The organism is Pseudomonas putida, assembly GCF_028682455.1.
GTDB classification, from domain to species: Bacteria; Pseudomonadota; Gammaproteobacteria; order Pseudomonadales; family Pseudomonadaceae; genus Aquipseudomonas; species Aquipseudomonas putida_AA.
Window position 1 is genome coordinate 173,015 of sequence record NZ_JANHLD010000004.1, and the last position, 114,353, is coordinate 287,367.

The 114,353-nt window shown below is 61.7% G+C and carries 107 protein-coding genes (2 of these 107 running past the window's edge); 55 read left to right on the plus strand and 52 right to left on the minus strand.

Translation table 11 applies throughout. The features are described from left to right. Positions 1-662, minus strand: partial view of an arginine-ornithine antiporter gene (gene arcD, locus NPS58_RS23850; protein WP_274117728.1) — the beginning only. Its footprint begins 766 nt before the window's first position; 662 of the gene's 1,428 nt are visible here — the first part of the coding sequence; it begins with the start codon at positions 660-662; the stop codon falls past the left edge of the window. Positions 663-1,104: 442 nt separating this feature from the next. Between arcD (NPS58_RS23850) and arcD (NPS58_RS23855) the strand changes: the two genes are divergently transcribed. The 12 genes from arcD (NPS58_RS23855) to NPS58_RS23910 all read left to right on the plus strand — a co-directional run bounded on the left by arcD (NPS58_RS23855) (position 1,105) and on the right by NPS58_RS23910 (position 15,315). Continuing rightward, a complete protein-coding gene (gene arcD, locus NPS58_RS23855) occupies positions 1,105-2,532 on the plus strand; it encodes an arginine-ornithine antiporter (RefSeq protein ID WP_274117729.1) in 1,428 nt (475 codons plus the stop codon). A gap of 32 nt (positions 2,533-2,564) precedes the next feature. Beyond that, the gene (arcA, locus tag NPS58_RS23860; protein WP_274117730.1) at positions 2,565-3,821 is read left to right on the plus strand and encodes an arginine deiminase; all 1,257 of its coding nucleotides are present in this window, start codon (positions 2,565-2,567) and stop codon (positions 3,819-3,821) included. A 69-nt stretch (positions 3,822-3,890) separates the two neighbouring features. Next, a complete protein-coding gene (locus tag NPS58_RS23865; RefSeq protein ID WP_028942868.1) occupies positions 3,891-4,901 on the plus strand; it encodes an ornithine carbamoyltransferase in 1,011 nt (336 codons plus the stop codon). Between the two features lie 150 nt (positions 4,902-5,051). After that, the gene (gene arcC / locus NPS58_RS23870; protein WP_274117731.1) at positions 5,052-5,984 is read left to right on the plus strand and encodes a carbamate kinase; all 933 of its coding nucleotides are present in this window, start codon (positions 5,052-5,054) and stop codon (positions 5,982-5,984) included. Positions 5,985-6,038: 54 nt separating this feature from the next. Further along, positions 6,039-6,401 (plus strand): DUF5064 family protein, encoded by a 363-nt coding sequence (locus NPS58_RS23875; protein ID WP_274117732.1) that lies wholly within the window; start codon positions 6,039-6,041, stop codon positions 6,399-6,401. 117 nt (positions 6,402-6,518) lie between these two features. Continuing rightward, positions 6,519-8,027, plus strand: a complete 1,509-nt coding sequence (locus tag NPS58_RS23880; RefSeq protein ID WP_274117733.1) for a sigma-54-dependent transcriptional regulator — start codon at positions 6,519-6,521, stop codon at positions 8,025-8,027. A gap of 282 nt (positions 8,028-8,309) precedes the next feature. Continuing rightward, positions 8,310-8,693 carry a glycine cleavage system protein GcvH gene (gene gcvH, locus NPS58_RS23885; protein WP_274117734.1) on the plus strand — a complete coding sequence of 128 codons (384 nt, stop codon included), beginning with the start codon at positions 8,310-8,312 and terminating at the stop codon, positions 8,691-8,693. Between the two features lie 9 nt (positions 8,694-8,702). Then, complete coding sequence (gcvP, locus tag NPS58_RS23890) at positions 8,703-11,555, plus strand: aminomethyl-transferring glycine dehydrogenase (RefSeq protein ID WP_274117735.1); 2,853 nt, start codon at positions 8,703-8,705, stop codon at positions 11,553-11,555. Between the two features lie 85 nt (positions 11,556-11,640). Beyond that, positions 11,641-13,017, plus strand: coding sequence for an L-serine ammonia-lyase (locus NPS58_RS23895; protein ID WP_274117736.1), 1,377 nt, complete (start codon positions 11,641-11,643; stop codon positions 13,015-13,017). 28 nt (positions 13,018-13,045) lie between these two features. Then, positions 13,046-14,170 carry a glycine cleavage system aminomethyltransferase GcvT gene (gene gcvT / locus NPS58_RS23900; protein ID WP_274117737.1) on the plus strand — a complete coding sequence of 375 codons (1,125 nt, stop codon included), beginning with the start codon at positions 13,046-13,048 and terminating at the stop codon, positions 14,168-14,170. Positions 14,171-14,518: 348 nt separating this feature from the next. Further along, the gene (locus tag NPS58_RS23905) at positions 14,519-14,731 is read left to right on the plus strand and encodes a cold-shock protein (protein WP_010220199.1); all 213 of its coding nucleotides are present in this window, start codon (positions 14,519-14,521) and stop codon (positions 14,729-14,731) included. 95 nt (positions 14,732-14,826) lie between these two features. After that, positions 14,827-15,315, plus strand: coding sequence for an RDD family protein (locus NPS58_RS23910; RefSeq protein WP_274117738.1), 489 nt, complete (start codon positions 14,827-14,829; stop codon positions 15,313-15,315). A gap of 50 nt (positions 15,316-15,365) precedes the next feature. Here the strand turns inward: NPS58_RS23910 and lptG are convergent, their stop codons facing one another. Then, the gene (lptG, locus tag NPS58_RS23915) at positions 15,366-16,427 is read right to left on the minus strand and encodes an LPS export ABC transporter permease LptG (RefSeq protein WP_028942859.1); all 1,062 of its coding nucleotides are present in this window, start codon (positions 16,425-16,427) and stop codon (positions 15,366-15,368) included. Then, the gene (gene lptF, locus NPS58_RS23920) at positions 16,420-17,535 is read right to left on the minus strand and encodes an LPS export ABC transporter permease LptF (protein ID WP_274117739.1); all 1,116 of its coding nucleotides are present in this window, start codon (positions 17,533-17,535) and stop codon (positions 16,420-16,422) included. The genes lptG and lptF overlap by 8 nt, the downstream gene beginning before the upstream one ends. A gap of 287 nt (positions 17,536-17,822) precedes the next feature. On the opposite strand from lptF, the gene NPS58_RS23925 reads away from it, so the two are divergent. The 5 genes from NPS58_RS23925 (at position 17,823) to rlmF (ending at position 24,206) form a co-directional block, all read left to right on the plus strand. After that, positions 17,823-19,316, plus strand: a complete 1,494-nt coding sequence (locus NPS58_RS23925; protein WP_274117740.1) for a leucyl aminopeptidase — start codon at positions 17,823-17,825, stop codon at positions 19,314-19,316. A gap of 51 nt (positions 19,317-19,367) precedes the next feature. Then, complete coding sequence (locus NPS58_RS23930; RefSeq protein ID WP_274117741.1) at positions 19,368-19,796, plus strand: DNA polymerase III subunit chi; 429 nt, start codon at positions 19,368-19,370, stop codon at positions 19,794-19,796. Positions 19,797-19,800: 4 nt separating this feature from the next. Continuing rightward, complete coding sequence (locus NPS58_RS23935; RefSeq protein ID WP_274117742.1) at positions 19,801-20,160, plus strand: DNA polymerase III subunit chi; 360 nt, start codon at positions 19,801-19,803, stop codon at positions 20,158-20,160. 135 nt (positions 20,161-20,295) lie between these two features. After that, entirely contained in the window at positions 20,296-23,142 is a 2,847-nt protein-coding gene (locus NPS58_RS23940; protein WP_274117743.1) for a valine--tRNA ligase, read from the plus strand. 101 nt (positions 23,143-23,243) lie between these two features. Further along, positions 23,244-24,206 (plus strand): 23S rRNA (adenine(1618)-N(6))-methyltransferase RlmF, encoded by a 963-nt coding sequence (gene rlmF, locus NPS58_RS23945; RefSeq protein WP_274117744.1) that lies wholly within the window; start codon positions 23,244-23,246, stop codon positions 24,204-24,206. 403 nt (positions 24,207-24,609) lie between these two features. Here rlmF and NPS58_RS23950 read toward each other — a convergent pair whose 3' ends face one another. Then, a complete protein-coding gene (locus NPS58_RS23950; protein WP_009398256.1) occupies positions 24,610-24,891 on the minus strand; it encodes an HU family DNA-binding protein in 282 nt (93 codons plus the stop codon). 408 nt (positions 24,892-25,299) lie between these two features. Between NPS58_RS23950 and yejK the strand changes: the two genes are divergently transcribed. After that, positions 25,300-26,307 carry a nucleoid-associated protein YejK gene (yejK, locus tag NPS58_RS23955; RefSeq protein ID WP_274117745.1) on the plus strand — a complete coding sequence of 336 codons (1,008 nt, stop codon included), beginning with the start codon at positions 25,300-25,302 and terminating at the stop codon, positions 26,305-26,307. Here yejK and NPS58_RS23960 read toward each other — a convergent pair. From NPS58_RS23960 to NPS58_RS24025, 14 genes are all read right to left on the minus strand, one after another. Continuing rightward, on the minus strand, positions 26,288-26,599 hold the full coding sequence (locus NPS58_RS23960; RefSeq protein WP_425313141.1) for a GIY-YIG nuclease family protein: 312 nt from the start codon (positions 26,597-26,599) through the stop codon (positions 26,288-26,290). The genes yejK and NPS58_RS23960 overlap by 20 nt on opposite strands. A gap of 26 nt (positions 26,600-26,625) precedes the next feature. Next, positions 26,626-27,096, minus strand: a complete 471-nt coding sequence (locus tag NPS58_RS23965) for a nuclear transport factor 2 family protein (protein WP_274117747.1) — start codon at positions 27,094-27,096, stop codon at positions 26,626-26,628. A gap of 51 nt (positions 27,097-27,147) precedes the next feature. Next, positions 27,148-28,431 (minus strand): CynX/NimT family MFS transporter, encoded by a 1,284-nt coding sequence (locus NPS58_RS23970; RefSeq protein ID WP_274117748.1) that lies wholly within the window; start codon positions 28,429-28,431, stop codon positions 27,148-27,150. Between the two features lie 15 nt (positions 28,432-28,446). Beyond that, positions 28,447-29,097, minus strand: coding sequence for a FadR/GntR family transcriptional regulator (locus tag NPS58_RS23975; RefSeq protein WP_274117749.1), 651 nt, complete (start codon positions 29,095-29,097; stop codon positions 28,447-28,449). Positions 29,098-29,186: 89 nt separating this feature from the next. Further along, positions 29,187-30,233 (minus strand): histidinol-phosphate transaminase, encoded by a 1,047-nt coding sequence (hisC, locus tag NPS58_RS23980; protein ID WP_274117750.1) that lies wholly within the window; start codon positions 30,231-30,233, stop codon positions 29,187-29,189. A gap of 2 nt (positions 30,234-30,235) precedes the next feature. Beyond that, positions 30,236-31,561 carry a histidinol dehydrogenase gene (gene hisD, locus NPS58_RS23985; protein WP_274117751.1) on the minus strand — a complete coding sequence of 442 codons (1,326 nt, stop codon included), beginning with the start codon at positions 31,559-31,561 and terminating at the stop codon, positions 30,236-30,238. Between the two features lie 126 nt (positions 31,562-31,687). Next, complete coding sequence (gene hisG / locus NPS58_RS23990) at positions 31,688-32,323, minus strand: ATP phosphoribosyltransferase (protein WP_274117752.1); 636 nt, start codon at positions 32,321-32,323, stop codon at positions 31,688-31,690. A gap of 105 nt (positions 32,324-32,428) precedes the next feature. Further along, positions 32,429-33,694, minus strand: coding sequence for a UDP-N-acetylglucosamine 1-carboxyvinyltransferase (murA, locus tag NPS58_RS23995; protein WP_274117753.1), 1,266 nt, complete (start codon positions 33,692-33,694; stop codon positions 32,429-32,431). 24 nt (positions 33,695-33,718) lie between these two features. Next, a complete protein-coding gene (locus tag NPS58_RS24000) occupies positions 33,719-33,958 on the minus strand; it encodes a BolA family protein (RefSeq protein ID WP_028942843.1) in 240 nt (79 codons plus the stop codon). 114 nt (positions 33,959-34,072) lie between these two features. Then, complete coding sequence (locus tag NPS58_RS24005) at positions 34,073-34,378, minus strand: STAS domain-containing protein (RefSeq protein WP_274117754.1); 306 nt, start codon at positions 34,376-34,378, stop codon at positions 34,073-34,075. Beyond that, a complete protein-coding gene (locus NPS58_RS24010) occupies positions 34,375-35,022 on the minus strand; it encodes an MlaC/ttg2D family ABC transporter substrate-binding protein (protein ID WP_274117755.1) in 648 nt (215 codons plus the stop codon). Before NPS58_RS24010 ends, NPS58_RS24005 begins: the two co-directional genes overlap by 4 nt. Before the next feature lie 9 nt (positions 35,023-35,031). Continuing rightward, the gene (gene mlaD, locus NPS58_RS24015; protein ID WP_274117756.1) at positions 35,032-35,499 is read right to left on the minus strand and encodes an outer membrane lipid asymmetry maintenance protein MlaD; all 468 of its coding nucleotides are present in this window, start codon (positions 35,497-35,499) and stop codon (positions 35,032-35,034) included. Further along, positions 35,499-36,296, minus strand: coding sequence for a lipid asymmetry maintenance ABC transporter permease subunit MlaE (mlaE, locus tag NPS58_RS24020; protein ID WP_028942839.1), 798 nt, complete (start codon positions 36,294-36,296; stop codon positions 35,499-35,501). Before mlaE ends, mlaD begins: the two co-directional genes overlap by 1 nt. Beyond that, entirely contained in the window at positions 36,296-37,105 is an 810-nt protein-coding gene (locus NPS58_RS24025) for an ATP-binding cassette domain-containing protein (protein ID WP_274117757.1), read from the minus strand. Before NPS58_RS24025 ends, mlaE begins: the two co-directional genes overlap by 1 nt. A gap of 243 nt (positions 37,106-37,348) precedes the next feature. Here NPS58_RS24025 and NPS58_RS24030 point away from each other — a divergent pair, with 243 nt between their 5' ends. From NPS58_RS24030 to NPS58_RS24075, 10 genes are all read left to right on the plus strand, one after another. Beyond that, positions 37,349-38,323 carry a KpsF/GutQ family sugar-phosphate isomerase gene (locus NPS58_RS24030; protein ID WP_274117758.1) on the plus strand — a complete coding sequence of 325 codons (975 nt, stop codon included), beginning with the start codon at positions 37,349-37,351 and terminating at the stop codon, positions 38,321-38,323. Continuing rightward, on the plus strand, positions 38,324-38,848 hold the full coding sequence (locus NPS58_RS24035; RefSeq protein WP_274117759.1) for a KdsC family phosphatase: 525 nt from the start codon (positions 38,324-38,326) through the stop codon (positions 38,846-38,848). Between the two features lie 8 nt (positions 38,849-38,856). After that, complete coding sequence (gene lptC / locus NPS58_RS24040; protein WP_274117760.1) at positions 38,857-39,429, plus strand: LPS export ABC transporter periplasmic protein LptC; 573 nt, start codon at positions 38,857-38,859, stop codon at positions 39,427-39,429. Next, positions 39,416-39,940, plus strand: a complete 525-nt coding sequence (gene lptA / locus NPS58_RS24045; RefSeq protein ID WP_105641220.1) for a lipopolysaccharide transport periplasmic protein LptA — start codon at positions 39,416-39,418, stop codon at positions 39,938-39,940. The genes lptC and lptA overlap by 14 nt, the downstream gene beginning before the upstream one ends. Then, positions 39,941-40,666 (plus strand): LPS export ABC transporter ATP-binding protein, encoded by a 726-nt coding sequence (lptB, locus tag NPS58_RS24050; protein ID WP_274117761.1) that lies wholly within the window; start codon positions 39,941-39,943, stop codon positions 40,664-40,666. It abuts the gene before it with no gap. 179 nt (positions 40,667-40,845) lie between these two features. After that, positions 40,846-42,339 carry an RNA polymerase factor sigma-54 gene (locus tag NPS58_RS24055; RefSeq protein ID WP_274117762.1) on the plus strand — a complete coding sequence of 498 codons (1,494 nt, stop codon included), beginning with the start codon at positions 40,846-40,848 and terminating at the stop codon, positions 42,337-42,339. 81 nt (positions 42,340-42,420) lie between these two features. Then, entirely contained in the window at positions 42,421-42,729 is a 309-nt protein-coding gene (gene hpf / locus NPS58_RS24060) for a ribosome hibernation-promoting factor, HPF/YfiA family (protein WP_028942831.1), read from the plus strand. A gap of 12 nt (positions 42,730-42,741) precedes the next feature. Continuing rightward, a complete protein-coding gene (ptsN, locus tag NPS58_RS24065; RefSeq protein WP_105641221.1) occupies positions 42,742-43,206 on the plus strand; it encodes a PTS IIA-like nitrogen regulatory protein PtsN in 465 nt (154 codons plus the stop codon). 3 nt (positions 43,207-43,209) lie between these two features. Continuing rightward, positions 43,210-44,064: an RNase adapter RapZ gene (rapZ, locus tag NPS58_RS24070; protein WP_274117763.1), complete on the plus strand. Its 855-nt coding sequence runs from the start codon at positions 43,210-43,212 to the stop codon at positions 44,062-44,064. Positions 44,065-44,084: 20 nt separating this feature from the next. After that, entirely contained in the window at positions 44,085-44,357 is a 273-nt protein-coding gene (locus NPS58_RS24075; protein WP_274117765.1) for an HPr family phosphocarrier protein, read from the plus strand. Positions 44,358-44,373: 16 nt separating this feature from the next. Here NPS58_RS24075 and NPS58_RS24080 read toward each other — a convergent pair whose 3' ends face one another. The 6 genes from NPS58_RS24080 to pmbA form a co-directional block, all read right to left on the minus strand. After that, complete coding sequence (locus NPS58_RS24080) at positions 44,374-45,267, minus strand: ZIP family metal transporter (RefSeq protein WP_274117766.1); 894 nt, start codon at positions 45,265-45,267, stop codon at positions 44,374-44,376. Between the two features lie 11 nt (positions 45,268-45,278). Then, entirely contained in the window at positions 45,279-45,890 is a 612-nt protein-coding gene (locus tag NPS58_RS24085; protein ID WP_274117767.1) for a superoxide dismutase, read from the minus strand. 2 nt (positions 45,891-45,892) lie between these two features. Continuing rightward, on the minus strand, positions 45,893-46,354 hold the full coding sequence (locus NPS58_RS24090) for a hypothetical protein (RefSeq protein ID WP_274117768.1): 462 nt from the start codon (positions 46,352-46,354) through the stop codon (positions 45,893-45,895). A gap of 20 nt (positions 46,355-46,374) precedes the next feature. Then, positions 46,375-47,751 (minus strand): class II fumarate hydratase, encoded by a 1,377-nt coding sequence (locus NPS58_RS24095; protein WP_274117769.1) that lies wholly within the window; start codon positions 47,749-47,751, stop codon positions 46,375-46,377. Next, the gene (locus tag NPS58_RS24100) at positions 47,744-48,145 is read right to left on the minus strand and encodes a FagA protein (protein WP_274117770.1); all 402 of its coding nucleotides are present in this window, start codon (positions 48,143-48,145) and stop codon (positions 47,744-47,746) included. The genes NPS58_RS24095 and NPS58_RS24100 overlap by 8 nt, the downstream gene beginning before the upstream one ends. A 188-nt stretch (positions 48,146-48,333) precedes the next feature. Further along, complete coding sequence (gene pmbA / locus NPS58_RS24105; protein ID WP_274117771.1) at positions 48,334-49,680, minus strand: metalloprotease PmbA; 1,347 nt, start codon at positions 49,678-49,680, stop codon at positions 48,334-48,336. Between the two features lie 107 nt (positions 49,681-49,787). Between pmbA and yjgA the strand changes: the two genes are divergently transcribed. Further along, the gene (yjgA, locus tag NPS58_RS24110) at positions 49,788-50,309 is read left to right on the plus strand and encodes a ribosome biogenesis factor YjgA (protein ID WP_274117772.1); all 522 of its coding nucleotides are present in this window, start codon (positions 49,788-49,790) and stop codon (positions 50,307-50,309) included. 42 nt (positions 50,310-50,351) lie between these two features. Here the strand turns inward: yjgA and tldD are convergent, their stop codons facing one another. The 8 genes from tldD to mreB form a co-directional block, all read right to left on the minus strand. Further along, positions 50,352-51,791 (minus strand): metalloprotease TldD, encoded by a 1,440-nt coding sequence (gene tldD, locus NPS58_RS24115; protein WP_274117773.1) that lies wholly within the window; start codon positions 51,789-51,791, stop codon positions 50,352-50,354. Between the two features lie 2 nt (positions 51,792-51,793). Then, positions 51,794-52,645, minus strand: coding sequence for a carbon-nitrogen hydrolase family protein (locus NPS58_RS24120; RefSeq protein WP_274117774.1), 852 nt, complete (start codon positions 52,643-52,645; stop codon positions 51,794-51,796). A gap of 14 nt (positions 52,646-52,659) precedes the next feature. Continuing rightward, positions 52,660-56,469 (minus strand): YhdP family protein, encoded by a 3,810-nt coding sequence (locus NPS58_RS24125; protein ID WP_274117775.1) that lies wholly within the window; start codon positions 56,467-56,469, stop codon positions 52,660-52,662. An 88-nt stretch (positions 56,470-56,557) separates the two neighbouring features. Next, positions 56,558-58,015, minus strand: a complete 1,458-nt coding sequence (gene rng / locus NPS58_RS24130) for a ribonuclease G (protein ID WP_274117776.1) — start codon at positions 58,013-58,015, stop codon at positions 56,558-56,560. An 80-nt stretch (positions 58,016-58,095) separates the two neighbouring features. Continuing rightward, positions 58,096-58,701 (minus strand): Maf family protein, encoded by a 606-nt coding sequence (locus NPS58_RS24135; RefSeq protein WP_274117777.1) that lies wholly within the window; start codon positions 58,699-58,701, stop codon positions 58,096-58,098. A 34-nt stretch (positions 58,702-58,735) separates the two neighbouring features. After that, positions 58,736-59,224, minus strand: a complete 489-nt coding sequence (gene mreD, locus NPS58_RS24140; RefSeq protein WP_274117778.1) for a rod shape-determining protein MreD — start codon at positions 59,222-59,224, stop codon at positions 58,736-58,738. Further along, positions 59,224-60,291, minus strand: coding sequence for a rod shape-determining protein MreC (gene mreC, locus NPS58_RS24145; RefSeq protein ID WP_425313142.1), 1,068 nt, complete (start codon positions 60,289-60,291; stop codon positions 59,224-59,226). Before mreC ends, mreD begins: the two co-directional genes overlap by 1 nt. 166 nt (positions 60,292-60,457) lie before the next feature. Further along, positions 60,458-61,495, minus strand: coding sequence for a rod shape-determining protein MreB (mreB, locus tag NPS58_RS24150; protein WP_008371426.1), 1,038 nt, complete (start codon positions 61,493-61,495; stop codon positions 60,458-60,460). Between the two features lie 202 nt (positions 61,496-61,697). Here mreB and gatC point away from each other — a divergent pair, with 202 nt between their 5' ends. The 6 genes from gatC (at position 61,698) to NPS58_RS24180 (ending at position 66,863) form a co-directional block, all read left to right on the plus strand. Beyond that, positions 61,698-61,985, plus strand: coding sequence for an Asp-tRNA(Asn)/Glu-tRNA(Gln) amidotransferase subunit GatC (gene gatC, locus NPS58_RS24155; RefSeq protein ID WP_274117779.1), 288 nt, complete (start codon positions 61,698-61,700; stop codon positions 61,983-61,985). A 16-nt stretch (positions 61,986-62,001) separates the two neighbouring features. Continuing rightward, a complete protein-coding gene (gene gatA / locus NPS58_RS24160; RefSeq protein WP_274117780.1) occupies positions 62,002-63,453 on the plus strand; it encodes an Asp-tRNA(Asn)/Glu-tRNA(Gln) amidotransferase subunit GatA in 1,452 nt (483 codons plus the stop codon). Positions 63,454-63,464: 11 nt separating this feature from the next. Further along, complete coding sequence (gene gatB, locus NPS58_RS24165; protein ID WP_274117781.1) at positions 63,465-64,910, plus strand: Asp-tRNA(Asn)/Glu-tRNA(Gln) amidotransferase subunit GatB; 1,446 nt, start codon at positions 63,465-63,467, stop codon at positions 64,908-64,910. Positions 64,911-64,997: 87 nt separating this feature from the next. Then, complete coding sequence (locus tag NPS58_RS24170; RefSeq protein ID WP_274117782.1) at positions 64,998-65,369, plus strand: septal ring lytic transglycosylase RlpA family protein; 372 nt, start codon at positions 64,998-65,000, stop codon at positions 65,367-65,369. 62 nt (positions 65,370-65,431) lie between these two features. After that, complete coding sequence (locus tag NPS58_RS24175; RefSeq protein WP_274118252.1) at positions 65,432-66,475, plus strand: calcium/sodium antiporter; 1,044 nt, start codon at positions 65,432-65,434, stop codon at positions 66,473-66,475. Positions 66,476-66,485: 10 nt separating this feature from the next. Beyond that, the gene (locus NPS58_RS24180; RefSeq protein ID WP_274117783.1) at positions 66,486-66,863 is read left to right on the plus strand and encodes a carboxymuconolactone decarboxylase family protein; all 378 of its coding nucleotides are present in this window, start codon (positions 66,486-66,488) and stop codon (positions 66,861-66,863) included. A gap of 23 nt (positions 66,864-66,886) precedes the next feature. Here NPS58_RS24180 and NPS58_RS24185 read toward each other — a convergent pair whose 3' ends face one another. From NPS58_RS24185 to NPS58_RS24200, 4 genes are all read right to left on the minus strand, one after another. Further along, positions 66,887-68,260, minus strand: a complete 1,374-nt coding sequence (locus NPS58_RS24185) for an amino acid permease (protein WP_274117784.1) — start codon at positions 68,258-68,260, stop codon at positions 66,887-66,889. Between the two features lie 50 nt (positions 68,261-68,310). Next, positions 68,311-69,252 carry an AEC family transporter gene (locus tag NPS58_RS24190; protein WP_274117785.1) on the minus strand — a complete coding sequence of 314 codons (942 nt, stop codon included), beginning with the start codon at positions 69,250-69,252 and terminating at the stop codon, positions 68,311-68,313. Positions 69,253-69,431: 179 nt separating this feature from the next. Next, positions 69,432-69,992 carry a response regulator transcription factor gene (locus NPS58_RS24195; RefSeq protein ID WP_028942805.1) on the minus strand — a complete coding sequence of 187 codons (561 nt, stop codon included), beginning with the start codon at positions 69,990-69,992 and terminating at the stop codon, positions 69,432-69,434. After that, positions 69,992-71,248, minus strand: a complete 1,257-nt coding sequence (locus tag NPS58_RS24200; RefSeq protein ID WP_274117787.1) for an ATP-binding protein — start codon at positions 71,246-71,248, stop codon at positions 69,992-69,994. Before NPS58_RS24200 ends, NPS58_RS24195 begins: the two co-directional genes overlap by 1 nt. Before the next feature lie 203 nt (positions 71,249-71,451). Between NPS58_RS24200 and NPS58_RS24205 the strand changes: the two genes are divergently transcribed. The 9 genes from NPS58_RS24205 (at position 71,452) to NPS58_RS24245 (ending at position 83,128) form a co-directional block, all read left to right on the plus strand. After that, a complete protein-coding gene (locus tag NPS58_RS24205; protein ID WP_274117788.1) occupies positions 71,452-72,168 on the plus strand; it encodes an SIMPL domain-containing protein in 717 nt (238 codons plus the stop codon). A 308-nt stretch (positions 72,169-72,476) separates the two neighbouring features. Beyond that, entirely contained in the window at positions 72,477-74,102 is a 1,626-nt protein-coding gene (locus tag NPS58_RS24210; protein ID WP_274117789.1) for an ABC transporter substrate-binding protein, read from the plus strand. 249 nt (positions 74,103-74,351) lie between these two features. Further along, positions 74,352-75,944, plus strand: a complete 1,593-nt coding sequence (locus tag NPS58_RS24215) for an ABC transporter substrate-binding protein (RefSeq protein WP_274117790.1) — start codon at positions 74,352-74,354, stop codon at positions 75,942-75,944. Positions 75,945-76,163: 219 nt separating this feature from the next. Then, positions 76,164-77,489 carry an OprD family porin gene (locus NPS58_RS24220; protein WP_274118253.1) on the plus strand — a complete coding sequence of 442 codons (1,326 nt, stop codon included), beginning with the start codon at positions 76,164-76,166 and terminating at the stop codon, positions 77,487-77,489. A gap of 72 nt (positions 77,490-77,561) precedes the next feature. Continuing rightward, positions 77,562-79,157: an ABC transporter substrate-binding protein gene (locus NPS58_RS24225; protein WP_274117791.1), complete on the plus strand. Its 1,596-nt coding sequence runs from the start codon at positions 77,562-77,564 to the stop codon at positions 79,155-79,157. Positions 79,158-79,230: 73 nt separating this feature from the next. Then, positions 79,231-80,241 carry an ABC transporter permease subunit gene (locus tag NPS58_RS24230; protein ID WP_274117792.1) on the plus strand — a complete coding sequence of 337 codons (1,011 nt, stop codon included), beginning with the start codon at positions 79,231-79,233 and terminating at the stop codon, positions 80,239-80,241. A gap of 10 nt (positions 80,242-80,251) precedes the next feature. Further along, complete coding sequence (locus NPS58_RS24235; protein ID WP_274117793.1) at positions 80,252-81,181, plus strand: ABC transporter permease subunit; 930 nt, start codon at positions 80,252-80,254, stop codon at positions 81,179-81,181. Between the two features lie 10 nt (positions 81,182-81,191). After that, positions 81,192-82,160 (plus strand): ABC transporter ATP-binding protein, encoded by a 969-nt coding sequence (locus NPS58_RS24240; protein WP_274117794.1) that lies wholly within the window; start codon positions 81,192-81,194, stop codon positions 82,158-82,160. Continuing rightward, positions 82,160-83,128 (plus strand): peptide ABC transporter ATP-binding protein, encoded by a 969-nt coding sequence (locus NPS58_RS24245; RefSeq protein WP_274117795.1) that lies wholly within the window; start codon positions 82,160-82,162, stop codon positions 83,126-83,128. Before NPS58_RS24240 ends, NPS58_RS24245 begins: the two co-directional genes overlap by 1 nt. A gap of 103 nt (positions 83,129-83,231) precedes the next feature. Here NPS58_RS24245 and NPS58_RS24250 read toward each other — a convergent pair whose 3' ends face one another. From NPS58_RS24250 to NPS58_RS24265, 4 genes are all read right to left on the minus strand, one after another. Beyond that, complete coding sequence (locus tag NPS58_RS24250; protein ID WP_274118254.1) at positions 83,232-83,447, minus strand: pyocin S6 family toxin immunity protein; 216 nt, start codon at positions 83,445-83,447, stop codon at positions 83,232-83,234. Between the two features lie 74 nt (positions 83,448-83,521). Continuing rightward, positions 83,522-83,794, minus strand: coding sequence for a bacteriocin immunity protein (locus NPS58_RS24255; protein WP_274117796.1), 273 nt, complete (start codon positions 83,792-83,794; stop codon positions 83,522-83,524). Between the two features lie 220 nt (positions 83,795-84,014). Beyond that, complete coding sequence (locus tag NPS58_RS24260) at positions 84,015-84,287, minus strand: bacteriocin immunity protein (RefSeq protein WP_274117797.1); 273 nt, start codon at positions 84,285-84,287, stop codon at positions 84,015-84,017. A 9-nt stretch (positions 84,288-84,296) separates the two neighbouring features. After that, positions 84,297-85,577: an S-type pyocin domain-containing protein gene (locus tag NPS58_RS24265; protein WP_274117798.1), complete on the minus strand. Its 1,281-nt coding sequence runs from the start codon at positions 85,575-85,577 to the stop codon at positions 84,297-84,299. Positions 85,578-85,805: 228 nt separating this feature from the next. Here NPS58_RS24265 and NPS58_RS24270 point away from each other — a divergent pair, with 228 nt between their 5' ends. The 4 genes from NPS58_RS24270 (at position 85,806) to NPS58_RS24285 (ending at position 89,593) form a co-directional block, all read left to right on the plus strand. Then, a complete protein-coding gene (locus tag NPS58_RS24270; protein WP_274117799.1) occupies positions 85,806-86,615 on the plus strand; it encodes an AraC family transcriptional regulator in 810 nt (269 codons plus the stop codon). A 63-nt stretch (positions 86,616-86,678) separates the two neighbouring features. Beyond that, positions 86,679-88,085, plus strand: a complete 1,407-nt coding sequence (locus NPS58_RS24275; RefSeq protein WP_274117800.1) for an NAD(P)/FAD-dependent oxidoreductase — start codon at positions 86,679-86,681, stop codon at positions 88,083-88,085. 32 nt (positions 88,086-88,117) lie between these two features. Next, positions 88,118-88,459 carry a cupin domain-containing protein gene (locus tag NPS58_RS24280; RefSeq protein ID WP_274117801.1) on the plus strand — a complete coding sequence of 114 codons (342 nt, stop codon included), beginning with the start codon at positions 88,118-88,120 and terminating at the stop codon, positions 88,457-88,459. Between the two features lie 54 nt (positions 88,460-88,513). Then, positions 88,514-89,593 (plus strand): polyamine ABC transporter substrate-binding protein, encoded by a 1,080-nt coding sequence (locus tag NPS58_RS24285; RefSeq protein ID WP_274117802.1) that lies wholly within the window; start codon positions 88,514-88,516, stop codon positions 89,591-89,593. Between the two features lie 53 nt (positions 89,594-89,646). Here NPS58_RS24285 and NPS58_RS24290 read toward each other — a convergent pair whose 3' ends face one another. Beyond that, entirely contained in the window at positions 89,647-91,230 is a 1,584-nt protein-coding gene (locus tag NPS58_RS24290) for a peptide chain release factor 3 (protein ID WP_274117803.1), read from the minus strand. A 334-nt stretch (positions 91,231-91,564) separates the two neighbouring features. Between NPS58_RS24290 and NPS58_RS24295 the strand changes: the two genes are divergently transcribed. The 4 genes from NPS58_RS24295 to NPS58_RS24310 are packed head-to-tail and all read left to right on the plus strand — an operon-like array spanning position 91,565 to position 95,002. Continuing rightward, the gene (locus NPS58_RS24295; protein ID WP_105641235.1) at positions 91,565-92,278 is read left to right on the plus strand and encodes an ABC transporter permease; all 714 of its coding nucleotides are present in this window, start codon (positions 91,565-91,567) and stop codon (positions 92,276-92,278) included. 14 nt (positions 92,279-92,292) lie between these two features. Then, positions 92,293-93,201: a glycine betaine ABC transporter substrate-binding protein gene (locus NPS58_RS24300; RefSeq protein ID WP_274117804.1), complete on the plus strand. Its 909-nt coding sequence runs from the start codon at positions 92,293-92,295 to the stop codon at positions 93,199-93,201. Then, positions 93,198-93,851 carry an ABC transporter permease gene (locus NPS58_RS24305; protein WP_028942786.1) on the plus strand — a complete coding sequence of 218 codons (654 nt, stop codon included), beginning with the start codon at positions 93,198-93,200 and terminating at the stop codon, positions 93,849-93,851. Before NPS58_RS24300 ends, NPS58_RS24305 begins: the two co-directional genes overlap by 4 nt. Further along, positions 93,848-95,002: a betaine/proline/choline family ABC transporter ATP-binding protein gene (locus NPS58_RS24310; RefSeq protein WP_274117805.1), complete on the plus strand. Its 1,155-nt coding sequence runs from the start codon at positions 93,848-93,850 to the stop codon at positions 95,000-95,002. The genes NPS58_RS24305 and NPS58_RS24310 overlap by 4 nt, the downstream gene beginning before the upstream one ends. A gap of 66 nt (positions 95,003-95,068) precedes the next feature. On the opposite strand, the gene NPS58_RS24315 is transcribed toward NPS58_RS24310, so the two are convergent. The 3 genes from NPS58_RS24315 to NPS58_RS24325 form a co-directional block, all read right to left on the minus strand. Beyond that, positions 95,069-97,516 carry a TonB-dependent siderophore receptor gene (locus NPS58_RS24315; RefSeq protein WP_274117806.1) on the minus strand — a complete coding sequence of 816 codons (2,448 nt, stop codon included), beginning with the start codon at positions 97,514-97,516 and terminating at the stop codon, positions 95,069-95,071. A 109-nt stretch (positions 97,517-97,625) separates the two neighbouring features. Next, positions 97,626-98,600, minus strand: coding sequence for a FecR family protein (locus NPS58_RS24320; RefSeq protein ID WP_274117807.1), 975 nt, complete (start codon positions 98,598-98,600; stop codon positions 97,626-97,628). Positions 98,601-98,617: 17 nt separating this feature from the next. Then, positions 98,618-99,106 carry an RNA polymerase sigma factor gene (locus NPS58_RS24325; protein ID WP_274117808.1) on the minus strand — a complete coding sequence of 163 codons (489 nt, stop codon included), beginning with the start codon at positions 99,104-99,106 and terminating at the stop codon, positions 98,618-98,620. Between the two features lie 647 nt (positions 99,107-99,753). Between NPS58_RS24325 and NPS58_RS24330 the strand changes: the two genes are divergently transcribed. Next, a complete protein-coding gene (locus NPS58_RS24330; protein WP_027595561.1) occupies positions 99,754-100,917 on the plus strand; it encodes a type III PLP-dependent enzyme in 1,164 nt (387 codons plus the stop codon). Between the two features lie 84 nt (positions 100,918-101,001). Here the strand turns inward: NPS58_RS24330 and NPS58_RS24335 are convergent, their stop codons facing one another. Together NPS58_RS24335 and NPS58_RS24340 are read right to left on the minus strand one after the other, a co-directional pair. Continuing rightward, positions 101,002-101,760, minus strand: coding sequence for a tetratricopeptide repeat protein (locus NPS58_RS24335; protein WP_274117809.1), 759 nt, complete (start codon positions 101,758-101,760; stop codon positions 101,002-101,004). Positions 101,761-101,763: 3 nt separating this feature from the next. Next, positions 101,764-102,444 (minus strand): Fe2+-dependent dioxygenase, encoded by a 681-nt coding sequence (locus tag NPS58_RS24340; RefSeq protein WP_274117810.1) that lies wholly within the window; start codon positions 102,442-102,444, stop codon positions 101,764-101,766. Positions 102,445-102,665: 221 nt separating this feature from the next. Here NPS58_RS24340 and NPS58_RS24345 point away from each other — a divergent pair, with 221 nt between their 5' ends. Together NPS58_RS24345 and NPS58_RS24350 are read left to right on the plus strand one after the other, a co-directional pair. Continuing rightward, on the plus strand, positions 102,666-104,942 hold the full coding sequence (locus NPS58_RS24345; protein ID WP_274117811.1) for a TonB-dependent receptor: 2,277 nt from the start codon (positions 102,666-102,668) through the stop codon (positions 104,940-104,942). Between the two features lie 104 nt (positions 104,943-105,046). Beyond that, positions 105,047-107,599 carry a sulfite reductase flavoprotein subunit alpha gene (locus NPS58_RS24350; protein ID WP_274117812.1) on the plus strand — a complete coding sequence of 851 codons (2,553 nt, stop codon included), beginning with the start codon at positions 105,047-105,049 and terminating at the stop codon, positions 107,597-107,599. Between the two features lie 60 nt (positions 107,600-107,659). Here NPS58_RS24350 and NPS58_RS24355 read toward each other — a convergent pair whose 3' ends face one another. From NPS58_RS24355 to hisS, 6 genes are all read right to left on the minus strand, one after another. Further along, positions 107,660-108,451 (minus strand): amidohydrolase, encoded by a 792-nt coding sequence (locus tag NPS58_RS24355; protein ID WP_274117813.1) that lies wholly within the window; start codon positions 108,449-108,451, stop codon positions 107,660-107,662. Beyond that, positions 108,439-109,587 carry a pyridoxal phosphate-dependent aminotransferase gene (locus tag NPS58_RS24360; protein WP_274117815.1) on the minus strand — a complete coding sequence of 383 codons (1,149 nt, stop codon included), beginning with the start codon at positions 109,585-109,587 and terminating at the stop codon, positions 108,439-108,441. The genes NPS58_RS24355 and NPS58_RS24360 overlap by 13 nt, the downstream gene beginning before the upstream one ends. Before the next feature lie 150 nt (positions 109,588-109,737). After that, on the minus strand, positions 109,738-111,201 hold the full coding sequence (gene der / locus NPS58_RS24365; RefSeq protein ID WP_028942775.1) for a ribosome biogenesis GTPase Der: 1,464 nt from the start codon (positions 111,199-111,201) through the stop codon (positions 109,738-109,740). 116 nt (positions 111,202-111,317) lie between these two features. Then, positions 111,318-112,460, minus strand: coding sequence for an outer membrane protein assembly factor BamB (bamB, locus tag NPS58_RS24370; protein WP_274117816.1), 1,143 nt, complete (start codon positions 112,458-112,460; stop codon positions 111,318-111,320). Beyond that, entirely contained in the window at positions 112,461-113,102 is a 642-nt protein-coding gene (locus NPS58_RS24375; protein ID WP_274117817.1) for a YfgM family protein, read from the minus strand. It lies immediately after the preceding gene. Between the two features lie 39 nt (positions 113,103-113,141). Next, a protein-coding gene (gene hisS, locus NPS58_RS24380) for a histidine--tRNA ligase (protein WP_274117818.1) crosses the window boundary here: on the minus strand, positions 113,142-114,353 show its 3' portion. It continues 78 nt past the right edge of the window; only the last 1,212 of its 1,290 coding nucleotides appear in the window; its start codon lies off the right edge, out of view; it ends in the stop codon at positions 113,142-113,144.

Sequence of the window (114,353 nt, forward strand, 5' to 3'; positions counted from 1 at the left end):
GAATACACGCTGGCGCCCTCGATACCGATGAACACGAACACCGTCACCAGCATCATGTTGCGCACCTGGTCGAGCACGCTGCCGAATTTCGGGTTGCCCAAGCCCCAGATGTCACGGGTGAAGATGTCGGCGCGAAAAGCCACGGCGGCGATGACGATGAACATCACTAGCGGCACGATCTTGGCCACGGTGGTCACCTGGTTGATGAAGGCCGCTTCCTTGATGCCACGCAGCACCAAAAAGTGCACCGCCCACAGCAATAGCGAGGCGCAGGCGATTGCGATCGGCGTGTTGCCCTCGCCGAACACCGGAAAGTAGAAGCCCAGGGTGCTGAACAGCAGCACGAAGTAGCCCACGTTGCCCAGCCAGGCGCTGATCCAGTAGCCCCATGCGGATGAAAACCCCATGTACTCGCCAAAACCGGCCTTGGCGTAGGCATACACCCCGGAGTCGAGTTCCGGCTTACGGTTTGCCAGGGTCTGGAACACGAATGCCAGGGCGAGCATGCCGACCGCCGTGATCCCCCAGCCGATCAACACGGCGCCAACGTCGGCGCGTGCGGCCATGTTCTGCGGCAGGGAAAAAATCCCGCCACCGATCATCGAGCCGACCACCAGCGCGATCAACGCACCCAGGCGCAGTTTTTGTCCAGATTCGGACATGCGGATCCCCTTTCTGTCTCGTCTTTGTAACCTCAGGGCGCCACCCTGAACTAAATGAACATTGCATATGCGCGTTTATATGTAATCGGCACTTAAGACTATAGCGCTCATAACTATGCCGTCTATCACGAACGAACTATTTGGTGAGTTTTGTGCACTATCTCCTTCCCTTCAAGCTAATAAGAAAAATTCTCGCTAAAAATTTGCTAAACCTGTGAAACGGACTAGCTTCAATTCTCGCAGCCTGTCAGAGCGAATGCTCTAAAACGCCATGGAGGTGCCTGTGTACAAGGCTTGCAGTATCGCCGTCGGCATACTCCGGGAAGCTTTTTCAGTCACTGGCCTGCTATGGAATGTTCCGATGAACTGACCTGAATCAGCTTATGTCTCGGTCGCTGGATTTACTCTAGCGTCATCTCTTCTCCTGGTACGGAGTTATTCAATGTCAGACGCTCCCGGAAAACTACGACTCGGTGCGCTGGTTGCACTCGTAGTCGGCTCGATGATCGGCGGCGGTATCTTCTCGTTGCCTCAAAACATGGCTGCCAGCGCGGATGTCGGCGCAGTGCTGATCGGTTGGGGGATCACCGCGATCGGTATGCTGACCCTGGCATTCGTATTCCAGACCCTGGCCAACCGAAAGCCGGACCTCGATGGCGGGGTGTATGCCTACGCCAAGGCCGGATTCGGCGATTACATGGGTTTCTCCTCGGCCTGGGGCTACTGGATCAGTGCCTGGCTGGGCAACGTGGGCTACTTCGTTCTGTTGTTCAGTACCCTGGGGTACTTCTTCCCGATCTTTGGCGAGGGCAACACACCGGCCGCCATCATCGGCGCCTCGGTCCTGCTCTGGGCGGTGCACTTCCTGGTATTGCGCGGCATCAAGGAGGCGGCCTTCATCAACCTGGTCACCACCGTGGCCAAGGTCGTGCCACTGGCCCTGTTCATCCTGATCGCCCTGTTCGCCTTCAAACTGGACATCTTCACCGCTGACATCTGGGGCACCATGAACCCCGACCTGGGCAGCGTGATGAACCAGGTGCGCAACATGATGCTGGTCACCGTCTGGGTATTCATCGGTATCGAAGGCGCGAGCATCTTCTCGGCCCGGGCAGAAAAACGCTCGGACGTGGGCAAGGCCACCGTGATCGGCTTTATCACCGTGCTGCTGTTCCTGGTGCTGGTGAACGTGCTGTCGCTGGGCATCATGACCCAACCTGAACTGGCCAAACTGCAGAACCCATCGATGGCAGCCGTGCTCGAGCACGTGGTCGGCCACTGGGGTGCCGTACTGATCAGCGTCGGCCTGATCATCTCGCTGCTCGGTGCCCTGCTCTCCTGGGTACTGCTGTGCGCCGAGATCATGTTCGCCGCTGCCAAAGACCACACCATGCCGGAGTTCCTGCGCCGCGAGAACGCCAACCACGTACCGGCCAACGCCCTGTGGCTGACCAACGCGATGGTGCAGATCTTCCTGGTCATCACCCTGTTCTCGGCCAGTACCTACCTGTCGCTGATCTACCTCGCCACCTCGATGATCCTGGTGCCCTACCTGTGGTCGGCGGCCTATGCCTTCCTGCTGGCATGGCGTAGCGAGACCTATGAACAAGCCCTGGCTGAGCGCAAGAAAGACCTGATCATCGGCGGTATCGCCCTGGTCTACGCGATCTGGCTGCTGTACGCCGGTGGCGTCAAGTACCTGCTGCTCTCGGCGCTGCTCTATGCCCCTGGCGTGATCCTGTTCGCCAAGGCCAAGCGCGAGGTCGGCCAACCCATTTTTACCAACGTGGAGAAACTGCTTTTCGCCGCCGTGGTAGTAGGCGCCCTGGTCGCTGCCTACGGTCTCTACGACGGCTTCCTGACTCTGTAACCCCCGTATTCGAAACTTGGAGGAAATGAACCATGTCCACGGAAAAAGTTAAGTACGGCGTACATTCCGAAGCCGGCAAACTGCGTAAAGTGATGGTCTGCTCCCCTGGCCTGGCGCACCAGCGCCTGACGCCGAGCAACTGCGACGAGCTGCTGTTCGACGACGTCATCTGGGTCAATCAGGCCAAGCGCGACCACTTCGATTTCGTCACCAAAATGCGTGAGCGCGGCATCGAAGTGCTTGAAATGCACAATCTGCTGACCGACATCGTCGCGCAGCCCGAAGCCCTGAAATGGATCCTGGACCGCAAGATCACCCCCGACACCGTCGGTATCGGCCTGACCAATGAAGTGCGCAGCTGGCTCGAAGGCCTGGAGCCACGTCATCTTGCCGAATTCCTGATCGGCGGCGTGGCCGGTGAAGACCTGCCGGAAAGCGAAGGCTCCGGTGTCATCAAGATGTACCGCGACTACCTGGGTCATTCCAGCTTCCTGCTGGACCCACTGCCCAACACCCAGTTCACTCGCGACACCACCTGCTGGATCTACGGCGGCGTAACCCTCAACCCGATGTACTGGCCAGCGCGACGTCAGGAAACCCTGCTGACCACCGCTATCTACAAGTTCCACCCCGAGTTCACCGGCGCCGACTTCGAAGTCTGGTACGGCGACCCGGATGTAGAACACGGTAAAGCCACCCTCGAAGGCGGCGACGTCATGCCGATCGGTAACGGCGTGGTCCTGATCGGCATGGGCGAACGTACCTCTCGCCAAGCCATCGGCCAACTGGCCCAGTCGCTGTTCGCCAAGGGCGCGGTCGAGAAAGTCGTCGTCGCCGGCCTGCCGAAGTCCCGTGCAGCGATGCACCTGGACACCGTGTTCAGCTTCTGCGACCGCGACCTGGTCACTGTCTTCCCTGAAGTGGTCAAGGAAATCGTTCCGTTCGTGATCCGTCCGGACAACAGCAAGCCTTACGGCATGGACGTGCGTCGCGAAAACAAAACCTTCATCGAGGTGGTGGCCGATTCCCTCAACCTGAAAAAGCTGCGCGTCGTCGAAACCGGCGGCAACAGCTTTGCCGCAGAACGCGAGCAGTGGGATGACGGCAACAACGTGGTGGCCGTCGAGCCTGGCGTGGTCATCGGTTATGACCGCAATACCTACACCAACACCCTGCTGCGCAAGGCCGGTATCGAGGTCATCACCATCAGCGCCGGCGAGCTGGGCCGGGGCCGGGGCGGCGGTCACTGCATGACCTGCCCGATCATCCGCGACCCTATCGACTACTAAACGACCATCAACCCGGCCGCACCTACCCGGTGCCGGCCGGGCCGATCACCGAATTCAAGGAGAATCATCATGGCGTTCAACATCCACAACCGTAACCTGCTGAGCCTGGAACACCACACCCCTCGCGAGTTGCGCTACCTGCTGGACCTCTCCCGCGACCTCAAGCGTGCCAAGTACACCGGCACCGAGCAGCAACACCTCAAAGGCAACAACATTGCGCTGATTTTCGAGAAGACCTCGACCCGCACCCGCTGCGCCTTCGAAGTAGCAGCCTACGATCAGGGCGCCAACGTCACCTACATCGACCCCAACTCCTCGCAAATCGGCCACAAGGAAAGCATGAAGGACACCGCACGGGTCCTGGGGCGCATGTATGACGCCATCGAATACCGTGGTTTCAAGCAGGAAATCGTCGAAGAACTGGCCAAGTTCGCCGGCGTTCCAGTGTTCAACGGCCTGACCGACGAATACCACCCTACCCAGATGATCGCCGACGTGCTGACCATGCGTGAGCACGCCGACAAGCCGATCCACGAGATCAGCTATGTCTACCTGGGCGACGCCCGCAACAACATGGGCAACTCGCTGCTGCTGGTCGGCTCCAAGCTGGGTATGGACGTACGTATCTGCGCCCCTAAAGCCCTGTGGCCCCATGACGACCTGGTGGCACGTTGCAAGAAATACGCAGAGGAAAGCGGCGCGCGCATCACCCTGACCGAAGACCCCAAAGCAGCGGTCAAGGGCGTCGACTTCATTCACACCGACGTCTGGGTATCGATGGGCGAGCCGGTTGAAGCCTGGGCCGAACGTATCCAGCAACTGCTGCCCTACCAGGTCAATGCCGAGCTGATGAAAGCCACCGGCAACCCACGGACCAAGTTCATGCACTGCCTGCCTGCGTTCCACAACTCCGACACCAAGGTCGGCAAGCAGATCGCCGAGCAGTATCCAAATCTGGCCAACGGTATCGAAGTGACCGACGACGTGTTCGAGTCCCCTGCCTGCATCGCCTTCGAGCAAGCGGAAAACCGCATGCACACCATCAAGGCGATCCTGGTTTCGACCCTGGCTGACCTGTAAGGCCTGATCCGCTCCCCAGGGGCTGCACCATCCCTGTGGGAGCGGGCTTGCCCGCGATGCGCCGGCACAGACACACCGCGTTGCCCGCATCGCTGGCAAGCCAGCTCCCACAGGAGCCCCAAACCCTCGTTTTTCTAGAAGGAATCCATCATGCGTATCGTTGTTGCATTGGGCGGAAACGCCCTGCTGCGCCGTGGCGAACCCATGACTGCGGACAATCAACGCGCCAATATCCGCATTGCCGCCGAGCAGATCGCCAAGATCCATCCGGGCAACGAGCTGGTCATTGCCCACGGCAACGGCCCGCAAGTCGGCCTGCTGTCGCTGCAAGCACAATCCTACAAGCCGGACGAAGCCTATCCTCTGGACGTGCTCGGGGCTGAAACCGAAGGCATGATCGGCTATATCATCGAACAGGAGCTGGGCAACCTGCTGGCCTTCGAAGTGCCGTTCGCCACCCTGCTGACCCAGGTCGAAGTCGATGGCAAGGACCCGGCCTTCAAGGACCCGACCAAGTTCATCGGTCCGGTCTACAGCAAGGAAGACGCCGAGCGCCTGGCCAAGGAAAAAGGCTGGGTGGTCAAACCCGACGGTGACAAGTACCGCCGTGTCGTCGCCAGCCCTCGTCCAAAGCGCATTTTTGAAATCCGCCCGATCACCTGGCTGCTGGAAAAGAAAACCGTGGTGATCTGCGCCGGTGGTGGCGGTATCCCGACCATGTACGACGACAGCGGCAAGCTGTTGAGCGGCGTGGAAGCGGTGATCGACAAGGACCTGTGCTCGTCGTTGCTGGCCCAGGAGCTCAAGTCCGATCTGCTGGTGATCGCCACCGACGTGAACGCGGCCTACATCGACTGGGGCAAGCCAACCCAGAAAGCGGTCGCCGAAGCCCATCCCGACGAGCTGGAGCGCCTGGGCTTTGCCGCCGGCTCCATGGGCCCGAAAGTCCAGGCTGCCTGCGAGTTTGCCCGCAACACCGGCAAGGTCGCGGTGATTGGCTCGCTGGCCGATATCGAAGATATCGTCAAAGGAACTGCCGGTACCCGTGTCAGCACGGCCAAGCCTGGAATAAGCTACCGTTGATGCAGTTGGGCGGACCCCGGGTCCGCCCGTTTCAACCTTCCAGAGGAGCCCGCCATGGCCCAGTTCACCCCCGGTCACCTGCACATCGAGCGCCATGCGCTGACCAAGGATGACGTCAGCTACGACCTGAGCATCGACTACGAAGTTGCCACCGACCCCAAGGAAGGCAAGGGCATGCAGTTCAAAATGCATGGCTCGATCCAGGGCAAGGACGTGAACGAATCGTTCTTCCTGCCCAAGGAGCAGGCCTACAACTTCGCCAGCAACGTGACAAAGATCGCCGAGCAGTACGGCATCCCCAAGGCCTATAGCAGCATTGGCTCGGTGCACAAGCACTACGACGCCATGTTCGAGGACATCCGCGTACAGCTGAACATGAAATCCGGCGATCCGATCAAGCCGGAACATTTCGAGTAATTCTGCGAATTCGTCGCGGGGCAAGCCCGCTCCCAGCGTCAGGGAGCGGGCTTGCCCCGCGATTCATCCGCACAGCATACTTCCCGCCTTCGCCAGCCTCGACCCTGCCCCCACCCCATGCGCATCCACGTCAGCTTCATCGACCGCGTCGGCATCACCCAGGAAGTGCTGGCCCTGCTCGGCGCCCGCAACCTCAACCTGGATGCGGTAGAGATGGTGCCGCCCAACGTCTACATCGACGCCCCGACGCTCAGCCCCCATGTGCTTGAAGAGCTGCACGACGCCTTGTTGAATGTGCACGGCGTGCAGTCCGTGCGGGTGGTCGACATACTCCCGGGCCAGCGCCGCCACCTGCAGCTCGATGCCCTGCTCGCAGCCATGAGTGACCCGGTGCTGGCACTGGACAGCGCCGGTCATGTGCTGCTGGCCAACCCGGCACTGGTGGCCCTGTGCGGCCAGGAGCCCTCCGATCGCTCGGTGGTCGACCTGTTCGACGACCCCGGCCTGCTCGAGGCGCTGATCGAACAAGGCTTTCGCCTGCCCATGCGCGAAGTGGTGCTCAATGGCCAGACACTGTTGCTCGACGCCACGCCCATCACCAACGCCGGCGGCCTGCTGACGCTGTATCAGCCCAACCGAATCGGCGAACGGCTCTCGGCCCTGCACCACGATCACGCCGAAGGTTTTGATGCCCTGCTCGGCGACTCACCGCCCATCCGCACCCTCAAGGCCCGGGCCCTGCGAGTCGCAGCCCTGGATGCACCGTTGCTGATTCATGGCGAGACCGGCACCGGCAAGGAGCTGGTGGCGCGCGCCTGCCACGCCATCAGTAGCCGCCACAGTGCGCCGTTCCTGGCCCTGAACTGCGCGGCCCTGCCGGAGAACCTCGCCGAAAGCGAGCTGTTCGGCTACGCCCCCGGCGCCTTCACCGGCGCCCAGCGTGGCGGCAAGCCGGGGCTGATGGAACTGGCCAACCAGGGCACAGTATTTCTCGACGAAATCGGCGAGATGTCGCCCTACCTGCAAGCCAAGCTGCTGCGCTTTCTCAACGATGGCAGCTTTCGCCGGGTGGGAGGTGATCGCGAGGTCAAGGTCAACGTTCGTATCCTCAGCGCCACCCACCGTGACCTGGAGAAAATGGTCGCCGAGGGTACCTTCCGCGAAGACCTGTTCTACCGCTTGAACGTGCTCAACCTGCAAGTGCCGCCCCTGCGCGAACGCGGCCAGGACATCCTCCTGCTGGCCGGCTACTTCATGCAGCAGGCCTGCACCCAGATCCAGCGGCCGCTGTGCCGGCTGGCGCCAGGCACCTACCCGGCCCTGCTCGGCAACCGCTGGCCGGGCAATGTGCGCCAGTTGCAGAACGTGATCTTTCGCGCTGCCGCCATCTGTGAGAGCAACCTGGTGGACATCGGTGACCTGGACATCGCCGGCACCTCGGTAGCCCGTGAACACGATGGCGAAGTCGATAGCCTCGAGCAAGCAATGGAAAACTTCGAACGCAGCCTGCTGGAAAAGCTCTACACCCGCTACCCGTCTACTCGCCAACTGGCCGGCCGCCTGCAAACGTCCCACACCGCCATCGCCCACCGCCTGCGCAAGTACGGCATTCCGGCCAAACGCTGAATTACCGTACAGAAATCGATACAGCGTAACGATATCAATACAGCCAGGTTTTGGCGCTGTACTGCAAGGGTTTGATCCCTTTGATCTTTTATTACGCCCTCAAGCTGTAGCGATTCCGTTACAGCGTGAAAATTCGCACGTCGCGCAAATTTAATAACCTATTGATTTATATAGGTTTTTTATAAATGGCCGCAATATTGCTAATGGATTACTCATTCCAGTGCTCAGTGCCGTCCCTGAGCCATGTCTATTGCCGTCCCCTGCGGCCCTTGAGGAGTTTCCATGAGCGAGTTGCGTTTTACCGAAGACCACGAATGGCTGCGTGCCGAAGCTGACGGCAGCGTCACCGTCGGGATTACCGCCTTCGCCCAGAATGCCCTGGGCGATGTGGTCTACGTGCAACTGCCGGAGCTGCAAAGCTACGACCAGGGCGCCGAAGCCTCCACCGTGGAGTCGGTAAAGGCTGCCAGCGGTGTGTACATGCCCCTGAGCGGTGAAGTGGTGGCCGTCAATGAACAGCTCGAAGCCAACCCTGAGCTGGTCAACGAAGACCCACTGGGTGAAGGCTGGTTCTTCCGCTTCATCCCGGCCGATGCCGGCGCCGTCGAGCAACTGCTCGACCAGGACGCCTACGACCGCCTGATCAAAGCCAACGCTGACGCCTGAGGACTCGCCATGACCATCAACCTCGGCACTGCCAACGAATTCATCGCCCGTCACATCGGCCCGCGCCAGGCAGACGAGCAGCACATGCTCGCCACCCTGGGCTTCGACTCCCTCGAAGCCATGAGCGCCGCCGTCATCCCGGACAGCATCAAGGGCACCAGCGTCCTGGAGCTCGGTGCCGGGCAAAGCGAAGCCGACGCGCTCGCCTCGCTCAAGGCCATCGCCGCCAACAACCAGCTGTTCAAGAGTTTCATCGGCCAGGGTTACTACAACTGCCACACCCCGGCGCCGATCCTGCGCAACCTGCTGGAAAACCCAGCCTGGTACACCGCCTACACCCCATACCAGCCGGAGATCTCCCAAGGCCGCCTGGAAGCGCTGCTGAACTTCCAGACCCTGGTCAGCGACCTCACCGGCCTGCCGATCGCCAACGCCTCCCTGCTCGATGAAGCCACCGCCGCTGCCGAGGCCATGACCTTCTGCAAGCGCCTGAGCAAAAACAAGGGCAGCCACGCCTTCTTCGCCTCCGTGCATTGCCACCCGCAAACCCTCGACGTACTGCGCACCCGTGCCGAGCCACTGGGTATCGAAGTGGTGGTGGGTGACGAGCGCGAGCTGGACGATGTCAGCGCCTTCTTCGGGGCGCTGCTGCAGTACCCGGCCAGCAACGGTGAAGTCTTCGACTACAGCGAACTGGTCGAGCGCTTCCACGGCGCCAATGCCCTGGTGGCGGTCGCCGCCGACCTGCTGGCCCTGACCCTGCTGACGCCTCCGGGCGAGTTCGGTGCAGACGTCGCCATCGGCAGCGCCCAGCGCTTCGGTGTACCGCTGGGCTTCGGTGGCCCGCACGCGGCCTACTTCTCGACCCGCGACGCGTTCAAGCGCGACATGCCGGGCCGCCTGGTCGGCGTGTCCATCGACCGCTTCGGCAAGACCGCCCTGCGCCTGGCCATGCAGACCCGCGAGCAACACATCCGTCGCGAGAAAGCCACCAGCAACATCTGCACCGCCCAGGTACTGCTGGCCAACATCGCCAGCATGTACGCCGTGTACCACGGCCCGCAGGGCCTGAAGCAGATCGCCCAGCGTACCCACGCTCTGACCGCGATCCTCAAGGCCGGCCTCGAGCAACTGGGCGTCGGCGTCGCAGTCCAGGCGTTCTTCGATACCCTCACCCTGGCCACCGGCGATGCCACGGCAGCCCTGCACGACAAGGCTCGCGCCCAGCGCCTGAACCTGCGCCAGATAGACGCCCAGCGCCTGGGCCTGTCGCTGGATGAAACCAGCACCCAGGCCGATGTCGAGGCCCTGTGGCAGCTGTTCGCCGATGGCAAGGCCACCCCGGACTTCGCCGCCCTGGCCAACAGCGTCCAGGCCCAGTTGCCTGCCGCCCTGCTGCGCCAGTCAGCGATCCTCGAACACCCGGTTTTCAATCGCTACCACAGCGAAACCGAGCTGATGCGCTACCTGCGCAAACTGGCCGACAAGGACCTGGCCCTGGACCGCACCATGATCCCGTTGGGTTCGTGCACCATGAAGCTCAACGCTGCCAGCGAAATGATCCCGGTGACCTGGGCCGAATTCGGCAACCTGCACCCGTTCGCACCTGCCGAGCAGAGCCAGGGCTACCAGCAACTGACCAGCGAGCTGGAGGCCATGCTCTGCGCCGCCACTGGCTACGACGCCGTGTCGCTGCAGCCCAACGCCGGTTCCCAGGGTGAATACGCCGGCCTGCTGGCCATCCGCGCCTACCACCAGAGCCGTGGCGATGCCCGCCGCGACATCTGCCTGATCCCGTCATCGGCCCACGGCACCAACCCGGCCACCGCCCATATGGCCGGCATGCGCGTGGTGGTGACCGCCTGCGACGCCCGTGGCAACGTCGACATCGACGATCTGCGCGCCAAAGCCATCGAGCACCGCGAGCACCTCGCCGCGCTGATGATCACCTACCCGTCGACCCACGGCGTGTTCGAAGAAGCCATCGGCGAAATCTGCGCGATCATCCACGACAACGGTGGCCAGGTGTACATCGACGGCGCCAACATGAACGCCATGGTCGGCCTGTGCGCCCCGGGCAAGTTCGGTGGCGACGTCTCGCACCTGAACCTGCACAAAACCTTCTGCATTCCCCACGGTGGTGGCGGCCCGGGCGTCGGCCCGATCGGCGTCAAATCGCACCTGGCGCCGTTCCTGCCAGGCCACGGCCACATGGAGAACAAGCAGGGTGCGGTGTGCGCCGCGCCGTTCGGCAGCGCCAGCATCCTGCCGATCACCTGGATGTACATCCGCATGATGGGCGGTGCCGGCCTCAAGCGTGCCTCGCAGATGGCGATCCTCAACGCCAACTACATCGCCCGCCGCCTGGAAGAGCACTATCCTGTGTTGTACACCGGCAGCAACGGCCTGGTGGCACACGAGTGCATCCTCGACCTGCGCCCGCTCAAGGACAGCAGCGGCATCAGCGTCGACGACGTGGCCAAGCGCCTGATCGACTTCGGCTTCCACGCCCCGACCATGTCGTTCCCGGTGGCCGGTACGCTGATGATCGAACCGACCGAAAGTGAGTCCAAGGAAGAACTGGACCGCTTCTGCGAAGCGATGATCCGCATCCGCGAAGAAATTCGCGCGGTAGAAAACGGCAGCCTGGACAAGGACGACAACCCGCTGAAGAACGCACCGCACACCGCCGCCGAAATCGCCGGCGAGTGGAGCCACCCGTACAGCCGCGAGCAAGCGGTGTACCCGCTGGCCACGCTGGTGGAAGGCAAGTACTGGCCACCGGTCGGTCGTGTCGACAACGTCTTCGGCGACCGCAACCTGGTCTGCGCCTGCCCGTCGATCGAGAGCTATCAGGACTGATGGCCTCATCGCAGTGCACGCCCGCCCTACCTGTAGGAGCGGGCTTGCACCGCGATGGCTTCCCACCCAACACGAGGGTACGACCATGTCACTGAGCGTCTTCGACCTGTTCAAGATCGGCATCGGCCCCTCCAGTTCCCATACCGTCGGCCCCATGCGCGCCGCCGCACGCTTTGCCGAAGGGCTGCGTCGCGACGACCTGCTTGCGGCCACGGCCTGCGTCAAAGCCGAGCTCTACGGCTCGCTGGGCGCCACCGGCAAGGGCCACGGCAGCGACAAGGCCGTGCTGCTCGGGCTTGAGGGCGAGCACCCCGACAGCGTCGATACCGAAAGCATTCCCGCCCGCCTGCAGGCGATCCGCAGCAGTGGAAGACTCAAGCTGCTGGGCGAGCACGAAATCGAATTCATCGAGAAACAGCACCTGGCGATGATTCGCAAACCCTTGGCCTACCACCCCAACGGCATGATCTTCCGTGCCTTCGACGGCGCGGGCTTGCAGATACGCAGCCGCGAGTACTATTCGGTGGGTGGTGGTTTCGTGGTCGATGAAGACGCCGCCGGCGCCGATCGCATCGTCGAAGACAACACCGCATTGCCCTACCCCTTCAAGACCGCCAAGGAGCTGCTCGGCCACTGCACCGCGCAGAACCTGTCGATCAGCCAGGTAATGCTGGCCAATGAAGCGGCCTGGCGGCCAGAGAGCGAAACCCGCAGCGGCTTGCTGCGCATCTGGCAAGTGATGCAGGACTGCGTCGCCGCCGGGTGTCGCAACGAGGGCATCCTGCCGGGCGGGCTCAAGGTCAAGCGGCGGGCGGCGGCTTTGTATCGCCAGCTGTGCAGCAACCCGGAGGCCAGCCTGCGCGATGCGCTCTCGGTACTGGACTGGGTCAACCTGTATGCCCTGGCCGTGAACGAAGAAAACGCCTTTGGCGGGCGAGTGGTCACTGCACCCACTAATGGCGCCGCCGGTATCGTCCCGGCCGTGCTGCACTACTACATGCGGTTCATCACCGGGGCCAATGAAGATGGCGTGGTGCGCTTTCTGCTCACCGCTGCCGCCATTGGCATTCTTTATAAAGAAAACGCCTCGATCTCCGGTGCCGAAGTCGGCTGCCAGGGCGAGGTGGGCGTTGCCTGCTCGATGGCCGCCGGCGCCCTGTGCGAAGTCATGGGCGGCACGGTGCAGCAGGTCGAGAACGCCGCCGAGATCGGCATGGAACACAACCTGGGCCTGACCTGCGATCCGATTGGCGGGTTGGTCCAGGTGCCCTGCATCGAACGCAACGCCATGGGCTCGGTCAAGGCCATCAATGCGGTGCGCATGGCGCTCCGGGGAGACGGTCAACACTTCGTGTCCCTCGACAAGGTCATCCGCACCATGCGCCAGACCGGCGCCGACATGAAAAGCAAATACAAGGAGACCGCCCGCGGCGGTCTGGCCGTCAACATCATCGAATGCTGACACCCTCTCACGCACCAAGGAGTCATCAATGTCCACCGAAACACTGCTCAAGACCCCGCTGCACGCCCTGCACCTCGAACTGGGCGCGCGCATGGTGCCGTTCGCCGGCTACGACATGCCGGTGCAGTACCCGCTCGGGGTCATGAAGGAACACCTGCACACCCGTGAACAGGCCGGGTTGTTCGACGTCTCGCACATGGGCCAGATCCGCCTGGTGGGTGCCGACGCTGCCAAGGCCCTGGAAACCCTGGTGCCAGTGGACATCATCGACCTGCCCGTGGGCATGCAACGCTATGCGATGTTCACCAACGAAAACGGTGGCATCCTCGACGACCTGATGGTCGCCAATCTGGGTAACGACGAACTGTTCCTGGTCGTCAACGCCGCCTGCAAGGACCAGGACCTGGCGCACCTTCGCACGTACATCGGCGATCGCTGCCAGATCCAGCCGCTGTTCGAGGAACGTGCCCTGCTGGCCTTGCAAGGCCCTGCAGCGGTCAAGGTGCTGGAGCGTCTGGCCCCCGCTGTCGCGAAGATGACCTTCATGCAGTTCCAGCCCGTGCAATTGCTGGGCGCCGACTGCTTTGTCAGCCGTTCGGGCTACACCGGTGAAGACGGTTTCGAGATTTCGGTACCGGCCGACCAGGCCGAAGCCCTGGCCCGTCGCCTGCTGGACGAACCGGAAGTGGCCGCCATTGGCCTGGGTGCGCGTGACTCCCTGCGCCTGGAAGCCGGCCTGTGTCTGTACGGCCACGACATGAATGCGCAAACCACACCGATCGAGGCGAGCCTGCTGTGGGCCATCTCCAAGGTCCGTCGTGCCGATGGCGCCCGTGCCGGCGGCTTCCCGGGTGCCGAGCAGATCTTCACCCAGCAACAACAGGGCGTTGCGCGCAAACGCATCGGCCTGCTGCCACAAGAGCGCACTCCAGTGCGCGAAGATGCAGAGATTGTGAATGAGGCCGGTACTGTTATCGGCAAAGTATGCAGCGGTGGTTTTGGCCCGACATTGGCAGGCCCCGTGGCAATGGGTTATGTGGACAGTGCATATACCGCACTGGATACACCGGTATGGGCCATTGTGCGTGGCAAGCGAGTTGCGATGAAAGTCAGCAAGATGCCATTCGTTGCACAGCGCTACTATCGCGGCTGAATCGTTAGTTGAAACTTTGTGTCATCGCGCGTTCGGATTTTCGAATTCGAACGCGTTTTATAACTTTCGAAAAGCATCGCGACACCCGTTGGAATGAGCCGGAAAAAATCGACCGAACGGACGCTAAAAGGTAGAGCGGGAGCGGCTTTGAGGGCTTGTTTTTGCCGACGGAGTTAGCGTAGAGTCACTGCACTGTGTTTGCATGGGTCGCTATGGTTCGTGACCTGGGCAGTAGCGCTGAGATTGCTACAACCCGTTCGACGTCTCTTACTTTCCTGCAACCCAGCCCAGTACTCTTTCATTTGGAAGAAGCTGTTACTAATTCTAAGTTTCAAAGGAAATAAGACAATGTCCCAACGTCAGAGCGGTACCGTCAAGTGGTTTAACGACGAGAAAGGTTTTGGTTTCATCACTCCAGAAAGCGGTCCGGATCTGTTCGTACACTTCCGCGCTATCCAGGGTAACGGCTTCAAGAGCCTGAAAGAAGGCCAGAAAGTCACCTTCATCGCCGTGCAGGGCCAGAAAGGCATGCAGGCTGACGAAGTTATCGCGGAAGCCTGATTCCCGATATAAAAAGCCCCTGCTGGCAACAGCAGGGGCTTTTTTGTGCGCGCAATTCCGTAGAATGGTCGTTTTGCGCAAGGAGGGCCCCGCGTATGCCCAAGCCGTTGTTACAGCCCCAGGGGGACTTCCCCACCGTTGGCCTCGGTCGACGCCTGGCGGCCATGTTCTATGACTTCCTGTTGTGCACTGCACTGTTGATCGTGACCGCGGGCATCTACAAGATGATCCAGATGGCAATCATCGGCGAGACGCGCATGCGCGCCATGACCGACGCCGGCGCCCTGGATGGCGACCCGTTGCTGTCCACGGTGCTGGTGTTCGTGCTGTTCGGTTTCTTCGCCAAGTTCTGGACCCACGGTGGCCAGACGCTGGGCATGCAAGTGTGGGGCATTCGTGTGCAGAACGCCGACGGCAGCGCCATCAGCCTGTGGCAGGCCCTGCTGCGATTTGTGGTCGCCATCGCCTCCTGGCTGTGCCTGGGGCTGGGTTTTATCTGGTCGCTGTTCGACAAGCGCCAGCGCAGCTGGCATGACATCTACTCGGATACCCAATTGGTGCGCGTCCCCAAACGCACCAAGTAAGCCGTACGACACGCACAAAAAAGCCGACCCCTGGGTCGGCTTTTTCATGGCTATCCAGCGCGTCTCAACATCCACCATCCGGCTCCGGCGCAGATCGCCGCCGGGATCACCACGGCCAGCAACGGCGGGAAGCCGAACACCTGGCTCGAAGGGCCAAGCAGGTCCTGGGCGATGCGGAACACGAAGCCCACCAGTACACCGGTGAACACGCGCTGGCCAAGCGTCACCGAACGCAAGGGGCCGAAGATGAACGAGATGGCCATCAGCACCAGCGCCGCGGTGACCATCGGCTGCAGTACCTTGGTCCAGAACGCCAGCCAGTAGCGCGCGTTGTTCAGGCCCTGGTCGGACAGGTAGTGGATGTAGTCCCACAGCCCGGTAATCGACAGGGACTCCGGCGCCAGCACCACGGTGTTGAGCAGTTGCGGGGTGACGGTGACGTCCCAGCGCTCTGCTGGAGCCTTGACCACCTCAGTGTGATCGCCACGAAAGTGAGTGGTGGTCACATCGCTCAGTTGCCAGTGATCGTCCTGGTACTGCGCACGACGGGCGAAGCTGGAGGTCACCAGGTGACGCTCGTTGTCGAAGCGGTAACGGGTGACGCCGTACAACAGGCCATTGGGCTGTACCGAGTTGATGTGCACAAACTCTTCGCCCTGGCGGTGCCACATGCCACGCTTGGAGCTCTGCGCCTCGCCGCTGCCCTGGGCCAGCGAACGGTCGGCCTGGGCCTTGTTCTCTGTGACCGGTGCCACGTACTCGCCAATCAGGATACCGGCCAGCATCAGCACCAGCATCGGCTTCATGACGGCCCAGACGATACGCCCGATGGAGACACCGGCGGCACGCATGATGGTCAGTTCACTGCTGCTGGCCAGGCTGCCCAGGCCGATCAGGCACCCGATCAGGGCGGCCATCGGCAGCATGTCGTAGAGCCGGCGGGGTGCCGTCAGCAGTACGAAATTGCCGGCATCCATGAGGGTGTAGCTGTCGCTGATGTCGCCCATCTCGTCGATGAAGGCGAACAGCGAAGCCAGCCCCAGGATGATCCCGAGCACGGCAAGAATGGCCACCAGGACGCTCTTGCCAATGTAGCGGTCGAGCTTAACCATGGGCCACCTCCGCACGGCGAGCGGCACGCTTGAGGCGCATCGGCTCCCAGTACATCAGGCCCAGACCGATAAGCAGGAACAATCCATGGACCCACCAGATGCCCAGACCGATCGGCAGCTTGCCTTTCTCCAGGGCACCACGTACGGCAATCAGCATTGTCAGGTACGCCATATACAGAAGGATCGCCGGCAGCAGCTTGAGGAAGCGGCCCTGGCGCGGGTTGACCCGTGACAGCGGTACCGCCATCAGGGTCACGATGAATACCAGCAGCGGCAACGACAGGCGCCATTGCAGCTCGGCACGCTCGCGCAGGCCATCGTGGCCGATCAGCTCGGAGGTCGGGATCGCCTCGCGGTCGGTGATTTCTTCGCTGACCTCAGGCTTGGGCAACAGCACGCCATAGGTGTCGTACTTGATGGCGCGGTAGTCGGCCTGGCCGGGGTTGCCGTCGTAGCGGTAGCCGTTTTCCAGGATCAGGTAGCGGTTGCCATCGGCACCGACCTCTTGCCTCCCCTTCTCGGCGACCAGCACCGAGGGCGCACGCTCCTTGGTCTTGTCTTCGGAGAAGCGCTTCTCGGAAATGAACACGCCGGCCAGGTTGCCGCGGTCCTCGGACAATTGCTCGGTGTAGGTCACTCGCGAGCCGTCGCGCAAGGTCTGGAAACGCCCCGGCACCAGGGTGTCGAACTCAGTCAGGGCATCCTGCTGGTTGATGATCTGCGCTACCTGGGTCACGCCCTGGGGCGCCAGGCCCAGGCTCAGCCAGGCCACCAGCAAGGCCACCAGTGCCGCAGGCGCCATGGTCATGCGCAACAGGCGCTGCTGGCTCATGCCGGTCGCCGAGAGCACGGTCATCTCGCTTTCCAGGTAGAGCCGGCCATAAGCCAGGAGAATCCCGAGGAACAGCCCCAGCGGCAGGATCAATTGAAGGAAGCCCGGCAGGCGATAGCCCATGATCAGGAACAGCACACCCGGATCGAGTATGCCCTGGGCCGCCTGGGCCAGGTACTTGATGAAGCGCCCGCTCATGATGATGACCAGCAGCACGGCGCTGACGGCACTCAGGGTCACCAGGACCTCACGGGACAGATAACGGAAGACGATCAAACCAGACACTCCTGGGTTGTCAGGCTCGGACAGCCGAACAAGGAATACATAACTGCCAAGATAGTTGCCGGCTCGCCAGAAGCGAACCTGGATAAAAGTTGGCGCATTATCCTGTGATTGACCGTGCCTGTCACTTGGCGGCTTGCAATGCTTCATGTCGGGGTTGTCAGGGCAGTCCATGCAGGCTCAAACTGGCAGCTTTATCACTGGCACGCGACCACGCGGCCAGCTCGCTTACTGCGCCTGCACAGACAGCGCGCATAGACAGATCATTCGGGGACCCTGACATGGAACTGGTTGTAAAAAGCGTAGCCGCTGCATCCTTGAAAACTGCAACGCTGGTGCTGACTGTCGGCGAAGGCCGCAAGCTCGGCGCCACGGCCAAGGCCGTCGACGAAGCTTGCGCCGGTGCCCTGAGCGCCGTGCTCAAGCGTGGAGACCTGGCCGGCAAGGTGGGTCAGACCCTGCTGCTGCAAAGCCTGCCGAACCTCAAGGCCGAGCGCGTGTTGCTGGTCGGTGTCGGCAAGGATGCCGAGCTCGGCGACCGCAGCTGGCGCAAAGTGGTCGCCAGCGTGCTTGCCGTACTCAAGGGCCTGAACGGCAGCGATGCGGTGCTGGCCCTGGACGACGTCGCTGTCGCCGGCCGCGATGCCTTCTATGGCAAGGCGCGCCTGCTGGCCGAGACCCTGCTCGACGGCGAATATGTCTTCGACCAATTCAAGAGCCAGAAAGCCGAGCCCCGCGCCCTGAAGAAAATCACCCTGCTGGCCGACAAGGCCGGCGCCGGCGAAGTCGAACGCGCCCTCAAGCACGCCCGCGCCATTGCCGCCGGCATGCGCTTCACTCGCGACCTGGGCAACCTGCCGCCCAACATTTGCCACCCAAGTTACCTGGCCGAACAGGCCAAGAGCCTGGGCAAGGCCTACAAGGGCCTGAAGGTCGAAGTCCTCGACGAGAAAAAAATCAAGGAACTGGGCATGGGCGCGTTCTACGCCGTTGGCCAGGGCAGCGACCAGCCGCCACGCCTGATCGTGATGAGCCACCAGGGCGGCAAGAAATCCGAGAAACCATTCGTGCTGGTGGGCAAGGGCATCACCTTCGACACCGGCGGCATCAGCCTCAAGCCCGGTGCCGGCATGGATGAAATGAAGTACGACATGGGCGGTGCCGCCAGCGTCTTCGGCACCCTGCGCGCCGTCCTCGAACTGCAACTGCCGATCAACCTGGTATGCCTGCTGGCCTGTGCCGAGAACATGCCAAGCGGTGGTGCTACCCGTCCGGGCGACATCGTCACCACCATGAGCGGCCAGACCGTCGAAATCCTCAACACCGACGCCGAAGGCCGCCTGGTGCTGTGCGACACCCTGACCTACGCCGAGCGCTTCAAGCCCCAGGCAGTGATCGACATCGCCACCCTGACCGGAGCCTGCATCGTCGCCCTGGGCAGCCACACCTCGGGCCTGATGGGCAACAACGACGAACTGGTCGGCCAACTGCTCGACGCCGGCAAGCGTGCCGACGACCGCGCCTGGCAGCTGCCACTGTTCGACGAATACCAGGAGCAGCTCGACAGCCCGTTCGCCGACATCGCCAACATCGGCGGGCCCAAGGCCGGCACCATTACCGCCGGCTGCTTCCTGTCGCGCTTTGCCAAGGCCTATAACTGGGCTCACCTGGACATCGCCGGCACGGCCTGGATCAGCGGCGGCAAGGACAAGGGCGCCACGGGCCGTCCGGTCCCGCTGCTGACCCAATACCTGCTCGATCGCGCCAACGCCTGAGTGATGGCCGGCCGGCTGCGTCTTCGGGCGTAACCGGCCGGCAGGCCGATCATGAACAAAGTCGATTTCTATATTCTGCCCAGCGACGCGCCCTCGGCGCGCCTGGATTTTGCCTGCAAGCTCTGCGACAAGGCCTGGCGCCTGGGGCACCGGGTATACCTGCACTGCAGCGATGCCGCCCAGCGCGATGAACTGGACGCGCGCCTGTGGGCCTTCAAGGGCGAGGCCTTCGTACCTCACAACCCGGCGGAAGATGACCCGCAAGGCAGCGTTGCCCTGGGCCTTGGCGGTGACGCCGGCAGCCATCAGGACCTGTTGATCAACCTTGACCTGCAGGTACCGCCGTTCGCCGCACGCTTTGCCCGCATTGCCGAGATCGTGGTCGAGGAGCCGACGATTCGTCAGGCTGCCCGAGAGAGTTACCGTTTCTACCGCGAACAGGGCTATGCTCTGCAGAATCACCGCTTACAGCGACTCTGAGACGATGGATAAACCCACTGCCTTGCCCCAATCCGCACACTTGCTGGACGACCTCGAGTCGATTCGCCAGCTGCTGGGCGACGAATCCCTTGAGCCACCGCTGCTGACCGACACGGTCGAGGAGCAAATCCCGCTGCTGCTCGAAGAGGCCATCGTGCCGCCTGCCCCTGCTCCCGCGCCTGCGCCGGTAGTGGCAGACGACCCACAAGCCCGACGCCAGGAAACCCTGCTGCACCTGGACGCCGAGCTGCGCGCGGCCGCGCAGTTGATCATGCAGGATGTGATCAACGACTTTACCCCGCACATCGAAAACGAAATCAAGCGTCGACTCGACGCCCGCCTCGAGCGCCTGCTCAATCAATAAAAAGCGGTTAAAAACTTCAAGCAACAAGCAAAAAGAGCCGTGCGGCGCTCTGAGCTTGCAGCTTGTCGCTTGAAGCTTGCCGCTTCGTTATACTCTCCGGCTTTCCTGAATAAATGCCTAAGGGTCCCGCCGCGCATGGATAAGACCTACCAGCCGCACGCCATTGAAACTTCCTGGTACAACACCTGGGAGTCCGAGAATTATTTCGCCCCGCAAGGCGCGGGCGATTCCTACACCATCATGATCCCGCCGCCGAACGTCACCGGCAGCCTGCACATGGGTCACGGCTTCAACAACGCGATCATGGACGCCCTGATCCGTTTCCGCCGCATGCAGGGTCGCAACACCCTGTGGCAGCCAGGTACCGACCACGCCGGTATCGCCACCCAGATGCTGGTGGAGCGTCAACTCGAAGCCAAGGGCCAGAACCGCCACGACCTGGGCCGCGAAAAATTCCTGGAAAAGGTCTGGGAATGGAAGGATCAGTCCGGTGGCAACATCAGCCGCCAGATCCGCCGCCTGGGCTCGTCGGTCGACTGGAGCCGCGAGCGCTTCACCATGGACGACGGCCTGTCCGAAGCGGTCAAGGAAGCCTTCGTGCGCCTGCATGAAGACGGCCTGATCTACCGTGGCAAGCGCCTGGTCAACTGGGATACCAAGCTGCACACGGCGATCTCCGATCTCGAAGTGGAAAACCACGACGAAAAAGGCCACCTGTGGAACCTGCGCTATCCGCTGGCTGACGGCGCCAAGACCGCCGACGGCAAGGACTACTTGATCGTCGCCACCACCCGCCCGGAAACCATGCTCGGTGACGCCGCCGTGGCCGTGAACCCCGAAGACGAGCGCTACAAGGCGCTGATCGGCAAGTTCGTCGAGCTACCGCTGGTTGGCCGTCGTATCCCGATCATCGGCGACGACTACTGCGACCCCGAGTTCGGCACCGGCTGCGTGAAGATCACCCCGGCCCACGACTTCAACGACTATGAAGTCGGCAAGCGCCACAATCTGCCGCTGCTGAACATCTTCGACAAGAACGCCTTCGTGCTACCTGCCGCCCAGGTGTTCAACCTCGACGGCAGCGTCAACGAGAGCGTCGACGCCACCCTGCCCGCCCAGTACGCCGGCCTGGACCGTTTTGTCGCGCGCAAGCAGATCGTGGCCGACTTCGACGCCGCAGGCCTGCTGGTCAGCGTCGACGACCACGCCCTCAAAGTACCGAAGGGCGACCGCTCCGGCACCGTCATCGAGCCGTGGCTCACCGACCAGTGGTACGTGTCGACCAAGCCGCTGGCCGAGCCTGCCATCGCTGCCGTTGAAGACGGTCGTATCCAGTTCGTGCCCAAGCAGTACGAGAACATGTACTTCTCCTGGATGCGCGATATCCAGGACTGGTGCATCAGCCGCCAGCTGTGGTGGGGCCACCGCATTCCGGCCTGGTACGACGAGTCGGGCAAGGTCTATGTAGGCCGCAGCGAAGAAGAAGTCCGCGCCAAGCACAACATCGGTGCCGACGTGGTCCTGAACCAGGACAACGACGTCCTCGACACCTGGTTCAGCTCGGGCCTGTGGACCTTCTCGACCCTGGGCTGGCCGCAGCAGACCGAATTCCTCAAGACCTTCCATTCCACCGACGTGCTGGTCACCGGTTTCGACATCATTTTCTTCTGGGTCGCCCGGATGATCATGCTGACCATGCACCTGGTGAAGAACGAGGACGGCACCCCGCAAGTCCCGTTCAAGACCGTGTACGTTCACGGCCTGGTCCGCGACGGCCAGGGCCAGAAGATGTCCAAGTCCAAGGGCAACGTCCTTGACCCACTGGACATCGTCGATGGCATCACCCTGGACGAGCTGCTGGAAAAACGCACCAGCGGCCTGATGCAACCCAAGCTGGCCGAGAAGATCGCCAAGCAGACCAAGGCCGAGTTCCCCGAAGGCATCGCCAGCTACGGCACCGATGCCCTGCGCTTTACCTTCTGCTCGCTGGCGTCGACCGGTCGCGACATCAAGTTCGACATGGGTCGCGTCGAGGGCTACCGCAACTTCTGCAACAAGATCTGGAACGCCGCACGCTACGTGCTGGACAAAGGCGAAGACTGCGGCCAGAACGGCGAAGCCTACGAGCTGTCGCTGGCCGATCGCTGGATCATCTCCCAGTTGCAGCGCACCGAAGCCGAAGTGACCCGCCAGCTGGAGCAGTTCCGCTTCGACCTGGCCGCCCAGGCCCTCTACGAGTTCATCTGGAACCAGTACTGCGACTGGTACCTGGAGCTGTCCAAGCCGGTACTGTGGGACGAAAACGCCCCGGTCGAACGCGCCCGCGGCACCCGTCGCACCCTGGTGCGCGTGCTCGAAGTGGCCCTGCGCCTGGCGCATCCGTTCATGCCGTTCATCACCGAGGAAATCTGGCAGCGCCTGGCGCCGCTGGCTGGTGCCGAAGGCAAGACCATCATGCTGCAGCCCTGGCCGGTGGCCAATGAAAGCCGTATCGATGCCGCTGCCGAAGGCGATATCGAATGGCTCAAGGAGCTGATGCTCGGCGTGCGCAACATCCGCGGCGAGATGAACATCGGTCCGGGCAAGCCACTGCAACTGTTCCTCAAGAACGCCAGTGCCGAAGACCAGCGTCGCCTGCAGGAAAACGAAGCGCTGCTCAAGAAGCTGGCGAAGATCGAATCCTTCACCGTGCTGGGCGAGCAGGACGAAGCACCGCTGAGCGCCACCGCACTGGTTGGCGATCTGCAAGTGCTGGTGCCGATGGCCGGCCTGATCGACAAGGACGCAGAACTTGCGCGCCTGAACAAGGAAATCCAGCGCCTGCAAGGCGAAGTCCAGCGTGTGGGCGGCAAGCTGTCCAATGCCGCGTTCGTCGACAAGGCTCCGCCTGCGGTAATCGACAAGGAGCGCGCCAAGCTGGCTGAAGCCGAACAGGCTTTGGCCAACTTCACCGAGCAGCATGCGCGGATCGCTGCGCTGTAACGATTGCTGACTTCAGTGATGTCATCGCGGGTCAAGCCCGCTCCAACAGGTAACCCTGCTGGAGCGGGCTTGACCCGCGATGCTTTCCACCGGACACCAAGATGACCACACCCAACAAACCGACCCTGCATCCGCGCAACCGCCACCAGGGCCGCTACAACTTCCCCGAGCTGATCAAGAGCAGCCCCGAACTGGGCCAGTTCATGATCACCAACCCCCACGGCAAGCCCAGCATCGACTTCGCCAACCCCGAGGCAGTACGGGTGTTCAACCGTGCCTTGCTCAAGGCCCAGTACGGTATCCAGCACTGGGACATTCCGGCCGATTACCTGTGCCCGCCCATTCCCGGTCGCGCCGACTACATCCATGTGCTGGCCGACCTGCTCGCCGACGAGAACCAGGGAGAGATTCCCCGGGGCGCCCAGGTACGCGCACTGGACGTTGGCGTGGGCGCCAATTGCATCTACCCGCTGCTGGGCCATAGTGACTACCGCTGGCGCTTTCTGGGATCGGACATCGACCCCACTGCCCTGGCCGCCGCCAAGGCCATCGTCCAGGCCAACGGCCTGGACAAAGCCATCGGCCTGCGCCAGCAAGGCAACCGCAAGCACATCCTGCTAGGCCTGCTCAAAAACGACGAGCGCTACGACCTGACCTTGTGCAACCCACCCTTCCACGCCTCCCGCGAGGAAGCCACCCGCGGCAGCCAGCGCAAGTGGCGCGCCCTCGGCAAGGCCGACCCCAAGCGCAAGCTGCCGGTACTGAACTTTGGCGGCCAGAACAACGAGCTGTGGTACGAAGGTGGCGAGATCCGCTTTGTCAGCCAGTTGGTGACCGAAAGCGCCACCCTGGGCCAGCAGGTACTGTGGTTCACCTCGCTGGTGTCCAAGGCTTCCAACCTGCCCGGCATCCAGGCCGCGCTGAAAAAGGCCGGTGCGCAGGCGGTACGGGTCGTCGAGATGGGCCAGGGGCAGAAGCAGAGCCGCATGGTCGCCTGGACCTTCCAGGATGAGGCCTCCCGCCAGGCGTGGCGCCAAAGCCGCTGGCTTTCCCGCCAGGCATAAAAATCTAAGGCCACCCCATTTTTTGCAATACTGGTTAACGGATGAAGTGGTTGGCTTGCTTGAATCTATCCGGCGTCCAATTGGGGGCTTGCCCCGCGCCACGATGAGAGTCGCGCCTGGCGATCCTTGAAAACCGCTCGGCTTCGAGAGCCGATTTTTATGTCAGGATCCTCGCCAGGCCGAGAGCTACTTGCGAAACAGCTCTCGGCCGGGCTTATCCTGGCCGTGCAGATGAAAGGTGTGTTTGCCGAGATCGATACCGACCAGTGCCAAATCGCTCATGGTGATGGTCTCCAGAAATAAAACACCCTGCGAAAGCGTAGCCCTCGCAGGGTGTCGGGGTGACCATTTCATTAACCGCGGCCGGGCAAACCGGACGCGGTTTTTTTCAAGCTGTTTACAATTACTTGTTTACAGCGTCGGTCAGCACTTTGGCTGGCACGAACTTGACGACTTTCTTGGCAGCGATTTCGATGGCAGCGCCAGTCGAAGGGTTGCGGCCGGTACGGGCAGGACGCTCGGTGATTTTCAGTTTGCCAATGCCTGGCAGAGTGATTTCGCTGCCATTTTCCAGTTGATCAGCAACGATCTGACCCAGTTGCTCCAGAGCGTTACGCGCGGTGGTTTTCGGCGCGTCGATAGCTTCGGCGATGTCGGCGATCAGTTGGTCTTTGGTCAATGCCATGGTGGTGTTCCTTCCCTATCAAATTCAGTGAGTATGCAGAGTGCTACGTCGGTCATCGAGCCAGACCTGCGGGGGAGCCGGCGGTCCGGTGTTACAGCCACGTCAATCGCGTATGTAGATACGCAAAACGGCGTTTGGTTCGACGTGACGCGAGCGGTCTGCCAGCAATGCGCCACACACGGGGCGCAAGACCGGGCAAAACTACCACAGGAATAGATAAATATCCGCCTTTGGCAGGGCAAATGTGCTGGTTTTTCGGGGGTTTGCGCGAAAAAACGCAAAAAATTGAACAAAAAACGAACAACCGCCATTTCTGCCAACAACTGGCCGCTGAATCACCCTTGGGCTGAGGTACACTTGGCGACTTTGCAACGCGGCCAGCACCGCCCATTTTCAACCGAGAATCCCATGCCGATCCGTCATTGCATCGTCCACCTGATCGACAAGAAGCCCGATGGCAGCCCCGCTGTGCTGCACGCACGCGACTCGGAACTGGCCGAGTCCAGTGCCATCGAAAACCTCCTGGCCGATCTCAACGACAGCTACAACGCCAAGCAAGGCAAAGCCTGGGGCTTCTTCCACGCAGAGTCGGGCGCTCACCCGTTCAGCGGCTGGCTCAAGGAGTACCTGGACGCAGGCAGCACCTTTACCGCCTTCAGCCGGGTCGCCGTCGAGCACCTGCAAAAACTGATGGAAGAATCCAACCTGTCAGTCGGCGGCCATGTCCTGTTCGCCCACTATCAGCAAGGCATGACCGAGTACCTGGCCATCGCCCTGCTGCACCACAGCGAAGGGGTGGCAGTAAACGCCGAGCTGGACGTCACGCCATCCCGTCATCTGGACCTGGGCCAATTGCACCTGGCAGCGCGAATCAACCTGTCCGAATGGCAGAACAACAAGGCCTCCAAGCAGTACATCTCGTTCATCAAGGGCAAGAACGGCAAGAAGGTCTCGGAGTACTTCCGTGACTTCATCGGCTGCCAGGAAGGCGTCGACGGCCCGGGCGAAACCCGCACGCTGCTCAAGGCCTTCAGTGACTTCGTCGAAAGCGAAGACCTGCCCGAAGAAGCCGCCCGCGAGAAAACCCAGACCCTGGTCGATTACGCCACCAGCCAGACCAAGGCCGGTGAGCCGGTGACCCTTGAAGAGCTCTCGGGGCTGATCGATGAAGACCGCCCACGGGCCTTCTACGAGCATATCCGCAACAAGGACTACGGCCTGTCGCCGGAAATCCCGGCCGACAAACGCACCCTCAATCAGTTCCGCCGTTTCACCGGGCGTGCCGAGGGGCTGTCGATCAGCTTCGAAGCGCACCTGTTGGGCTCCAAGATCGAATACGACGAAGAGGCCGGGACGCTGATCATCAAGGGCTTGCCGACGCAGCTGACCGATCAGCTCAAGCGTCGCAAGGACTGATCGCCACATAGGAGGCCACCAGGGCCTCCTTGGCGCCTTTGCGCAACCTCTTCACCAACCGTTCCTGGCGCAAGGCCTCGGCCTTGCTCGGCCATGCCTCGATGTACACCAGCGCCACGGCCGGGCTGGTACTGAAATAGCGCGCACCCTGCCCCTTTTGATGGGCGATGAAACGTCGCTGCGGATCATCGCTGATACCACAGTAAAGCGAGCCATTGGCGGCCCGGACCAGATAGAGGTACCAGGGTTTGGCAGGTGTGTCGGCAGAGGCTGGGGTCACGGTGCTGGCTATTGAACGAAAGCCGACAGCTTACCCGTTCAGCGGCCGGCCTGGAACGCGCGCAAACCTTTCAATGCCTGCTGGCGGACCTTGCCGTGCACCAGCGGCGTCCAGCCCAGCAACAGCCCTTTGAAGCCCAGTGCCTGTCGCGACCAGCGCCACAGGTCAAAGCTGTCATGGTGTTCGCAGATCTTGCCTTGGCGAAACACAAAGCGCGCCTGGATGTCATTGACCACCACGCGATCGGTCTGGCTGAACAGGTAGGTGGCCACCCAATGGGCGCTACCGGTTCGCTCGTCGGCCTGCACCCTGTCGAAAGTCAGGGAGAAGTCCTGGGCACGCTGGGTCAGCATGCGCCACATGTCGCCGGCATCCTTGCCACGCAAGGTGCCGAAGGCCGGATCACTGAAGACGATGTCGTCACTGTAGCAAGCCACCATGGCCTCCGCGTCGAGGCGCTGGAAGGCCTGGTAGAAACGGGTGATCAGGGCGCTGTTGGCGTCGCTCATGAGGCGGGTCCATTACCGAGGGAACAGACCCGAACAATAGCACCTTGCCGGTCAGACGCGCTCGCTGACCACCTGCACGTGCAGGCTGCGCCCGGCCTTCAGGCCGAAAGCAATGGCACCGATCCCAACCACGGCGAAAATCCAGCCGATGGCGTTCCAGCCGCCGGTCAGGTCATGAACCAGGCCGACCGCGAAAGGCCCCATCGAAGCCAGGGTATAACCCACTCCCTGGGCCATGCTCGACAGGTTGGCGGCGACATGGGCGTCCTTGGAGCGCAGCACGATCAAGGTCAAGGCCAGGGCGAAGCTGCCGCCCTGGCCCAGCCCAAGTACGATTGCCCAGCCCCACAGGCCCTCGAGCGGCGCATACAGGCAACCAAACAGACCCGCCAGTACCATCACCATGACGCCGACGATGGCGATGCGCTGATCCTTGCCACGGGTTGCCAGCCAGGGTGCGGCCAGCGAGCTGATCAACTGCACGATGACAGAGCCGGACAACACCAGGCCCGCCTGGGTCGGGGTCAAGCCTCGGCCGATCAGGATCGACGGCAACCAGCCGAAGACGATGTAGGCCAGCGACGACTGCAGCCCCATGTACAGCGTCACTTGCCAGGCCAAAGGGTCGCGCAGCAGGCCACGCACCCGATAGGCCACGTGATGCGCGCCATGACCTTCACGTGCCTGGGGCAACCAGATCAAGGCGGCCAGAAGCGCCGGAATCAACCAGAAGCCCAATCCAAGGGCCCAGCTGTCACCCAGGTGCTGGCTCAGAGGCACCGTCGCGCCAGCGGCAAGGGCAGCCCCCAGGCACAAGGCCATGGTGTAGACCCCGGTCAGGGTGCCGGCATGTTTGGGGAAGTCGCGCTTGACGATGCCTGGCAACAATACGCCGATCACGCCGATGCTGGCCCCTGCCATGATGCTGCCGACGAACACGCCGGTGCTGCCGAAGGCGCTGCGCACGGCAATGCCGGCAGCCAGGACCATGAGAATGCCGAGGATCACCCGTTCGCTGCCAAAGCGACGCGCCAGTATCGGCGCCAAAGGCGCGAACAGCCCCAGGCAAAGCACCGGCAAGGTGGTCAGCAGGCCGGCCGCCGACGCGGTCAGGCCAAGGCTCTCGGACACCTGGTTAAGCAGCGGCGCCATGCTGGACAGCGCCGGGCGCAGGTTCAGCGCCACCAGCACCAGGCCAAGCAGCAACAGCCAGGGCCGCTTGAGCAGCACGGGCTGGCGCTGGACCTGCTCGTCGTCGGCCTCGGCGTCGATCAGCAACTCTTCAAGCTCCGGCCCCTGGGCCGGCGGGGCATTTCGGGTAGTGTCATGGGCCATGGCAGTCTCGCAAGGTCAGGATTCGTTGATCAGGGTCCGGCTCAGGGCCTTTGCCTTGTCCGAATCGCGTTGTTCGATAGCGTCGAGGATCTGCCCATGCAGGTCGAAGACCGACTGGCAGCGCGGCGCATGGGAAAGGTTGTGGTGCAAGGTGGCCGCCACGACGCCGGAGAAGTAGCGGTACAGCTCACTGAGCGCCGGGTTGTGCGCGGCATCGACCATGCGCTGGTGGAACACCAGGTCGCAGCTGATGTAGCGCCCCAGATCGTCGTGATAGTGCGCACTGCTATGGGCGAGGGCTTCACGCAGGCCTTTGAGGTCTTCGTCCGTACGGCGCAAGGCTGCAAGGCCGATGGCCTCGGCTTCGAGGATATGCCGGGCTTCACGGGCCTGCGCCAGGTCACAGCGTGACAATGCTTGCAACGCCTGCAGTGGATCGACCGCTGTTCGCAGGTAGCTTCCGTCACCTTGACGGACCTCGACCAGGCCGCTGAACGCCAGCACCCGCATGGCTTCGCGCACGGTGTTGCGGCTGATGCCCAGCTCTGTGGCCAGCTCAGGTTCAGTGGGCAGGCGTTGGCCTACGACCCAGGCGCCATTGGCGATGCGTTCGCGTAGTTGGTCGACGGCTTGTTCGACCAGGGATCGTTTGGTGAGTAATGTCATGACATCCAATCATCGGATGAATTAATTCGAAAAGCAATCGCGGGGCAAACCCGCTCCTACCGGCAGGAGCGGGCTTGCCCCGCGATCGGTCAGTTCAACGCATCGAGCAACGCCTGATTCTGCTCCGGCGTACCAATGGTGATACGCAGGAACTGGGCAATGCGCGCCTGCTTGAAGTGCCGCACTATCACCCCTTGTTCACGCAACTTCGCCGCCAGCTCACCCGCATCGTGTTGCGGGTGACGCGCGAAGATGAAGTTGGCCGCCGATGGCAATACTTCAAAGCCTCGTGCGGCGAGCTCGCCTACCAACGCCTCACGGCTGTCGATCACCTTGCGGCAGGTGTCTTCAAAGTAGGCGCGATCCTGGAAGGCTGCTGCTGCGCCGACAATTGCCATGCGATCGAGTGGGTAGGAGTTGAAGCTGTTCTTGATCCGCTCCAGCGCCTCGATCAGGTCCGGGTGCCCTACCGCCAGGCCTACCCGCAGCCCTGCCAGCGAGCGCGACTTGGACAAGGTCTGGGTAACCAGCAGGTTGTCGTAGCGATCGACCAGGCTAATGGCAGTCTGACCACCGAAGTCGATATAGGCCTCATCGACCACCACGACCGATTCCGGGCTGGTCTTGAGCAGTTGCTCGATGGCATCCAACGCCAACAGGCAGCCCGTCGGTGCGTTGGGATTGGGGAAAATGATGCCGCCATTGGGTTTGGCATAATCCTCGACGCGAATCTGGAACTGCTCGTCCAGCGCTACCTGCTCGAACGGGATGCCATACAGGCCGCAGTACACCGGATAAAAGCTGTAGCTGATGTCCGGGAACAGCAGCGGCGCACCGTGCTGGAACAGGCCGTGGAAAATGTGCGCCAGCACCTCGTCCGAACCATTACCGAGGAACACCTGGTTACCCTTGACCCCGTAGTAATCCGCCACAGCCTGCTTGAGCAGGTCGCTGTTCGGGTCGGGATACAGGCGCAGGTTGTCGTTCAGCTCGCCGCGCATGGCCTCCAGCGCCTTGGGCGAAGGGCCATAGGGATTCTCGTTGGTGTTGAGCTTGACCAGTTTGGCCAGCTTGGGCTGCTCGCCCGGCACGTAAGGCACCAGCTCCTTGACGAAGGGGCTCCAGAATTTACTCATGCTCAGTTCCCCTTCTTGTCGGCAAGGATGCGGTATTCGGCGCTGCGGGCGTGGGCGGTCAGCGATTCGCCACGGGCCAGGACCGAAGCGGTGCGCCCCAGTTCGGAAGCCCCCTGCTCGGAGCAGAAGATAATCGAGGAGCGCTTCTGGAAGTCATAGACCCCCAGTGGCGAGGAAAAGCGCGCGGTACCGGAAGTTGGCAGCACGTGGTTCGGACCTGCGCAGTAGTCGCCCAGGGCTTCGCTGGTGTGGCGGCCCATGAAGATCGCGCCGGCGTGGCGGATTTGCGGCAGCCAGGCTTGCGGGTCAGCCACTGACAGCTCCAGGTGTTCTGGCGCGATACGGTTGGCCACCTCCATTGCCTGCTGCATGTCACGCACCTGGATCAGCGCACCACGGCCGTTGATCGAGGTCTTGATGATTTCGGCACGCTCCATGGTCGGCAGCAGCTTGTCGATGCTGGCGGCAACCTTGTCGAGGAACGCGGCATCCGGGCTGACCAGGATCGCCTGGGCATCTTCGTCGTGTTCGGCCTGGGAGAACAGGTCCATGGCGATCCAGTCCGGGTCGGTCTGGCCGTCGCACACCACGAGGATTTCCGAAGGGCCGGCAATCATGTCGATACCGACCTGGCCAAACACGTGACGCTTGGCGGTGGCGACGTAGATATTGCCCGGACCGACAACCTTGTCGACCTGCGGCACGCTCTCGGTGCCATAGGCCAGGGCGGCCACGGCCTGGGCGCCGCCGATGGTGAAGACGCGGTCGACCCCGGCAATGCACGCTGCGGCAAGTACCAGTTCGTTGATTTCGCCGCGTGGGGTTGGCACCACCATCACGACTTCACCCACGCCTGCCACCTTGGCCGGAATGGCGTTCATCAGCACCGACGACGGGTAGGAAGCCTTGCCGCCCGGCACGTACAGGCCAGCACGGTCCAGCGGGGTGACTTTCTGGCCCAGCACCGTGCCATCGGCTTCGGTGTAGGACCAGGAGTCCTGCTTCTGGCGTTCGTGGTAGCTGCGCACGCGATCGGCGGCTTTTTCCAGGGCTTCGCGCTGGGCCGGGGTGATGCGGGTCAACGCCAGTTCCAGGCGCTCGCGCCCCAGGATCAGGTCGTCGATGGACTTGGCGTCAACACCGTCGAAACGCTGGGTGAACTCCACCAATGCTGCATCACCGCGCTCGCGCACGGCCTTGATGATATCCAGCACTCGCTGGTTGACCGCGTCGTCAGACACGCTTTCCCAGCTCAGCAGATGATCCAGATGTCGGGCGAAATCCGGGTCGGCGGCATTGAGTCGGGCAATTGCAGTGGACGCGGTCATAGCGAGGGCCTCAATAAATGGCGAATGCTCAGGCACCCTAAGCTACCAGTCGATCCGCGCGGGCACCTGAGAAAATTGGCTATGACGCGGATAGACGGGCGCGACAGCGAAGGTCGCGCGCAGAAGTCAGCCGCGGTGTCGCGTTTCGACAGCCTGGCGCAGGGTGTCGATCAGGCTCTGGATGCGAGCATGCTGCATCTTCATCGAAGCCTTGTTGACCACCAGCCGGGAGCTGATGGTGGCAATCAGTTCCTGGGGTTCCAGGCCGTTGGCACGCAGGGTGTTACCGGTGTCGACAACGTCGATGATCTTGTCGGCCAGGCCAATCAGTGGCGCCAGCTCCATCGAGCCATAGAGCTTGATGATGTCGACCTGACGACCCTGCTCGGCGTAGTAGCGCTTGGCGACGTTGACGAACTTGGTGGCAACGCGCAGGCGCCCCTTGGGTTCGGCGGCGCCGATGGCACCGGCAGTCATCAGCTTGCACTGGGCGATCTGCAGGTCCAGGGGCTCATACAGGCCCTGGCCGCCGTACTCCATCAACACGTCCTTGCCAGCCACACCCAGATCGGCGGCGCCATGCTCGACATAGGTCGGCACATCGGTAGCCCGTACGATCAGCAGGCGCACATCGTCCTGGGTCGTCGGGATGATCAGTTTGCGGCTCTTGTCCGGGTTCTCGGTCGGTACGATACCGGCTTCAGCCAGCAACGGCAGTGTATCGTCGAGAATCCGACCCTTGGATAGCGCGATGGTCAACATGGGAAACGTCGGTCCTTATGCGGCTACAGCCGGCCGGACCTCGGGGCCCGACCGCGTTCAATTCGGTGCAGCAATTGGCTGGCGCGTCCCTGCGCCGGTCACAGACTAGCCCGGTACGCGACGGATCTTGGCGCCCAGCATCTGCAGTTTTTCCTCGATGCACTCGTAACCACGGTCGATGTGGTAGATGCGATCGATCAGGGTATCGCCTTCGGCGACCAGCGCCGACAGTACCAGGCTGGCCGACGCACGCAGGTCGGTAGCCATGACTGGCGCGCCCTTGAGAGTCTTGGTGCCGGTGACGATGGCGGTATTGCCTTCGACCTGGATCTGCGCGCCCATGCGGTGCATTTCGTACACGTGCATGAAACGGTTTTCGAAGATCGTCTCGATTACCGCGCCCGTGCCTTCGGCAATGGCATTGAGCGAGATGAACTGCGCCTGCATGTCGGTCGGGAATGCCGGGTACGGAGCGGTACGCAGGTTGACGGCTTTTGGCCGCTTGCCGTGCATGTCGAGCTCAATCCAGTCTTCACCGGTGGTGACTTCGGCGCCGGCTTCCTTGAGCTTCTCGAGTACGGCTTCGAGGATGGTCGGATCGGTGTCCTTGACCTTGACCCGGCCACCAGTGACCGCGGCCGCGACCAGGTAGGTGCCGGTCTCGATACGGTCAGGCATGACGCGGTAGGTCGCGGAACCCAGGCGCTCGACGCCGTCGATGGTGATGGTGTCGGTACCGGCACCCTGGATCTTGGCGCCCATGGCGATCAGGAAGTTGGCCAGGTCGACCACTTCAGGCTCGCGCGCGGCGTTCTGCAGCACGCTGCGGCCTTTGGCCAGGGCCGCGGCCATCATGATGTTCTCGGTACCAGTCACACTGACGGTATCGAAGAAGAAGTGCGCACCGCGCAGGCCGCCTTCAGGGGCCTTGGCCTTGATGTAGCCGCCTTCGACCTCGATCTTCGCGCCCATGGCTTCCAAGCCACGGATGTGCAGGTCTACCGGACGCGAACCAATGGCGCAACCGCCAGGCAGGGCGACCTCGGCCTCGCCAAAGCGGGCGACCATCGGGCCCAGTACCAGGATCGAGGCACGCATGGTTTTCACCAGTTCGTACGGTGCGACCAGGGTCTTGATGGTGCGTGGATCGATTTCCACCGAGAGTTTCTCGTCGATCACAGGCTCGATGCCCATGCGACCGAACAACTCGATCATGGTGGTGATGTCGTGCAGGTGCGGCAGGTTGCCGACCGTCACCGGGCCATCGCAGAGCAGGGTTGCCGAGAGAATCGGCAGCGCCGCGTTCTTGGCACCGGAAATGCGGATTTCGCCATCAAGACGAACGCCGCCAGTAATAATCAGTTTGTCCATTTCTGTCTCGCCGCCAATTTAGGCTCAGTTGCGCTCAGCCCAGGCTGCGCTGCTGAAAAATTTCATGGTTACCGCATGGATGCTGCCATCAGTGATCCACGGATTAAGATGAGCATAGATCTGCTGCTGACGCTTGACCGGGCTCAAGGCCGCCAATTCGTCGCTGATCACGTTCAACTGGAAGTTGCAGCCTTCGCCTTCAACTTCGACCCGGGTTCCCGGCAACTTTTCTTCAAGGAAGTTCTTAACTTCTACGGCCTGCATGCTCAACCTCAATCGGCGCCCAGTGCGCGCGGGTCGGCCATGATACAAAAAAGCCCCTCGCCTGCGAACCCCGTAATCGAGGACTCTGACAGAGGGGCCATCGTCAGCGGGCAGTCACTGCCCCGCCAGTACTTCATCGAGGTCATAAACCTCGGCGATTTCGCGCATGTCCTGAGGCATGGCACGCACCTCGACGGCCTTGCCGGCCGCCTTGGCATCGCGCATGAACGCCAGCAACAGGGACAGCCCGACACTGCTGGACTTCTCGACCTTCGAACAATCGAGCACCAGCGCCGCACCTTTGCTGGACTCGATCAGCGCCTTGCCCTGCTTGCGCAGCGCGGGGCCGGTACGGTAGTCCAGTACGCCGGCAAGGCCCAGCACACCGTCCTCGCTCAGGGTAATGGTGCTATCAGTCATTGCGCTTGCTTCTCGGTTTCTTGCTCGGCAGTTTCCTTGGCCTTGGCCACTTCTCCGGCCCAGCCGTCGATGGTCTTGTCCAGGTTATTGCCATTGCGCTGCATGGCATCGGCGAACTGATCACGGAACAGCTTGCCAATGTTGATGCCGTTGACGATCACGTTACGCACTTTCCACTCGCCGTCGAGCTTGGTCAGCGTGTAGGAAACCGGGTAAATGGCACCGTTGTTGCCCTTGACGGTCATGTCGACGCTGGCGCGGTCGTTGCCGTCCATTTTTTCCGCCCCAACGGTAATGCCCTGGTTGTTGTACTCCAGCAAGGCATTGCCATAGAACTGCATGAGACTGCGCTTGAAGTTCTCCTGGAAACGCTGCATCTGCTCCGGGGTCGCTTTGCGCGAATACTTGACCGTCATGATGCTGCGAGAGATGCCGTCGGCATCGACCACAGGCCCCAGGTTGGCGTTGAGCGCATCGTAGAACGCGCTTGGATTGGACTTGTATTGCTCCTTGTTGGCTTTCAGGTCAGCCAGCAATTGGGTAGTCGTACCCTGTATCACTTCTTTGGGCGACTGCGCGGCCACCGCCATCAATGGCAGCGCCGCCAGCAAGACCAGCAAGCCGCGTCGCAGGATAGAGATCATGGAAACTCCTTATTTAGCTTCTTTGCCAACGGTATTGAGCAGGAACTTGCCAATCAGATCTTCCAGTACCAGCGCCGACTGGGTGTCATGAATGATTGCACCATCCTTGAGCACCGCGTCATCTCCGCCCACGCTGATACCGATGTACTTCTCGCCGAGCAACCCAGCGGTGAGGATGGAGGCAGTGGAATCGGTAGGCAGGTTGTCTACGCGTTTTTCCAGCTGCAACGTCACCCGACCGGTATAGGTATCACGGTCCAGATCAATGGCCGTGACCTTGCCGATGGTTACACCGGCCATGGTCACTTTAGCTCTGACAGTCAAACCGGCGATATTGTCGAAGTACGCGTAAACTTTATAGGTGTCGCTGCTCGGACTGGCGGACAGGCCACTGACGCGCAATGCCAACAACAGCAGCGCCAGGATCCCGGCCAGGAGGAACAGGCCAACACCGATTTCCAGGGTGCGGTTTTGCATCAGAAATCTCCAAACATCAAGGCGGTCAGAATAAAGTCCAGACCCAGGACTGCCAATGAGGCATAGACCACGGTCTTGGTAGTGGCACGACTGATCCCCTCTGAGGTGGGCTCGCAGTCATAGCCCTGGAATACGGCAATCCAGGTGACGACAAAGGCAAAAACCAGGCTTTTGATCACACCGTTGAGTACATCATCGGTGAACGACACGCTGTTTTGCATGTTGGCCCAGAACGAGCCGTCATAAACACCCAGCCAGTCAACCGCCACCCAGGAACCACCCCAGATACCGACCACGCTGAAAATCAGCGCCAGCAACGGCAGCGAGATGAAACCGGCCCACAGGCGCGGGGCAACGATGTACTTGAGGGGATCGACGCCGATCATTTCCAGGCTGGAAAGCTGTTCGGTCGACTTCATGTTGCCGATTTCGGCGGTCAGTGCCGAACCAGCTCGACCGGCGAACAGCAGCGCGGTGACAACCGGCCCCAGCTCACGCAGCAGCGTCAGGGCGACCATTTGCCCTACCGCCTGCTCCGAGCCGTATTTGGCCAGGATGCTGAAGCCCTGCAGGGCCAGCACCATCCCGATGAACACCCCGGAAACGACAATGATCGCCAGCGATAGCACGCCGACCGAATAGAGTTGCTTGACCAGCAATTGGAAGCCGCCGCCAATTCCGCCGCGCCCCACCAATGCGTGTACCAGGAACAGGCAGGAACGGCCGAGCACGGCCAGCACGTCGATGGCCGAACGGCCAAATCGACGAATACGTTCGAGCAAGGATTTTCTGCGCATCAACGCTTCCCCAGAAGATCGGCGCGGTAGTCAGGCGCAGGAAAGTGAAAGGGCACGGGGCCATCTGGGTCGCCTTTCATGAACTGGCGAATGCGCGGGTTATCGGAGCCCATCAGCTCGTCCGGCGTACCCTGGCCCAGGACCTGGCCGTCGCCGACCACGTAAATGTAGTCGGCAATGCTGGCGGTTTCGGCCAGATCGTGCGACACAACGATGCTGGTGATACCCAGGGCATCGTTGAGCAGGCGAATCAGGCGCACCAGCACCCCCATGGCAATCGGGTCCTGCCCCACGAAGGGCTCGTCGTACATGAGGATCTGCGGGTCCAGGGCAATGGCCCGGGCCAGTGCGACACGGCGCTTCATGCCGCCGGAGAGCTCGTCCGGCATCAGCTCGATGGCACCGCGCAGCCCAACGGCCTGCAGCTTCATCAGCACGATGTCGCGGATCATCTCGTCGGACAACTGCGTGTGCACCCGCAACGGGAAGGCCACGTTCTCGAACACATCGAGGTCAGTGAACAATGCACCGCTCTGGAACAACACGCCCATTTGCTTGCGCGCATCGAACAGGTCGCCACGCGATAGCGTGGGCAGGTTCTGTCCGCCGACCCAGACCTCGCCGCTGGCAGGCCGCAGCTGGGCCCCCATCAGGCGCAGCAATGTGGTCTTGCCGCATCCCGAAGGCCCCATGATCCCAGTGACCTTGCCCCGCGGAATGCGTATATCGACATTATTGAAGATGCTGCGCGAACCGCGCTTGAAGGACACGCCCTTCAACTCGACCGCGTAGGCGTTATCAACGCTCATCTAGACTCCTTGCGATGCAGCCTTCTCACTCAGACGCGCGCCTCCTTCATGGAGGCACGCACGTCCCAAGCGGGCCGAACAGGCGGCGAACTATAGCATCGCTGATAGCAGCGCCCCAAGGCCGCCGCAGCGCTCGTTCAGCTATGGTTAAGCAAGATCCCCGTTCGTATGACAATCACAAGGTGAGGGTTTTGCGCATTGTCGCTATAATCGGCGCCTTTCATCAGGCAATCGTTTTCCGCCATGAGCCAATCCAGCGAGCTGATTCAATCCGCGCAGCGCACCATTCGCCTTGAAGTCAAGGCGGTAGAGGGCCTGCTGGCCCACATCGATGCCGATTTCGTCAAAGCCTGTGAGCTGATCCAGGCCTGCAAAGGGCGGGTCGTCGTGGTCGGGATGGGCAAGTCCGGCCATATCGGCAGAAAAATCGCCGCGACCCTGGCCAGCACCGGCACGCCCTCGTTTTTCGTGCACCCGGCAGAGGCCAGCCATGGTGACATGGGCATGATTACCCGCGACGATGTGATCCTGGCCTTGTCCAACTCCGGTTCCACCGCCGAGATCGTCACCCTGCTGCCGCTGATCAAGCGCCTGGGTATCCAGTTGATCAGCATGACTGGCAACCCCGACTCCGCGCTGGCCAAGGCCGCCGAAGTGAATCTGGACGCCCGTGTCGAGCAGGAAGCCTGCCCGCTGAACCTGGCGCCCACCTCCTCGACCACCGCGGCGCTGGTGCTTGGTGACGCACTGGCAATCGCCCTGCTCGAGGCCCGTGGATTCACCGCCGAAGACTTCGCGTTCTCGCACCCCGGCGGCGCCCTGGGCCGCCGCCTGTTGCTCAAGGTCGAGAACGTGATGCACGCGGGTGATGAACTGCCCAAGGTACAGCGCGGCATCCTGCTCAAGGACGCGCTGCTCGAAATGTCTCGCAAAGGTTTGGGTATGACCGCCGTCGTTGAAGCCGACGGACGGCTGGCTGGAATCTTCACCGACGGCGACCTGCGCCGCAGCCTCGACCGCAACATCGACGTACACAAGACCCTGATCGACGAGGTCATGACCCTCCACGGCAAGACCGCACGCGCAGAAATGCTCGCCGCCGAGGCCCTGAAGATCATGGAAGACCACAAGATCAACGCCCTGGTGGTGATCGACAACGATGAACGCCCGGTTGGCGCACTCAACATGCATGACCTGCTGCGCGCCGGAGTGATGTAAATGACTGACAACCTGATGCACCGCGGCAAGGCCATCAAGCTGGCTGTCTTCGACGTTGACGGCGTACTGACCGATGGCCGCCTGTATTTCCTCGAGGACGGCAGCGAATTCAAGACCTTCAACACCCTCGATGGCCAGGGCATCAAGATGCTCATGGCTTCTGGCGTGACCACGGCGATCATCAGCGGACGCAAGACCCCGGTAGTCGAGCGACGCGCCAAGAACCTCGGCATCCCCCACCTGTTCCAGGGACGCGAAGATAAATTGGTGGTTCTGGACAAGCTTCTCGGCCAGCTCAACCTAAGCTATGAGCAAGTGGCCTATCTGGGTGACGACCTGCCCGACCTGCCGGTGATCCGTCGAGTCGGCCTGGGCATGGCAGTAGCCAACGCCGCAGCGTTCGTTCGCGAACACGCCCACGGCGTCACTATTGCCCGAGGCGGCGAAGGCGCTGCCCGCGAATTCTGCGAGCTGATCCTCCAAGCCCAGGGCAACCTTGATGCCGCCAACGCCCATTACCTGTAGAGCGACAAATGTTCAGTAAAAAAATCCGCACCATTGCGCTGTTCAGTGTGATTGCCGCGTTGCTGGTGGCAGTCGGCTACTGGAACATCGGCCCCGAGAGCTTTCTCGACAAACCGGTCGCCAGTGTCGATGAGAACGCCATCGACTACTACGCCACCAACGCCCACAGCGTACAGTTCCTGCCGGACGGCAAGCTGCAGTATGAAATGACTGCCGACAAGGTCGAACACCTCAAGGCCAGTGAAGTGACCTTGCTGACCAAGCCGGACCTGCAGATGTACCGCGGAACCACGTTCCCCTGGCACGTTCAGAGCGAAAAAGGCGAAGTGAACCCGGACGGCAGCGAAGTAGAACTGATCGACTCGGTGCGGGTGGCCCGCACCGATGAAAAGAATCGCACGACCATTATCACCACCACGCGCATGACTGTGTTCCCGCAGAAGCAATATGCGCAAACCGAGCAAGCCGTTAGAATCGACGGCGCCGGTGGCGTAACTACGGGTAACGGAATGAAAGCGTATTTGAAAGACGGCAGGATGGACCTGCTGTCCAACGTAAGAGGACAGTATGAGGCTCGTTAAAACCCTCCCCTTTTTGCTCAGCCTGAGCGCAGCACTGGGAAGCGCGAGCGCCTGGGCCCTGCCGACCGACCGTGACCAGCCAATTCGCATCCAGGCCGACAACGCGCACCTGGACGACAAGAAAGGCGTCGCCACCTATACCGGAGACGTCATCATCACCCAAGGCTCGATGATGATCAAAGGCAACACCGTGACCATCACCCGCGCCGACTCCGGCGACATCGACGTCGTGACCTCGGTGGGCAACCTCGCCTACTTCGAACAGCAACAGAGCGCCGACAAACCGGACAAGATGAAAGGCTGGGCCGTCACTATCCAGTACCAGTCGCAAAAAGAACTAGTGGTCCTGACCGATCGCGCCAAGGTGGAAAACGAAGGCAACACCACCGAAGGCGAAAAGATCGTCTACAACACCAAGTCCCAGGTAGCGACCGCCGGCCGTGGCAGCAATGTGACCACGCCGCGCCAACGTATCGACATGGTGATCCAGCCGAAGAAGAAGGCCGAGTAAATGGCAACCCTCAAAGCCCAGCACCTGGCCAAGAGCTACAAAAGCCGGCAAGTGGTACGTGACGTCAGTCTGTCCATCGACAGCGGCCAGATCGTCGGCCTGCTCGGCCCCAACGGCGCCGGCAAGACCACCTGCTTCTACATGATCGTCGGCCTGGTCCAGGCCGACCAGGGGCGCGTCCTGATCGACGACCTGGATGTCAGCCATCAACCGATGCACGGGCGCGCCCGTGCCGGCATCGGCTACCTGCCGCAGGAAGCGTCGATCTTTCGCAAGCTGTCGGTTGCCGACAACATCATGGCGATCCTCGAAACCCGCAAGGAGCTCGATGCCGCCGGGCGCCGCAAGGAGCTGGAAAGCCTGCTGCAGGAGTTCCACATCAGCCACATCCGCGACAACCTCGGCATGAGCCTTTCCGGGGGCGAGCGGCGCCGTGTGGAAATCGCCCGGGCGCTGGCCACGGCCCCGAAATTCATCCTGCTCGACGAACCCTTTGCCGGCGTCGACCCGATTTCGGTCGGCGACATCAAGCAGATCATCCATCACCTCAAGGCCAAGGGCATTGGCGTGCTGATCACCGACCACAACGTTCGTGAAACCCTGGATATCTGCGAAACCGCCTATATCGTCAACGATGGCCAACTGATTGCCGAAGGTGATGCAGAGACCATCCTGGCCAACGATCTGGTTAAAGAGGTCTACCTGGGCCACGAGTTCCGCTTGTAAGTTCGAAGCAGCACAGCGTTTGCCACGGGCCGCTGATCCGGTGAAATGCGGCATATTTGTTACCGCACCCTAGGCAAACGCTCCAACTTCAGGCATATAATTTGCTTAAAGTTGGCGCTTCGGTGCCCTTGTAGTGGATGGCGCATGTGCGCCGGCAAATAAGGTGTTAAGCCCCTGCCATGAAACCATCGCTCGTCCTAAGAATGGGCCAGCAACTGACGATGACCCCGCAGTTGCAACAGGCCATCCGTCTGCTCCAGCTTTCTACCCTCGATCTCCAGCAGGAGATCCAGGAAGCGCTGGAATCGAACCCGATGCTCGAACGCCAGGAAGAAGGCGACGATTTCGACAACAGCGACCCGATGGCCGACAACGCCGAGAGCAAGCCTGTCGTCGAAACCCAGGACACCAGCTTCCAGGAAACCACGCAAACCGTGGACAACCTGGAAGAAGGCGAGTGGAGCGAGCGCATTCCCAACGAACTGCCGGTCGACACTGCCTGGGAAGATATCTACCAGACCAGCGCCAGCAGCCTGCCCAGCAATGACGATGACGAGTGGGACTTCACCACCCGCACCTCGGCCGGTGAAAGCCTGCAGAGCCACCTGCTTTGGCAGTTGAACCTGGCGCCGATGTCCGACACCGACCGACTGATCGCCGTCACGTTGATCGACTGCATCAACAACCAGGGCTACCTGGACGAGACACTTGAAGAAGTCTGCGAATCCTTCGACCCCGAGCTGGATATCGAGCTCGATGAAGTCGAGGCCGTACTGCATCGCATCCAGCAATTCGAACCTGCCGGCATCGGCGCACGCAACCTGAGCGAATGCCTGCTGCTGCAATTACGCCAGTTGCCTGCCGCCACGCCGTGGATGAGCGAGGCCCAGCGCCTGGTCAGTGACTACATCGACTTGCTCGGCAGCCGCGACTACAGCCAACTGATGCGCCGCATGAAACTCAAGGAAGATGAGCTGCGCCAGGTGATCGAACTGGTCCAGAGCCTCAACCCGCGCCCTGGCTCGCAGATCGAGTCCAGCGAGCCGGAGTACGTCGTTCCGGACGTGATCGTACGCAAGGACAACGAACGCTGGCTGGTCGAACTCAACCAGGAAGCCGTGCCGCGCCTGCGCGTCAATCCGCAATACGCCGGTTTCGTCCGTCGCGCCGACACCAGTGCCGACAACACCTTCATGCGCAATCAGTTGCAGGAGGCCCGCTGGTTCATCAAGAGCCTGCAGAGCCGCAACGAAACCCTGATGAAAGTTGCCACCCAGATCGTCGAGCATCAGCGTGGCTTCCTCGACCACGGCGACGAAGCGATGAAGCCGCTGGTGCTGCACGACATCGCCGAAGCGGTGGGCATGCACGAGTCGACGATTTCCCGGGTAACCACCCAGAAATACATGCATACGCCACGGGGCATCTACGAGCTGAAGTACTTTTTCTCCAGCCACGTGAGCACCTCCGAAGGCGGTGAATGCTCGTCCACGGCGATCCGCGCGATCATCAAAAAACTGGTTGCCGCTGAAAATCAGAAAAAGCCATTGAGTGACAGCAAGATCGCTGGTTTACTGGAGGCACAAGGCATCCAGGTAGCCCGTCGCACCGTCGCCAAGTACCGCGAGTCCCTCGGCATTGCACCGTCGAGCGAGCGCAAGCGATTGATGTAACGGCCCCTGAGGTGTGCCATCGCAGTTCAGTGGCAGGCGCAACACCTGCCTCTTATGCACCGGCAACAAAGGAGAAGCTGTATGCAAGTCAATATCAGTGGACAGCATGTAGAAGTCACTCAGCCCCTGCGTGAGTATGTAGAACAGAAACTGAAGCGACTGGAGGGGCACTTCGACAAGATTACCAATGTGACGGTAATCATGAAGGTCGAGAAGCTGCAGCAGAAAATTGAAGCAACGCTGTTTATTCCCGGCGGCGAAGTTGTTGCAAATGCCGAACACACAGACATGTATGCAGCGATCGATGCCTTGACCGACAAGCTCGACCGCCAACTGAAAAAACACAAGGAAAAACAGCAAAGCCTGCTGCAAGGTGCAGCGGCCCGCTGATCCCCCTCATCCATGATCCGACTTGAAACCATCCTGACCCCCGGCCGTTCCCTCGTGAACGTGCCGGGCGGCAGTAAAAAGCGCGTACTCCAGGAAATCGCCACCCTGATCGACCGGGAAGTTGCCGACCTGGAGATGCAGGACGTTTTCGAAAGCCTGTTTGCCCGGGAAAAGCTCGGGTCGACCGGATTCGGCAATGGTATTGCCATTCCACACTGCCGCCTAAAAGGCTGCTCATCGCCTATCAGCGCCCTGATACACCTGGAAGCACCCATCGACTACGACGCCATCGATGGCGCCCCCGTCGATCTGCTGTTTGTCCTGCTGGTTCCTGAGGCGGCTACCGATGCGCACCTAGAACTACTGCGCCAGATCGCAAGCATGCTCGACCGCAAGGACGTACGCGACCGGCTGCGCGCTGCCAACAGCAGCGAAGCCCTGTACCAGGTCGTACTGGACGCACAGAACGAGCATTGATATATGCGCTTGATCATCGTCAGCGGCCGGTCTGGCTCCGGCAAGAGTACTGCCCTCGCTGTCCTTGAGGACAACGGCTACTACTGCATCGACAACCTGCCCGCCGGGTTGTTGCCGCAACTGGCCGAGAACGCCCTGATCAACACCGAGCTGATGCAGCCCAAAGTGGCCGTATCGATCGATGCCCGCAACCTGCCCAGCCACCTGACGCGCTTCCCCGAACTGCTTGAAGATGCGCGCAGTCGTCACATCCAGTGCGATGTGCTGTACCTGGATGCCGACGAAGACACGCTGCTCAAGCGCTTCTCGGAAACCCGTCGCCGTCACCCGCTGACGAACGCCAATCGTTCGCTGGCCGAGGCCATCAAGGACGAGACCGAGCTGCTGGGGCCGATCGCCGACCTCGCCGATCTTAAAATCGATACCACCAACCTGAACCTGTATCAGCTGCGTGATTCGATCAAGCTGCGCCTGCTCAATCAGCCGGAACCCGGCACCGCATTCCTCGTCGAATCCTTCGGTTTCAAGCGCGGCATGCCGATTGACGCCGACCTGGTGTTCGATGTGCGCTGCCTGCCCAACCCCTACTGGAAGCCGGAGCTGCGCGAGCACTCGGGTCTTGAACAACCGGTCATCGACTACCTCGCAGCCCAGCCCGATGTCGAGGAAATGTTCCAGGACATCTCCAGCTACCTGCTCAAGTGGCTACCGCGCTTTGCTGCCAGCAACCGCGCCTATGTCACCATCGCCATTGGCTGCACCGGTGGACACCACCGCTCCGTCTACTTGACCGAGCGCCTGGGCCAGTTGTTGCAACAATCCTTGAAGAACGTCCAGGTTCGCCACCGCGACCTCTAGCCCACAGGACCACCGCCGCGATGCCTGCTCGTGAGATCACCATCATCAACAAGCTGGGGCTGCATGCCCGGGCTGCTGCAAAATTCGTTGGCGTGGCTGGACGCTTTCCCTGCACGGTACGTGTAGGTCGCGCGCCTGATAAACTGATCGACGGCAAAAGCATCATGGCGGTTATGATGTTGGCGGCAGGCAAAGGCACCCAGGTGCACTTGCACACCGAAGGCGAGGACGAAGACGCAGCGCTCAATGCACTGGTCGAGCTGATCAACAACTATTTTGACGAGGGCGAGTGATCGCCCTCGTTTTCGTTCAGGACAACACGGTATCCATCACCATCATCAGGCAGAAGCCAATGCATAGCCCCAGGCTTGCGAGGCGATGATGGCCATTGCTGCGTGATTCAGGAATGATTTCCTGAGTGACCACCAGCAACATCGCCCCCGCCGCACACGCCAGTCCTAACGGCAGCAAGAGCTCGGCGACCGTCACCAGCCAGGCGCACAGCAACGCCGCCACCGGCTCGACCAACCCCGACGCAGCACCGATCAGAAAGGCCTTGAAACGCCCCATCCCCGCTCCGGCGAGCACCAATGCAATGACCAGGCCTTCCGGCACATCCTGTAATGCAATGCCCATGGCCAGGCTGTCGGCATCCGGCATACCTCCCCCCGCCGACACGCCGATAGCCATGCCTTCGGGAATGTTGTGGGCAATGATGGCAATCACGAATACCCAGATCCGCGCAGCGATCACCGGTTGCTGCGGGCTGCCGACCAAGGCTTCGGGCGAACCGCCAGACACCTTGAGATCGACCAGGTACAGGCAGAAGGCCCCGAACAGCAGGCCGAAACTGATCAACCCACCCGCCCCCCACTTGTCCAGGCCGATTGCCTGAGCCGCATCCAGGCCGGGGATGACCAGGGAAAACGCCGTGGCCGCCAGCATCACGCCAGCACCGAAACCCAACAAGGTATCGGCCAACGCAACCGGCATGCTGCGGATCACCAGCACCGGCACCGCCCCCAGCGCTGTCCCCAGCGCACACAGGGCTCCGCCCTCGAGCGCGCGCATCATGCGTGGTTCAAGGTCCAGCCAGGCGAAGCCCTGGGCCACCAGCAAGGCACAGCCGACCAGCAACAGCAGTGTACCCAGGGCCAGGCGAAACAGCCGCACGCCACTGATGGACATCACATCCGTAGGCATACCGGTAGGACTCACACCAGGGCAGCTACATAGCGACGGTCTACCTCGGACCAGTCGATCACGTTGTAGAAGGCGTTGATGTATTCAGGGCGACGATTCTGATAGAGCAGGTAGTAGGCATGCTCCCAGACGTCCAACCCCAGGATCGGCGTGTTCCCGTTCATCAGCGGGCTGTCCTGGTTGCCGCTGCTCTCCACCACCAGTGCTTTCTCAGGCGTTACGCTCAGCCAGGCCCAGCCGCTGCCAAAACGCGACAGCGCAGCCTTGGTAAACGCTTCCTTGAAGGCCTCGAAGCCTCCCAGTTGCTCATCGATGGCCGTGGCAACCGCGCCCTGGGGCAGTCCACCGCCCTGGGGCGACATGACCGTCCAGAACAGGGAATGGTTGGCGTGACCGCCCCCTTGGTTGATCACCGCAGCTTGCAATTGGGGCGGTAGTTGCTTGACCGCAGCCACCAGTTGCTCCACTGGCCACTCGGCCCATTCGCTGCCTTCGAGCGCGGTATTTAGGTTGTTGATGTAGGTCTGGTGGTGCTTGCTGTGGTGGATCTGCATGGTCTGGGTGTCGATGTGCGGTTCCAGCGCATCGTAGGCGTAAGGCAAGGCAGGCAAGGTATGAGGCATGTTCAATGGATTCCGTAATGATGTGCCGACGACCCGGCATTTTCCTGACCGGCAATAACCACCGGCTGCGGGCCGTGGCTATGGAGCAGGCGCTCGGTACGCGGGTACTGGCCGTACTCGCTGATGAAATTCAACAACTCGGTGTAGGTCTTGCTGCTGTGGCGCAGCGCCGCTTCACGCAGCGCCGGCGCCAGGCGCTGATCCTGCATGGCCTGCAACAACCGTTGATGGATCGCGCAGAGGTACTCCGCGCTTTCCTGCGGCTGGTTCAGACGCAAGTGCAGATCCGCCAGGTTGTGATGCGCGATGACGCACACGGCCACCGCTTCATCGGCGTCATGCCAGCGCTCGAACAACACCTGGGCCAGGGCCAGGGCCTGCAAATACAACTCGCGGGCATCGACCAGATCCCCCTGGTCAAACAGGCGATTGGCGATCTCGGTGGTGCGTTTCCAGTGCTGCATGACAAACCTCCAGCGCGGTATCAGATACCGCCAGCAGTGAGTTTTTCCGGGTCGAGCAGCACTTCCAGCTGGCTGCGCGGCAGATCGGTGTGCTCCAGGGCCACCTCGATGATCGGCCGACCCTGCTTGTAGGCGGTCTTGGCGATCTCTGCAGCTTTTTGGTAGCCGATGATCGGGTTCAAGGCAGTGACCAGGATCGGGTTACGCGCCAGGGCTTCCTTGAGCTTGGGCTCGTTGACCTTGAAGCTGGCGATCGCCTTGTCTGCCAGCAGTCGGCTGACATTGGCCATCAGTTCGATGCTGCTGAGCAGATTCTGGGCAATGATCGGCAACATCACGTTGAGTTCGAAGTTGCCCGACTGGCCGGCCACGGCGATGGTCGCGTCGTTGCCGATGACCTGGGCAGCAACCATGGCGGTAGCCTCCGGGATCACCGGGTTGACCTTGCCCGGCATGATCGAGGAACCAGGCTGCAGGCCTTCCAGTTCGATCTCGCCCAGGCCTGCCAAGGGGCCCGAGTTCATCCAGCGCAGGTCGTTGGCGATTTTCATCAATGCCACCGCGGTGGTCTTGAGCTGGCCCGACAGGGCCACCGCGGTGTCCTGGGAGCCAATCAGGGCAAACAGGTTCTGACCGGGAGTGAACGGAACCTTGGTCAGGCCGCTGAGCTGCTGGCTGAATCGCGCCGCGAATTCTGGATGTGCGTTGATACCGGTGCCCACCGCCGTGCCGCCCTGGGCCAGCGACTGCAGCGCCGGCAAGGTAGCCTCGATGTGGGCGATGGCGCCTTTGATTTGAGCAGCCCAGCCGCCCAGTACCTGACTCATGCGCACCGGCATGGCGTCCATCAGGTGGGTACGACCGGTCTTGATGAACGGGTGCACGGCCTCGGCTTTATGTTCGATCACCTGGACCAGGTGCTTGAGCGCCGGCAGCAATTGTTCATGCAGGGCCAGCGCGGCGCTGACATGAATGGTCGTGGGGATGATGTCGTTGCTGCTCTGGCCGCAATTGACGTGGTCGTTCGGATTGACCTTGTCGCCCAGGATTCGGCTGGCCAGCGTGGCGATCACCTCGTTGGCGTTCATGTTCGAACTGGTGCCTGACCCGGTCTGGTAGATATCCACCGGGAAGTGCTGGATGAAATCGCCAGCCAGCAGTTGCTCCACTGCCTTGACGATGGCCGTGCCCTGCCCTTCGTCCAGTTGCTTGAGCTCGATGTTGGCCTTGGCCGCGGCGGCCTTGGCCAGTAGCAGGGCGCGGATGAACTGAGTCGGCATGCGCTGCTGGCTGATCGGGAAGTTGTTCACCGCGCGCTGGGTCTGGGCACCGTACAGGGCCTCGGTCGGCACCTGCAGTTCACCCATGCTGTCACGCTCGATACGGGTATTACTCATCATCAAGTCCTTGCATCAGTTCAGCGAAAGAAACAGAAGGCAGCAGCGTGCAGTTCGCCAATTGCAGGGCGTAAGGCTGCCAGCGCTGGCCATGCTCGCCACCGTCGAGCTTGCGCAGCTGCAACAGCGGCTTCCAGGCCTGGTCCAGGCACAGGCAGCGCCAATGCCAAGGCAACATGCGATCGCAGGCGGTATCCAGGAGCAGGCGGAAAGTGGTCAAGGCGACGGTCCAGGCGGAGGTGTCGGTGCAACACACCAGGTAGCGACCTTCAGCCAGGTAATGTTCGATCAAGCGCGGCTCGTCCGGCTCCATCGCGCACCGGATGCGGCGGCTGAGCCAGCGCCAGTTTTCGAGGTAGGGCAATTCGTGAAGGACAGGTTTCATGAACATCATCGCCTAGATAATGATATTCATTATTAAGTGATAATCATAATCAGTTCAAGGATAAATAACAGAAAAACAAAAAGCCCGACACTTGGCCGGGCTTCAACTTGATTGCTTTCTTGTAGGAGCGGGCTTGCCCCGCGATACGATGTAGCTGACAAGATTCGATCGCGGGACAAGCCCGCTCCTACCTTCGATCAGCTACCGGCTACGGTCATGCGCTCGATCAGGACAGATCCCGTGTGAATATTGCTACGGGTTTCAAGATCATTACCGATCGCGACAATTTGCTGGAACATATCCTTCATATTGCCGGCAATCGTCACTTCCTGGACAGCGAACTGGATCTCGCCATTCTCTACCCAGAACCCCGCCGCGCCGCGCGAATAATCGCCGGTCACCATGTTCAAGCCATGCCCCATCAATTCGGTCACCAGCAGGCCACGGCCCATGCGACGAATCAGTGCGGCCTGATCCTCCACCCCGTGGGTCACGTACAGGTTGTGTACGCCACCGGCGTTGGCGGTACTGGGCAAGCCCAATTTGCGGCCTGAATAGGTACCCAGCACGTAGGACACCAGCTCGCCTTTTTCGACGAACGGCTTGGCGTAGGTCGCCAGACCGTCGCCATCGAACGCTGCACTACCCAGCGCACGCTGCAGGTGCGGGCGCTCATCCAGGGTCAACCAGCTGGGGAACAGGCGCTGCCCCATCGCCCCATCGAGGAACGAGGACTTGCGATACAAGTTGCCACCCGAGATTGCCGACAGGAAGCTGCCGAACAGGCCACCGGCAAGTTCGGCCGAAAACAGCACGGGTACCTCGCAGGTAGGGACCGGACGCGCGCCCAGGCGACTGGCTGCCCGTTGTGCGGCGCGCTGGCCGATGCTCCGTGGATCGGCCAGCAATTCACCCTGGCGATTTACGTCGTACCAGTAGTCGCGCTGCATCTGGCCATCTGCCTCGGCAATCATCACGCAGCTCAGGCTGTGGCGAGTCGAAGCATAGCCACCGATGAAACCGTGGCTGTTGCCGTACACACGGCAACCCTGGTGGGTATTGAGCGTAGTGCCATCGGCGTTCTTGATCCGGGCATCGGCGTCAAAAGCTGCTGCCTCACAGGCCAGGGCCTTTTCGATCGCTTGCTCGGGAGTGATCTCCCAGGCGTGATACAGGTCGAAGTCCGGCAGGTCCCGCGCCATCAGCGCCGGATCGGCAAGCCCTGCGCATTCGTCCTCAGAAGTATGCTTGGCGATCGCCAGCGCCGCGGCGACCGTTTCGCGAATAGCGTCGGCACCGCTGGCCGAGGTACTGGCCGAGCCCTTGCGCTGGCCAACATACAAGGTAATTCCAAATCCCTGGTCGCGGTTGAACTCCACGGTTTCCACTTCGCGCTGGCGAACCGAGGTCGACAGCCCCTGCTCCAGCGATACGGCCACTTCACAGGCGCTGGCGCCCTGGCGCCTGGCTTCGGCAATGATCTGTTCGACCTGTTCCTGCAATGCCGGCAGGGCCTGTGGACCTACGCTCTGGTCTGCACTCATGGTTTTCTCCACTCAAATTCTGCGTTCGGCGAAGGTCTTGCACGACCGGGCCGGACAAGCGGCCCCCGACTGGTTATCATGGCGGCGATTCTCAGCGGACTGCCCCCATGGTTGATTCTTACGACAACGCCTTTGATGGCGAAAAAAGCAAAACTCAGATCAAGCGCGAGATGCAGGCGTTGGTCGATATGGGCGAGCGCCTCACTACGCTCAAGCCCGATACCCTGGCCAAACTGCCTTTGACCGACGAACTTCGCATGGCTCTGGAAGAGCACAAGAAGCACACGGCAAACGAGGCCAAGCGTCGTCATCGGTCGTTCATCGGCAAGCTGATGCGTGACCAGGACATCGACGCCATCACGGCGCTTCTTGACCAACTCGATGCATCCTCTCGCCAGTACAACGAGCGTTTCCACAATCTCGAACGCTGGCGCGACCGGCTGATCGACGGTACCGACGAAGTCCTGGAGAAATTTGTCCAGGAATACGCCGAGGCTGATCGCCAGCAGCTGCGCTCGCTGATCCGGCAGGCCCAGCACGAGCTCAAGACCAACAAGACGCCTACCGCCAGCCGCAAGATCTTCAAGTACATCCGCGAACTCGACGAAACCCAGCGCGGCCTGCGTTGATCTTCGCGACCGGGCAGGCGCCCTGCCCGCCCGGTGTCATTTTCATGCGCCCGTGCCACCCACGGTGATCGCATCGATCTTCAGCGTCGGCTGACCCACGCCAACCGGTACCGATTGACCGTCCTTGCCGCACGTACCCACACCGCTGTCCAGGGACAGGTCGTTACCGACCATCGACACCCGGCTCATGGCCTCCGGCCCGTTACCGATCAGGGTTGCGCCCTTGACGGGTGCGGTGATCTTGCCGTCTTCGATCAAGTAGGCCTCGCTGGTGGAAAACACGAACTTGCCGCTGGTGATATCCACCTGGCCACCACCGAGGTTTGCGCAGTAAATGCCCTTTTTCACCGATGCGATGATTTCCGCCGGGTCGCTTTCGCCCGCCCGCATGTAGGTGTTGGTCATGCGTGGCATCGGCAGGTGCGCGTAAGACTCGCGGCGGCCGTTGCCGGTGACGGCCATGCCCATCAAACGGGCATTGAGCTTGTCTTGCATGTAGCCCTTGAGAATGCCGTTCTCGATCAAGGTCGTGCACTCCGTAGGGGTACCCTCGTCGTCCACGCTCAGCGAGCCGCGGCGACCTTCGAGGGTGCCGTCATCGACGATGGTGCACAGGCTGGAAGCCACCTTCTCGCCCATGTGTCCGCTATAGGCCGAGCTGCCCTTGCGGTTGAAGTCGCCTTCAAGACCATGGCCGACCGCCTCGTGAAGGAGTACTCCTGACCAGCCGGAGCCCAGGACCACGGGCAGGGTTCCCGCCGGCGCCGGGATCGCTTCGAGGTTGACCAGCGCCTGGCGCAACGCTTCACGGGCAAAGCCCATGACCCGCTCATCGGTGAAATAGCGGTAGTCGGTACGTCCCCCACCCCCGTGGCCGCCACGCTCACGACGCCCATTCTGCTCGACGATCACGCTGACGTTGAAACGCACCAGGGGACGCACATCGGCAGCCAGACTGCCATCGGCGGCAGCAATCAGAATGCGCTCCCACACCCCGGCCATGCTCACCGTGACCTGCTGGATACGCGGATCCAGCGCGCGAGTGGCAGCGTCGACACGTTTGAGCAGCTCGACCTTTTCGGCACGGCTGATCACCTCGAGCGGGTTGTCGGCGCCATACAGCTGCGCGACGTCCTGGCTCTTGAATGCCTGGACACTGCCATTCTGGCCGGCGCGGGAGATCGAACGCGCCGCACGGGCTGCCGAGGTCAGGGCCTCGAGGTTGATGGCGTTGCTGTAGGCAAAACCGGTTTTCTCGCCCGACTGGGCCCGAACGCCCACGCCCTGATCGAGGTTGAAACTGCCTTCCTTGACGATCCCGTCTTCAAGGGCCCAGGACTCGGAAATCTGCCCCTGGAAATACAGGTCGGCGGCATCGATGCCCGGCCCGGCCAACTCGCCCAGTACCGACTGCAGGCTGTCGAGGGTCAAGCCCCCCGGCGCCAGCAGGTGCTCGCTGACAGTGGATAACATCTCGCTCATAGTCACTCCGAGGTGTGCGCAGGCCGCAATGCGTCCTGCGAGAAAAAGCGCCGGTGCAAGGCCACCGGCATCCGCGCCCGAATGGACGCCTGTTCGCTGCTGTCGCGCTCGCCCAGCAGCACTGCTTCGCCGCTAACCTGTTCGGCGACGATGCGCCCCCAGGGATCGACGATCGCAGCATGACCATAGGTTTCCCGTGGTCCCGGGTGTGTACCGCCCTGGGCGGCAGCCAGGACATAGCATTGGGTTTCGATCGCCCGGGCGCGTATCAACACTTCCCAGTGCGCCGCCCCGGTCACGGCCGTAAATGCCGCAGGTGCGCTGATCAGCTCGGCACCTGCCAGGCGCAAGGCGCTGTACAGCTCCGGAAAGCGCAGGTCATAGCACACGCTCAGCCCCAGGCGCCCCACGGGTGTGTCGGCCACCACCACCTGACCACCATGGGCATAGTCATCAGACTCCCGATAGCGACCGCGGTTGTCGGCCACATCCACATCGAACAAGTGCAGCTTGTCGTAGCGGGCCACAGTGTCGCCATGTTCGTCGATCAACAGCGAACACGCATGGGACTTGGCGTCTGGCTGACCGACAGGCGGCAACGGAACAGTGCCGGCCACCACCCATAACTTGAGGTCGAGCGCGGCCTGTTTCAACCAGGGCAGGATCGGCCCCTCCCCTAACGCTTCGGCGCGCCCGATGGCGGCGCTGTCGCGACGCCCCATGGCGGCAAAGTTCTCCGGCAATACCGCCAGCCGCGCACCGCCTTCGGCGGCCTGCTCAAGCAATCGCCTGGCCTGTACCAGGTTGGCCTGAATATCGCTCTGGCTGACCATCTGGATCACCGCTGACTTCATGCGCGCTCCTGGCATCACTTTTCGAATGGTTTTACAAAGCTGATTTTAGGCTCTTTCCACGGACCTTCGACGCGATAGTGCACGCTGGCGTAGCGCGCCACTCGGTCGCCAAGCAGGCGGTCAACGAGAAACAGGGCGCCACCGACTGCCGGCGCGCCGACAATCAGGGCTGCCAAGGGCAAGTTGTTGGTGACCGGCAGGGTGACCTGCAGGTTGGCATCGACCCGGTCGCGGACCATATCGAGCGTGCCATCGAGCTCAAGATTGCTCGACGGGCCTGTGAGGGTGATCGGCTCGCGGGTTACATAAACCCCTTCGCTGGCTACCAGCAGCCCTTTGACCCGGTCGTAGCTCAAGCCTTTGTCGAGCAGGTCGGAGAAGTCCAGGCGCAAGCGCCGGCCGATGGAGTTGAAGTTGAGCAGGCCGAACACCCGCAGCGCCTGGGCACCGCCCTCGACCTCGACGAACTGACCTTTGCGCAAGGCGGCATCGAGGCTGCCAGAGAACCGACCCAGCCCCACCCAGGCCGGTGACCCCGGCCAACGGCCGTCGACGTCCAGGCGAAAATCGCGACTGGTAACGGTTGGGGCGAAGTTCCAGGCCTTGAGCACGTCGGCCAGGTTCTTACCTTCCAGCCGGCCTTTGTACCAGCTGCTGCTCGCCCCTGGAGCGCCTTCCCAGCCCCCATTGCCGTCGATCATCAGACCCTTGAGATTCAGGTCAAGATCGTTCAGGGCAATGCCCTTGGCCGTGGAACGCACCTTGAGCGCGACACTGCCCAGCAGGTCATCACCGCGAAACAGTTTATCGATGGTCAGGTCGACGGAGGGAATCTTGCGGGGGTCGATATCGGCCATCGGGTCGGGGGCGTTGGGCGAAGTGACCTCGGCAGGGTCCGCGGCAGGCAGGTGGATGGTCTGCAGATTGACCACCATCGGAGCGCCCTTGGCATCGGGAACTCTCGCATTGCCGATGACTTCCTTGCTGTCCAGGCGAAGCGCCCAGTTGTTATTGTTGCGATCCAGGCGCACCACGGCCTGGTTCAGGGTCAGGCCACCACCTTGCAGCTTACCGATGCTCAGGTCTGCACCACGCAACAACTGGCGAGCATTGCCGCTCGGATCATTGCCGGCCAGGCCGTCCATCTGTTGTTGCCAGGGTTTGAGGTCGAGCTCGGCCAGACGCCCGCGCACATTCACCCCCTGGCTGGACGGCAGTTGCGGATTGCCGCCACCGAACAGCAATTCGCCGCGCCCCTGGTCGAGTTTGTCCATGGGTGCGGCGTAAATCAGGCTGGCCACATTGCCATAGCTGACGCCAAAACGCCGTTCGGCCCCTTGCAAGGTCATGGTGAACTGGCTGTCACGGGTTACATCCGCTGTCTTGCCGATTGGCGCAGGGAGATTGATTGCCAGGCCCTTGAGATTGGAGTCAACCTTGAGCTCGTTGTCGCGGCTACCGAGCTTCAACTGCAGTTGGTAGGGCAAGTCACCGGACAACGGCAAGGTCTGCGTGACCTTCAGCCAATCGGTCAACGTCTTGAGTGCGACCTGACCCTTGGCCTCGATACGGCTCTGTATCTCGCCGGGCTTACCTTCGGCGAAAATCTGCGCAGTCATGGGTTTGTCGAACACGCGGGCACTGATGTTCTGACCGCTGAGCCCCTTGTCGTAATCGAAACGGAAGGCCACCTTGAGCTGGTTCAACTCAAGCACCGGGGCAGCAATTTTCAGGCGGGCATCAGTGGTATTGAAATCCACGACCACCTTGGGGTGCTCGCCCTTGGCCAAGGGCACGTCGAGCTTGAGCTTGCCCTTCAGACCTCCCTGCCCCTCCCAGCCGGCAAACATGGCCGCGGTGCCTATCGGCGCCTCCTGGAGGATTTTGAGGCCGTCCCCCAGCCCGCCGTCGAACGCTCCGTCCAGGTACATGTGGCTGTTCTGGCCGCTGGCAACATGGGGAATATTGACCTGTACGTCACTAACCTGGGTATCGAGCAATTGACCGCGTTGCGCGCTGATCCTCACGCCATCGTCGTCGATAAATACGTCACCGTCGACTTTCTGGACCTGCGGCCAACCTGGCTGGAAGTCCAGGGCGGCATCATGCACCTTGAAGAACAGGCTGATACTGCGCGCCTGCTCCGCAGCGCCATGGTTGAGCGAGCCTTGATACTGGAAATAGCCTTCATCGACCGCGCCCTTGAGAATGGCGGTGCGCAGCCATTCATCCAGCGCCGGGCTCAACACTTCCGGCAGGTACTTGGCGGTGTACCGCCCATCGCCCTCGATCAGGCCGACGCGCAGGTCCATGTAGTCTTCCCGGCCTTCTTCGAACAGCAGGCGGATGAGGAAGTCGCCGGCAATCTTGCCTTCTTCACCCAGCACCTTCAGGTAGGGCGCGATCAAGGTGAAGCCTTCCTGGTCCAGGCGCCAGGTGAGGCGCGCATTGGCTTTCTGATACTGCCAGGGTTTGGCGAAGATCGGGTACAGATGCAGCATGAAGGCGTCGGTATCCAGGCGCAGCTCGCCATGCCCCAGGTCACCGCTGATGCTGCCACTGACATTCCCCGCAGCGGGAGCGCCATGGTAGGCGCTGAACCCAACCCGTTCCAGGTTGGCGGCAAAGCTCAAGCGCTGGTCACCGACTCCCTTGGGACGCACATCCACCAGCACATTGCGCAGACTCCCGGTGACTTTCAGCCCCTGGACCACGGCCATGGCCTGTTCCGGCAGTGGGGCCAGCGACTCGATCAACGGCGTAAGCGGGGTCAGGTTCAAGCGATCGGCCTGGATCTTCCAGGTTTCTTCGCCGGCCTCGCTGGCGGCGACCTGATTCAGTTGCAGGTGCGACTCCCAGCGCGTCTTGCCAAGGCTCATTGCCAGGGAGTCGAGCTTCACATCAAAACCGCGTGCCTGGCGCTGGAACCAGCCGTTAAGGGCCAGGTTCTCCACTTTGCTCACTTTCCGGCCCGCGTAGGCGCCCTGAAGCTGCGGTGCATTCAGCCGCACCGTGGCGCTTTGCAACTGACCCTTGCCCCAGTTCAGCCAGAACTCGCCGCCGGCCTTGAGCTCCTTGGCCTGCCACTGCCCCAACAGGCGAGGCGGCAACCAGCGCGCCCAATCGCTCTGGGGCAGGCTGAGATAGGCCTCGACTGCGCCATCTCGCCAGTGTGCCGCACGTATGCGGCTGCGCAGGCTCATCGCCACGGGCTGGCCGTCAGGCAGGGTCAGGCGAGCATCCAGGCGCTGACGCGCACTGCCGGTCTGCAGTCCGAGGCTGACGTAGGTGAGGGTCATGGGCTCGCGTTCGAAAGGCTCGAGGGTGACCTGGCTGTCGACGACCGTCACCCTGGAGACTACCTGCATGCGCTGAAGCAGTTGCTCGGGGTCCAGCGGTTGATCATCGGTCCTGGGTAAGCCGTCGAGTGCCCAGGCACCGTCCTGGTCCTCATGCAGGCTCAAGTGCAAGCCACCCACTTCCAGGTTGGCCAGGCGCAGCTGTCGCTCCATCAGGCTGGCCCAAAGATCCGGAACCACTTTGACGCCGTCCAGGCGCAATGCCGAGGCGCCCTCGCCGACCTGAATATCATTGACCAACAGCACGGGGGCCAGGCCACTCCAGCGCCCTTCCAGGCTGCCGATGTGCACGGGCAGGCCCAAGGCCTGCTCGGCCTTGTCTTCAACTTCAGCGCGGTACTCGGCCACCAGGGGTACCAGCTGTCGGCCAAGGCTGACATACAGCGCCACCAGCACAGCCAGCAAGGCACAGATCCCCAGGCCCCAGCGGGTCATGGCGCCCAGAACGCGCATCAGACGTTCCATGGCAATGGCCCTCCAAGTCGTGCCTTAACTATGGCCGCAACCGGGCGCTTTGCCACCCGGCCTTGCGGCCAGGTGCAATCAGACTGCGTCAGAGCAGCACCACATCGTATTGTTCCTGGGAATACATGGACTCGACTTGAAAGCGAATGGTTCGTCCGATGAAGGTTTCAAGCTCGGCGACGTTGCCCGACTCTTCATCCAGCAGGCGATCCACCACCTTTTGATTGGCCAGCACTCTATAGCCTTCGGCCTGGTAGGCACGGGCTTCGCGAAGGATTTCGCGGAAAATCTCGTAACAAACTGTCTCGGGGGTTTTCAGCTTGCCCCGGCCCTGGCAGCACAGGCACGGCTCACACAACACCTGCTCAAGGCTTTCGCGGGTGCGCTTGCGGGTCATCTGCACCAGGCCCAACTCGGTGATGCCGATGATGTTGGTCTTGGCGTGATCGCGCTCCAGCTGTTTTTCCAGGGTGCGCAGTACCTGACGCTGATGCTCCTCATCTTCCATGTCGATGAAGTCGATGATGATGATTCCGCCGATGTTGCGTAGGCGCAACTGGCGGGCGATGGCGGTGGCCGCCTCGAGGTTGGTCTTGAAGATGGTCTCTTCGAGATTGCGGTGCCCCACGAACGCGCCGGTGTTGACGTCGATGGTGGTCATGGCTTCGGCCGGGTCGACCACCAGGTAGCCACCGGACTTGAGCGGCACCTTGCGTTCCAGGGCACGCTGGATCTCGTCCTCCACGCCATAGAGGTCGAAGATCGGCCGCTCGCCTGGGTAGTGCTCCAGGCGATCGGCGATTTCCGGCATCAGTTCGGCGACGAACTGCGTGGTCTTCTGGAAGGTTTCCCGGGAGTCGATACGAATTTTTTCGATCTTCGGATTGACCAGGTCACGTAGTGTACGCAGGGCCAGGCCGAGGTCTTCGTAGATTTCTGTCGGCGCCCCGACGGTCTTGATCTGGGCACCGATCTGGTCCCAGAGCCTACGCAGGTAACGGATATCCATCAGGATCTCATCGGCACCGGCGCCTTCGGCGGCGGTACGCAGGATGAAGCCCCCGGCGTCCTGGATGTTTTCCTGGGCTACACAGTCGGTAACCACCTGCTTGAGGCGCTCACGCTCGGCTTCGTCTTCGATCTTGAGGGAAATACCGACGTGGCTGGTGCGTGGCATGTACACCAGGTAGCGCGACGGTATCGACAGTTGTGTGGTCAACCGGGCGCCCTTGGAGCCAATCGGGTCCTTGGTGACCTGCACCACCAGGCTCTGGCCTTCGTGAACCAGCGCGCTGATGCTTTCCACCGCCGGGCCTTCGCGCAGGGAGATCTCCGAGGCATGAATGAAGGCGGCACGGTCCAGCCCGATGTCGACGAACGCAGCTTGCATCCCGGGCAGTACGCGAACCACCTTGCCCTTGTAGATGTTGCCGACAATGCCGCGCCGCTGGGTGCGCTCTACATGAACTTCCTGAAGAACACCGTTCTCCACCACCGCCACGCGCGATTCCATCGGTGTGATATTGATCAGAATCTCTTCACTCATGGCAGGCTCTCGTCAAAGGACTTCAATAATGATGGATCGCTCGCAGGCGACTGGCTAGCAGCTGTCCGGTGTGTCCTCGCTCAACAGGCCGACATCGGTTGCCAGCAAGGAATGGCGAATTGACTGAGCAGCTCGGCGGTTTCACTCAAGGGTAAACCGACCACGGCCGAATAACTGCCCTCAATGCGCTGCACGAACACCGCGCCAAGACCTTGAATCGCGTAGCTGCCCGCCTTGTCCAGCGGCTCGCCGCTGTCCCAGTAGGCTTGTGCTTCTTGTAGGGTAATGTGACGAAAGCGGACCTGACTGGCAACGCAGACGCTCAGGCAACGCTGGCTGTCGGCGACCGCCACTGCTGTCAGTACCTCATGCTCGCGACCGGACAAGGCTGCCAGCATGGCCAGGGCGTCCTCTCGATCGACGGGTTTGCCCAGGATACGGCCCTCCAGTACCACTGCGGTATCGGCACCCAGGACGGCGAACGGCGCTTGCGTCGCCGGGCCTGTCAATGTGGCGATACCGGCGGCCGCCTTGTCCCGCGCCAGGCGCTCCACATAGACGTGCGCAGCTTCGCCTGGCAAAGGGCTTTCGTCGATTGACGCGCTCAATGAAGTAAAAGGAATGCCGATCTGAGTCAGCAGCTCTCGGCGGCGGGGCGAACCAGAGGCCAGGTACAGCAGGGTCATCGTGACTTCTCCCTGTCAACGTCGGGTAGCGGGCTCAGTTGATGCTCAGGCGCAATCGCAGGCCGCGCAGGCCATAGCTGATCCAGGGCCAAAGCAATGCACTGATGACCGCCGACCAGATCAGCGCCAGGGTCGGCAAGCGATTGCCGGTCAGTGCGCTCAGCCACAGCTGGACCAGCTGTGCCAGACCGAAGATCACCAGGATCACCAGGCTTTGTTGCCACATCGGGAACATCCGCAGGCGCTGCTGCAACGACAGCACCAGGAATGTGATCAGGGTGAGGACCAGGGCGTTTTGCCCCAGCAAGGTGCCGTACAGCACGTCTTCGGCAAGGCCAAGGACAAATGCGGTGGTCATGCCCACTTTATGGGGCAGTGCCAGGGTCCAGAAAGCCAGCAGCAATGCCAGCCACATGGGCCGGAAGACTTCCATGAACTGCGGCAACGGCGAAACACTGAGCAGCAGTCCAACGACGAAGGTCAGCCAGACTACCCAGCCGTTTCGGCTGCGAGTACTTACCATCAGTTTCTCTCCCGGGAAGGGGACGGTGCGGTGCCACTGGCCGGTGCCGGGGTTGCCGCTGGCGCGGCGGCAGCAGGCACTGGAGCAGGTGCGGCGTTGGCTGGTGCTGGCGATGGGCTAGCGGCCGCTGGCGCAGGTGCTGCCGGTGTCGCACCGGGCGCAACCGGCTCGGCAGTCCCGGTCAGGCCTTGCCGATCGGCGGCTTCCTGAGCCATCGCGGCATCGCTGGCGCGCTGCTCGGGGGTGCGGCTGTCGGTGAATACCAGCAACAGGTAGCGGCTGCGATTGAGTGCGGCGGTGGGGATGGCCCGGACAATGGCAAACGGCTGACCGGAATCGTGGATCACTTCCTTGACCGTGGCCACCGGATAACCGGCCGGAAAACGCTGCCCCAGGCCGGAGCTGACTAGCAGGTCACCTTCCTTGATGTCGGCGGTATCGGCGACATGACGCAGTTCCAGGCGTTCAGGGTTGCCGGTTCCGCTGGCGATCGCGCGCAAACCGTTGCGATTGACCTGTACTGGAATGCTGTGGGTGGTGTCGGTCAGCAGCAGGACGCGTGCAGTGTAGGGCATCAGCTCCACCACCTGGCCCATCAAGCCACGGGCGTCGAGCACCGGCTGGCCCAGGACCACGCCATCGCGCTCGCCCTTGTTGATCAGGATACGGTGGGTGAACGGGTTGGGGTCGACACCGATCAGCTCGGCGACCTCGACCTTCTCATTGACCAATGCCGAGGAATTGAGCAGCTCGCGCAGGCGCACGTTCTGCTCGGTCAAGGCCGCGAGCTTCTGCACGCGCCCCTGCATCAGCAAGGCTTCGGTCTTGAGTTTTTCGTTCTCGGCGATCAGTTCGGTACGGCTGCCGAACTGGCTGGCGACACCCTGCCACAAGCTCTGCGGCAAGTCGGTGATGTGATAGGACTCCATCAGCACCAGCCCCATCTGGCTGCGCACCGGTTTGAGCAGGGTGAAGCGCGCATCGACCACCATCAAGGTGATCGACAGCACAACCAGCACCAGCAGGCGTACGCCCAGCGAAGGGCCCTTGGCGAAAAGCGGTTTAATGGGCCGCTCCTCGTGGACGACGATTCAAGAGGTCATTCATACGGCAACGCACCGGCCTGCTTGTGGATTGACGGAAAATGACGCCCACACGGACGTCAGCCCAGCACATACAGGTAGCACTGTGGGCACTACCTGTAAACCGGGCGGCATGTTTGCTTCAGCCAGCTTATTCGCTGGAGAGCAGGTCCATGGTGTGTTTGTCCATCATTTCCAGGGCGCGACCGCCGCCACGGGCGACGCAGGTCAGCGGGTCTTCGGCAACGATGACCGGCAGGCCGGTTTCCTGGGCCAGCAGTTTGTCCAGGTCGCGCAGCAGGGCGCCACCACCGGTCAGCACCAGGCCGCGCTCGGCGATGTCCGAGGCGAGTTCCGGCGGCGACTGCTCCAGGGCGCTCTTGACCGCCTGGACGATGGTCGCCAGCGACTCTTGCAGGGCTTCGAGCACTTCGTTGGAGTTCAGGGTGAAGGCACGTGGCACACCCTCGGCCAGGTTACGGCCGCGAACATCGACTTCACGTACTTCGCCACCTGGATAGGCGGTACCGATTTCCTGCTTGATGCGCTCGGCGGTGGATTCGCCGATCAGGCTGCCGTAGTTGCGACGCACGTAGGTCACGATCGCTTCGTCGAAACGGTCGCCGCCCACACGTACGGATTCGGCGTAGACCACACCGTTCAGGGAGATCAGTGCAATTTCAGTGGTACCACCACCGATATCGACGACCATCGAACCACGGGCTTCCTCGACCGGCAGGCCGGCACCGATGGCGGCCGCCATTGGCTCTTCGATGAGGAACACTTCGCGGGCACCGGCGCCCAGCGCCGACTCACGAATGGCACGACGCTCGACCTGGGTCGATTTGCACGGCACGCAGATCAGCACCCGAGGGCTTGGCTGCAGGAAGCTGTTCTCGTGAACCTTGTTGATGAAGTACTGCAGCATTTTTTCGCAGACGCTGAAGTCGGCGATCACGCCGTCCTTCATCGGACGAATGGCAGCGATGTTGCCGGGTGTACGGCCCAACATGCGCTTGGCTTCGGTACCGACAGCGACGACACTTTTCTGGTTGCCGTGAGTACGAATGGCCACAACCGATGGCTCATTCAGGACGATACCGCGCTCACGCACGTAAATAAGGGTGTTGGCAGTGCCCAGGTCGATGGAAAGATCGCTGGAAAACATGCCACGCAGTTTCTTGAACATGGGAAAGTGACCCTAGGCAACGCGTGGGTAAAAAAGTGCGGCAAACTCTAACAACGGCGGGGATTTTGGGCAAGGCGCCAATATGTTAAATTGGCAGTTTTTCCGAGCAAGCCAGCACACGATCGCGGCCTTATGACCGTAAATCTGTCAGCATGTTCCTCATCGCGGACCAATTCCGTTTTTGTTTCCCCAGGAGATCCCCATGGCGCTTGAACGCTGCGACGTGGAAAAGATCGCTCATCTGGCCCGATTGGGCCTCAATGAAGGCGATTTGCCACGCACTACCGATGCCCTGAACAGTATTCTGGGACTGGTCGACCAGATGCAAGCGGTCGACACCACTGGCATCGAGCCACTGGCCCACCCCCTTGAAGCCAGTCAGCGCCTGCGCGCCGATGTGGTAACAGAAAGTAACCAGCGCGACTCCTACCAGGCCATCGCCCCGGCGACCGAAAACGGCCTGTACCTGGTTCCGAAAGTCATCGAGTAAGGGAATAGAGCCTGCCATGCATCAACTGACCCTGGCCGAGATCGCCCGCGGACTCGCCGACAAGAAATTCTCTTCCGAAGAGCTGACCCAGAGCCTGCTGGCGCGGATCAACCAGCTCGACCCGCAATTGAACAGCTTCATCAGTGTCACCGACGACCTGGCTCTGAGTCAGGCGCGTGCCGCCGACGCCCGTCGCGCAGCCGGTGAAACCGGTGCCCTGCTCGGCGCCCCGCTGGCGCACAAGGACCTGTTCTGCACCGAGGGCGTGCGCACCAGCTGCGGCTCGAAGATGCTCGACAACTTCAAGGCGCCCTACAACGCCACCGTGGTTGCCAAACTGGCCGAAGCCGGCGCCGTGACCCTGGGCAAGACCAACATGGACGAGTTCGCCATGGGCTCGGCCAACGAGTCGAGCTACTACGGGCCGGTCAAGAACCCGTGGAGCCTCGAGCACGTTCCCGGCGGTTCGTCCGGCGGCTCGGCTGCGGCCGTTGCCGCGCGCCTGTTGCCGGCAGCCACCGGCACCGACACCGGCGGCTCGATCCGCCAGCCTGCCGCCCTGACCAACCTCACCGGCCTGAAACCGACCTACGGTCGTGTTTCGCGCTGGGGCATGATCGCCTACGCCTCCAGCCTCGACCAGGGTGGCCCGATGGCCCGCACCGCCGAGGATTGCGCGCTATTGCTGCAAGCGATGGCCGGTTTCGACGCCAAGGACTCCACCAGCATCGATGAGCCGGTCCCGGACTACAGCGCCAGCCTGAACGGCTCGCTGCAGGGCCTGCGCATCGGCCTGCCGAAGGAATACTTCGGCGCTGGCCTGGACCCGCGCATCGCCGAACTGGTCCAGGCCAGCGTCAAGGAACTGGAAAAGCTCGGTGCCGTGGTCAAGGAAATCAGCCTGCCGAACATGCAGCACGCCATTGCCGCGTACTACGTGATCGCCCCGGCCGAAGCCTCGTCCAACCTGTCGCGATTCGACGGCGTGCGCTTCGGCTATCGCTGTGAAAACCCGGCAGACCTGACCGACCTGTACAAACGCTCCCGTGGCGAAGGTTTCGGCAGCGAAGTACAGCGCCGGATCATGGTCGGCACCTATGCCCTGTCGGCCGGCTACTACGACGCCTACTACCTGAAGGCGCAGAAGATCCGTCGCCTGATCAAGAACGACTTCATGGCCGCCTTCGAAGGCGTCGACGTGATCCTCGGCCCGACCACGCCGAACCTGGCCTGGAAAATCGGCGCCAAGAACAGCGATCCGGTCGCCGAATACCTGGAAGACATCTACACCATCACCGCCAACCTCGCCGGCCTGCCAGGCCTGTCGATGCCAGCCGGTTTTGTCGATGGCCTGCCGGTTGGCGTGCAACTGCTGGCCCCGTATTTCCAGGAAGGCCGCCTGCTCAACGTCGCGCACCGCTATCAGCAAGTCACTGATTGGCACACTCGCGCACCTAACGGCTTCTGAGGGATCACCACATGCAATGGGAAGTTGTCATCGGGCTGGAGATTCACACCCAGCTCGCCACCCAGTCGAAGATTTTCTCCGGCAGCGCCACCACGTTCGGCTCCGAGCCCAACACCCAGGCCAGCCTGATCGACCTGGGCATGCCCGGCGTACTGCCGGTGCTCAACCAGGAAGCGGTGCGCATGGCCTGCATGTTCGGTCTGGCGATTGACGCCGAGATCGGCCATCACAACGTGTTCGCGCGCAAGAACTACTTCTACCCCGACCTGCCCAAGGGCTACCAGATCAGCCAGATGGAGCTGCCGATCGTCGGCAAGGGCCACCTGGACATCGCCCTGGAAGACGGCACCGTCAAGCGCATCGGCATTACCCGTGCGCACCTTGAAGAAGACGCCGGCAAGAGCCTGCACGAAGACTTCAGCGGCTCGACCGGTATCGACTTGAACCGTGCCGGTACCCCGCTGCTGGAAATCGTCTCCGAGCCCGAGATGCGCAGCGCCAAGGAAGCCGTGGCCTACGTCAAGGCCATCCACGCCCTGGTGCGCTATCTGGGCATCTGCGACGGCAACATGGCCGAAGGCTCGCTGCGCTGCGACTGCAACGTATCGATCCGCCCCAAGGGCCAGGTCGAGTTCGGCACTCGCTGCGAGATCAAGAACGTCAACTCGTTCCGCTTCATCGAGCGCGCGATCAACAGCGAGATCCAGCGCCAGATCGAACTGATCGAAGACGGCGGCAAGGTCATCCAGGAAACCCGCCTGTACGACCCTAACAAGGACGAGACCCGCTCCATGCGCAGCAAGGAGGAAGCCAACGACTACCGTTACTTCCCCGACCCGGACCTGCTGCCGGTGGTCATCGAGGGCGCCTACCTCGACACCATCCGCGCCACCCTGCCGGAACTGCCACCGCAAAAGCGCGAGCGCTTCCAGAGCCAGTTCGGCCTCTCGGCCTACGACGCCAACGTGCTGGCTTCCAGCCGAGAGCAAGCCGACTACTTCGAACAGGTGGTCGGCGTGTGTGGCGATGCCAAGCTTGCCGCCAACTGGGTCATGGTCGAGCTGGGCAGCCTGCTCAACAAGCTGGGCCTGGAGATCGACCAGGCACCGGTCAGCGCCGACCACCTGGGCGGCATGCTCAAGCGCATCCTCGACAACACCATCAGCGGCAAGATTGCCAAGGTGGTATTCGAGAAGATGGCAGCCGGTGAAGGCGATGCCGACCAGATCATCGAAGCCGAGGGCCTCAAGCAGGTCACCGACAGCGGTGCGATCGAGAAGGTCCTGGACGAAGTGCTGGCGGCCAACGCCGAGCAGGTCGAGCAGTACCGCGCCGCCGATGAGGCCAAGCGCGGCAAGATGTTCGGCTTCTTCGTCGGCCAGGCCATGAAGGCCTCCAAGGGCAAGGCCAACCCGCAGCAAGTGAACCAATTGCTCAAGAGCAAGCTCGAAGGTTAATTGCTGATCGCGGTACAAGCCCGCTCCCCTACCCTGTAGGGAGCAGGCGTGTACCGCGATGGCCACACCCCCGGAGCACTTGCATACATGTGGCGTCCCCTCAGCGCACTCGCGCTCTTCACCCTGCTGGCCGGCTGTGCCAGCCACGATATCGATCCACGCGGTTACGACAAGACCGGCACCGCCTCCTATTACGGCTCACGTCACCATGGCAAACGTACGGCCAGTGGCGAGCCATTCAATAAAAACGCCATGACCGCTGCCCACCGCAGCCTGCCTTTCGGCACCCGGGTCAAGGTCACCAACCTCAAGAACGATCGCAGCGTCGTGGTACGGATCAACGACCGTGGCCCGCACACCCGTGGCCGCTTGATCGACCTGTCTCAGGCCGCCGCAGAAAAACTGGGCATGATCCGTAGCGGAACGGCGCGGGTACGGGTACAAAGTCTCAGCGACTGATCCTGTAACGGAGTACGACCATTTTCGACCTGGCCGCTTTACCCACCTTCAGCCTGCTGCAGCTGAGCTTTGGCCTGCTGCTGTTGATCGCCGGTGCCGAACTGCTGGTGCGCGCCGCCCTGCGCCTGGCCGCGAGCCTCCAGGTGCGTCCGCTGATCATCGGCTTGAGCCTGGTGGCCTTCGGCAGCAGCGCACCACAATTGACGGTCAGCCTGCAGGCAGCCTATACCGGCGCACCGGATGTGGCGGTGGGCAGCGTGGTTGGCAGCAACATCTTCAACATCCTCGTCACCCTGGGCCTGGCCGCGCTGATCATTCCGCTGCGGGTCTCGCGACAATTGGTGCGCCTGGATATCCCCCTGATGATCGGCGCCAGCGTGCTGGTCTATCTGTTGGCCCTCAACGAGCTGCTCGGACGCTTGGAAGGTGCGCTGTTGCTGGCAGGCCTGGTGGGCTACCTGGCAATACTCTGGCACCAGTCGCGTCACTATGCCCGCACCTACCCAGCCCCCGGCCCACGCCCCCAACAGGGTGGCGGCTTCTGGATCGCCAGCCTGCTGATGATGCTGACCGGGCTGGGCTTGCTGAGCCTTGCCGGGCACCTGCTGCTGGAGGCCGCCGTCGAGGTGGCCGTCGACCTGGGGTTATCGGAACGGGTGATCGGCCTGACGGTAGTGGCGGTCTGCACCTCATTGCCGGAGCTGGCGACCTCGCTGATCGCAGCACTGCGGGGAGAACGGGAGATCGCCGTGGGCAACGTCATCGGCAGCAATCTGTTCAACTTGCTGGCCGTGCTCGGCCTGACCGCACTGATAGCGCCAGAGCCGCTGTCCATTTCGCCCAATGCCCTGGATTTCGACCTGCCGGTGATGCTCGGCGTCGCCGCCTTGAGCCTGCCGGTGTTCTACTCCGGTTACCGGGTAACCCGCGCCGAAGGCCTGGTGTTTCTCGGCTTGTACCTGGCCTATGGCCTGCACGTGGTGGCCTTCACCACAGGCATGCCGCTGGCCACCCGACTGGAAAAACTGATGCTGTTCTATGCATTGCCAGCGCTCGGGGCGTGCCTGCTGTACACGACCCTGCGCGCCTGGCGCCGCCAACACTAAGGAAAACAACATGGGCGACAACAACAATACCGGCGAACAGGTCCGCCGTCAGGTGATGGGCGATGCATTCGTCGATCGTGCGCTGGGCAACGCCACCGACTTCACCCAGCCACTGCAGGACTTCGTCAACGAACATGCCTGGGGCAGCGTCTGGAGCCGTGAAGGCCTGCCGCTGAAAACCCGCAGCCTGATCACCCTGGCGGCATTGACCGCGCTCAAATGCCCACAGGAGCTCAAGGGCCACGTGCGCGGCGCCTTGAACAACGGCTGCACCGTCGAAGAGATTCGTGAAGCGCTGCTGCACTGCGCGGTGTACGCCGGGGTACCGGCGGCCATCGATGCCTTTCGCGCCGCCCAGGAAGTGATCGACAGCTACCAGCAAGGCTGATCGACCACCCCGGGCCAGGGCCGTCAGTCGGCAGCGACGGCGGCCTTGTGACCCTTTTTCTTCAGCCAGAACGCCACGCCCAGTACCGCCAGCCACACCGGAATCAGCAGCACCGAAATGCGGATGCCCGGAGTCAGGTACATGATCACCAGGATCAGGGCCAGGAAGGCCAGGCAGACATAGTTGGTCAGCGGATAGCCCCAGCTCTTGTAGAACGTCGTTTCGCCAGCCGCCTGCTTGGCTCGCCGGAACTTCAGGTGAGTGATGCTGATGATGCCCCAGTTGATCACCAGCGACGACACCACCAGCGCCATCAGCAAGCCGAAGGCCTCAGCCGGCATCAGGTAGTTGATCACCACGCACAATCCCGTAGCCAATGCCGAAATCCCCAGGGCCGCCAGAGGCACGCCACGGGCATTGACCTTGAGCAGGCGCTTGGGCGCATCACCCTGCACCGCCAGGCCGAAGAGCATGCGGCTGTTGCAGTACACGCAGCTGTTGTAGACCGACAGGGCAGCCGTCAGTACCACCAGATTGAGAAGAGTGGCGACCAGGTTGCTATCCAGCGCATGGAAGATCATCACGAAGGGGCTACCGCCCTGCACTACCTTCTGCCAGGGGTACAGCGACAACAGCACGGCCAGAGCGCCGATGTAGAAAATCAGGATGCGGTAGATCACCTGATTGGTCGCTCGCGGAATGCTGTGGCGGGGGTTGTCTGCCTCGGCTGCGGTGATGCCCACCAGCTCCAGGCCACCGAAGGAAAACATGATCACGGCCAGGGCCATCATCAGGCCGCTGATGCCATTGGGGAAGAAGCCACCGAACTGCCACAGGTTCGCCACGCTGGCATCGGGACCGCCATTGCCGCTGATCAACAGGTAGCCACCAAAGGCAATCATGCTGACGATCGCCACCACCTTGATCAACGCGAACCAGAACTCCATCTCGCCATAGACTTTTACCTGGCTCAGGTTGATCAGGTTGATCACGGCAAAGAAGATCGCCGCCGTGGCCCAGGTCGGAAAGCCCGGCCACCAGTACTGGATGTAGATCCCCACGGCGGTCAGCTCGGCCATGCCCACCAGCACGTAGAGCACCCAGTAGTTCCAGCCGGACATGAACCCGGCGAACTCGCTCCAGTAGCGATGGGCAAAGTGGCTGAAGGTTCCGGAAACCGGCTCTTCGACCACCATTTCGCCGAGCTGGCGCATGATGAAAAAGGCGATCAGGCCGGCAATCGCATAGCCCAGCAACACCGAAGGGCCCGCCAGCTGGATGGTCTGGGCGATACCGAGAAACAGGCCGGTACCGATGGCACCGCCCAGCGCGATCAACTGGATATGGCGATTCTTCAACCCGCGATGCAATCGCTCTGGGGTGATCTCGTCTTGCATGAAATGTCCTCGAAGGTGGGAGCAGTGTTGGAATTATTTGCTTACAGAATCTAGATCCAACCGCCCCACTGCAAGAAAAAGATGCCGATATTGGTGGTAATGGCAGCCATCAGGGTGGTTATGACAATAATGGCCGCCGCCAACTCATGGTTGCCGTTGGTAGACCTGGCCATCACATAGCTGGCCGCCGCGGTGGGGCTGCCGAAGTACAGGAACAAGATGCCCAGCTCGGCCCCGCGAAATCCCCACAACCACGCGCCCAGCGTGGCAAGTATCGGCAACCAGACCATCTTCAACAGGCTCACGCTGACCGCCAGCCCCCCGCTCTGGCGCAGCGAAGCCAGTGACAGGGTGCCGCCGATACAGATCAGCGCCAGCGGCAGGGTCATCTGCGCCAGGTAGTCGGTGGAGGTCAGCAACCAGTTCGGCAATGCCACCTGCCCGTAGGCCATCACCGCCGCCAGCAGCACACTGATGATCAGCGGATTGCGCACGATGCTTTTGCAGATGCTCCACGGATCGGACTTCGCGCTGGAGCTGTACACCGCCAGCACCACCACCGACAAGGAGTTGTAGAGGAGGATCACCAGGCCCGCGAGGATTGCCCCCAGCGAGATCCCGTAGTCACCGTACATGCTCGCCGCCAGCGCCAGGCCGATCACCCCGTTGTTGCCCCGGAACGCGCCCTGGGTATAGATGCCACGATCTTCACGCGGGCACCGCCAGATCGCCAGCCCCCAGGCCAGGCCAAAGCCGATCAGGGTGGCAATGGCGAAGTAGATCAACAGCCCGGGCCGCACTGCGGTGGTCAGGTCAGCGTGATAGATCCCGAGGAACAGCAACGCCGGCATGCAGACGTTGAACACCAGGGCCGAAGCGGTGTGGATGAAGCTGTCGTTGATTGCGTTGATGCGCTTGAGCAACACGCCCATGAACAGCATGGCGAAGACCGGTGCCGTGATGTTCAGCGTCTGGAGAAAAAGGGCGAGCATGCAGGGCGATCCCGGTGACTGTCGTTAGGGGGCTAATGATACGCCTGCGTCGCCGGATAAATCTTGCATTGAACCTGTGGGAGCGGGGCTTGCCCGCGATCGGTCGCAAAGCGACCGTAATTCAGGCAACCCCCCAAAGTGCACGCGGGACTGGCGGGGCAAGCCCGCTCCTACGGGGATCAGCGCCGAACCGGCCGTTTCTGCAGCTTGCGCTGCAAGGTACGCCGGTGCATGCCCAGGGCGCGGGCGGTGGCGGAGATATTGCCCTCATGCTCAGTCAGCACGCGCTGGATGTGCTCCCACTGCAGGCGGTCGACCGACATCGGGTTTTCCGGCACCAGGCTGTCCAGGTCGGCATGCTCGGACAGCAATGCCGCCAGCACATCATCCGCATCGGCCGGCTTGCACAGGTAGTTGCAGGCACCGCGCTTGATAGCCTCGACGGCCGTGGCAATGCTCGAGTAACCGGTCAGGATCACGACGCGCATTTCCGGGTCGAGCTCGAGCAGCTTGGGCAGCAACACCAGGCCCGAGTCGCCGTCCATCTTCAGGTCCAGGGTGGCGTAGTCCGGCACATCCTGCTGGGCCAGTACCAACCCCTCTTCGGCGGAACTGGCCGTACTTACGCGAAAACCCCGACGACTCATGGCCCGGGCCATGACGCGGGTAAAGGTGGCGTCGTCATCTACCAGCAACAGGTGCGGCAGTTCTTCGCCTTCAACCTGAATTTCATCACTCATCACACATCTCCTCGCGCGTCACGCGGCAGGCGTAGCTCGGTAAGCGTACCGCCCTCTTCATGACTATAGAGTTTTACCGAGCCGCCAGCACGGGTCACGCTGGCCTTGCTCAAGAACAGGCCCAGGCCGAAACCCTTGCCCTTGGTGGTAAAGAAGGGTTTGCCGATCGACTCGGCAATAGCCACCGGTACACCCGGACCATGGTCGCGGATACTGATGACCATATCTTGAGCATCCCAGTCCAGGTGCACTTCAAGCTCGTCGGGACAGGCATCGGCTGCATTGTTCAACAGGTTCAGCAAGGCTTGGGTAAGGTCGGGCGGCGGCGCCAGACGCGGCACACTGCCCTGCCCCAGGCGCTGAAAACGATAGCTGGCCTCGGGGCGCATCAGGTGCCAGCGGTTGAGGGCTTCATCCAGCCAGGCGGTCACTTCCTGCTCCTCGACCGCCATGCGCCGATTGGCTTCTGCAGCACGCACCAGGTTCTGCAGGGTTTCCTTGCACAACTTGACCTGGTCCTGGAGCACCGCCAGGTCTTCCTGCAGCAGGGGGTCGTGGTGATCCTGGCGCATTTCCTTGATCAGCACGCTCATGGTCGCCAGGGGCGTACCCAGCTCATGGGCGGCGCCGGCGGCCTGGGTTGCCACGGCCAGCAGTTGCTGGTCACGCAGGCCCTCTTCACGGCGCTCGGCCCGCAATTGCTCCTGGCGCCGCAGTTCTTCAGCCATCTTCGCCGCGAAGAAGGTGATTACCGCAGCGGCCAGGGCGATGCTGAGCCACATGCCGTAGACCTGCATCTTTTCCCGCGCCATGGGGAAGGTTTCCAGCGGATAGAACTGCACCAGCAACAGGCTGTAGGCCGCCAGGGCAATGCCCGAGAGAATCAGCGAATAGACCCAGGGCAGCGTCACCGCGGCAATCGCCAGCGGCACCAGGTAGTAGGATACGAAGGGGTTGGTGGAGCCACCGGAGTAGTAGAGCAAGGCGCTATGGATCAACAGATCGCAGGCCAGCTGGAAGGCGTACTCAAGTTCCGTGACCGGCAGCGACAGGCGCAGGCGCAACGCCGTAAAGGCACACAGTAAGGTCGACAGGCCAAGGGTGATCACCAGCGACAGCCACGGCAACGGCAGCAGATCGGTCCAGTAGGCAACACCTACCGAGCCGGCCTGGGCGGCAAGTACCAGGATGCGGATGAAGGTCAGGCGCCAGAGGTTCTGGCGAGTGGCAGACAGCATTTGTACGGGGGCGAGCATGAGCTCTCCTGATGAGTGCTCCAGGGCGAATCGTGGCGAGTATACCGAAGCCGCACGTGGGTCTGCTGACATGCGGCAAAGCGCCACACTTTTTTACACAACAATGATGGCGTTTTTGAACCTCACTACACTGTTGCCAGTCCTATGGGCCATGCGTGGAAGGGAGATCCCAGCGCCCACGCCTTTTTTTCAAGGAGTCATACATGCTCAACCCTTGTCGTAGCGCCGCCCTCGTGATGGCCACCAGCCTGCTCGCCAGCCTTCCGGCTCTGGCCGAGGAGCCCCGTTACAATCAGATCTCGCTGCGCGCCGAAGTCAGCAAGGAAGTCGCCCGCGACCTGATGATCGTGACCCTGTACAGCGAAGCGCAAAACACCGACCCGGGCAAGCTGGCCAACGAAATCACCGAGACCATGAACAAGGCCGTCAAGCAGGCCCGTGAAGTCAAGCAAGTGAAGATCAGCCAGGGCAGCCGCAACAGCTACCCGATCTACGACAACAAGGGCCAGAAGATCACCGGCTGGCGCGAGCGCGCCGAGCTGCGCCTGGAAAGTGCCGACTTCCCTGCCCTGTCCAAGCTGACCGGCGAGTTGCTGCAACAACTGAAGATGGCCGGCATGGACTTCTCCATCGCGCCGGCCACGCGCAAAACCAGTGAAGACGAGCTGCTCAAGGATGCGGTCAACGCCTTCAAGAACCGTGCGCAACTGGCCACCGAAGCCCTGGGCGGCAAGGGCTACAAAGTGATCAACCTGAACCTCAACAGCAGCGGTTACCCCCACCCGTATGCCCGCAGCGCCCCAATGATGATGAAAGCCAGCATGGATGCCGAAGGGGCGGCCCCAAGCCCGGACATCGAGGCGGGCACCAGCCAGGTCAGCCTGAGCGCCGACGGGACCATCGAAGTTCAAATGCCCTAAGCAACGTCTATGCTCAATCGCGGCAGTTTCGGCTGCCGCGATCTCGCCCACCTGACAACACGCGCACCATTCTGGTGCCTGGCGTGACTGCATCTGCGCACAACGTCTTCAAAACAATCTGAAATACCCCCTCGCAAACGATCAACTCCGCAAAAATTATACGGATGCGACATTCCTGTACGTCCGTCCCACTCTTTGTTGTCACACCTCCTTTTGGCTGTTGCATTGGGTACAGGGCCTGCATAAGTATCCGCAGTACGGCTCACAAGGCCCCCTCAAAATCAAAAATGACAACAAATGAGGCCACCATGCTCAAACACGCGGTCATTCCGTTCCTGGTCGGCGCAGGCTTGCTTGCCGGCGCACCTTCAGCCCTCGCGGCGACAAACCTGGTGTTTTGCTCAGAAGGCAGCCCGGCCGGCTTCGATCCCGGTCAATACACCACTGGAACCGACTTCGATGCCTCAGCCGAGACAGTCTTCAACCGCCTGAGCCAGTTCGAGCGTGGCGGCACTGCAGTCATCCCCGGGCTGGCGACCCGTTGGGACATCTCCGAAGATGGCCTGACCTACACCTTCCACCTGCGCGAAGGGGTCAAGTTCCACACCACCGATTACTTCAAGCCAACACGCGAATTCAACGCCGACGACGTCCTGTTCACCTTCAACCGGATGCTCGACAAGGACATGCCGTTCCGCAAGGCCTACCCCACCGAGTTCCCGTACTTCACCGACATGGGCATGGACAAGAACATCGCCAAGGTGGAGAAGATCGACGACCGCACCGTCAAGTTCACCCTAAATGATGTCGATGCCGCGTTCATCCAGAACATGGCCATGAGCTTTGCCTCGATCCAGTCGGCCGAGTATGCCGACCAGTTGCTCAAGCAAGGCAAGGCAGCGGACATCAACCAGAAGCCGATCGGCACCGGTCCGTTCGTGTTCAGCAAGTACCAGAAAGACGCGCAGATCCGCTTCAAGGGCAACAAGGAGTACTGGCAGCCCGAGGACGTGAAGATCGACAACCTGATCTTCGCCATCACCACCGACGCCTCGGTACGCATGCAAAAGCTCAAGAAGAACGAGTGCCAGGTCACCCTCTTCCCCCGCCCCGCCGACATCGAGTCGCTCAAGGCCGATCCGAACCTGAAGATGCCTGACCAGCCCGGCTTCAACCTGGGCTACATCGCCTACAACGTGATGGACAAGATCAAGGGCAGCAACGAGCCCAACCCCATGGCCCAGCTCAAAGTCCGCGAAGCGCTGGACATGGCGGTGAACAAGCAGCAGATCATCGACTCGGTGTACCAGGGAGCCGGCCAACTGGCCGTCAATGCAATGCCGCCGACCCAATGGTCGTACGACACCACCATCAAGGACACCCAGTACGACCCGGAGAAAGCCAAGCAACTGCTCAAGGAAGCCGGTATCAAGGAAGGCACCGAGATCACCCTCTGGGCCATGCCGGTGCAACGCCCGTACAACCCCAACGCCAAGCTGATGGCTGAAATGCTGCAATCGGACTGGGCCAAGATCGGCATCAAGGCCAAGATTGTCAGCTACGAATGGGGTGAGTACATCAAACGTTCCAAGGGTGGCGAGAATGGCGCCATGCTGATTGGCTGGAGTGGGGACAACGGTGACCCGGACAACTGGCTCGGTACCCTGTACGGCTGCGATGCCATCAACGGCAACAACTTCTCCAAATGGTGCGACCCCGAGTACGACAAGCTGATCAAGCAAGCCAAGGCCACCTCTGACCAGGCCAAACGTACCGAGCTGTACAAGCAAGCCCAGCAACGCCTCAAGACCCAGGTGCCAATAACACCGATTGCTCACTCCACGGTGTACCAGCCCATGCGCAAAACCGTAGAGGACTTCAAGATCAGTCCGTTTGCCTTGAACTCCTTCTACGGCGTAAGCGTGTCCAAATAGCAGCCGGCAATGGCCGCTGCGCAACCTCCTCCGGTATGCGCAACGGCCTGATGCCGGCCTGGCAGGTCAACCGCAAGCGCATCGACATGGATACGTCGATCTCGCCTTTCGGACACCTCCTGTACGCCCCCGCGTAATCACACCTGCAGCAGCGTTTCGACGTCTTTGGCGTCGAGGCTTCGCCGCATGTGCAATGCGTGCGCACGTGCGCTCCGGACCGTTGAAAACAACAAGAGATAAGGGATCGTCATGCGTCATACCCCCATTTTTGCAGCATTGCTGGGCCTGGGCTTGCTCGCCCAGGCCCCCACGAGCCAAGCCAAGAACCTGGTGTTCTGCTCCGAAGGCAGTCCCGGCGGCTTCGACACCGCCCAGTACACCAGCTCCACCGACAACGACGCCGCCGAGCCGATCTACAACCGCCTGGTGGAATTCGAGCGTGGCGCCACGGCCGTCAAACCCGCCCTGGCCGAGCGCTGGGAAGTATCACCCGACGGGCTGACCTACACCTTCCATCTGCGCGAAGGCGTGAAGTTCCACAGCAACAAGGACTTCACCCCCAGCCGCGCGCTCAACGCCGACGACGTGCTGTTCACCTTCAACCGCATGCTCGATCGCGAACATCCGTTTCGCAAGGCCTACCCCACCGAATTCCCCTACTTCGTCGGCATGAGCCTGGACAAGAACATTGCCCGGGTCGAGAAAACCGGCCCGATGACCGTAGTGTTCACCCTCAACAGCATCGACGCAGCGTTCGTGCAGAACCTGGCGATGAGCTTCGCCGCCATTCTCTCGCAGGAATACGCCAGCCAACTGATGGCCTCCGGACGCCCCAGCGACATCAACCAGAAGCCGATCGGCACCGGGCCTTTCGTGTTCCAGCGCTACCAGAAGGACTCGCAGATCCGCTATCGCGGCAACAAGGACTACTGGAACCCCGAGCAGGTAAAGCTCGACCAGCTGATTTTCTCGATCAATACCGACCCGTCGGTGCGTATCCAGAAGCTGCGCAAGAACGAATGCCAGGTCACCGTGAACCCGCGCCCGGCCGACCTTGAGGCACTCAAGGCCGACCAGAAACTCCAGGTTATCGAAAAGCCCGGCTTCAACCTGGGCTACATCGCCTACAACGTGCAGCACAAACCCTTCGACCAATTGCAGGTACGCCAGGCCCTGGACATGGCGGTGAACAAGTCGGCCATCGTTCAGGCGGTGTACCAGCATGCCGGGCAACTGGCGGTGGGCAGCATGCCTCCCACCCAGTGGTCGTACGACGACAGCATCCAGGATGCTGGCTACGACCCGGACAAGGCCCGCGAAATGCTCCGCGCCGCCGGGGTCAAGGAAGGTACCGAGATCACCCTCTGGGCCATGCCGGTGCAACGCCCCTACAACCCCAATGCCAAGCTGATGGCCGAGATGCTCCAGGCCGACTGGGGCAAGGTCGGCCTGAAGGTCAAGATCGTCAGCTACGAGTGGGGTGAATACCTCAAGCGCACCAAGGACGGTGAACACGATATCTCGCTGATCGGCTGGACCGGCGACAACGGCGACCCGGACAACTGGCTGGGCACCCTGTACAGCTGTGACGCGATCGGCAGCAACAACTACTCCATGTGGTGCGACCCGCAGTACGACGCCTTGGTCAAGCAAGCCAAGACCATCACCGACCGCGAGCAACGCACCGTGCTCTATCGACAAGCCCAGCAGCGTCTCAAGCAGCAGGTGCCCATCACCCCGATCGCGCATTCGACGGTCAACCAACCGCTCAGTGCCAAGGTCGAGGACTTCAAGGTAAGCCCCTTCGGGCGCAACGTCTTTTCCGGCGTCAGCATCGATTGACCCCTCCCAGGGCCACAGGAGTGCGATCCACTCCTGTGGCCTCGTGCAGCCTGGAACTGCCCGATAGCGATCGGGCAAACGTTTGCAACCCCTGTTCCACCGCAAAAACGCCCAGCCCACAAGGCCAGGCGCTCATAAAAAAAAGAAAAGCAAGGGAGCTTTACCTTGAGACGATCTACCACTGCAGTTTTCGCCTTGTCCCTCACCGGCCTGTCCGTCATGGCCCAGGCCGAACCCGCCAGCCAGGCCTTCGTCCCGGTCAGTGTCAAGGACACCAGTGCCCAGAGCCAGGCCACCGGCTTTATCGACGGCCAGAGCCTGTCTGGCACCACCCGCAACTGGTACGCCCGCGAACGCGCTACCCGCGCACCGCTGTGGAAGTACTACAAGAGCGACGGCACCCGCCACGACACCCACAGCCGTGACAACTGGGTGCAAGGCACCATCCTCAACTACAGCTCGGGCTTTACCCAAGGCGCTATCGGTTTTGCCACCGAACTGGCCGCCTACAACGCCATTGCCCTGGAGCAGGGGCGCGCTGCGGTGGCCGGCCCCAACAACCGCACCCTGACCCACAGTGACGGCGACGTCATTGGCCAGTGGAGCAAGGCAGGCCTGGCGAACATCAAGGCACGGGTATCCAACACCACCCTGACCGCAGGCCGCCAGTCGGTGGATACACCGGTCATTGCCTACATTGGCAACCGCGCCCTGCCGTCGAGCTTCCAGGGTGTCAGCATTCACAGCGAAGAGTTCGACAACCTGTCGTTCGACGCCGGGACCTTCGACCGGGTATCGCCGCGAACCGAGCAGAGCCTGAGCAAATTCCGCTCCGAGTACGCCGCCAATGGCGCAGAAACCGATCGCATCAGCATGCTCGGCATCAACTACCAGCCACTGCAGAGCCTCAGAACCAGCCTGTACGCCTCAAAGGTCGAAGACTTCTGGAACCAGTACTACTTCGGGGCCAACCATGAACTGGGCGACAGCGCGGTGTTGAGCCTGACCACCGGCCTCAACTACTACAAAACCAAGGATGAGGGCCGCAGCGAACTCGGTGAAATCGACAACGACACCTACAGCCTGTCGCTCGGCCTGGCCCATCAGGCCCACAGCCTGACCTTCTCCTACCAACAGGTGAACGGCAACGAATACTTCGACTACCTGCATGAAACCAACGCGATCTTCCTGGCCAACTCCCTGCTCTCGGACTTCAACGGCCCGAACGAGAAATCCATGCAGATTGCCTATGGCTTGAACATGGCCCAGTACGGCATCCCGGGCCTGAAGTTCAACCTGTACAACGCACGCGGCTGGGGCATCGATGGCACGCACTACCGCGGCACCGGCTACGACGTGCAAGGCCAGGATGGCGAGACGCACTACGAATGGGGCATCGGCACCAGCTATGCCGTGCAGAGCGGCGCACTCAAGGACACCACCATCCGCGCCACCTACACCGCCCACCGGGCCAGCAAGGCCCAGGCCGACGGCAGCCTGGACGAGCTGCGGATCGTGACCACTATTCCATTCAACATTCTCTGACGGCGGGCCATGGCCGGTTCACCGAACCGGCCATGGCGACTACGCTGGCTTAATTGATAGCCGGGAGGTTTCATGAAACTGCTACCGCTTCAGGCTGCCCTGGCAGCCGCCCTGTTGAGTACTGCCGCGGGGCTTTCGGCCAAGCCGCTGGTGGTCTGCACCGAGGCAAGCCCGGAAGGCTTCGACATCGTCCAGTACACCACCGCCGTGACGGCCGACGCCTCGGCCGAGACCGTCTTCAACCGCCTGGTCGACTTCAAGCCCGGCACTACCGAGATCCAGCCAGCCCTGGCCGAGCGCTGGGAAATCAGCCCCGACGGGCTCACCTACACCTTCCACTTGCGCGAAGGGGTGAAATTCCACACTACCGACTACTTCACCCCCACCCGGGCGATGAATGCCGACGATGTACTCTGGAGCTTCCGGCGCCAGCTGGACCCGAACCACCCGTGGCACAACAAGACCAGCGTCGGCTTCCCCTACTTCGAGAGCATGGGCTTCAAGTCACTGCTCAAGAGCGTCGAGAAAACCAACGACCACACCGTGGTCTTCACCCTCACCCGTCCCGAAGCGCCCTTCCTGCCTGACCTGGCCATGGCCTTCACGTCGATCTACTCGGCCGAGTACGGCGACCAGTTGCTCAAGGCAGGCAAGACCGCCGACCTCAACAGCAAGCCCATCGGCACCGGCCCGTTCATCTTCCAGCGCTACAACAAGGACGCCCAGGTTCGCTACAAGCCCAACCCCGAATACTTTCGCGGCAAACCGCCGGCCGATGCGCTGATCTTCGCCATCGCCAGCGACAACAATGTGCGCCTGCAAAAGCTCAAGGCCAACGAATGCCAGGTGGCGCTGTACCCCAAGCCCGATGACGTCCCCGGCATCAAGGCCGACCCCGCATTGAAAGTGGCCGAGATGGAAGCCCTGACCACCGGCTACATATCGCTCAATACCCAGCACAAGTACCTGAGCGACGTACGCGTGCGCAAAGCCATCAACATGGCCTTCGACCGCCAGGTTCACGTCGAGCAGTTGTTCGGCAAAGGCAATGCGCTGGTGGGCGTCAACCCTTACCCACCAACCCTGATGGGCTACAACACCGCCAACCGGAACCCACCGCGCGACCTTGAAAAGGCTCGCGCCCTGCTCAAGGAAGCCGGCGTACCGGAAGGGACGGTACTGACCCTGTTCACCCGCAACGGCGGTGGCCCGACCAACCCCAACCCACGCCTGAGCGCCGAAATGATCCAGGCAGACCTGGCCAAGATCGGCCTGAAGGTCGATATCCGCGTAATGGAATGGGCCGAAATGCTGCGCCGCGCCAAGAACGGCGAAGCGGACATGGTGTCGGCAGGCTGGGCCGGCGACAACGGCGACCCGGACAACTTCCTCACCCCGCTGCTCAGCTGCGAAGCCGTCAAAAGCGGGGAGAACTATGCCCGCTGGTGCAACCAGACGTTCCAGGCGTTGATCGACAAGGCCCGCACCGTGACCGATACGGATGAGCGCGCAGCGCTCTATGTAAAGGCGCTGGCGGTGTACGATGAAGACCAACCGTGGATCAGCATGGCGCATCCGAAGATGTTTACCGCCATGCGCAACAATGTTGAGGGCTACCACATCAACCCCCTCACCAATAACAACTTCGCCACTACCCGGGTGAAGTAGAACAAGAACGACCGCCGGCCCCTACCCGGGTGCTGGCGGGCATGCCTGACAGGCTGATGAGGTACTCCAGAAGATGTTTAGTTTTATTGCCCGGCGCCTGGGACTCTTGATCCCGACCTTTTTCGGCATCACCTTGCTGACCTTCGCGCTCATACGCCTGATACCGGGAGACCCGGTGGAAGTCATGATGGGTGAGCGCCGGGTCGACCCCGAAATGCACGCCCAGGCCATGGAGCGCCTTGGCTTGAACAAACCGTTGCCCGAGCAGTACCTGGACTACATCGGCAAGCTCGCCCAGGGTGACCTGGGTGAGTCGCTGCGCACCCGCGAAAGCGTCTGGCACGAGTTCCTGGCCCTGTTCCCGGCCACCCTGGAACTGGCCCTGGCCGCGCTGTTCTTCGCCGGCATCCTCGGCCTGCTGGCTGGGGTGATCGCCGCTCTCAAGCGCGGTTCGCTCTTCGATCACGGAGTCATGGGCATATCCCTGGCCGGCTACTCGATGCCGATCTTCTGGTGGGGCCTGATCCTGATCATGTTCTTCTCGGTAAGCCTGGGCTGGACGCCGGTGTCCGGGCGCATCGACCTGCTCTACGACATCGAGCCGAAGACCGGTTTCATGCTCATCGACACCTTGCTCAGCGAGGAAGAAGGCGCCTTCAAGGACGCCGTCATGCACCTGATTCTTCCGGCTATCGTGCTCGGTACCATCCCGCTGGCGGTAATCGCCCGGATGACCCGCTCCTCGATGCTCGAGGTGCTGCGCGAAGACTATATCCGCACCGCACGGGCCAAGGGCCTGTCGCCTGCCCGGGTGGTCTTCGTGCATGGCCTGCGTAACGCGCTGATCCCGGTACTCACGGTATTCGGCCTGCAGGTCGGCACCTTGCTGGCGGGTGCGGTACTCACCGAAACCATCTTTTCCTGGCCGGGCATCGGCAAGTGGCTGATCGAAGCCATCGGCGCCCGTGACTACCCCGTGGTACAGAACGGCATCCTGTTGATTGCCTGCCTGGTGATCCTGGTCAACTTCGTCGTGGACATCCTCTACGGCCTGGCCAACCCACGCATCCGTCATCAGCGCTGAGGGCCACGCCATGACTACCCCACTTGCCAAATCCGTCACCACCCCCGCCACCGCCGTCGACCAGAGCCTGCTCTACCCATCGCCGTACAAGGAGTTCTGGCACGCTTTCTCGCGCAACAAGGGCGCCGTGGCCGGGCTGATGTTCATGTGCCTGATCGTGTTCTGCGCACTGTTCGCGCCCTGGGTAGCGCCGCACAACCCCAGCGAGCAATACCGCGACTTCTTGCTGACTCCACCGGTATGGCTCGAAGGCGGTAACTGGCAGTTCATCCTGGGCACCGACGAGCTGGGCCGCGACCTGCTCTCACGGCTGATCCAGGGTTCGCGCCTGTCGCTGCTGATCGGCCTGTCGTCAGTGGTGATCTCGCTGATACCGGGGATCTTCCTCGGCCTGCTGGCCGGGTTCTTCCCGCGCATCCTCGGCCCTTCGATCATGCGCCTGATGGACGTGATGCTGGCCCTGCCCTCGCTGCTGCTGGCCGTGGCCATCGTCGCCATCCTCGGCCCGGGCCTGATCAACACCGTGATCGCCATTGCCATCGTGTCGTTGCCGTCCTACGTGCGCCTGACTCGCGCCGCGGTTATGGGCGAACTGAACCGCGACTACGTCACCGCCGCACGCCTGGCCGGCGCCAGCCTGCCGCGCTTGATGTTCGTCACCGTACTGCCCAACTGCATGGCACCACTGATCGTGCAGGCCACCTTGAGCTTCTCCTCGGCGATTCTCGATGCCGCGGCCCTGGGCTTTCTCGGCCTCGGCGTGCAGCCGCCGACCCCCGAGTGGGGCACCATGCTGGCCTCGGCCCGCGACTACATCGAACGTGCCTGGTGGGTAGTGAGCCTGCCTGGCTTGACCATTTTGCTCAGCGTGCTGGCAATCAACCTGATGGGTGACGGACTGCGCGATGCGCTGGACCCGAAACTCAAGAATGCCGCCTGAGGAGATCGCCATGTCACTTCTGCAAATCAACAACCTGAATGTGCGCTTTGGCGACGCCAACGCGGTGCCCGTGGTCGATGGCCTGGACCTGACCGTCGACAAAGGCGAGGTGCTGGCCATCGTGGGTGAGTCGGGCTCGGGCAAATCGGTGACCATGATGGCGCTGATGGGCCTGATCGACGCCCCCGGGCGCATCACCGCCGACGCCCTGACCTTCGACGGCATCAACATGCTCACCCTCAGCGGCCGGCAACGGCGCAAGGTGGTCGGCAAGGATATGGCGATGGTCTTCCAGGACCCGATGACCGCCCTCAACCCGAGCTACACCGTGGGCTTCCAGATCGAGGAAGTCTTGCGCCAACACCTGGGCCTGCGCGGCAAGGCCGCTCGCCAGCGCGCCCTTGAGCTGCTCAAGAAGGTCGAGATTCCGGCCGCCGAAAGCCGCCTGACCGCCTACCCCCACCAACTCTCCGGCGGCATGAGCCAGCGCGTGGCCATTGCCATGGCCATTGCCGGCGAGCCCAAGCTGCTGATCGCCGATGAGCCGACCACCGCCCTGGACGTGACCATTCAGGCGCAGATCATGGAGCTGCTGCTCAACCTGCAAAAAGAACAGAACATGGCCCTGATCCTGATTACCCATGACCTGGCCGTGGTCGCCGAAACCGCCAAGCGGGTCTGCGTGATGTATGCAGGCCAGGCCGTGGAAGTCGGCCAGGTGCCGGAGCTGTTCGACCTGCCCGCGCATCCCTACAGCGAAGCGCTGCTGGCAGCGATCCCCGAGCACAGCGAGGGTGCCGAGCGCCTGGCGACCCTGCCCGGCATCGTCCCCGGCCGCTACGACCGGCCCGCGGGATGCCTGCTGTCGCCGCGCTGCCCCTACGTGCAGGACAACTGCCGCCGGCAACGCCCGACCCTCGATCCCCAGGCCCATAGCCTGGTCCGTTGTTTCTACCCGCTGAACCAGGAGGTGGCGTAATGACCGTCGTCCTTACCGCCCGCGAACTGACCCGTCACTACGAAGTATCCCGTGGCCTGTTCAAGGGCCATGCCCTGGTTCGAGCCCTCAACGGCGTGTCGTTCGAGCTTGAGGCCGGCAAGACCCTGGCGGTGGTCGGCGAGTCCGGCTGCGGCAAGTCGACCCTGGCCCGTGCGCTGACCTTGATCGAAGAGCCCTCCTCCGGCTCGCTGAAAATTGCCGGGCAGGAAGTGGCCGGGGCCAACAAGGCCGAGCGCAAGCAATTGCGCAAGGACGTGCAGATGGTCTTCCAGAGCCCCTATGCCTCGCTCAACCCACGGCAGAAGATCGGCGATCAACTGGCAGAGCCGCTGCTGATCAACACCCGTCTGTCCAAGGCCGAGCGCCGAGAAAAGGTCCAGGCCATGATGCAACAGGTTGGCCTGCGCCCGGAGCACTACCAGCGCTACCCGCACATGTTCTCCGGTGGTCAGCGCCAGCGTATCGCCCTGGCCCGGGCGATGATGCTGCAGCCCAAGGTGCTGGTGGCCGATGAACCGACTTCGGCGCTGGACGTATCGATCCAGGCCCAGGTGCTGAACCTGTTCATGGACCTGCAGAAGGAGTTCAACACCGCCTATGTGTTCATCTCCCACAACCTGGCGGTGGTGCGCCATGTAGCCGACCAGGTGCTGGTGATGTACCTGGGCCGGCCGGCCGAGATGGGGCCTAAGGAGGACATCTACAACAAGCCCCTGCACCCTTACACCCAGGCACTGCTGTCGGCCACGCCGACCATCCACCCGGACCCGCTCAAGCCGAAGATCAAGATCGTCGGCGAGCTGCCCAACCCGCTGGACCCGCCGCCTGGTTGCGCCTTCCACAAGCGCTGTCCGTATGCCACCGAGCGGTGTGCTTCCGAGGAGCCGGCTTTCCGCCAAGCGGGGACTCGGCAAGTGGCGTGTCACTACGCAGAACAATTCTTGTAGGAGCGGGCTTGCCCCGCGATGCGATGTGTGTGTGACATCGCTATCGCGGGGCAAGCCCCCTCCTACCCTGCGTCGGGCGCGTTTTCATATTTGCCACTCAGGGTCAGGCATAGCAGCTGAGATACAACTCCAGACCTTTCGGAAGAGTGAAGCCGACGAGACGCTCTATGTCGATGGCTTGTTCAGCGGTGAGAAGATAGCTGGCCATGGCGTCCGTCTCAGTCTGCCAGCCCATTATCGGCATCAGCATTTCTATGGTGAGCGTTGATAGCTTCGTCTCGAATACTGCTTCATCGCTGCCTTCGGGTGCGCCATGTATTCAAATTTCATTTCGGATTCCATGGCTCAACCTGCCTGGTTTTGTCTACTGCGCGCTCTGCAGCGGGTACGGTCTCAGGCGTCTTTGAAACCGGCCAAGCCACTTGCTGCACGCCATTCTTTGATTGTCTGGGTGATGCCTTCGGCCGAAGTATCCGCCCCTGATTCCGGGCGATAAATCAAATTCATTTTACTGGGATGGCCGATAATTTTATTGAAATATAACAACAGCACAACATCACGGTTGCCAGTGGGTGCCACATCTGCCCTGTAAAGCTCTTCCAAAAACCCGATAAACTCTTCTTCCGTGTAATCCGAAAGGCAGTTTTTTAGAAACGGATCGCTCATATTTTAACTTCATGATCTCTGTGAACGTCGATAGGATTTTTTCGGGATATTGATCCGCAAACTTTCAACGTTGTAAACCACGTGCACGGAGTGTTTGAGTTCGACTAAAAAACCAAGAGCTTCCTGCAACGGGGAAAAATATTTAATTGCATTCAATTTGGCGCACTCGCTCCCGTTCGACCGCCAGCAGCGAGCCTTGCTGGCAGCCTCATATGCGGTATCAATCGCCTTTGAAACCGGGCAAGCCATTTGCAGCACGCCACTTTTTGATTGTCTTTACTATCCCCGCAGACGACGTGTCTGCTCCCGGCTCCGGATAATAAATCAAATCCATACCAGCTGGATGGCCAGCAATTTTATTGAGATGCAATACGAGCACATCAGCACGATCATCGGTCGGTGCTTTATCCTCTTTTCGAATCTCATCGATAAAACCCACGAACTCTTCTTCCGTGTAATCGGAAATACTGTCTTTGATAAACGGATCGCTCATTTCACACCCTTAATTCTTGTGCAACGCAACGTGATTTTTTGGAGTATTAACACGCAAATTATCGACATCATAGACCTCTCCACCTTCTGAAATCGGATCAACATGGTGTATGTCATGTGAGACCCTAGAACCTACCGAATCAATCCGCTGTACACGCGGTGCTTTTCCATCTTTCATACGTGAAAGGTTGTCGTCACTGAATTGACCTGCAAGAAATTCATCTCGCGAAACCGCAATCCAAAACGCCCGCCTGAACGAATCGAAGCTGGAAAACTTTCGGCCTCGAAGTGCATCGGCAATGCTGGTCGGAATCGGTGCGCCGAGTCCTGATCGAGCATGGTCGAGCCACTCACCGGGTACGTCCTCACCGATCCCCGTCACTACACCCGGCTCGCCCCGACGTATGCTCAGCGACAGGTAGATCGGCGCAATAGCCGGATGAGTCGGGAACCAGATAATCGCGTCCTGGTAATCCGGTGGGTATACCGGATTGACCAGAATTTTGTCGGCCTGTGGGGTCGGTGGGTACACCCACACCGTAGGCTTGAGCTTAACGCCCTCTAGCGCCGGAATCCCCAACACGGCTTTCGGATCGGCTGCCGGCGTCCAGATGATTTCAATGCCGTCGCCAAAGTCCGCGACCAATTGATCGCCGCGTGACTGCGCCTTGATCACCGGTACTTTCTGCCACTCCGTCTTGTTCCCAGTATAGAACCCATACAGGTCAACCGAGCCGTCTGGCAGGTACTTGAGCGTCACCCGTGCACGGGTGTTGCCCTGGGTTAGTTCGGCATACTGCGCTGACCTATAAAACGCACTGTCCGGCGACGTCGTGTTCGGGATCAGCGTCGCCACCGTGATCGCCACCCCAGTCGGCACGACCGCCGCCAGCGTGCCATCCAGGCGGGCAGTCAAAGCCGATGCACTGCCCGAACCGCCGATCCATTCCAGCACCGTCGCACCGGCGGCCATTTTTCTGCCGGTGCCCAGCACCGAATAGGCGCCGTACTGCTTGAGCGACTCGAGCGGAATAAAACTACCCGGATGATTAATCACCCCGTCGGGCAAGGCGCTGGACTTGGCAAACACGTAACCGACTTGTCTGACCTCCTCGCGCTTCTGGATCTTTTCCCGACGCGCGTCGGCTTCCCGCTCATTGCGCTCGTTCGCCGCCGCCACCCTGTCCCACGTCGCCTGCGCGGCCTCGGTTTTTTCTTTGCTGTCGTCACGCCTCATAATGGGCAGACCGTCGGGGGTTTCTGGAAAACCGAGCTTTTCCTTGAAGGGCATAAACACTCCTTGTACGTTCAGCGGACCGTATAGGAGGCGTTCAGGTGAGTCTGTCAGACGCTTCTGATTTCAAGCTGGCGATCCGGCTTTCAAACGCTCGCGGTCTGCAGTTGCTGATCAATGCCAATTTCCTCAGATCGGTAGCTTGCCCCGCGATGGCGGCGGGTCAGCCACACCGCTATCGCGGGGCAAGCCCGCCCCTACACCGTTTTGTGGCACTATTGGGCGATGATCCCCACCACCCTCCCCGACGGCCCGGAACAGACCCCGGAAACAGCCGCCACTGTCCTGCGTTATCACCTGTGCTGGAAGCATCGCGACCTGGACGGCGTGATGGCCTTGTATCACCCCGATATCCAGTACAACGACTACTTCCAGAACCGCGTGCTGCACTTCGCTGAGCTGCGTGAATACGTACGCGTGAGCATGCCGCGCGAAGTCGATGAGGACATCGTCCACAGCGACCGTATCCGGGTCGATGGCTGCACCGCGTTCATCCAGTACCAGGTCACCCTGCGCGGCGGCGAAGGGTTGGTGGCGTTCCAGTCCAGCGAAGCGATTACCGTGCGCGACGGATTGGTCTGGCGGGTCAATGAATACGCCTCGCTCGTGCGCGAAACCAAGCCGGAATCCCGCCAGGGCGACGCGCGCCCGACCATGAGCCGCCTGGGGCTGTCCCCCCGGCAACTGAGCTCCATGGCCCAGGACCTGGAGCAATACTTCCAGCGCCAGCAACCCTACCTGGATCCGGAGCTCGACCTGCAGCGCGTCGCCCGCGAGAGCGGCTACACCCGCAACCAGATCTCCTACCTGCTCAACCAGGTGCTTGGCCAGAGCTTCTACCGCTACGTCAACCAGGCCCGCCTGCATCACCTGCTCAACGGCCTCGAGCAGGCACCGGCCACCAGCAAAATCGACGACCTGGCCTTTGCCGCCGGCTTCAACTCGCTCTCGGCGTTCTACAAGTGTTTCCGCCAGCACACCGGACTCTCGCCCAAGGCCTGGGTGAAGCAGAATTCTCTGCGTGCACGCAGCTAAGACAACACCCCCTGCCAGCTTCTAGGATCGCCACAGACCGTAACGGATGTGGAGCCGAACACAATGCAGGCATGGCGCAAGATCAGCCTTTGGATGGACCAGCTGGATGAGACGCTGAGCACGCGTCCCGCCTTGCACCACGACCTGGACGTGGATATCTGCATCATCGGCGCCGGCTACACCGGGTTGTGGACCGCCTACTACCTCAAGCAGCACGCCCCGCACCTGGACATCGCCATCGTCGAAGCCAATATTGCAGGCTTTGGCGCCTCCGGTCGCAACGGTGGCTGGCTGATGGGCAATATGCTGGGTGAAGACCGCCTGCTGGCAGCCAGCTCCCCGGCGCAACGCCGCGCCTCCTACGACCTGCTGCACGGCATTCCCGATGAAGTGCAGCGCGTGCTGAGCCTTGAAGGCATCGACTGCGACTACCGCAAAGGTGGCGTGCTGTATTGCGCGGCACGCTACCCGGAGCAGGAGACCACCCTGCGCTGCTACCTCGACAAACTCTACAAGCAAGGCCTGACCGAAGCCGACTACCGCTGGATGAGCCCGGCGCAACTGGCCACCCAGTTGCGTATCAGCAAGCCCTACGGTGCCATCTTCAATCCCAATGTCGCCACCATCCAGCCAGCCAGGCTGGTGCGTGGCCTGGCACGCGCCGTGGAGCGCCTGGGCGTGCGCCTGTACGAGAACAGCCCGGTGATCGACTGGCGAGCGGGAGAGGTGCGCACGGCGCAGGCACGCATCAAGTGCCAGTGGGTGGTACCGGCGGTCGAAGGCTACTCGGTCAACCTACCGCCCCTCGGGCATTACCAGATGCCGGTGCAGAGCCTGCTGGTGGCCACCGAGCCGCTGCCGGAACACGTCTGGGAAAAAATCGGCCTGAACCAGGGCCAGGCGTTCAGTGAGAACAGCCGCCAGGTCACCTACGGCCAGCGTAGCGCCGACAACCGCCTGGTGTTCGGCGCCCGCGGTGGCTACCGGTTCGCCGGCCGCCTGCGGGAAAACTTCGACCTTACCGACAGCGAGATCGAACTGCGCCGCTACCTGTTCGGCGAGTTGTTCCCGCAACTCAAGGACGTCGCCATTACCCATGCCTGGGGCGGCAACCTGGGCATGGCCCGGCGCTTCCAGCCGCACATGCTCTGTGATCGCAAGCAAGGTATCGCCCTGGCCGGTGGCTACGGTGGCGAAGGCGTGGGCGCCAGCGCCCTGGGCGGACGCACCCTGGCCGAACTGATTCTGCAGCGGCGCAGCGAGTTGACCGAACAACCCTGGGTTCACCCCGACAGCACGCTGTCCAGCCTCAAAGGCTGGGAGCCCGAACCGTGCCGCTGGCTAGGCTACAACGCCATCATCAAGAGTTTCGTCCATGAGGACCAAACCCTCGCCAACCCCGCCAGCGCCCCTTGGCGCCGGCGTTTGGCCAGTGGCGTGGCGGACTTCATGGAAAGCTTCATGCACTGACTTTTCGTTCCCCCTGAACAGGATCCACCGGTATGAGCATTACCCAGTTCAAGAACACCGACACTGCCGTGCTGCAGGAATCCAACCCGGTTGCCGTCCCGCTCGGCGAGCCGGTGTCGGTTGCCTCGGTGACCGCAGTCGAGCGCAGCGATGGCGTCGAAACCGGCATCTGGGAATGCACCCCAGGCCGTTGGCGGCGGCAGATCGTCCAGCAGGAGTTCTGTCACTTCATCAAGGGCCGCTGCACCTTCACCCCTGACGGCGGCGAGCCGCTGTCCATCGAAGCCGGCGACGCCATCATGCTGCCGGCCAACAGCACCGGTATCTGGGATATCCAGGAAACCGTGCGCAAAACCTACGTACTGATTTTCTGATCATTTGATCGCCTGCCTCCTTCGATAAAAACAGACAAAGCAAGGAATCCAGACATGCGCCCATTGCTCTTCGCACCCCTCTTGCTGGCGGCGTCCTTCGCCCAGGCGGCCGATTCGGTGAAAATCTACAACTGGTCCAGCTACATTGCCCCGGACACCCTGAAGAACTTTCAGCAGGCCAGTGGCATCGTGCCGACCTACGACGTGTTCGACAGCAACGAAACCCTCGACGGCAAGCTGATGACCGGCAACTCCGGTTACGACGTAGTGTTCCCCTCCAACCACTTCATGGCCCGGCAGATCCAGGGCAAGGCGTTGAAGAAGCTCGACAAGAGCCAGCTGCCCAACTGGCAGAACCTCAACCCGGTGCTGCTCAAGGCCCTGGAAGTGAACGACCCGGGCAACCAGTATGGCTTCCCCTACCTGTGGGGCAGTACTGGCATCGGCTACAACATCGACAAGGTCAAGGCCGTACTGGGCGACAACGCCCCGGTGGATTCCTGGGACCTGATCTTCAAGCCCGAGTACATCAGCAAGCTCAAGAGCTGCGGTGTGGCGGTGCTCGACAACGGCCCCGAGCTGCTGCCGATTGCCCTGCACTACCTGGGCCTGCCGCATCACAGCAAGGATCCGAAGGACTACGACAAGGCCAAGGAACTGCTGATGAAGGTGCGCCCGTACATCAGCTACTTCCATTCGTCCAAGTACACGGGCGACCTGGCCAACGGCGATATCTGCGTGGTAGTGGGTTTCTCCGGCGACGTACTGCAGGCCAAGAACCGTGCAGAAGAGGCGAAGAACGGCGTGAAGGTGGGCTATTCGATTCCCAAGCAAGGCGCGCCAATGTGGTTCGACATGGTTGCCATGCCAGTCGACGCACCGAACGAGAAAGCCGGTTACGCCTACATGAACTACCTGCTGCAGCCGGAGGTGATGGCAAACATCAGCAACCATGTGCAGTACGCCAACGGCAACCTCAAGGCAGACACCCTGGTAGACCCGGCCCTGAAGGCCAATACCATGATCTACCCGAGCGATGAAATGCTCGGCAAGCTGTACGCGCTGGAGGCGATGCCGGCCAAGATCGACCGCATTCGCACGCGGCTCTGGACCAGTATCAAGGCGGGGAACTGAAATGATCGCGGGGCAAGTCGAAACGTCTCGACTTGCCCCGCGATGTTTACAACTTAGTGGTGCTCGCGAGTGGCGCGGAACTTCACATCCGGCCAGCGCTCTTCCATCAGCGCCAGGTTGACCCGGGTCGGGGCCAGGTAGGTCAGGTGACCGCCGCCGTCGATGGCCAGGTTTTCCACCGCCTTGTTCTTGAATTCCTCAAGCTTCTTCTTGTCGTCACAGCTGATCCAGCGCGCGGACCAGACCGTGATCGGCTCGTAGGCGCATTCGACCTTGTACTCTTCCTTCAGGCGGCTTGCGACCACATCGAACTGCAGCACACCGACGGCGCCGAGGATGATGTCGTTGCTGCGCTCCGGGAAGAACACCTGGGTCGCACCCTCTTCAGCGAGCTGCTGCAGGCCCTGGCGCAGTTGCTTGGACTTGAGCGGGTCCTTCAGGCGCACGCGGCGGAACAGTTCCGGGGCAAAGTGCGGGATCCCCGTGAAGCCCAGGGCCTCGCCTTCGGTGAAGGTATCGCCGATCTGGATGGTGCCGTGGTTGTGCAGGCCGATGATATCGCCTGCCCAGGCCTCTTCCAGTTGCTCACGCTCGGACGAGAAGAAGGTCAGCGCGTCGCCGATACGCAGGTCTTTACCGGTGCGCACATGGCGCATCTTCATGCCCTTTTCGTAGCGGCCGGAACAGATCCGCATGAACGCGATACGGTCGCGGTGCTTGGGGTCCATGTTCGCCTGGATCTTGAACACGAAGCCGCTGAATTTCTCTTCGGTCGGCTCGACGCTGCGCTCGTTGGCAACCCGTGGCAGCGGGCGTGGCGCCCAATCGACCACGGCATCGAGCACATGGTCGACGCCAAAGTTGCCAAGGGCGGTACCGAAGAATACCGGAGTCAGCTCGCCGCGCATGAACTCGCCCTGGTCGAACTCGTGGCAGGCGCCCTGCACCAGTTCCAGCTGCTCGAGGAAGCGCTCGTATTCATCACCCAGGTGGGCGCGGGCTTCGTCGGAGTCGAGCTTCTCGATGATCTTCACCTCGGTACGCTCGTGGCCGTGGCCCGGGGTGTAGACGATGATGTAGTCGCCGGAGAGGTGGTACACACCCTTGAAATCGCGGTAGCAACCAATTGGCCAGGTGATCGGCGCGGCCTTGATCTTCAGGACCGCCTCGATTTCGTCGAGCAACTCGATCGGGTCGCGGATGTCGCGGTCGAGTTTGTTGATGAAGCTGACGATCGGCGTATCACGCAGACGGCACACATCCATCAGCGCGATGGTCCGTGGCTCGACCCCTTTACCGCCGTCGAGCACCATCAGTGCCGAGTCGACCGCAGTCAGGGTGCGGTAGGTGTCTTCAGAGAAGTCTTCGTGGCCAGGGGTGTCGAGCAGGTTGATCATGTGCTCGCGATAGGGGAACTGCATCACCGAGGTCGTGATGGAGATACCACGCTGCTTCTCCATTTCCATCCAGTCGGAGGTGGCATGGCGGTCGGACTTTCGCGATTTCACCGTACCGGCGACGGCAATGGCCTTGCCCATCAGCAGGAGCTTTTCGGTGATGGTGGTCTTACCCGCATCGGGGTGGGAAATGATGGCGAAGGTGCGGCGTTTCGCGACTTCGGCGGCCTGGTTGGTCATGGGAAATCGCCTGGCAGGTGATTCAAAAAAAGGGCGCAGATTATAGCCCAAAACCAACCTTGAACTGAACCGTTGGGTGGATTAACGCTGGCCAAATGCCGCTTCAGATGGGAACCTTTACTGCTGTGGAGGCGTCCACTCCCTTGATTCGCAATCGGTTTGCACCGTTCGTCAGGGGTGGTTTCACCGGCAACACGAGCCTGACGAGGCTTCGCTTATGGCATGTTCCGCTCCGCTTTCGGACGGCATGCTGCTTATCGCGATCACACTGCCTGCCGCCTGGAATGGCGGCCGCCACGGGAGTGTGTTCGCCGACAACAAAAGGAGTCCGCCTGTGGCTAAAAGCTATGGCAAGGGGCTGATGGGATGTGCCTTTGTGCTCGTCATCCTGGCCCTGCTGATCCACTGGATCGGCATCGATACGATCGCGCATTACCGCGCCGATCTGTGGTTCTACCTGCAAGCGCACCTGATGCTGGTGCTGCTCTCGATGGTGGCGGCATTGGCCGTGGGCATACCCGCTGGCATTGCCTTGAGTCGACCGCACAGGGTCGACCGCGCCGAACGTTTCATGCAGTTTTTCAATATTGGCAACACCATTCCCCCCCTGGCCGTTCTGGCCATTGCCCTGAGTTTCCTGGGCATTGGCGCTGGCCCTGCGATCTTCGCGCTGTTCCTCGCCTCCCTCCTGCCCATCGTGCGCAACACCTACGAGGGCCTGAAAAACGTTCCCGCCTCGCTCAAGGAAGCCGCCACCGGTATCGGCATGACGCCCCGTCAGTGTCTGTGGCGTGTGGAGTTGCCCAATGCCGTGCCGATTATCGTTGGCGGCGTGCGGGTAGCCCTGGCGATCAACGTCGGCACCGCGCCGCTGTCGTTCTTGATCGGTGCCAACAGCCTCGGCAGCCTGATTTTCCCCGGCATTGCCCTGAACAATCAGCCGCAATTGCTGCTGGGCGCTGCCTGCACCGCCCTGCTCGCCCTGCTGCTTGACGCCCTGGTGGCACAAGGCAGCCGGCGTTGGCTCGAACGCGGCCTGGCCCACTAAGCGAAGGAACTCCAATGAAAAGAATCGCCTTGTTACTGGGCGCGGCCCTGCTGTTCTCGGGATTTGCCCAGGCCGCCACAAAACCTGTGATTCGCCTCGGCGCGCGGGTGTTTACCGAGCAGACGGTGCTGGCGGAAATTACCGCCCGCTACCTCAACCAGAACGGTTTCGATGTCCGCATCACCGGCGGCCTGGGCAGCAACCTGGCCCGCAGCGCCCATGAAACCGGCCAGTTGGACATGGTCTGGGAGTACACCGGCGTCTCGCTGGTGTCTTACAACCACATCGAGGAGCGCATGCCCAGCGCTGCCGCTACCTACGCCAAGGTCAAGGAGCTTGATGCGAAGAAAGGCCTGATCTGGCTGGCGCCCTCGAAGTTCAGCAACACCTACGCCCTGGCCCTGCCGCGCAACGTCGCCGAGCGATATCCACAGGTGACCAGTATCAGCCAGCTGAACCAGGTGCTGCGCGAAGAACAGGACCGCGACCATGTGGTGGCCCTGGACACCGAGTTCGCCAATCGCCCCGACGGCCTGGTCGGCCTCACCGAAACCTACGACCTGCAACTGACCCGTCGCAACATTCGCCAGATGGACGCCGGCCTGGTGTACACCGCGCTGCGCAACGGTCAGGTGTTCAGCGGACTGGTCTACACCACCGATGGGCGCCTGAGCGCCTTCGACCTCAAATTGCTCGAAGACGACAAGCACTACTTCCCCGACTACACCGCAGCGCCGGTAGTACGCAAGGAAGTGCTCGACGCCCACCCGCAACTGGCCGCCCTGCTCAAGCCGCTGGCCGAGCAACTGGACGATGAAACCATGCGCCAGCTCAACGCCAAGGTCGATGTCGAGCACCAGAGCCCCGGCAAGGTTGCCGACGAATACCTGCGCCAGCACCCACCTGCACAGGAGCAGCCATGAACATGCTCGATACCTTCGTTCACCTGGACTGGGCCCAAGTCCTGCACCTGACCTGGCAGCACATCACCCTGGTCGGCATCGCGGTCAGCCTGGCCATTCTGATCGGCGTGCCCCTGGGCATCCTGATGACCCGGTTCCCGGCCCTGGCCGGCCCCCTGCAGGCCAGCGCCACGGTGCTGCTGACCATTCCCTCGATCGCCCTGTTCGGCCTGCTGCTGCCGTTCTATTCCAAGTTTGGCCAAGGGCTCGGGCCCTTGCCGGCGATCACCGCGGTGTTTCTTTATTCACTGCTGCCGATCCTGCGCAATACCTACCTGGCCCTGACCAACGTCGAGCCCGGCATCCGAGAGGCGGCGCGCGGCATCGGCATGACCTTCGGCCAGCGCTTGCGCATGGTCGAGCTGCCCATTGCGGTACCGGTGATCCTGGCCGGCGTTCGCACCGCCGTGGTGATGAACATCGGCGTCATGACCATCGCCGCGACCATCGGCGCCGGCGGCCTGGGCGTCCTCATCCTTACTTCCATCAGCCGCAGCGACATGTCGATGCTGCTGGTCGGCGCCGTACTGGTGAGCCTGTTGGCCATCATCGCCGACCTGCTGCTGCAAATCCTGCAACGTGCCCTGACCCCAGAAGGACTGCGCAAATGATCGAACTCCAGAACCTCTGCAAGACCTTTCACGCCAATGGCAAAGACGTCAAAGCCGTCGACTCCGTCAGCCTGACCGTCAACGAAGGCGAAATCTGCGTGTTCCTCGGCCCGTCCGGCTGCGGCAAGAGCACCACGCTGAAAATGATCAACCGCCTGATCGCGCCGACCTCCGGCAAAGTGCTGATCAATGGCGAAGACACCACCGGCCTTGACGAAGTGACCCTGCGCCGACGCATCGGCTACGTAATCCAGCAGATCGGCTTGTTCCCCAACATGACCATCGAGGAGAACATCACCGTGGTCCCGCGCCTGCTCGGCTGGGACAAGCAAAAGTGCCACGAGCGCGCCCGCGAACTGATGAGCATGATCAAGCTCGAACCCAAGCAGTACCTGCAGCGCTATCCGCGCGAACTTTCCGGTGGCCAGCAACAGCGGATCGGGGTAATCCGCGCCCTGGCGGCTGAAGCACCGCTGCTGCTGATGGACGAACCCTTCGGCGCGGTCGACCCGATCAACCGCGAGATGATCCAGAACGAATTCTTCGAAATGCAGCGGGCGCTGAACAAGACCGTCATCATGGTCAGCCACGACATCGACGAGGCCATCAAGCTGGGCGACAAGATCGCGATATTCCGGGCGGGCAAATTGATCCAGCTCGACCATCCCGACACGCTGCTGGCCCACCCGGCCGATGATTTTGTCAGCAACTTCGTCGGCCAGGACAGCACCCTCAAGCGCCTGTTGCTGGTGCGCGCCGAAGATGCTGCCGATAACGCGCCGTCGGTAAGCCCGAGCACGCCGGTGAGTGAAGCCCTGGAGCTGATGGACGAAAGTGACCGCCGCAACGTAGTGGTCACCGACGGGCAGAACAAAGCCATGGGATATGTGCGCCGCCGCGACCTGCACCGCCAACAAGGAACCTGCGCGGATTTCCTGCGTACCTTCAATGCCACTGCTTCGCACGATGAGCATTTGCGCATCCTGCTGTCGCGGATGTACGAGTTCAATCGTTCGTGGTTGCCGGTGCTCGATGCCGAGCAGGTGTTTCTGGGGGAGGTGACGCAGGAGTCGATTGCCGCTTACCTGAGCTCGGGGCGTTCGCGGGGAGGGAAGACCAGTATTGTGTCGCCGGCTGAGGCGGTGGTTTGATCCAGAAGCCATCGCGGGGCAAGCCCGCTCCTACACTGTAGGAGCGGGCTTGCCCCGCGACCGGATTCAAAACCCTACACTGGCCTGCACATAGAACGTGCGCGGCTCCCCCAGGTACAGCCCCGAGTTGTTGTCGCTGGAGCGTGTGTAGTACTGCTTGTCGAAGATGTTCTTCACCCCCGCCGCCAGTTTCAGGTTCGACAGTTCCTTGCCGAAGTCATAGCCGCCACGCGCCGCCCAGGTGACGTAGCCGGGAATATCGCCGTACTGGCCATCGGCACTCGGTTCGGTGATGTAGTTGCCGTTGAAACTGCCGTCGGCGTTCATGCCGGTACCCGGGGCGCGCTGTTTGGATTGGGCGAACGCATCCAGGTTCCAGGTCCAGCGGTTGACTTCATAACGCAGCCCGGCGTTAACGACCTGGCGCGAGTAGAACGGCAGGTCACGTCCCTTGAAGCCCGGAATCTCACCTTCGTAGGTGGCACGGGTATAGGTGAACCCGGCATTGGCGCTCAGGCCCTGCAGGCGTGGATCGAGGCCCGACAGGTCGTAGCGCATGGAGGCTTCGATACCCTGGTGCTTGGTCGCGCCCAGGTTGGTCCAGCCGATGTCGTTGCTGATGTACTGCAGCTCGTCGTCGAAGTCGATGTAGAACGCCGTCAGTTCGCCGCCCCAAGTGCCATTGTTGTAGCGGGTACCCACTTCGTAGGTCTTGGCTTTTTCCGGCTCAAGGCCATTGGCGGTCTGGTCGCCCGTGCCACCCTGGCCCAGCTGGAAGTACTGCAGGCTGCCGAACGAGGTTTCGTAGTTGGCGAACAGTTTCCATTCATCGGACAGGTGATACATCACGCTCAGCGCCGGCAAAGGTTCGTTGCTGGTGATGCTGCGGTTCTTTTCCTGCACCGGCACTCCGTTGGTGCCCAGTACCGGACGATCGCGCCAGTCGGTATTGATGTGCTCGAAGCGGATGCCCGGGGTGATGGTCCAGTTGCCGACGTCGATCTTGTCGTCGATGTAGTAGGCGCTGGCCTCGGTACCGCCGGTGCGGTCCTGGAACACGTGGCCGTCGGAGGTCGGGGTCACGGTCGGGACGTTGTCGATCAGCGCCAGGCGGGTCGACTGCTCATGCATCGCTTCTTTGAGGTAGCGATAACCAACGCTGACCTCCTGGGTGGTCGGGCCGGCGAAGAAAATTCGCGACAGGCGCGGCTCAATGGCGAACACATGGTAGCTGCGCGGGTACGACGAGAGGGTCTTCTGGTCGCGAGCGGCAATGGTGCTGCCACGGAAGCTGTCGGTGTAGTAGGTCTGGACCTCGAACTGGGTCACGTCATCGATCTGGCGCAGGTACTTGAACGACACGTCCTTGCGACGGCCGCTGAAGTCGTCGTAGTCGCGATCGGACTGGTACGGATCGTCATCGAACTGCGCCTGGGTCAGGCCACCGGGCATGTCGGCCTTGGCATCGTAGTAGTGGAAGTTCAACCAGAACTCGTCACTGTCGGTGACCGCCCAGTGGGTCTTGAGCAGCACGTCGTCAATATCGTTGCCGTTGTTGCTGCTGCGATAGCCGTTGCCGTTCACCCCGGAGTACAGCAGTGCCGCGCCCAGGCCATTGTCGGCGGTGCCGCCGAGGAACGCCGACTCGATGTGCTTCCAGCCGCCGTGACGAGAGGTCTCCATGGTGGTAGACAGCTCGCCGGTGGCTTTTTCCGGAATCGCCCGGGTCACGAAATTGATCACCCCGCCCACGTTCTGCGGCCCGTAGCGCACCGAACCTGCGCCGCGTACCACGTCGATGCTGTCAAGGTTGCCGGACGAAATCGGCGCCATCGACAGTTGCGGCTGGCCATAGGGGGCGAAGGCGGCGGGAATGCCGTCGATGAGCACGGTGGAGCGCGGCGACAGGCGAGAGGTCAGGCCGCGCACGCCGACGTTCAGGGCGATATCGCTGCCGCCGGTACCGTTTGAGTCCTGCACCTGTACACCGGGAATGCCACGCAGCACATCTCGCACGTTCATCGCACCCTGCTCGACCATCGCCTCGCGGCGTACCACGGTCCGGGCACCAGGGTGGTTCTGCACCACGGTTTCGTCGGCATTGCCAAGCCAGTCACCCACCACCTTGACGTCGGTGGGCGCCAGTTCAAGGCTGCCGGGGTTCAGGGTGCCGGCGCTTTGTGCAGGCTTGATCACGACGGTGCCCTGGGAAATCTCGTAGGTCAGCCCGCTGCCTTGCAACAAGGCGTCCAGGGCCTGTTCAGGGGCGAGGCTGCCGGACACCGCTGGCGCCTGTTTACCGGCTACCAGCTCCGGGCTGAAGAACAATTGCAGCGACGTCTGCTGCCCCAACTGGCTCAGGGCCGAGGCCAGCGGCTGGGCCTGGATCTGGATCGGGGTCACCGCCTGATCGGCATGGCTGCTGGCGATGCCGCCGCTGACGGCCAGGGCCAGGGCCAGCGGCAACCAGCGGGAACGGAAGGCAGAACGCGGGGAAAACTTGTTGTTGTTCACGTCGTCGAGAAATCCTGAAAGTCCGGGATAAGTGCCATCTGCATGCAAATGGAAATGCTTGGCAGTTGCAGTTGGCCAGGAAGACGAACAACTGGAAAAAAACCTGAATTTATTTTGCGATTATTTCGCTGGAGCCGTCGGCGTGGGTCTTGATGGCCACCGGCAAGATGCTCGGCAAGGCGCGCAGCAGGGCGTCGGTGTCGTCACTGCTGAAGGTGCTGCTCAGGCGCAGGGCAGCGATTCTGCCGGGCGCCACCCGCAGTGGTTGTTCACGGTAGCGCGATACTTCTTCGACCACTTCACTCAAGGGCGCATCATTGAACACCAGCTTGCCCTTGCGCCAGGCCGTGAGCGCGGCAGCATCCACTGCAAAAGGTTCGGCGACCTTGCCCCGGGCATCGATCTGCGAACCGAGCCCGGCGGTCAGCAGCGCATGGCTGGCGTCGCGCCCCTGGACCTTGACCGACCCCTGCTCGACCGCCACGCGGGTACGGGTCGGGTCCAGGCGCACATCAAAGCGGGTGCCGGTGACCGTCACCGTGCCGTTGCCGGTGCTGACCACAAAAGGTCGGCCGCTGTCATGGGCAACGCTGAACATCACCTCCCCGGCCTTCAGTTCGATTCGCCGTAGTCCGGCGCTGAAATCGACTGCCAGTTCGGTGCGCCCGTTGAGCTCCAGTTGCGAGCCATCCGGCAGGCTCAACTGGCGGCGCTCGCCAAGGGCGGTCTGCAACTGGTCCTGGAAATTGAGCTGATGCTGTTGCCAGCCGAACCAACCAAGCCCCACGGCTGCGACCGCGATTCCGGCAGCCAGTGCCTGCTGGAGCAATCGACGGCGCGGCAGCTGGCGAACCGGGTCGGCCTGGCACAACGCCTCGAGGCGCCCATGCGCAATCCCATCGACTGCGCCCCAGAGCCTGGCAAGCTGATCGTATTCATATTGATGCTGGGGGTGCTGCGCCAGCCAGGCCGCCAGTTGCGCCTGAAGGACGTGGTCCAGTGCGCCGTCGCAACGGCGGGCAAACCACCGCGCCGCCTGCTCGCGCACGGCTTCGTTGCCACACGGACACGCCTGCTGATTCATGAAAACATTCGCCTGACTCATCTCGTTGACACATCCAGGTGCTCACGCAGATGCCGGAGCGTGCGAATCATATACTTTTCGACCATGTTCTTGGTCAAGCCCATGCGCTCGGCGATCTCCGCCTGAGTCAGGCCTTCAAGCTTCTGCCAGATGAACACCCGCCGACAATTGAGCGGCAGTTGCGCAAGGGCGCGTTCGACACTGTCGGCAAGCTCGATGGCGTGCATGTAGGCCTCCGGGTCGCCATGGGCGTCGGTTCCGGATTCGAAGGCATCCTGCTCCAGTACCTGGCGCCGGTCCTCACGGCGATAGCCATCGACCGCAATATTGCGCGCGGTCTGGTGCAGGTAGGCGCGTGGCTGCTCGACCCCGGCCTGGTCATTTTCCAGCACCCGGACAAAGGCATCATGGGCCAGGTCCTCGGCTTGCTGGCGATTGCGCAACTTGCGCGTCCAGGTGCCGATCAGCTCATGGTAGTGGTCGAGAAAGCCTTTGTGTCGCGACACGATGCGGGGGTTACGCCAGGCAGTGAGGGATGGCGCGAATAGTAATGTTTCTTATTAAGTGCAGCAATCGAAGATCATTACCGCCGACGAAGTGTGCGGCGGTAAAAATGAGCGGGGCCGGGACGCGTGATACCGCCTGTCAGGGCGAAAAAAAATATGAACGGCTGCAGCTTTTCAGCACTGACCCCTCAGGTAGCAAAAAGCGTTTTTATGAGCCCCATCGGTGGCAAACTCCGGCGATCAGGCGGTGCACGGAGTGTTCTGCACACTCCCGGCAAGATCCGCGCGCATACGGGTATTTTTAACGCTTTTGTCATCAAATTGAACATCTACTGTTTACCTGGGTCCGTAGCCAGGTGACTGGCCGAAACGCGGCGACAGACGTGTGCAAAATCGCGACATTTTTTGTTGATCTTGAGCCCCTCAGGTCCTAAAGTTCGCGCCGAACGTCCATGCTGGAAACGATCCATCCGGCTCAAGTACTGACGACGAGACAGCAAGGTCACCCGTAGCCCGCTTCAACAGGCACGGTTGACCTTTTTGCTTTCGGCGACATGCCTTGGGAAGTAGGCGAACCAAAGTGGGGATACGGAGGGCGTTCAGTTGCAGCCACTTATTTTTTCAGTTTGCCCATGGAGTCCCTAAGCATGTCGATTCAGGTCGAAGACTACTTCGCGCGCGATACCTTTCAAAAAATGAAAGCCTTCGCCGACAAGCAAGAAACCCCGTTCGTACTCATCGACACCCAGATGATCAGCCAGGCCTACGACGACCTGCGCGCGGGTTTTGAATTCGCCAAGGTCTACTACGCGGTCAAGGCCAACCCTGCCGTCGAGATCATCGACCTGCTCAAGGAAAAGGGCTCGAGCTTCGACATCGCCTCGATCTACGAGTTGGACAAGGTCATGGACCGTGGCGTGAGCGCCGATCGCATCAGCTACGGCAACACCATCAAGAAATCCAAGGACATCCGCTACTTCTACGAGAAGGGCGTGCGTCTGTATGCCACCGACTCCGAAGCCGACCTGCGCAACATCGCCAAGGCCGCGCCGGGCTCGAAAGTCTACGTGCGTATCCTCACCGAAGGCTCGACCACTGCCGACTGGCCGCTGTCGCGCAAATTCGGCTGCCAGACCGACATGGCCATGGACCTGCTGATCCTGGCCCGCGACCTGGGCCTGGTGCCATACGGCATCTCCTTCCACGTCGGCTCCCAGCAGCGCGACATCAGCGTCTGGGACGCGGCCATTGCCAAGGTCAAGGTGATCTTCGAGCGCCTGAAGGAAGAAGACGGCATCGAACTGAAACTGATCAACATGGGTGGCGGCTTCCCGGCCAACTACATCACCCGTACCAACAGCCTGGAAACCTACGCCGAAGAAATCATCCGTTTCCTCAAGGAAGACTTTGGTGACGACCTGCCGGAAATCATCCTCGAGCCAGGCCGTTCGCTGATCGCCAACGCCGGCATCCTGGTCAGTGAAGTGGTGCTGGTGGCGCGCAAGTCGCGTACCGCTGTCGAGCGCTGGGTCTACACCGACGTGGGCAAGTTCTCCGGCCTGATCGAAACCATGGACGAGTCGATCAAGTTCCCGATCTGGACCGAGAAAAAAGGCGAGATGGAAGAAGTGGTGATTGCAGGCCCGACCTGCGACAGCGCCGACATCATGTACGAGCACTACAAATATGGCCTGCCGCTGAACCTGGCCATCGGTGACCGCCTGTACTGGCTGTCGACCGGCGCCTACACCACCAGCTACAGCGCAGTGGAATTCAATGGCTTCCCGCCGCTGAAAGCCTACTACCTGTAAGTGCTGTATCGGGCTGCTCCGCAGCCCGACGCGGGGCCGGCCTGTACCTGTAGGCAATCAGGTACAGGCCGGCCCCGCTTGCATTCAGGCCAACGCTTCGAGCTGCGCCAGCCGCGCCCGGTAGTCCACTGCCAGGGCGCGGATCTCAGACTGTGCGGCCTGCTCCAGCGCAGGGCCCGCTACCCTCAGGAAATTCACATTGCCACTCACCAGTGCCCGCTGCAGCCACGCCAGCGCGTCGTGCGTGCGCCCTTGTGCTGCCAGAACACCTGCATGGCTGAACTGCCCGCGAAAGTCCCCCGCTTCGGCCGAGCGCTGGTACCACCGCTGCGCACCCGCCACATCCAGTGGGCAATGCAGCCCCTCCTCCAGGTAACGCCCCAGCAGGTTCATTGACTTGGCGTGCCCAAGCTCGGCCGCCTGCCGGTAACAGGCCAGCGCGGCCAGATTGTCCTTGCCCACGCCGCGCCCGGTAGCCAGCAGGTTGGCGTAGTTGTAAAGGCCCCAATCCAGACCGGCCTGGGCCGCCTGGCGATAGTGGCGCGCCGCCTCGACCTGGTCCACGTCCCCGCCCCAGCCATGCTCCAGGCACCGACCGAGCATGTTGGTGGCCATGGCATTCCCGCCGCTGGCCGCGATAGCGAACCAGCGGCGCGCCAGGGCCGGGTCTTTCTCGATACCGCGACCATCCAGCAGGATCTGCCCCAGCAACAACTGGGCCTCGACGAGGCCCTGCCCGGCCGCCGCCAGCAATGCCTGCGCCGCCTTGGCGGGGCTGTGCCGGAGCATCTGGGCAAACTGTTCGCTGTCCAGTTCCTGGCGGTTTCGCAACTCGAATGGCATGACTCAGACCTCGACCCAGCGACGCAACAGGTTGTGATAGGTCCCGGTCAGCTGGATCAATGCCGGGTGATCGGGCATGTCGGCCGTGAGCTGCAGGATGGCGTTGTCCATCTCGAACAGCAAGGTGCGCTGGCTGTCTTCGCGCACCAGGCTCTGGGTCCAGAAGAACGCCGCGTAGCGCGCGCCACGGGTCACCGGATTGACCTTGTGCAGACTGGTGCCCGGGTACAGCACCAGGTCTCCTGCTGCCAGTTTCACTTGTTGCACGCCATAGGTGTCCTGGATCACCAGCTCGCCGCCGTCATAGTCCTCGGGATTGCTCAGGAACAGCGTGGAGGAAAGATCGGTGCGCACCCGCTCGTGACTGCCACGGGGCTGGCGCAGGGCATTGTCGATGTGAAAACCGAAATTGCCACCTTCACGGTAGCAGTTGATCAACGGCGCAAAGACCTTGTGCGGCAGGGCTGCCGACATGAACTGCGGGTGCTGCCACAGGCGCTCGATCAGCGCGGTGCCGATTTCCTTGGCCAGCGGGTGGCCTTCGGGCAACTGCAGGTTGTGCTTGGCCTTGGCCGACTGGTAGCCCGCTGTGATCTTGCCGTCGGCCCACTCGGTCTGCTCCAGTGCCTCACGGATACGCTGGACTTCCTCGGTGGAGAACAGCCCGGAAATGTGTAGCAGCATGGCGCAGGCACCTGAAAGCGGAAAAGGCGCCAATGATATTTATTCCCATTGACTAACTACAAGCCCTTTCGGCGTGTAGGGACGTTTCAGCTGCTGAAAACCGTCAGACACAAATTGTAAAGAATGTAAATTTCCTACGAATAGCAATCCCTCTCAATTGTTACTCATATTTGTTTACATTATATTTCGCGGCCTGAATTTTCCGGGGAAGGGGAACACCAATGCCGCGTCACTATGTGCCAACCGCTGTCAGTTCACCACGCTTGCTCGCCTCCGCCATTGGCGTAGCCCTTACCGCCACTTCTGCCGGCCACATGGCCTACGCTGCCGAAGAAGCGCCTGCCAAGAACGGCGCCATCGCCCTGGACGCGACCAGCGTCACCGGCGAAGCGCAAGAGAGCACTGATTACAAGGTTGAACGCGCGTCGTCACAGAAGTACACCGCGCCACTGGTGGACACCCCTCGCTCGATCACCGTCATCCCACAGCAAGTGCTCAAGGACACCGGCGCTGTTTCGCTGCAGGACGCCCTGCGCACGGTGCCTGGCGTGACTTTTGGTGCAGGCGAAGGCGGCAACCCTCAAGGTGACCGCCCGTTCATTCGTGGCTTCGATGCCCAGGGTGATACGTTCCTCGATGGCGTACGCGATACCGGTGCGCAAACCCGTGAAATCTTCGCCGTAGAATCCATCGAAGTGAGTAAGGGGCCAAACTCCGCCATCGGCGGCCGCGGTGCGGCGGGCGGTAGCCTCAACCTGGTGAGCAAAGCGCCGAAACAGGCCGACTTCCTCAACGGCGGCTTCACCTATGGTTCCGACCAGACCCGTCGCTACACCCTGGATGTGAACCGCCAGTTTCTCGACAGCGCCGCGTTCCGCCTGAACCTGATGAGCCACGAGCAGAATGTGGCAGGTCGCGATTCGATCAACTACGACCGTTGGGGTGTCGCCCCCTCGCTGACGTTTGGTCTGGGAACACCCACCCGCGTCAACCTCAACTACTACCATATGGAAAGCAACGACCTCCCGGATTCGGGCATCCCTTATGGCTACAAACTGGCCGGCGCGACCGCCCCGCACGATCACGACAAGCCGACCGACGGCGGTGACAGCAGCAACTTCTACGGCCTGAAGGGGCGCGATTTCCGCGAGACCCGTGCGGATATCAGCACCATTTCCATCGAGCACGACCTCAACGACTCGATGACCATCAAGAACACCTTGCGTCACGGCAGCACCAGCCAGGATTACGTGCTGACCCAACCGGACGACAGTGCCCACAACGTCAGTCAGTTCGGTACTGTCTGGCGACGTGCCAACTCCCGTATCAGCAATACCTCCACCACCACCAACCAGACCGACCTGTTTGGTGAATTCCAGGCACTGGGCTTCAAGCACAGCTACTCGACCGGCGTCGAGTTCACCCGTGAAGACACCATGGTCAGCGGCTACACCGTCACGCCGAACACCAAGCTGACCTGCAACCCAGGCACCTTACCGACCTGCACATCGCTGTCCAACCCGAATCCGAACGATCCATGGACCGGCTCGGTGGAGCGCAACTACGCCAGTGTGACCGACACCGAGTCCACCACCCGGGCCGCCTATGTGTTTGACACGATCGAACTCGATCCGCAGTGGCTGCTGAACCTGGGCACTCGCTATGATTCGTTCAAGACCGAAGCCGACAGCTCCACTACCGGCGAAGCCAGTAACAACTCGCACTTCTGGAGCTGGCAGGCAGGCCTGGTCTGGAAACCTGCGGATAACGGCAGTATCTATGCATCCTTCGCCACATCGGCTACCCCGCCAGGTGGCGTGACGGATGGCGTCGATACCAACCCGAACACCCCAGGCAACAGCACCCTGGTCAGCGACCTGGAGCCGGAAACCACCAAAAACTACGAACTGGGCACCAAGTGGGACCTGTTCCACGAACGCCTGTCGTTGACCGCGGCCATTTTCCGCACCGAGAAAGAGAACACCCGCGTCCTGGTAGCCAACAACACCTACGAGAACTCTGGCACCACGCGTGTCGACGGTATCGAACTGGGTGCCAGCGGCAAGCTGACCGACAAGTGGCAAGTGTTTGCAGGCTACAGCTATCTCAAGAGCGAAGCCGTCGATCCGGGTGAAGCTGGCAATCGTAACGGTCAGTTGACCGGTGGTGTGAACCCGGCAAAAGGTAACGAACTGCCGAACACACCGAAAAACAGCTTCACCCTGTGGTCGACCTACAACGTGACCGACAAACTCACCCTGGGTGGTGGCGCGTTCTATGTCGACGATGTCTGGGGTGACCTGAACAACACCGTCTACGTACCGTCCTATGTACGCTACGACGCCATGGCCAGCTACAAGCTGACCAAGAACGTCGACCTGCAGCTGAACGTGCAGAACCTGACCGACGAGACCTACTACGACAAGGCCTACAGCGCGCACTTCGCCAACCAGGCAGCCGGGCGCACCGCCCTGCTGACCACCAGCGTCCACTTCTAAGCACGCTGGCTGGCAAGCCCCGTTCACTTAGGTGACCGGGGCTTTCGTGTATCAGGGCATAATGCGCGTCGCATTCGCATTTGCGACAAAACAAGGTGATTGATGTGGTGAAGAAATCCCTGTTCCAACTGCACTGGTTCTTTGGAATCACCGCAGGCCTGGTGCTGGCACTTATGGGCATTACCGGAGCCATCTGGTCGTTCCAGGATGAACTGTTGCGCGCCTTCAACCCGGATGTACTCAAGGTAGAGGTCCGCCAGGAAGGCGTGCTGCCACCGGCAGAGCTGGTGCGCCGGATCGAGACCGAGCAAGGTGACAAGGTCGCCATGCTCTGGGTCGATGTACGCAACGACAACGCTGCACGCGTGTTCTTCACCCCTCCTCCCGGCGAACGCCGCGGCCTGATGCGCTACGCCGACCCTTACACCGGCAAGTTGCAGGGCGATGTTGCGGGCCAGGGCTTCTTCGACCTGATGCTGCAACTGCACCGATTCCTGGCCATGGGCGACACCGGCCGGCAAATCACCGGTGCGTGTACGCTGATGCTGATTTTCTTCTGCCTCTCGGGCCTGTACCTGCGCTGGCCGCGCAAGGCGCTGAACTGGCGCACCTGGCTGACCCTGGACTGGGCCAAGAAAGGTCGGGCGTTCAACTGGGACCTGCATGCGGTGGCCGGTACCTGGTGCCTGCTGTTCTATCTGTTGTTCGCCCTCACCGGCCTGTTCTGGTCGTACGAGTGGTACCGCGAAGGCCTCAACAAACTGCTGGCCGACCAGCCCGCCGCCGGCGAGCAGCGCAAGCGTGGCGAAGGGCGCGGCCGCCCCGGTGGCGCGCCAGCCAAGGATGCCAAGCCGCTGGTGGTCGACTACGACGCTATCTGGACCAGCCTGCAGACCGCCGCAGGCCCGGGCCTCGTGGCCTACAACCTGCGCCTGCCACCGGCGGGCGGGCAGCCGGCAACGCTGTTCTACCTGCTTGATAGTGCCGAGCACGAGCGCGCGTTCAATACCCTGACCCTCGATCCTGCCACCGGCCAGGTGAACAAGCTTGATCGCTACACCGACAAGTCGTTCAAGGCGCAGTTGCTCGCCAGCGTCTACGCCTTGCACGTCGGCAGCTACTTCGGCCTGACCGGTCGCATCATCGTGACCATCGCCAGCCTGACCATGCCGTTGTTCTTCATCACCGGCTGGCTGTTGTACCTTGACCGTCGGCGCAAGAAGCGCCAGGTGCGCGCTGCCCGCAGCGGTCTTGTCGCTTCGAGTGATTCGGCCAAAGGCTGGCTGGTGGGTTTTGCCAGCCAGAGCGGCTTTGCCGAACAACTGGCCTGGCAGAGTGCCAGCCAATTGCAGGCGGCCGGGTTGCCGGTACAAGTTCGCCCCCTGGGCGAGCTGACTGAGCAGGACCTCAACCGTGCTGAACGCGCGGTGTTCGTGGTCAGTACCTTCGGCGACGGCGAAGCGCCTGACAGCGCCCGCGGCTTCGAGCGCAAGGTGCTTGGCCAACCCTGGGCCCTGAACAACCTCAACTACGCCCTGCTCGCCCTGGGTGATCGCCAGTACCCGCACTTCTGCGGCTTTGCCCGTCGCTTGCAAGCCTGGCTTTCAGAGCGTGGTGCAACCAGCGCGTTCGCCTCGGTGGAAGTCGACAGCGCCGACCCGGCTGCGCTGCAGCAATGGCAACAGCAACTGGCGCAACTGACTGGCAGCAAGCCACCGGCCGCGTGGAAGGCCCCGGAGTTTGCCAACTGGACCCTGGTGCACCGGGAGCACATGAACCCGGGCAGCCAGGGTTCGGCCGTTTATCTGCTGGGACTCATGCCCGAGCAGCCAGAACGCTGGGAAGCCGGCGACCTGGTGGAAATCCTGGCTCGCAACAGCAGCAATAGCCTGGAGCAGTTCCTGCGCGGCCTCGGGCTTGACGGCAATGCGCGTGTCCAGGTCGAAGGCCTGCAGGAAACCCTCGTCCAGGCCCTGGGCAGCCGCCAGTTGCCCAAGAGCCGTGAGCACCTGGTCGGCCTGCACGCTCAGGCATTGGTCGATGCGCTGATTCCACTGGCGGCGCGGGAGTACTCGATTGCCTCCATTGCCAGCGATGGCGTACTGGAGCTGATCGTGCGCCAGGAGCGTCATCCCGATGGCAGCCTGGGACTTGGCTCCGGCTGGCTGACCGAGCACCTGGCGCTGGGCAACAGCGTCAGCCTGCGCCTGCGTCGCAACAGTGGCTTCCATCTGCCGGCACCGACAACGCCGATGATCCTCATCGGCAACGGCACCGGCATCGCCGGGCTGCGCAGCCTGCTCAAGGGACGGATTACGGCGAGCGAGCAGCGCAACTGGTTGCTGTTCGGTGAACGCAACCGGGCCCACGACTATCTGTGCGGCGATGAACTGCAGCGCTGGCGGGACAGTGGCGACCTGGCGTGCCTGGACCTGGCGTTCTCACGGGATCAGGCCCACAAGGTCTATGTACAGGACTGCTTGCGTGAGCAGGCCGCGCAACTGCGCCGCTGGCTTGATGACGGCGCCTCGATCTATATCTGTGGCAGCCTGCAAGGCATGGCCAGTGGTGTAGATAAGGTGCTCAACGAGGTGCTCGGGGAGGAAGAAGTGCAACGCTTGATCGAGCTTGGGCGTTATCGGCGGGATGTGTATTGAGGCCATCGCGGGGCAAGCCCGCTCCTATAGAAGTAGGAGCGGGCTTGCCCCGCGAAGGTTTCAATGCAGGTCGAAGGTATCGGCATCCAGGTTGGCCGGGAACCGCGTGCGGTACGCCGCCAGGTCAGCTGCGCTCAACACGGCCGTGAACACCCCGTCCGCCTCTCCTGCACTGAGCAGGCTCTCACCCTGGAAGTCCAGCACCTGGCTGTCGCCGGTATAGGCGAAGCCCTTGCCGTCCGTACCTACTCGGTTCACCGCGGCCACATAGCACAGGTTCTCGATGCCCCGTGCCGGCAATAGGCGATTCCAGTGCTGGCGACGAGCTGCGGGCCAGTTCGCGGTATACAGCAGTAGGTCGGTGTCCTGGGCGTCGCGGCTCCACACCGGGAAGCGCAGGTCGTAGCAGATCAGCGGACGCACCCGCCAACCCTTGATTTCGAACTGCACCTGGCGCTCGCCGGGGGTGTAGTGCTTGTGTTCGCCGGCCATGCGGAACAGATGGCGCTTGTCGTAGAACAGGATCTCGCCGTCAGGGCGCGCCCATAGCAGGCGGTTGCGATGGCTGCCATCGGCAGCCTGGATGATCACGCTGCCAGTGACCACTGCATCCAGCTTCTTGGCCTGGCTCTTGAGCCACTTGTAGGTGGGGCCGTTTTCCGGCTCGGCCAGGGTTTCGGAATCCATCGAAAAGCCGGTGGTGAACATCTCCGGCAGGATGATCAGATCGGAACCTCGGGCCTGCTCCAGCAAGCTCTCGAAATGCTCGTAGTTGGCCAGGCGGTCCTGCCAGGCCAGGGTTGTCTGCACCAGGGCCACTTTCAGGTTGGGCAGTTCACTCAGATCGCGCATAGCTTCTCCGCTGCCTGACGCAGCGTCTCCTCGCGTTTTGCAAAGCACAGACGCACAAAGCGCTGCTCGGGGATGGGTTGCTGGTAGAACACCGACACCGGGATAGTTGCCACACCGTGTTCGCGGGTCAGCCACAGCGACATCTCTACGTCGTTCAGGTCCGGGCGGATCGCTGAGTAGTCGACCAGTTGAAAATAGGTCCCGGCGGTACGGGTAAAGGTAAAGCGCGAGGGCTCCAGCAGGTCGCAGAACAGGTCGCGCTTGGCCTGGTAGAACGCCGGCAGTTCCTCGACATGCTCGGGGTGCGCGGCCATGAAATCGGCCAGGGCCCATTGCAACGGGGTCACGCCGCAGAAATTGACATACTGGTGGACCTTGCGCAGCTCCGCGCTCAACGCGGGCGGGGCCACCACGTAGCCAGTTTTCCAGCCGGTGACGTGGTAGGTCTTGCCGAACGAGCTGACCACAAAGGCACGCTGGTACAGCGCCTCGATCGCCAACACGCTGGCGTGCTGCACGCCATCGAACACCAGGTGCTCATAGACCTCGTCGCTGACCAGGTAGATGTCCCGATCGGCTATCAACAGCGCCAGCTTTTCCAGGTCGTCACGACTGATCAGTGCACCGCTGGGGTTGTGCGGTGAATTGAGGATAATCATCCGCGTGCGCGGGCTCAGGGCGTCGGCAAGCTTCTGCCAGTCGATCCTGAAGTCACCGTCGCTCAATTGCACATGCACGCAGCGGCCACCGGCCAGCTCGACCGACGGCTCGTAGCTGTCGTAGCTGGGGTCGAAGACAATCACTTCGTCACCAGCGCGGATTACCGCGTGGATGGCACAGAAGATCGCTTCGGTGGCACCGGGGGTGATGGTGATCTCTTGCTCGGCATCGACACTCACGCCATAGCTGCGGGCAATCTTGGCCGCGACCTGCTGGCGCAACGCGGGCAAGCCGGTCATCGGGCAATACTGGTTGTGGCCGGCGCTTATAGCGCGGCCTGCTGCATCGAGCAGGGCCTGGGGACCATTGAAATCGGGAAAACCCTGGGACAGGTTCAAGGCGCCGGTTTGTGCGGCGAGCTGGGACATGGTGGTAAAGATGGTCGTGCCGACGTTCGGCAACTTGCTGCTGATCATGGAGCCCTCTTTCCTGCGAATCAATCCGGCTCGAGGCGGCGCGGTCAGAGACCGAGCATAGCGGATTGAGTGGTCAGGAAAAAGGTTGTAACAGTCGCAGGGCAAGCCCGCTCCCACCGTCTGCAGGAGCGGGCTTGCCCCGCGATGCTTTCAGCGTTTGTCTTTACGCTTCTTCTCGGCTTTCTTGTGGTGCGACATCAAGCGACGCTTCTTGTTGACCTGGCGGTCGGTCAAGGTGTTCTTGTTGCCTTCGTACGGGTTGTCGCTGCCCTTGTACTCGATGCGGATCGGCGTACCGACCAGCTTCAGCACCCGGCGGTAGGTGTTTTCCAGGTAGCGCGAGTAAGACTTGGGTACCTTCTCGACCTGGTTGCCGTGGATCACGATGATCGGCGGGTTGGCACCACCCAGGTGGGCATAGCGCAGCTTGATCCGGCGGCTGTTGACCATCGGTGGCTGGTGCTCGCTGACCGCGTCTTCGAGGATCTGGGTCAGGCGGCTGGTCGGCCAGCGGGTGACCGCCGACTTGAACGAGTTCTGCACCGACTGGTACAGGTTGCCCACGCCAGTGCCGTGCAGCGCCGAGATGAAGTGGATGTCGGCGAAGTCGACGAAGAACAACCGGCGCTCAAGCTCGGTCTTCACGTAGTCGCGCTCGCTGGGTTGCATGCCATCCCACTTGTTCAGGGCGATGACGATGGCGCGACCGGCTTCCAGGGCAAAGCCCAGCAGGTTCAGGTCATGGTCAACCACGCCTTCACGGGCGTCCATGACAAAGATCACCACGTTGGCGTCCTTGATTGCCTGCAGGGTTTTCACCACCGAGAATTTTTCGACTTCTTCGTGGATCTTGCCGCGCTTGCGCACACCGGCGGTGTCGATCAGCGTGTACTTCTCTTCGTTGCGCTCGAAGGGAATGTAGATGCTGTCGCGGGTGGTGCCGGGCTGGTCGTAGACGATAACCCGGTCTTCACCGAGCATGCGGTTGACCAGGGTCGACTTGCCCACGTTCGGACGGCCGATGATGGCGATCTTGATGCCATCTTTCTCGCTGGGGCCAGGGATACGCACCGCTTCCTCGCCTTCGGCGACGTTGGTGTCGATCTCTTCCTCTTCCTTGTCGCGCGGAAACTCGCTCAACACTGCTTCGAGCAGGTTGTTGACCCCGCGGCCCTGGGCGCCGGCGACGCCAATGGCGTTGCCCATGCCCAATGGCGAGAACTCGGCGATGGCCATTTGCGGATCGATGTTGTCGATCTTGTTGGCGACCAGGAACGAGCGCTTGTTACGCTTGCGCAGGTGCTCGGAAATCATCTGGTCGGCAGCGGTGAGGCCTGCGCGCGCGTCCACCAGGAACAGCACCACATCAGCTTCTTCAATGGCCAGCAGCGACTGCTCGGCCATTTTTTCGTCCATGCCGTGCTCGTCACCGGAAATACCACCAGTGTCGACCAGGATGTACGAACGGCCTTGCCAGCGCGCTTCACCGTACTGACGGTCACGGGTCAGCCCGGACAGGTCGCCGACGATAGCGTCGCGGGTCCTGGTCAGGCGGTTGAACATGGTGGATTTGCCGACGTTCGGTCGGCCCACCAGGGCGATTACGGGAACCATGCGGCTCTCCACTTCATAAATTCAAAAAATACAAAGGCCGCTGCACTGCAGCGGCCGGAGTTCGGGCGGCACCCGAAGTGCCGCAGCCCGAGGCCTGCAAGGCCTCAAGCATAGCCTCAGCGGATGGTCAGCGCCTCGAGCTTGCCGCTGTTGCCGTACACATAGATGGTGTCACCCACCACCAGCGGACGGGCGCGCAGGCCATCGCTGTCGATACGCTCACGACCGACGAAGCGACCGTCGACCTGGCTGAGCAGGTGCAGGTAGCCTTCCAGGTCACCTACTGCAACATAGCTTGAGAACACTTCCGGCGCCGACAGCTGGCGACGGGCCAGCGAGTCGTTGCTCCACAACGCGCTGGTCGAACGCTCGTCGATGCCTTCTACGGTACCCGAAGCCAGGCTCACGTAGACGTTACCAAAACCCTGGGCCACGCCAGCGTAGCTGGACGCATCGCGCTGCCACATCACCCGGCCGCTTTCCAGGTCCAGAGCGGCGACCCGGCCCTGGTAACTGGCCACATACAGTGTGCCACCCGACAGCAGCAAGCCACCGTCGATATCGACAACGCGATCAAGCTCGGAGCGCCCTTGCGGGATGGCGACGCGCTGTTCCCAGACCGGTACGCCGTTCTGGGTATCCAGGGCGATGACCTTGCCGGTCGACAGGCCAGCGATGGCCAGGCGATTGGTCACGATCGGCGCGCCGGTACCACGCAGGGTCAGTACCGCCGGGGTGCTCTCGTAGATCCAGCGACGGTCACCGGTGCTGGCATCCAGGCCAATCACACGGTCGTCCTGGGTCTGTACCACCACCACGTCACCGTTGGTGGCAGGCGGTGCCAGTACTTCACTGGTAACGCGCGAACGCCAACGCTGTTCACCGGTGCTGGCATCCAGGGCAATGACTTCACCCTTGAGGGTGCCGAGCATGACCATGCCGTAGCCCACGCCAACGGCGCCGGAAACAGGCAGCTCGAGGTCTTTTTTCCAGGCCACGTCGCCAGTGTTGCGATCCAGGGCCATCACCACGCCGCTGACATCGGCGGCGTAGATGCGGTCGTTCTCGATCGCCGGGACCAGCATGTTGAAGGTTTCGCCCTGACCGTCACCGATCGAGCGACTCCACTGCTTCTTCAGGACCACCTCTTCGGTGAAACTGGTGAGCTCAGCCGGAGGCAATTCCTTTTTGCTGTTGCTGCTGCAACCCACGGCCAGGAGGGCCAGGGTCAGCACTGCTGCATGTTTCCAACCGATCACTTACGCATCCCCTTTGGCCAGGTCGTCGAGCTTGAGTTGCAGGCCACCGATCGCAGCGTCATCAGACAGCGCGGCCTTGGCTTTTTCGTAAGCGGTATGCGCATCGGCAGTACGGCCCAGCTGCACCAGCAGGTCGCCCTTGAGCTCTTCACGGCTGGCCAGAAACGCCTTGTCAGCGTCGCCTTCAAGCAGTTTCAGGGCATCATCGACCTTGCCCTGGGCAGCCAGGACGCGGGCCAGGCGCTGACGGGCGATTTCGCCCAGGGTCGCGTCGGCCGGCTTGTCCATCACCGACTTGAGTTCGGCAGCGGCATCATCCAGCTTGCCAGCCTCGACCGCGACCTTGGCCACGAACAGGCTGCCGTACTGGGCATAAGCGGTGCCGCCAAACTCGTTCTTGAGCTTGCCCGACAACTCGGCGACCTTGGCCGCATCCGGCTCGCCGCTCGGCGTCAGGGTGGTTTCCAGCAGGGCCTGATAGAGGTTCGAGGCGCCTTGCGACTGGTTGCCCTGGTACTTCTGGAAGGCTTGCCAGCCAAACACTATCACCAGTGCCAGCAGGCCGCCGGTTACCAGTGGCTTGCCGTTACGCTGCCACCAGTCCTTGAATGCCGCCAGCTGTTCATCATCGGTACTCGACACCCCAATACTCCTTTTCACCAAATCGGCTGTTGACCCGCTTCACGCCTGCGCGAGGGAAGCTTCCAGGTGCTCTGCCAGAGCATCCCAGGCAATGTTTTGTTGTTCGCCCTGGCCACGCAGGGGTTTGAAACCTACCACTTGTTGCGCCAGTTCGTCGTCCCCCAGGATCAAGGCGAACAGTGCAGCACTCTTGTCGGCCTTCTTGAACTGGCTCTTGAAGCTGCCACCACCGGCATTGACCTGCAGGCGCAGGTTCGGCAAGCGGTCACGCAGACGCTCGGCCAGGGCCAGGCCTGCCAGCTCTGCCTGCTCGCCGAAGGCGCACAGGTAGACATCGACCTGACGGTTGATCGACTCGGGGATCTGCCCCAGGGTTTCGAGCAGCAGGATCAGGCGCTCGATACCCATGGCGAATCCAACGCCCGGGGTCGGCTTGCCGCCCATCTGCTCGACCAGGCCATCGTAGCGGCCACCGGCACAGACAGTGCCCTGGGAGCCGAGCTTGTCGGTCACCCACTCGAATACGGTCTTGCTGTAGTAGTCCAGGCCACGTACCAGCTTGGTGTTGATCACGAATGGAATGCCGGCGGCATCCAGGCGTGCCTTCAGGCCCTCGAAGTGCACGCGGGACTCTTCGTCCAGGTAGTCTTCAAGCTTCGGCGCATCGACCAGTACCGCCTGGGTATTGGCGTCCTTGGTATCGAGGATGCGCAGCGGGTTGGTCTTCAGGCGACGCTGGCTGTCTTCGTCCAGCTGATCCAGGCGCGCCGAGAGGAACTCGACCAGCGCATCGCGGTAGCGGGCACGGGCTTCGCTGGTGCCCAGGCTGTTGAGCTCGAGCTTCACCGCGTCACGGATGCCCAGCAGCTTCCACAGCCGCCAGGTCAGTACGATCAGCTCGGCGTCGATATCCGGACCGTCGAGGTTGAACACCTCCAGGCCGATCTGGTGGAACTGGCGATAGCGGCCTTTCTGCGGGCGCTCGTGGCGGAACATCTGGCCGATATACCAGAGCTTCTGTACCTGGCCGCCGCCGCTGATACCGTGCTCGAGCACGGCACGCACGCAGGCTGCGGTGCCTTCCGGACGCAGCGTCAGGGAATCACCGTTGCGGTCGGTGAAGGTGTACATCTCTTTTTCGACGATGTCGGTGACTTCACCGATCGAGCGCTTGAACAGCTCGGTGAACTCGACGATAGGCGTGCGGATCTGGCGGTAGCCGTAGGTGTCCAGCAGGCCTGCCACGGTGCT

Excerpts from the sequence above, each read along its gene's own strand:
- arcD (WP_274117729.1), top strand. The coding sequence starts at position 1,105 with ATGTCAGACGCTCCCGGAAAACTACGACTCGGTGCGCTGGTTGCACTC.
- arcA (WP_274117730.1), top strand. The coding sequence starts at position 2,565 with ATGTCCACGGAAAAAGTTAAGTACGGCGTACATTCCGAAGCCGGCAAA.
- NPS58_RS23865 (WP_028942868.1), top strand. The coding sequence starts at position 3,891 with ATGGCGTTCAACATCCACAACCGTAACCTGCTGAGCCTGGAACACCAC.
- arcC (WP_274117731.1), top strand. The coding sequence starts at position 5,052 with ATGCGTATCGTTGTTGCATTGGGCGGAAACGCCCTGCTGCGCCGTGGC.
- NPS58_RS23875 (WP_274117732.1), top strand. The coding sequence starts at position 6,039 with ATGGCCCAGTTCACCCCCGGTCACCTGCACATCGAGCGCCATGCGCTG.
- NPS58_RS23880 (WP_274117733.1), top strand. The coding sequence starts at position 6,519 with ATGCGCATCCACGTCAGCTTCATCGACCGCGTCGGCATCACCCAGGAA.
- gcvH (WP_274117734.1), top strand. The coding sequence starts at position 8,310 with ATGAGCGAGTTGCGTTTTACCGAAGACCACGAATGGCTGCGTGCCGAA.
- gcvP (WP_274117735.1), top strand. The coding sequence starts at position 8,703 with ATGACCATCAACCTCGGCACTGCCAACGAATTCATCGCCCGTCACATC.
- NPS58_RS23895 (WP_274117736.1), top strand. The coding sequence starts at position 11,641 with ATGTCACTGAGCGTCTTCGACCTGTTCAAGATCGGCATCGGCCCCTCC.
- gcvT (WP_274117737.1), top strand. The coding sequence starts at position 13,046 with ATGTCCACCGAAACACTGCTCAAGACCCCGCTGCACGCCCTGCACCTC.
- NPS58_RS23905 (WP_010220199.1), top strand. The coding sequence starts at position 14,519 with ATGTCCCAACGTCAGAGCGGTACCGTCAAGTGGTTTAACGACGAGAAA.
- NPS58_RS23910 (WP_274117738.1), top strand. The coding sequence starts at position 14,827 with ATGCCCAAGCCGTTGTTACAGCCCCAGGGGGACTTCCCCACCGTTGGC.
- lptG (WP_028942859.1), bottom strand. The coding sequence starts at position 16,427 with ATGGTTAAGCTCGACCGCTACATTGGCAAGAGCGTCCTGGTGGCCATT.
- NPS58_RS23925 (WP_274117740.1), top strand. The coding sequence starts at position 17,823 with ATGGAACTGGTTGTAAAAAGCGTAGCCGCTGCATCCTTGAAAACTGCA.
- NPS58_RS23930 (WP_274117741.1), top strand. The coding sequence starts at position 19,368 with ATGAACAAAGTCGATTTCTATATTCTGCCCAGCGACGCGCCCTCGGCG.
- NPS58_RS23935 (WP_274117742.1), top strand. The coding sequence starts at position 19,801 with ATGGATAAACCCACTGCCTTGCCCCAATCCGCACACTTGCTGGACGAC.
- NPS58_RS23940 (WP_274117743.1), top strand. The coding sequence starts at position 20,296 with ATGGATAAGACCTACCAGCCGCACGCCATTGAAACTTCCTGGTACAAC.
- rlmF (WP_274117744.1), top strand. The coding sequence starts at position 23,244 with ATGACCACACCCAACAAACCGACCCTGCATCCGCGCAACCGCCACCAG.
- NPS58_RS23950 (WP_009398256.1), bottom strand. The coding sequence starts at position 24,891 with ATGGCATTGACCAAAGACCAACTGATCGCCGACATCGCCGAAGCTATC.
- yejK (WP_274117745.1), top strand. The coding sequence starts at position 25,300 with ATGCCGATCCGTCATTGCATCGTCCACCTGATCGACAAGAAGCCCGAT.
- NPS58_RS23965 (WP_274117747.1), bottom strand. The coding sequence starts at position 27,096 with ATGAGCGACGCCAACAGCGCCCTGATCACCCGTTTCTACCAGGCCTTC.
- NPS58_RS23970 (WP_274117748.1), bottom strand. The coding sequence starts at position 28,431 with ATGGCCCATGACACTACCCGAAATGCCCCGCCGGCCCAGGGGCCGGAG.
- NPS58_RS23975 (WP_274117749.1), bottom strand. The coding sequence starts at position 29,097 with ATGACATTACTCACCAAACGATCCCTGGTCGAACAAGCCGTCGACCAA.
- hisC (WP_274117750.1), bottom strand. The coding sequence starts at position 30,233 with ATGAGTAAATTCTGGAGCCCCTTCGTCAAGGAGCTGGTGCCTTACGTG.
- hisD (WP_274117751.1), bottom strand. The coding sequence starts at position 31,561 with ATGACCGCGTCCACTGCAATTGCCCGACTCAATGCCGCCGACCCGGAT.
- hisG (WP_274117752.1), bottom strand. The coding sequence starts at position 32,323 with ATGTTGACCATCGCGCTATCCAAGGGTCGGATTCTCGACGATACACTG.
- murA (WP_274117753.1), bottom strand. The coding sequence starts at position 33,694 with ATGGACAAACTGATTATTACTGGCGGCGTTCGTCTTGATGGCGAAATC.
- NPS58_RS24000 (WP_028942843.1), bottom strand. The coding sequence starts at position 33,958 with ATGCAGGCCGTAGAAGTTAAGAACTTCCTTGAAGAAAAGTTGCCGGGA.
- NPS58_RS24005 (WP_274117754.1), bottom strand. The coding sequence starts at position 34,378 with ATGACTGATAGCACCATTACCCTGAGCGAGGACGGTGTGCTGGGCCTT.
- NPS58_RS24010 (WP_274117755.1), bottom strand. The coding sequence starts at position 35,022 with ATGATCTCTATCCTGCGACGCGGCTTGCTGGTCTTGCTGGCGGCGCTG.
- mlaD (WP_274117756.1), bottom strand. The coding sequence starts at position 35,499 with ATGCAAAACCGCACCCTGGAAATCGGTGTTGGCCTGTTCCTCCTGGCC.
- mlaE (WP_028942839.1), bottom strand. The coding sequence starts at position 36,296 with ATGCGCAGAAAATCCTTGCTCGAACGTATTCGTCGATTTGGCCGTTCG.
- NPS58_RS24025 (WP_274117757.1), bottom strand. The coding sequence starts at position 37,105 with ATGAGCGTTGATAACGCCTACGCGGTCGAGTTGAAGGGCGTGTCCTTC.
- NPS58_RS24030 (WP_274117758.1), top strand. The coding sequence starts at position 37,349 with ATGAGCCAATCCAGCGAGCTGATTCAATCCGCGCAGCGCACCATTCGC.
- NPS58_RS24035 (WP_274117759.1), top strand. The coding sequence starts at position 38,324 with ATGACTGACAACCTGATGCACCGCGGCAAGGCCATCAAGCTGGCTGTC.
- lptC (WP_274117760.1), top strand. The coding sequence starts at position 38,857 with ATGTTCAGTAAAAAAATCCGCACCATTGCGCTGTTCAGTGTGATTGCC.
- lptA (WP_105641220.1), top strand. The coding sequence starts at position 39,416 with ATGAGGCTCGTTAAAACCCTCCCCTTTTTGCTCAGCCTGAGCGCAGCA.
- lptB (WP_274117761.1), top strand. The coding sequence starts at position 39,941 with ATGGCAACCCTCAAAGCCCAGCACCTGGCCAAGAGCTACAAAAGCCGG.
- NPS58_RS24055 (WP_274117762.1), top strand. The coding sequence starts at position 40,846 with ATGAAACCATCGCTCGTCCTAAGAATGGGCCAGCAACTGACGATGACC.
- hpf (WP_028942831.1), top strand. The coding sequence starts at position 42,421 with ATGCAAGTCAATATCAGTGGACAGCATGTAGAAGTCACTCAGCCCCTG.
- ptsN (WP_105641221.1), top strand. The coding sequence starts at position 42,742 with ATGATCCGACTTGAAACCATCCTGACCCCCGGCCGTTCCCTCGTGAAC.
- rapZ (WP_274117763.1), top strand. The coding sequence starts at position 43,210 with ATGCGCTTGATCATCGTCAGCGGCCGGTCTGGCTCCGGCAAGAGTACT.
- NPS58_RS24075 (WP_274117765.1), top strand. The coding sequence starts at position 44,085 with ATGCCTGCTCGTGAGATCACCATCATCAACAAGCTGGGGCTGCATGCC.
- NPS58_RS24080 (WP_274117766.1), bottom strand. The coding sequence starts at position 45,267 with ATGCCTACGGATGTGATGTCCATCAGTGGCGTGCGGCTGTTTCGCCTG.
- NPS58_RS24085 (WP_274117767.1), bottom strand. The coding sequence starts at position 45,890 with ATGCCTCATACCTTGCCTGCCTTGCCTTACGCCTACGATGCGCTGGAA.
- NPS58_RS24090 (WP_274117768.1), bottom strand. The coding sequence starts at position 46,354 with ATGCAGCACTGGAAACGCACCACCGAGATCGCCAATCGCCTGTTTGAC.
- NPS58_RS24095 (WP_274117769.1), bottom strand. The coding sequence starts at position 47,751 with ATGAGTAATACCCGTATCGAGCGTGACAGCATGGGTGAACTGCAGGTG.
- NPS58_RS24100 (WP_274117770.1), bottom strand. The coding sequence starts at position 48,145 with ATGATGTTCATGAAACCTGTCCTTCACGAATTGCCCTACCTCGAAAAC.
- pmbA (WP_274117771.1), bottom strand. The coding sequence starts at position 49,680 with ATGAGTGCAGACCAGAGCGTAGGTCCACAGGCCCTGCCGGCATTGCAG.
- yjgA (WP_274117772.1), top strand. The coding sequence starts at position 49,788 with ATGGTTGATTCTTACGACAACGCCTTTGATGGCGAAAAAAGCAAAACT.
- tldD (WP_274117773.1), bottom strand. The coding sequence starts at position 51,791 with ATGAGCGAGATGTTATCCACTGTCAGCGAGCACCTGCTGGCGCCGGGG.
- NPS58_RS24120 (WP_274117774.1), bottom strand. The coding sequence starts at position 52,645 with ATGAAGTCAGCGGTGATCCAGATGGTCAGCCAGAGCGATATTCAGGCC.
- NPS58_RS24125 (WP_274117775.1), bottom strand. The coding sequence starts at position 56,469 with ATGGAACGTCTGATGCGCGTTCTGGGCGCCATGACCCGCTGGGGCCTG.
- rng (WP_274117776.1), bottom strand. The coding sequence starts at position 58,015 with ATGAGTGAAGAGATTCTGATCAATATCACACCGATGGAATCGCGCGTG.
- NPS58_RS24135 (WP_274117777.1), bottom strand. The coding sequence starts at position 58,701 with ATGACCCTGCTGTACCTGGCCTCTGGTTCGCCCCGCCGCCGAGAGCTG.
- mreD (WP_274117778.1), bottom strand. The coding sequence starts at position 59,224 with ATGGTAAGTACTCGCAGCCGAAACGGCTGGGTAGTCTGGCTGACCTTC.
- mreB (WP_008371426.1), bottom strand. The coding sequence starts at position 61,495 with ATGTTCAAGAAACTGCGTGGCATGTTTTCCAGCGATCTTTCCATCGAC.
- gatC (WP_274117779.1), top strand. The coding sequence starts at position 61,698 with ATGGCGCTTGAACGCTGCGACGTGGAAAAGATCGCTCATCTGGCCCGA.
- gatA (WP_274117780.1), top strand. The coding sequence starts at position 62,002 with ATGCATCAACTGACCCTGGCCGAGATCGCCCGCGGACTCGCCGACAAG.
- gatB (WP_274117781.1), top strand. The coding sequence starts at position 63,465 with ATGCAATGGGAAGTTGTCATCGGGCTGGAGATTCACACCCAGCTCGCC.
- NPS58_RS24170 (WP_274117782.1), top strand. The coding sequence starts at position 64,998 with ATGTGGCGTCCCCTCAGCGCACTCGCGCTCTTCACCCTGCTGGCCGGC.
- NPS58_RS24180 (WP_274117783.1), top strand. The coding sequence starts at position 66,486 with ATGGGCGACAACAACAATACCGGCGAACAGGTCCGCCGTCAGGTGATG.
- NPS58_RS24185 (WP_274117784.1), bottom strand. The coding sequence starts at position 68,260 with ATGCAAGACGAGATCACCCCAGAGCGATTGCATCGCGGGTTGAAGAAT.
- NPS58_RS24190 (WP_274117785.1), bottom strand. The coding sequence starts at position 69,252 with ATGCTCGCCCTTTTTCTCCAGACGCTGAACATCACGGCACCGGTCTTC.
- NPS58_RS24195 (WP_028942805.1), bottom strand. The coding sequence starts at position 69,992 with ATGAGTGATGAAATTCAGGTTGAAGGCGAAGAACTGCCGCACCTGTTG.
- NPS58_RS24200 (WP_274117787.1), bottom strand. The coding sequence starts at position 71,248 with ATGCTCGCCCCCGTACAAATGCTGTCTGCCACTCGCCAGAACCTCTGG.
- NPS58_RS24205 (WP_274117788.1), top strand. The coding sequence starts at position 71,452 with ATGCTCAACCCTTGTCGTAGCGCCGCCCTCGTGATGGCCACCAGCCTG.
- NPS58_RS24210 (WP_274117789.1), top strand. The coding sequence starts at position 72,477 with ATGCTCAAACACGCGGTCATTCCGTTCCTGGTCGGCGCAGGCTTGCTT.
- NPS58_RS24215 (WP_274117790.1), top strand. The coding sequence starts at position 74,352 with ATGCGTCATACCCCCATTTTTGCAGCATTGCTGGGCCTGGGCTTGCTC.
- NPS58_RS24220 (WP_274118253.1), top strand. The coding sequence starts at position 76,164 with ATGGCCCAGGCCGAACCCGCCAGCCAGGCCTTCGTCCCGGTCAGTGTC.
- NPS58_RS24225 (WP_274117791.1), top strand. The coding sequence starts at position 77,562 with ATGAAACTGCTACCGCTTCAGGCTGCCCTGGCAGCCGCCCTGTTGAGT.
- NPS58_RS24230 (WP_274117792.1), top strand. The coding sequence starts at position 79,231 with ATGTTTAGTTTTATTGCCCGGCGCCTGGGACTCTTGATCCCGACCTTT.
- NPS58_RS24235 (WP_274117793.1), top strand. The coding sequence starts at position 80,252 with ATGACTACCCCACTTGCCAAATCCGTCACCACCCCCGCCACCGCCGTC.
- NPS58_RS24240 (WP_274117794.1), top strand. The coding sequence starts at position 81,192 with ATGTCACTTCTGCAAATCAACAACCTGAATGTGCGCTTTGGCGACGCC.
- NPS58_RS24245 (WP_274117795.1), top strand. The coding sequence starts at position 82,160 with ATGACCGTCGTCCTTACCGCCCGCGAACTGACCCGTCACTACGAAGTA.
- NPS58_RS24255 (WP_274117796.1), bottom strand. The coding sequence starts at position 83,794 with ATGAGCGATCCGTTTCTAAAAAACTGCCTTTCGGATTACACGGAAGAA.
- NPS58_RS24260 (WP_274117797.1), bottom strand. The coding sequence starts at position 84,287 with ATGAGCGATCCGTTTATCAAAGACAGTATTTCCGATTACACGGAAGAA.
- NPS58_RS24265 (WP_274117798.1), bottom strand. The coding sequence starts at position 85,577 with ATGCCCTTCAAGGAAAAGCTCGGTTTTCCAGAAACCCCCGACGGTCTG.
- NPS58_RS24270 (WP_274117799.1), top strand. The coding sequence starts at position 85,806 with ATGATCCCCACCACCCTCCCCGACGGCCCGGAACAGACCCCGGAAACA.
- NPS58_RS24275 (WP_274117800.1), top strand. The coding sequence starts at position 86,679 with ATGCAGGCATGGCGCAAGATCAGCCTTTGGATGGACCAGCTGGATGAG.
- NPS58_RS24280 (WP_274117801.1), top strand. The coding sequence starts at position 88,118 with ATGAGCATTACCCAGTTCAAGAACACCGACACTGCCGTGCTGCAGGAA.
- NPS58_RS24285 (WP_274117802.1), top strand. The coding sequence starts at position 88,514 with ATGCGCCCATTGCTCTTCGCACCCCTCTTGCTGGCGGCGTCCTTCGCC.
- NPS58_RS24290 (WP_274117803.1), bottom strand. The coding sequence starts at position 91,230 with ATGACCAACCAGGCCGCCGAAGTCGCGAAACGCCGCACCTTCGCCATC.
- NPS58_RS24300 (WP_274117804.1), top strand. The coding sequence starts at position 92,293 with ATGAAAAGAATCGCCTTGTTACTGGGCGCGGCCCTGCTGTTCTCGGGA.
- NPS58_RS24305 (WP_028942786.1), top strand. The coding sequence starts at position 93,198 with ATGAACATGCTCGATACCTTCGTTCACCTGGACTGGGCCCAAGTCCTG.
- NPS58_RS24310 (WP_274117805.1), top strand. The coding sequence starts at position 93,848 with ATGATCGAACTCCAGAACCTCTGCAAGACCTTTCACGCCAATGGCAAA.
- NPS58_RS24320 (WP_274117807.1), bottom strand. The coding sequence starts at position 98,600 with ATGAATCAGCAGGCGTGTCCGTGTGGCAACGAAGCCGTGCGCGAGCAG.
- NPS58_RS24330 (WP_027595561.1), top strand. The coding sequence starts at position 99,754 with ATGTCGATTCAGGTCGAAGACTACTTCGCGCGCGATACCTTTCAAAAA.
- NPS58_RS24335 (WP_274117809.1), bottom strand. The coding sequence starts at position 101,760 with ATGCCATTCGAGTTGCGAAACCGCCAGGAACTGGACAGCGAACAGTTT.
- NPS58_RS24340 (WP_274117810.1), bottom strand. The coding sequence starts at position 102,444 with ATGCTGCTACACATTTCCGGGCTGTTCTCCACCGAGGAAGTCCAGCGT.
- NPS58_RS24345 (WP_274117811.1), top strand. The coding sequence starts at position 102,666 with ATGCCGCGTCACTATGTGCCAACCGCTGTCAGTTCACCACGCTTGCTC.
- NPS58_RS24355 (WP_274117813.1), bottom strand. The coding sequence starts at position 108,451 with ATGCGCGATCTGAGTGAACTGCCCAACCTGAAAGTGGCCCTGGTGCAG.
- NPS58_RS24360 (WP_274117815.1), bottom strand. The coding sequence starts at position 109,587 with ATGATCAGCAGCAAGTTGCCGAACGTCGGCACGACCATCTTTACCACC.
- der (WP_028942775.1), bottom strand. The coding sequence starts at position 111,201 with ATGGTTCCCGTAATCGCCCTGGTGGGCCGACCGAACGTCGGCAAATCC.